This is a genomic window from Micromonospora sp. DT201 (assembly GCF_049841575.1).
GTDB lineage: Bacteria > Actinomycetota > Actinomycetes > Mycobacteriales > Micromonosporaceae > Micromonospora.
In genome coordinates this window covers 1-113879 of record NZ_JBNCKP010000015.1, presented here as the reverse complement: position 1 = coordinate 113879, position 113879 = coordinate 1, and the positions used below count along the sequence as shown (strand labels likewise).

Genomic DNA, 113879 nt, shown 5'->3' with positions numbered 1-113879 from the left:
AAGTCGGCCAGCATGGGGAACTGGTAGCCCTCACGGTCAGCCCAGATCTTGTGGCTGTAGACCGAGTCGACGCTGACCGTCAGCACCTGGACGTCGTCGTTCACGTACTCGTCGAGGTTGTCCCGCACCTGGCACAGCTCGCCCTGGCAGGTGCCGGTGAAGGCGAGCGGGTAGAAGACCAGCAGCACGGTGCGCTTGCCCCGGAAGTCCGAGAGCCGGACCTCCTGGTTGTTCTGGTCCTTCAGCACGAAGTCCGGTGCATCGGCACCAACCTCGATGGGCATGCGAAGTCTCCTCCGGTCGAGTCAGGCAAACGGCACAAGCCTGCCACCCGGCGGTGCAGACCGCCGGGTGAGCGAAGCTGCACGGGTTACTTCTTGGCCTTGGCCCCTCGGCGCAGCACCAGACGGGCGCCGCTCCAGTCCCGGCCGGCGTTGACGGTCGAGGTCTGCTGAAGGCCGGCAGTGGGCGCGGACTCCGCGACCTCACTCGGCTCGACATGCCCGTCACGCCCCGCCTTCGGGGTGAGGAGCCACACGACCCCGTTGTCGGCCAGCGGGCCGAGGGCGTCGACGAGAAGCTCGAAAAGGTCACCGTCGCCGTCGCGGTACCAAACCAGCACCGCATCGACGACCTCGTCGGTGTCCTCGTCGACCAGCTCTCCACAGCGGTCGGTCAGGGCGTCTCGGAGATCCTGGTCGACGTCGTCGTCGTACCCCATCTCCATGACGACCATCCCCGGTTCGATCCCGAACCGGTCCGCCAGGCTGCGTACCCCGTCGGCGGCCTGACCAGCGGTCGCGCTCACTGTCGCGTGCCTCCTCATCTCGTCCCTGCTCGCGGCGTCGGTGCCGACGCCGTCAGGCAAAGTCCACACAGTTGTGCGTCCGCGCGCAAGTGGCGCACCGGGTGGATCGGAATTTACCGTGCCAGCAGCGTACGGGCACCGTCGGTAATGGCTTCCGCGGAGACCAGAACCTGACGTGCTGCCGGACCTAATGGTACAAACGAGTCAACTCCCGCCACTCGCCGTGCGGCACCGACATATCCGGCGTCGACCAGCGCGGCGATCACCCCCTCGCCGACCCCGCCAGAGCGGCGCGTCTCATCCACCACCAGCACCCGGCCGGTCGCCGAGGACTCCCGGATGATGTCGGCCACCGGCAGCGGGGCCAGCCAACGCAGGTCCACCACCCGGGTGCCCACCCCCTCCTCGGCGAGGACCGCCGCAGCCCGCAGCGACATCCGCACCCCGTTACCGAAGGTGATGATTGTCAGGTCGTCGGCTGAGCCGACCCGGTAGACCCGAGCCCGGCCGATCGGCACGTGCCCGGCCACCCACCCGCCGGGCTCCGGATAGCCGGACAGCCACTCCCCGTCGCCCTCGGCGTACAGGTCGCGGGTGTGGTAGAGCGCGATCGGCTCCAGGAACACGCACACACTGCCGTCCACCGCCGCGCTGGCCAGGCAGGTCCGCAGCATGGGCGCGGCATCGTCCGGCCGCGCCGGCACCGCGATCACCAGACCGGGCACATCCCGGAGTACGGCCACCGAGTTGTCGTTGTGGAAATGCCCTCCGAACCCCTCCTGGTACGCCAGCCCAGCCACCCGCACCACCATCGGATTGCGGAACGCCCCCTGCGAGAAGAACTGCATGGTGGCCGCCTCGCCGCGCAGCTGGTCCTCAGCGTTGTGCAGGTACGCCAGGTACTGGATCTCCGGCACGGGCAGCATCCCGGCCAACCCGGCACCGAGGCCCAGCCCGAGAACCGACGTCTCGTCGAGCAGCGTGTCGAAGACCCGGGCCGCCCCGAAACGGTCGCGCAGCCCCTTCGTCACCCCGTACACGCCACCCTTGGCTGCCACGTCCTCCCCGAAGACCGCCATCTGCGGATGGTCGAGCATCCCGTCGGCGAGCGCCGCGTTGATGCTCTGCGCCAGGGTCATCGGGCCGGCCAGCTCCGGTGGCTTGCCGCCGAACGCCTCAGCCCGGGCACCCGCGCCCGGCCCGCTGGCCCGCGCCGCGGCGTCCGCCACCGCCCGCGCCAGCCGCACCGGGCGGCGGGGCGCCAGCGCCGACACCACGTCGGCCGCGGAGACCAGCTTCGGCTCGCCCAGCACCTCCTCGGCCAGCCGGCGTACCTGCCAGCCAGTTTCGTCGTACCGGGCCAGCAGTTCCTCGCCCGTCGCCACGCCGGCGTCGACGAGCAGCCGTGCGGTGGCGGCAACCGGGTCCCGGTCCAGGTCCTCGGCCAGCTCAGCCGGGCTGCGGTACGCCGACTCCGCGTCCGCCCCGGCGTGTCCCATCAGCCGTACCGTGCGCAGGTGCAGCACAGCCGGTCGCCGGGTCCGGCGCACCCAGGCCGCAGCCTCGGCCGCCACCTCGTACGTCTGTACCGGGTCAGCTCCGTCCGCGCTGAAGTAGCGGATGCCCGGCTTGGCCCGCAGGGCCGCCTCGACCCAGCCCTCCGGTGAGCGGACGCTGATGCCCAGCCCGTTGTCCTCGCAGACGAAGAGCACCGGGATGCGCAGCCCGGCGTGGTCGTACCAGCCGGCGGTATTGAAGGCGGCGGTGGCACTGGCGTGGTTGACCGAGGCATCGCCGAAGGAGCACACCACGATCGCGTCCGGTGGCCACGGGGCGTGCGCGGCGCCCGCCCCGCTGCCGACCCGGACCCCGACCCCGGTACGCCGCCCAGCGCTGTCCAGCCGGCGCAGCCGCTCCACGGCCAGTCCCATCCCGACCGCGCGGGGCAGGTGCGAGGCGATGGTGGAGGTGGTCGGCACGATGGCCAGGTCGGCTCGGCCGAACACCTTGTGCCGGCCGCCGGCGATCGGATCCTGACTGGAGGCGGCCATCCCGCGCAGCACGTCCCGGGCCGCGTCCGCGTACGCCGCGAACCCGCCGGCAGTCGGCTCGGACCCGGACCGTCCCGGGTCGGCGGACCGCTCTGCGTCGACGGACCCTTCCGGGTCGGCGGACGGCTCGGGGACGCCGGACCGCTCGGGGTTGACGGACCGCTCCGGGACGACGGACCGCTCCGCGTCGACGGACCGCTCCGCGTCGGCGGGTGCCTCTGGGTCGGCGGCTGCCTGCGCGGCGCGGTGGCAGTAGAAGGCGCCGGATCGGTAGTGCAGCAGCGCCGGATCGGTGGGGCGCAGCGCGGCGGCGACAGCGGCATTGCCCTCGTGCCCGGCCGAGCTGATGGTGTAGAAACCCTCCCCGAAGCTGCGCAGCCAGCGGCCGGCAAGGTCGAGCTGCCGGCTGGTCACCTGCGCGTCGAACAGGTCCAGCACCTGTGCGCCGGTCAGTGGGGCATCGTCGGTGACCGGGTCGGCTGGGTCACGCCGCCGCTCCGCGGCGGGTAGCGCCGCCAGCGTCTCCCGGAACCGGTCGTCGAGATCTTGCGGGGTGGTCACGTGGGACAGCATTACCGACGGGAGCCCTGGTCGCCCAGAGGGACACGGCCCGCGCGGGTCGACTCACTCCGGCACACAGGGCTCCGGACAGCCACCGTCGGACATCTTCCAGACCAGGTCACGAAGGGTGCTCAGCTCCCGGTCGGTCAGCCCGGAGAGGAGTCGGGAGTCAGACATCACTCCGGTCACCCGATTCCGGACGCCGCGGCCCTCCCCGGTCACCACAAGTGTCTTCTGCCGACGGTCCGCCGGGTCGGTGCGCCGCTCGACCAGCCCGGCCTGCTCCAGCTTGTCGACAAGCACCGTCACGTTCGACCGTTCGCAGCCCAACCGCTCGGCAAGATCGCGGGCCGGCAGCGGGTGGTCCGGGTCCAACTCGTGTAACGCACGGGCCGCAGCCGGGGTGAGCCCCAGCTCAGCGAACGCGGAGCCCTGCCGGTGTCGCAGAGCGGCGGTCATGTGCGCCATCCGGCGCACCACATCGGCGGCGAGATCAGCTCGATCCACCGGTCCACCTGTCGCGAGGGTCCGCCTCCTGCGTCACGGCCACAGCGTACGCAGTGCGCCGTTCGTCCAATTCAGCGAACAGGATCGGGCACACCGACCGGACAGGCAGAACCGGTCGCGGCTCGGCCAGACGGAGGCCGCCCGCACACCCAGCCTGGCCGCGCTGACGCGTCAAGATCCGCGCAAGATCAGGGAAAGCGCTGCGTCGGAAGGCGTTGAGGCAGCAGTTTCGGTGAAGTTGCGCGGATCTTGAGACGGGACGGCGGTCAGCCGGGGAGGAAGGAGAAACGGACCTGGCGGGTCGGGTTGTCACCGTTGGTGTCCACCAGGCAGATCGACTGCCAGGTGCCGAGCGCCAGCCGCCCACCGAGCACCGGCACCGTGGCGTACGGCGGGACGAACGCCGGCAACACATGGTCGCGGCCATGGCCGGGCGAGCCGTGTCGGTGCCGCCAACGGTCCGCGGTGGGGAGCAGATCGTCCAGCGCGCTGAGCAGGTCGTCGTCGGAGCCCGCCCCGGTCTCGATGATCGCCAGTCCGGCGGTGGCGTGCGGCACGAAGACGTGCAGCAGGCCATCCCCCTCGCCTGCGACGAACTGCTCGGCCTCCGCGGTGATGTCCCGGACGGTCGGCCGGGCCCCGGTCTGGACGGTGATCACGTCACTGCGCATACGTCGCATTCTGCCGCAGGGCGCGGTCAGGAGCCGCCGCCACCAACGGAGTCGCCAGTCTCAGCCGCCCGAGTCGCCCCCGACGGGTTTGAACATGGGGAAAGGGCGACCGTAGCCCTAAGTTACCGACGAGTACCTGTGTTCAGCATCGCGTCGGGGGCACCTAGGCGTGACGGCGGGTGGCACCAGGGGGCAGGATGGCGCTAGAGACCTATCCCACACACAACCGAGGGAACGCCTGTGGCTACGGAACGCAAGCGCCCGGTGATCAGCGACGGCCTACCGAGCCAGCTTCCGGACATCGACCCTGAAGAGACAAGCGAATGGGTCGAGTCGCTTGATGGTGTCATCGACGATCGCGGTGCCAAACGTGCCCGGTACGTCATGCTGCGCCTGCTGGAGCGGGCCCGCGAGCGCCAGGTCGGGGTTCCGCCCCTGACCACCACCGACTACATCAACACCATCCCGTCGGAGCGCGAGCCGTGGTTCCCGGGTGACGAGCACGTCGAGCGACGGATCCGGGCGTACGTCCGGTGGAACGCCGCCATGCTGGTGCACCGGGCACAGCGCCCGGAGATCGGCGTCGGCGGGCACATCTCCACCTTCGCCAGCTCGGCGTCGCTCTACGAGGTGGGCTTCAACCACTTCTTCCGGGGCAAGAACCACCCGGGCGGCGGCGACCACATCTTCTACCAGGGCCACGCCTCGCCCGGCATGTACGCGCGGGCGTTCCTGGAGGGGCGGCTCAGCGAGCACCAGCTCGACGGGTTCCGCCAGGAGCTGTCGCACCCCGGTGGCGGGCTGCCTTCGTACCCGCACCCGCGGCTGATGCCGGACTTCTGGGAGTTCCCCACCGTCTCGATGGGTCTCGGCGGTCTGAACGCCATCTACCAGGCCCGATTCAACCGGTACCTGCAGCACCGGGGCATCAAGGACACCTCGCAGCAGCACGTCTGGGCGTTCCTGGGCGACGGTGAGATGGACGAGCCGGAGACGCTCGGTGCCATCGGTGTGGCCGCCCGCGAGGAGCTCGACAACCTCACCTTCGTGATCAACTGCAACCTGCAGCGGCTGGACGGCCCGGTCCGGGGCAACGGCAAGGTCATGCAGGAGCTGGAGTCGTTCTTCCGGGGTGCCGGCTGGAACGTCATCAAGGTGGTCTGGGGTCGCGAGTGGGACCCGCTGCTCGCCGCGGACACCGACGGCGCGCTGGTCAACCTCATGAACACCACGACCGACGGCGACTACCAGACCTACAAGGCGGAGTCGGGCGCGTACGTGCGGGAGCACTTCTTCGGCCGCGACGCGCGGACCCGCAAGATGGTCGACCCGCTGAGCGACGACGAGATCTGGAACCTCAAGCGGGGTGGGCACGACTACCGCAAGCTCTACGCGGCCTACAAGGCGGCTACCGAGCACACCGGTCAGCCCACAGTCATCCTGGCGAAGACGATCAAGGGCTGGACGCTCGGCTCGCACTTCGAGGGCCGCAACGCGACCCACCAGATGAAGAAGCTGACGCTGGAGGACTTGAAGACCTTCCGCGACCGGCTCTACCTGGACATCCCGGACTCGGCGCTGGAGGACAACCCCTACCTGCCGCCGTATTACCACCCGGGCGAGAAGTCCGAGGAGATGGCGTACCTCAAGGAGCGGCGCGAGCAGCTCGGCGGGTACCTGCCGTCCCGGCGGACCAGCACCAAGCGGCTGGCCATCCCCGGTCCGGAGCGGTTCGCCGACGTCAAGCGCGGCTCGGGCAAGCAGAAGGTGGCCACCACGATGGCCTTCGTCCGCCTGCTCAAGGACATCATGAAGGACAAGGAGTTCGGCAAGCGCTGGGTGCCGATCATCCCGGACGAGGCTCGCACCTTCGGCCTCGACTCGATCTTCCCCACCGCGAAGATCTACTCGCCGCACGGCCAGCGCTACACCTCGGTCGACCGGGAGCTGTTCCTGTCGTACAAGGAGTCGACCACCGGGCAGATCCTGCACGAGGGGATCAACGAGGCCGGCTCGGTCGCCTCGTTCACCGCGGCTGGCTCGGCGTACGCCACCCACGACGAGCCGATGATCCCGATGTACATCTTCTACTCGATGTTCGGGTTCCAGCGGACCGCCGACGGGCTGTGGGCAGCCGCCGACCAGATGGCCCGAGGCTTCCTGCTCGGCGCCACCGCTGGGCGTACGACGCTCAACGGTGAGGGCCTGCAGCACGAGGACGGCCACTCGATGCTGATCGCCGCCACCAACCCGGCGGTGGTCGCGTACGACCCGGCGTTCTCGTTCGAGATCGCGCACATCATGGAGCACGGCCTGCACCGGATGTACGGGGACGCGCAGGAGAACGTCTTCTACTACCTGACGGTCTACAACGAGCCGATCCTGCAGCCGGCTGAGCCGGCCGGTGTGGACGTGGAGGGCCTGCTCAAGGGCATCTACCGCTACTCCCCGGCACCGCAGGTCGACGGTCCGAAGGCCAACGTGCTCGCGTCGGGCACCGGGATGCAGTGGGCGCTCAAGGCCCAGCAGTTGCTCGCCCAGGACTGGGGGGTGGCCGCCGACGTCTGGTCGGTGACCTCCTGGACCGAGCTGCGCCGCGACGCTGTCGAGGCCGAGGAGTTCAACCTCCTCAACCCTGGCACCGAGGCGAAGGTTCCGTACATCCAGCAGAAGCTGGCTGATGCGGACGGGCCGAAGGTCGCGGTCAGCGACTGGATGCGTGCGGTGCCGGATCTGATCGCCCGTTGGGTGCCTGGCGACTACACGTCGCTCGGCACCGACGGCTTCGGCATGTCGGACACTCGGCACGCGCTGCGCCGGCACTTCCACGTCGACGCGGAGTCGATCGTGGTGGCCACGCTGCGGCAGCTCGCCCGCAGCGGCGCGGTGGCGGCCACCGTGCCGGCCGAGGCGGCCAAGAAGTACGCGATCGACGACGTCAACGCCGCCCCGGTCGGCGAAACCGGCGGCGACAGCTGACAAGTGCACAACCCCAGAAGGGCCCGGCGCCAACGCGCCGGGCCCTTCTGGCTGTAACCCCCACCCCACCGAGGCGGGAGGGGCGGTGGTCCGGGGTCCCTGGCGGGGATCCGGACCACCGCCGGGGCGGGTGACGCCGGGAGGATGGGCGCTCGTCAGCCGACGGCGGCCAGGTCGGTGAGCCGGGCCAGCGAGTCCTCCAGGTCGGCGCCGACCCGACGCAGTCCGAGGCGCAGCAGGGCTGCCTTGACCGGGCCGGCCGGCCAACGGACCACGATGAGCCGCACGATCGTGCCGCCTTCCTCCTCATCGGAGGTGAGCTGGACGTAGATCTCGGTGCGCGCTTCCGCACGAGCACCGGCGCCCTTGGCCCGTTCCCGCCAGCCGATCAGCGTCGGCTCCTGATAGGCGATCACCTCGGCCTCATGCGCCGAGCCGCGCCCCGCCTGGACCAGTTGTCGCCGCCCGAAGCCCTCACCCGAGAGCACTTCGGCCGCGCGGACCCCCGCCAGCCAGGCCGGCAACTGCTCGGCCCGCTGTACGACATCCCAGACCACTTCAATCGGCGCCGCCACGTGCGCACTGCGTTCAACGAGGATCATTTCCGTCTTCCTCCGGTGAGGACATCACACGATATCGGCACTCTATGCGCTAAATCGGACTTACCTGGACGGGTTCGGAAAAAGACACGCCGATCAACCATTGCGGATTGCGTCAGAGCGGCCTATGGCGCATTCATCGAGAGCGCCCTAAAGTCCCGAACACGTTTCACGTTGAGCGGGAGGGCGCATGTCGACCGCACCGATGCCCCAGTTCCCCACCGGCTTCCGCTGGGGGGTCTCCACATCGGCCCAGCAGATCGAGGGTGCCGTCACCGCCGATGGGCGCGGTCCGTCCATCTGGGACACCTTCGCCCACTCCCCCGGCCGCATCAGCGACGGCAGCAGCGGCGACGTGGCCTGCGACCACTACCACCGGCACAGCGAGGACGTGGCGCTGCTGGCTGGGCTGGGCGTCTCCGGATACCGCTTCTCCATCGCCTGGCCCCGGGTGCAGCCCACCGGCGCCGGCCCGGCCAACGCCGCCGGCCTGGACTTCTACGACCGACTGGTGGACGACTTGCTGGCCGCTGGCGTCGACCCGGTGGCGACCCTCTACCACTGGGACCTGCCGCAACCCCTCGAAGACGCTGGCGGCTGGCTGCACCGCGACACCGCCGCCCGCTTCGCCGAATACGCCGATCTGACCGCCGCCCGACTCGGCGACCGGGTCCGGCTCTGGATCACCCTGAATGAACCCTTTATCCACCTGAGCCTCGGCTACGGCATGGGCGAGCACGCTCCCGGCCGGACGCTGCTCTTCGACGCCTTTCCCGTCGCCCACCACCAACTGCTCGGGCACGGTCTCGCGGTCGCCGCACTGAGGGCCCGCACCGCCAGCCCGGTGGCGATCGCCAACAACTACTCGCCCGTCCGGGTGCTCGGCGACCGCGACGCCGACCGGGCCGCCGGGGCCGCGTACGAAGTGCTGCACAACCGGCTCTTCACCGACCCGCTGCTCGGCCGCGGCTACCCGGAGCTGCCCGGCTTCGACCCGGGCGTCGTCCACCCCGGCGACCTCGACACGATCGCCGCACCGATCGACGTGCTCGGGGTCAACTACTACAACCCCACAGGGGTACGGGCCGCCGCTGAAAGCTCGCCTCTGCCGTTCGACCTCGTCGCGCTGGACGGCTACCCGCGTACCGCCTTCGACTGGCCGGTCGCCCCCGACGGGCTGCACGAGCTGCTCCGCTGGCTGCACGACACGTACGGTGACGCGCTGCCGCCCATCGAGATCACCGAGAGCGGCTGCGCGTACGACGACGCACCGGACGCGGACGGGCAGGTGGCCGATCCGGAGCGGATCGCGTACCTCGACGGGCACCTGCGGGCGGTCCGGACCGCCCTCGACGACGGAGTCGACGTGCGCGGGTACTTCGTCTGGTCGCTGCTGGACAACTGGGAGTGGGCCGAGGGCTTCACCAAACGCTTCGGCCTGGTCCACGTCGACTACGCCACCCAGACCCGTACGCCGAAGTCCTCGTACACCTGGCTGCGGGACGTGATCGCGGCCTCCCGGGACGGGTTGCTGCGGTGACCACCCTCGACCCGACGCCGGCGTCGCTGCCGGCCGCGCTCGCCGAGCCAACCGTGCCGGTGCGACGCGGCTGGATCGGGTTGATCTTCGCCGCCAACCTCGGTGTCTGGATGGCGTTCTTCACGCCCATCCAGGTGTTGCTGCCGCAACAGATCGAGCTGATCGCGCCGGGCGACAAGGAGAACATGCTGGCGGTGGTGACCGGCCTCGGTGCGCTGGCCGCGGTGCTCGCCAACCCCCTCGCGGGCGCGTTCTCCGACCGGACCTGCCTGCGGGTGGCCGGCCGGGAATTCGGTCGCCGGCACGTCTGGACCGCGGGCGGGGCCCTGCTCGGCGCGGCGGCCCTGGTGCTGCTGGCCCAGCAGCGGACCATCCTCGGCGTCGCCCTCGGCTGGGTCGCCGCACAGGTCTGCTTCAACGCCATGCTGGCCAGCCTCGCCGCGGCCATCCCGGATCGGGTGCCGGTGGCGCAGCGCGGCGGCGTCTCGGGCTGGGTGGGCATCCCGCAGGCGCTCGGGCTGGTGCTCGGCGCGGTGCTGGTCACCGCCGTGGTCACCGGCAACGCCGCCGGTTACCTGGCCATCGCGGCGGCCATCCTGCTGCTGTCGCTGCCGTTCGCGCTGCTCACCCCCGACGAACCGCTGCCGCGTACGCATCGGCCGGTGTTGCGGACGCGGGCGCTGCTGGCTTCGATGTGGATCAGCCCGCGCCGGCACCCGGATTTCGCCTGGGCCTGGATCACCCGGTTCCTGGTCCAGCTCGGCAACGCGTTGGGCACCCTCTACCTGCTGTATTTCCTCACCGACGGGGTTCGCCACCCCGATCCCGAGGGTGGCCTACTCGTGCTGATCCTGCTCTACACGCTCGGCATGATGCTGACCGCGGTGGTCGCCGGCCGCATGTCGGACCGTTCGGGTCGCCGCAAGATCTACGTGATCACGTCTGGGCTGATCATGGCGGTGGCCGCACTGCTGCTCGCGGTCGCGCCGGTCTGGCCGATGGCGATCGTCGCCGCGTTGCTGCTCGGCGCCGGCTACGGCGTCTACCTCTCGGTGGACGCCGCGTTGATCACCCAGGTGCTGCCCCGAGCCACCGATCGGGCCAAGGACCTCGGCGTCATCAACATCGCCAACTCCGCGCCGCAGGTGCTCGGCCCGGCGCTCTCCGCGCCGCTCGTGGTGTACCTGGGCGGTTACCCCACGCTCTACGCGGTCACCGCCGTGGTCACGCTGATCGGCAGCGCCCTGGTCGTCAAGATCCGCTCGGTCCCGTAAGTCAGGGGCCGTGGCGGAAACCCTTCGACGCTCGCCGTAGGCTGGGGGACGTGACGGTACGTGTGCGCTTCGCCCCTTCCCCGACCGGTATGTTCCACGTCGGCGGTGCCCGCTCGGCGCTGCAGAACTGGATCTACGCCAAGCAGCAGGGCGGGGTGTTCGTGCTGCGCATCGAGGACACCGACGCGGCGCGCAACAAGCCCGAGTGGACCGAGGGCATCCTCTCCGCCCTGGACTGGATCGGCATCTCCCGGGGCAGCTACGAGGGCCCGCACTTCCAGTCGGAGAACGCCGGCGAGCATCGGGCCGCAGCCACCCGCCTCTACGAGTCCGGCCGCGCCTACTACTGCGACTGCACCCGCGAGGACGTGCAGGCCCGCACCGGCTCGCAGTACCAGGGCTACGACGGCTACCACCGCGACCGCAACCTGGGCCCCGGTGTGGGGCACGCGCTGCGCTTCCGTACGCCCGACGAGGGCACGACCGTGGTGGTCGACCTGATCCGCGGTGAGCCCACCTTCGAGAACAAGCTCATCGAGGACTTCGTCATCGCTCGGGGCGACGGCTCGCCGGTCTTCCTGCTGGCCAACGTCGTCGACGACATGACCATGGGGATCACCCATGTGATCCGGGCCGAGGAGCACCTACCCAACACCCCCAAGCAGCAGCTGCTCTGGGACGCGCTCGGGGTCAAGCCCCCGATCTGGGCGCACGTGCCGGTGGTGGTCAACGAGAAGCGGCAGAAGCTCTCCAAGCGCCGGGACAAGGTCGCCCTGGAGGCGTACCGCGATGAGGGCTACCTCGCTGGCGCGATGCGCAACTACCTGATGCTGCTCGGCTGGGCACCCTCCGGGGACCGGGAGATCGTGCCCTGGTCGGTGATCGAGGACGAGTTCCGGCTCGACGAGGTCAACCTCTCCTCCGCGTTCTTCGACGAGAAGAAGCTGCGCGCGTTCAACGGTGAGTACATTCGCGCGCTGTCGGTGGCCGAGTTCATCGACGCCTGCCAGCCGTGGCTGACCGGCACCGAGACCATCGCGCCGCCGCCGTGGCAGCCGGAGGAGTTCGACGCCGACGCGTTCGCCGCGCTCGCCCCGCTGGCCCAGACCCGGCTCGCGGTGCTCAGCGAGATCGTGCCGAACGTCGACTTCCTCTTCCTGGCCTCGCCGCTGATCGACGAGGCCGCCTGGGCCAAGACGATGAAGGACGGCTCGGCCGAGCTGCTGGACGCCGCCATCGTTGCGTTCGAGGCGCTGGAGTCCTGGGATGCCGAATCGCTGAAGTCGACGCTGGAGGCGGTCGGCGCGGAGCGTGGTCTCAAGCTCGGCAAGACGCAGGCACCGGTACGGGTCGCGGTCACCGGCCGCACCGTGGGCCTGCCGCTGTTCGAGTCGCTGGAGGTGCTCGGTCGCGAGCGCACCCTGACCCGGATGCGCGCCGCCCGACTCCGCCTGGTCTGAGGGCCCCCGCACCGGCCTCGCGGCGTCAGCTGACGCCGCCGGCCGCACCCTCCGCACCGCGGTGCCCTGGAGTCGGGCAGGCGTGTGAGTGGGGGCTCAGCCGCGGGTGGCCCGGCGGCGGAACAGGAACCCGCCCACCAGGGCCGCGAGCAGCACCAGGGCGCCGAGTGCCCAGAGCCACCAGCGGTGACCCGACTCGGCGCTCTCCTGCGCCAGCGGCACGACCGACGTCGGGCTGCCGCCCGACGTCGGGGCGATCTCACCGCCGGCCGATGACAGGGCGGACGGGCTCGCGGACGGGTCGGCTGCGGTGCCTTTCGTGAGGGTGAACCGCACCTCACCCTTCACCGGGTGCCCGTCGCTGGACGCGAGCTGGTAGCCGACGATGTAGAGCCCTGCGGCGGCCGGCTTGAACGGCACACGTACGCGTTTGCCGTCGAAAGCCGGTGGGCCGCCAGCAACCACATTGTCCGGTCCCGTTACTGTGATCTTCGTCGTTGCGGGTGCTGGTTTGGCCAGGAACCGCAGCTCGATCTGGGTGGGTGCCGTCGCCACCCGGGCGCCGTCGCGCGGATTGCTGCCGGTCAGCGAGTTGTGCGCGGCGGCCGGAGTCGCCGGCACCAGGAACGACACACCGAACGCCACGCCGAGCACCACTGGCACAACTCGCGCCGCACGTGTAACCCTGCCCCCCATGAACCCCTCCGTAAGGGTACGATCCGCCCGCTGATCAATCGGCTCCTCTTTAGTCGAGCAGACATCGCAGATAGTTCCAATTACTGTTCCACAAGCTGCAACTCATCGACGTTCTGCGGAGTCTGTAGGAGTGGGCCTCGACCATCCGGTCGGCGCCGCACCGGCAGACCGGTCCAGGCGTCACAACGAAGCCATCCATCGAACGGGGCGAGGAGGCGGGATGGTCCGACAGATGAGGCGGTTGGCCGCCGTGCTGGCGGGCACGCTGGCGATGGCGCTGCTGTCGCTCGGCACCGCCGGCCCGGCATCGGCAGCGCCGACTCCCGCACCGGCCGGGGTGGACATCACGGGCGTAGGGCTGGCCACGTCGCTGCGCTTACGCATGGACACGCAGCCCACTCACGTGGGCGCGGTCATCGACCAGGTCAACTTCCTCGCTCGCACCGGCATGCGGACCGGCCCGAAGCCAGCCGACCTCGGTCCGAAGTACACGGTCGTGGTGCTCGCCGGCGAGACGCCGAAGCAGACGTACGACCTCTATCCCAAGGCGGTCGGTGGCCCGCGGGTCTACCGGCCGGCGAAGCAGCCGGACGGCCGTAAGACCAGCGCCGGTTGGTTCCTGGGTCGGCTCAGCATGAACGAGACCCTGCGCACCGCCGGTGTGCCGCTGGAGCGGCAGTTCGACACGGTCAGCGGCGGCGTGGGCGGCGGCGAGCGGGTGCTCCCGGAAGACACGCTCGACCCCGCGAAGGACCTCGACGAGGCCCTTGGCGACTTGCAGCACCTGCTGCTGCTCAACGTCGGGGTCATGCTGACCATCACGGTCGGCCTCGCCGGGATCGCCTTGCTGATCCGCCGTCGCACCCGCTGACCTGCTGTCGCACCCGCTGATCCGTCGCACCCGCTGACCCGCTCCGGTCGGCGGGTGTCAGCCGCGCCGGCCAGACAACCCGCGCGGATCACTCACCCTTGTGGCGGTGCTCAGCACCAGCGGCGCGGTGGGCGCTCCCGGCGGGTGGCCCGCGGACGCGGCCGGACCGGGCCGTGCCGATGTGCCCCGGCCCACCCAGGTAGTTCGCTAAGGCAACCAGCGAGGACGTCGATGTCGGGCTCGGCGAGGGCGCTGGGCTCCGCGGAACGCTGGCGCGGGACAGCGGTCTCGTCGTCGGCCCGGCCAGCGAGCGGCTCCACCGGGTGCGATGGCGCGCCGCCGACCGGCCGACGCTGCTTGCCAGCCGCCTGCGGGTCGTGCCCCGGCCGGCAGGGCTCGCCCTGGGCGCAGCCGTGCTCGGCCTCCCCGTGCGCCATTCCCGGTCTCCTCACGCTCGCCTCACCCGCCGGTGCTCCACCCGACGTGCCCTGTCACCGTACTGGCCGGGACCGACGGGCCGCGCGCAGCGTACCTGGGGTCAGCACCGGCCAGTCCCCGAAGACGACGGTGAGCGCGGGATCCGGTAGCGCAGTTCACAGCTTCTTCCCGCGCTGTTCACCCGGAGAAGCCGCAGCCGGGGCGGACCGACGGTCAGCGGGTGCGGTGTGCCTCCAGGTCCGCGCGGTTGAAGAGCGCCCGCAGCGCCACGCCATGACCGGCGAGCGCCTCCTCCCCACCCTCGACGCGGTCGATGACGCAGAGGGCGTGCTCCACCCGGGCGCCCAACTCGCGTAGTTGGCCGGTGGAGATGACCACCTGGCCGCCGGAGGTGACGACGTCCTCGACCACCAGCACCTGCCGCCCGACCAGCTCGGCCCCCTCGGCCAGCCGGGCCGTCCCGTACGGCTTCGCGGTCTTGCGGACGAAGGCGCACGGCAGCCCGGTGTGCCGACCGAGGGCGGTCACCACCGGGATGCCGCCCATCTCCAGCCCGGCCAGCACCTCGGTGTCCGACGGAACCAGGTGCACCAACTGGGCTGCCACCCGGTCCAGCAGGCGGGGATCCGCCTCGAAGCGATATTTGTCGAAGTATTCGTCGGCGGTCCGGCCGGAGCGGAGCACGAACGTGCCCGTCAGCCGGCAGGTCGCATCGATCTCACGGGCCAGCGCGGCCATGGTGTCCAGATCAGTCATGATGATCATTCTCGCTCTGCCGGGACACGATGCGCGTACCCCTTTCGGCGCATGTCGGTGCCATCGGGCTCCTCCTCCGGTCGGTGTCCGAGCGTCGGCGTCTGTGGTGGGATCGTGGGCATGCGACCGCCACCGTGGCTCGGCTCCGGCACCCTGGGTCGCGACCTCGCGCTCGCCGGCGCGTCACTCGTCGGCGGCCTGGTGCTGTACGCCCTGGGTTGGCAGCCGCAGGTCCGTCCGAACACGGGCGTGCCGTCGGCGCTGTTCCTGCCGCCGCTGCTGGCGATGTGCGTGGCGGTGGGCATGCGCCGGGTCGCCCCCCGCACCAGCCTGGCCGTAGGCACCGGGGCGCTCGTCGTGGACACCGCGCTCGGCAACTCTCTGGGGACGATCCTGGTCTACACCCAGGTGCTCTACGACGCCTGCGTGTACGGCCCGCCACGGCTGTGGCGGTGGTTGCTGCGGGTGACCATCGGCCTGAGCCTGATCGGTGCGGTAGTCGGCGTGCTCGTCTTCGGCAATTGGCGTGGGGTCACCGTCGGGGTGCTGGTGGTGCTCGCCGGGCTGCTGCCGGTCCTGACCGGGATCAGCGTGCGGCAGTACCGCGACCAGGCCGCCGCCGAGCGGGCGCGGGCCGAGCAGACCGCCCGGTTGGTCGAGTTGGACCGCCGGCAGGCGGTCAGCGCCGAACGGGCCCGGATGGCCCGGGAACTGCACGACGTGGTCGCCAACCACCTCAGCGCGGTCGCCATCCACGCCACCGCTGTGCTGTCCGTGCCTGGGCTGGATCGCGACCAGGTCTCCTCGGCGTTGCAGGTGATCCGGGAGAGCAGCGTGCAGGGCCTGGCGGAGATGCGTCAGATGATCGAACTGCTGCGCGAGCCGGGGACCAGCGGTGGGTCGGCCCGCACAGGCGACGGCACGGCTGCGCCGGAGGCGGTCACCGCGCGGCTCGCCGAGGCGGACGGGTTGGTCGAGCGGATCCAGGCCGCCGGCCTCGCGGTACGGGTTCGCACTGATGGGACGCCGGGGCCGCTGCCGGTGGGGGTGGACCTCGCCGCGTACCGGATCGTGCAGGAGTCATTGACCAACGCGCTCAAGCACGGCACGGGTGAGGCGGAGCTGACGATCGCGTACCGGCCGGCGGAGGTGGTGGTGACGGTGGAGAACCCGGTGCGCCGGGACGGGGCCGGGTTGCCGGGCGCCGGAGCCGGGCTGATCGGGATGCGGGAACGGGCCACGCTGCTGGCCGGTCGGTTCACCGCCGGCCCTCAGGACGGCCGCTGGCAGGTCCGAGCCGCGCTGCCCACCGGGGAGGGCGGGTGACCGGGCCAGCGCGGTCACCGGACCACGGGGGCGTGGCGACGGTACGGGTGGTGCTCGCCGACGACCAACCGGCGGTACGGGCCGGACTGGCCCTGATCCTGGGCAGCGTGCCGGGCATCGACGTGGTCGGCGAGGCGGCCGACGGCGACGAGGCGGTGCGGCTGTGTCGGGAGTTGCGCCCGGACGTGGCGGTGCTGGATGTCCGCATGCCCCGCCGCGACGGGATCTCCGCGACCCGGGAGATCGTCACCGACGTGCTCGCCGACGTGCTGGTGCTCACCACCTTCGACCTCGACGAGTACGTCTTCGGCGCGTTGCGCGCCGGGGCGGCCGGGTTCCTGCTCAAGGACACCGACGCCGATGGTCTGGTGACCGCGGTGCGTACGGTGGCGCGCGGTGACGGGTTCATCGCCCCCGCGGTGACCCGCCGGTTGATCACCGCCTTCGCGGCCACCGCACCGGGAGCGTCGGCGGACACCCGGGCCGCGCTGGGCACCCTCACTCCGCGCGAGCGTGACGTGCTGGCCTGCCTCGGCCTGGGCCTGTCCAACCAGCAGATCGCCGACCGGCTGGTGTTGGCGGAGAGCACCACCAAGACGCACGTCAGCCGGATCCTGGCGAAGCTTGATCTGCGCAGCCGGGTGCAGGCCGCGATCCTGGCCCAGGAGATCGGACTGCCCATCCCCCCGCAACCGTGAGCCGGCGGGCGAACTCGCGCCGACGGTGGCGGGCGGTCCGACCCAGCTGAGCCGCTCGGGGCGGCTGCGACCCCGCCCGAGGCCGATGCCGACGTGGATGGCCTGCTCATGACGTGTCAGGCTAGGGCGGTGAGGACGCCCGGCGGTGGAGAGCTGGCGGCCACGCTGCGCCGGATCGAGCGTTCGGCGGGGGCGTTGGCCACCTCCAGCGTGGCCCGGATGGACGAGACACTGCCGTGGTTCCGGGCGTTGCCGGCCGATCAGCGTTCCTGGGTGATGCTGGTGGCCCAGGCGGGCGCCCGGTCGCTGGTGCAGTGGCTGCGCGAGGGCGGCGGCACGGCGGACAGCACCCAGGAAGTCTCGGACGAGGTCTTCGCCGCCGCCCCGCAGGCGCTGGCCCGGTCGATCACCCTCCAGCAGACCGTGGCGTTGATCAAGGTGACCATCGACGTGGTCGAGGAGCAGGTGTCGCACCTGGCCGCCGAGGGCGAGGAGCAGCAACTGCGCGAAGCGGTGCTGCGTTTCTCCCGGGAGATCGCATTCGCCGCCGCCAGGGTGTACGCGCGGGCTGCGGAGTCACGTGGCGCGTGGGACGCCCGGTTGCAGGCCCTGCTGGTCGACGCGCTGTTGCGCGGTGATTCGCCAGACGTGCTGGCAAGTCGGGCCGCCGCGCTCGGTTGGGCGGACGCGCCGCCGGTGGCGGTGGCGGTTGGTCGCTCCCCCGGTGGCGAGGTCTCCGCGGTGCTGCATGTGGTCTACCGGCAGGCCCGCCGAATCGGCGTGGAGGTGATCGGCGGGGTGCACGGCGACCGGCTGGTGATCGTGCTGGGCGGCGCGGCGGACCCGCTGACCGCCACCGCCAAGATGCTGAGCGCGTTCGGCGACGGGCCGGTGGTGGTCGGTCCGGCCGTACCCAGTCTGGACGAGGCGACCGAGTCGGCACGGGCGGCGCTGTCCGGCTTCCGGGCGGCGCCGGCATGGCCCAGTGCCCCCCGTCCGGTGCCGGCCGCCGAGCTGTTGCCGGAGCGGGCCCTCGCCGGCGACGCGGAGGCTCGTCGACGGCTGCGGCACGACGTGTACGCGACCCTGGTGCGCGCTGGTGGGGAACTGTTGGCAACCCTGGACGCCTTCCTGGCCGCCGGTGGCACGCTGGAGAGCGCCGCCCGCGCGCTGTTCGTCCACCCGAACACGGTGCGTTACCGGCTGCGACGGATCGCCGAGGTGACCGGCTTCTCGCCGCTGTCCCCCCGGGACGCGTTCGCGCTTCAGGTCGCGCTGACCGTGGGTCGGTTGGATCCGGTCGCCCCGGCCACCTCGCCTGTCCCGACTCAGACAATGACCCCGGCTGCCCGGAAAACCGCCCAAAATGAGGATGATCCCCGCCGATCTTTGTAGGAAACCTCCAAAGGTCCTAGTGTGGTTTGGTCGGAGGCGGCACAGCGTTACCCGCACTTATCCGGGAGAGTCATAGGCGTGCTCGCCGTACTTAGTCCCGGCCAGGGTTCTCAGAAACCCGGCTTCCTGACTCCCTGGCTCGACCTGACCGGCACTGAGGCGCGGCTGCGCGAGTGGTCGGCGTTGGCCGGGGTTGACCTGATGCACCTGGGCACCGCCGCCGATGCCGACGAAATCAAGGACACCGCCCGCACCCAGCCGTTGCTGGTCGCTGCGGCGTTGCTCGCGGGCGAGCACCTGCCACTGGACGGTGTCGCGCTCACCGCCGGGCACAGCGTCGGCGAGTTGGGTGCAGCCGCCCTGGCCGGTGTGTTGACGGCCGAAGCCGCGATCACCCTCGCCGGCGTACGCGGCCGGGAGATGGCCGCCGCCTGCGCGCTGGAGCCGACCGGAATGGCCGCGGTGCTCGGCGGCGACCCCGACGAGGTGCTCGCCGCGATCGAGGCACACGGGCTCTACCCGGCCAACCGCAACGGCGCCGGGCAGATCGTCGCCGCAGGCTCCCTGGACGGGCTCGACAAGTTCGCCGCCGCGCCGCCGGCAAAGGCCAAGATCGTCCGGCTCCAGGTGGCCGGCGCATTCCACACCCCGTACATGGCCCCGGCCGAGACCGCGCTCGCCGCCGTCGCCGCCGGGATCACCCCCGCCGACCCGGCCCGGACCCTGCTGTCGAACCTCGACGGCACCGCGGTCGACAACGGCCCGGAGATGGTGCGGCGCCTCGTGCGCCAGGTCACCGCGCCGGTGCGCTGGGACCTGTGCATGCGTACGCTGGCCGACCTCGGGGTCACCGGCGTGATCGAGCTGCCACCGGCCGGCACCCTCGCCGGGCTGGTGAAGCGGGAACTCAAGGGCGACGGCGCCCCGGAGATCGTCACCCTGAAGACCCCGGACGACCTGCCGGCCGCACGGGACCTGATCGCCCGCATCGGAGGTCGTTCATGACTGGCAGTCGCATCGTCGCGATGGGGCACTACCAGCCCTCCCGGGTGGTGACCAACGACGACATCGCTCAGCTCGTCGACACCAACGACGAGTGGATCCGCGACCGGGTCGGCATCGTCAGCCGGCGGATCGCCGACAGCGAGACGGTGGCTGACATGGCCGCTGCCGCCGCCGGCAAGGCACTGGCCAACTCGGGCCTGACCGCCGCCGACATCGACCTGGTCGTGGTCGCCACCTGCACCTCGATCGACCGCAGCCCCAACGTGGCCTGCCGGGTCGCCGCGAAGCTGGGCATCACCGCGCCTGGTGCGTTCGACCTCAACACCGCCTGCTCGGGCTTCGCGTACGCGCTGGGCACCGTCGACCACGCCATCCGGGCCGGGGCATCGCGCAACGCGATCGTCATCGGCGCGGAGAAGCTCTCCGACTTCACCGACTGGACCGACCGCTCCACCTGCATCATCTTCGCGGACGGTGCCGGTGCCGCGGTGGTCACCGCCACCGCCGACGACGAGCCGGCTGGGATCGGCCCGGTGGTCTGGGGTTCGGTGCCGGAGAAGAGCGACGCGGTCCGCATCGAGGGCTGGCGCCCGTACGTCCAGCAGGAGGGGCAGGCGGTGTTCCGCTGGGCCACCACCGAGCTGGCGCCACTCGCCCTGCAGGCCTGCGAGCGGGCCGGGGTCGACCCGTCGGAGCTGGCCGCTTTCGTGCCGCACCAGGCCAACGCCCGGATCATCGATGGCATCGCCAAGCGGCTCAACATCCCCAACGCGATCATCGCGAAGGACATCGTCGAGTCCGGCAACACCTCTGCCGCGAGCGTGCCGCTGGCCCTGTCCAAGCTGGTCGAGCGCCGGGAGGTGCCCTCGGGCGCGCCGGTGCTGCTGTTCGGCTTCGGCGGTGGCCTGACCTACGCCGGTCAGGTCGTCCGCTGCCCCTGAAGACCCCCTCGGGCGCGTACGCGTCGAGGAGTGGCGGTCGGCGACGCCGTCCGTTGGACAACCCCGATGAAAGGAACCAACCGCAATGACCCGTGACGAGATCACCACCGGCCTCGCCGAGATCCTCGAAGAGGTTGCCGGGGTGAACCCGGACGACGTGGCCGAGGGGAAGTCCTTCACCGACGACCTCGATGTGGACTCGCTCTCCATGGTGGAGGTCGTGGTGGCCGCCGAGGAGAAGTTCGGCGTCAAGATCCCGGACAACGAGGTGCAGAACCTCAAGACCGTCGGTGACGCTGTCAGCTACATCGCGGCGCAGTCCTGATCATGAGTCGTCCTGACGTCGTCGTCACCGGGCTCGGCGCGACGACCCCGCTTGGCGGGGACGTCGCGTCGACCTGGGACGCCATGCTCGCCGGCCGCTCCGGGGTGAGTGCCCTCACCCAGGAGTGGGCCGAGCAACTGCCGGTCCGGATCGCCGCCCAGTTGGCCGTGGAGCCGTCCGAGGTGCTGGACCGGGTCCGACTGCGCCGACTGGACCGTTCTGAGGCGATCGCGATCATCGCGGCGCAGCAGGCCTGGGCGGACGCCGGCCTCGCCGGCTCCGACCTCGATGGGGAACGGGTGGCCGTCAGCGTCGGCTCCGGCATTGGCGGTGCCACCACCCTGCTCGCCCAGGACGACATCCTCGAAGCGTCCGGGCCGCGGCGGGTCTCCCCGCACACCATCCCGATGCTGATGCCGAACGGTCCGGCCGCCTGGGTCGGTCTGGAGCTGGGCGCCAAGGCCGGGGTGCACGCGGTGGCCAGCGCCTGCGCGACCGGCGCAGAGGCGATCTCGCTCGGGTTGGACATCATCCGCTCCGGCCGGGCCGACGTGGTGGTGGCCGGCGGCACCGAGGCGGTCATCCACCCGCTGCCAATCGCCGGCTTCAGCTCGATGCGGGCCATGTCGACCCGCAACGACGAGCCGGAGCGCGCCTCCCGCCCATGGGACCGGGGCCGGGACGGCTTCGTCCTCGGCGAGGGCGCCGGCATCGTGGTGCTGGAGCGGGCCGACCACGCCGCAGCCCGGGGTGCCCGGGTCTACGCGCGCCTCGCCGGCGCCGGCATCACCTCCGACGCGTACGACATCGTGCAGCCGCACTCGGAGGGCCAGGTTCGGGCGATCACGAAGGCGATCGCAGACGCGGATCTGGCGAAGACCGACATCGTGCACGTCAACACGCACGCCACGTCCACGCCGACCGGCGACCTCATGGAGATCGACTCGCTGCGGAAGGCGCTCGGCGACCACCCGGTGCTGTCCGCGACGAAGTCGATGACCGGTCACCTGCTCGGTGCGGCCGGTGCGCTGGAGTCGATCGCCACCATCCTGGCCATCCGCGACAGCATCGTCCCTCCGACGATCAACCTCGAGGACCCGGAGCCCGGCCTCACCATGGATGTCGCCGCTCACAAAGCCCGCCACATGGAGGTTCCGGCCGCGTTGAACAACGCGTTCGGCTTCGGCGGCCACAACGTGGCTCTCGTCTTCGTGCGGCCCTGAGGCCTGCGAAGACTCGCGGGAGGACCGCCCAGGCGCTGGCCGCCGTGCCGGGCGCACACGGCAGAATCCCGCTTTGGACGTCAGGAAAGGGCTCCTTCTCATCGAGAAGGGGCCCTTTTCGTCGTTCAGGCTCGGTTGCGGGGGTGCTGTTTCGCGGTGCGCTCGTTGCCGTGGCGGTAGTTGCCGGTCCACCGGGCCATCACCAACTGCGGGTCGTCATCCACCTCAGCGAGAAACTCCGCTGCCCGGGCACCACGCAGCGTGCCGGCCACCCGTTCGCGGTGCGTGATCACCACTGTGCCGTCCGCCCGTACCACGTACCGGAATCCCTCGGCTGCTCCCATCCAGGGAGGTTGTCAGACCGGCCGGGGGCGGGGCCACCCGATTTCTCGTCGACCGTGCCGATCAGCGCGGGATCGGCTGCGTGGTCAGCAACGGCTACCATGCGGGCGTGCCCGACGACAGCGCGGACGGCATCGATCCGGAGTCCGGTCGACGGTTCGTCGTCTGCGGCGACAACGCTCTGGCCCGCCGACTGATCACCGAACTGGTCGACCGGTACGGCGTCGCGGTCACCGCCCTGCTGCCATCGTTGACCGACAACCACGCACCGGACATCGCCGAGCTGGCATCGGACGCCGATGTGGTAGGCCCACGGCCCGAGGTGGTGGTGGCCCGCCGGCTGACCGCCGAAGTCCTGGACCGGGCCGGCGTACGGGCTGCCGCGGCGGTCGCGCTTGTCAGTGCCGACGATGTGGCCAACGTGGACGCCGCGTTGATCATCCGGGAGTTCGATCCGGACGTTCGGATCGTCGTTCGCCTGTTCAATCCGGTGCTCGGCGAGGGCGTGGCCACCATGCTTGGCGACTGCGCGGTTCTGTCCGGTTCGGAGATCGCCGCGCCCGCGTTCGTCGCGGCCACGCTGGGCGACGACACGCCGACCCTTATTCGGCTGCCCGATGACGAGCTGCTGCGGACGGCGAGCCGGGACGCGCTCGACCCAGGAACCACTGACGTGGTCTGCGCGCTTGCCGACACCAGGGGCCCTGAGCTGATCACCCTGCCGGAGGACGAGGATTCCGCTGACCTGGTGCTGGTACGGGCGTACGGCCGGCGGCGTCCTGTCCGTGCCCGACCTCGCCGCCGTCTGCTGCGGACCGCCCGGCTGATCCTCAGCAGACGCCTGCGCTGGGCGCTGGGTGCTTCGGCCGCGCTGCTCGCCGTCGGTAGCGTGCTGCTCGGGCAGGCCCGGGACCTGGACCCGGTGCAGGCCGGCTACCTGACGTTGCTCACCGCCCTGGGCAGCGCGGAAGCGGACCCGACCGGGTCACTGATGGAGAAGCTGACCGCCCTGCTCCTGGTGATCACCGGCGTGGCCCTGGTCCCCACGGTGACGGCGCTGGTGGTCGATTCGGTGGTACGGGCCCGGCTGGCGGTCGCGGCCGGTCGGCTCACCGACCCGCTCGACGACCACGTGATCGTGGTCGGGCTGGGCAACGTCGGCACCCGGGTGGTGCAGGAGCTGCACTCGTTCGGTGTGACCGTGGTGGCGGTGGATCGGGCACCGACCGCTCGTGGAGTGGCGGTAGCCCGCGAACTGGGCGTGCCGTTCCTGATCGGGGACGCGACCAGCCCGGAGACGTTGCGGGCGGCGTCCGTCTCGACCTGCCGGGCGCTGGTGGTGCTCTGCGCCGACGACGTGACCAACCTGGAGACCGCACTGCTCGGTCGTTCGCCGCACAGGGCAGCCAATGGTGGGGTGGCCGCCCCGCTGCGGGTGGTGCTGCGGCTGTTCGACGAGGGGTTCGCGTCTCGGGTGCAACGCGCCTTCGGGATCAACCACTCACGAAGCGTCTCGTACCTGGCCGCACCGGCGTTCGCCGCGGCCATGATGGGCCGAGAGGTGATCGACACGATCTCGGTGGGGCGGCGGGTCCTGCTGGTCGCCGAGTTGCCGGTTGGTGCCGGCTCCGACCTTGAAGGCCGCTCCTGCCCGCAGGTCAGCCGGCCGCGCGAAGCCCGGGTGATCGCGATGCGGACCGGGCGTGCTGGGCAGACCATCTGGTCTCTGCCGCAACGGCGGCCCCTGGTACGCACCGATCGCCTGCTGGTCGTCGCCACCCGGGCCGGGCTGGCCGCGCTGCTCGCCCGCACGGTGGCCAGCGCCGACCCGCCGCCGATGTCGCCGGCCACGGTCGGCGGTACGCCGCTGCGGCTGTTGCGCCCACCGGCAACACGTCGACCGCCCACCCGGCCGGGCACGGACGACCTGCCTCGCCACCCGGAGCCGACCGGCGGGGATGCCAGCGACCGGCCGACGGCCGAGGGCGGGTGCTGACCCGTCCGCGGCGACCGGTCAGTTCGTGCAGGTGGTGGCCGGCAGGCCGGGCACGGCCACCGGGGACCGACCGCCCGGGCGAGCCTTGCCGGCCAGCACGGCGGCCAGTGCGGTCATCGACGCCCGGCTGGAGGAGTAGGTGGCGAGCAGCGTCGGGGACTTCGCGTCAGCCAGCACGTACGGGGTGTCCATGGCGACCGTGAGCGCAGCGTCGGCGCGCAGGTCACTGGCCCCGTCGCCGTAGCCCACCAGGTGCACGATCGTGCCACCACTGGCCTTGACCTGCACCCCGGCGGCGGTCAGTGCGGCGGTGAGCGTGGCCCGGGTGCCATCCCGACCACCGGAGGAGGTGACGGTGATCGGCCCGCGTACCGCGCCCCCGCAGGTGCCCCGCAGCACGGTGACGGCGGCGGCAGCCAGCGCGTCGGCCGCCGCGCGGTGAGCCGGGGTGTTGAGCGTGGACATCTGCGGGGTGGGAAGCTCCGCGAGCCGGAACTTCATGGTCAGCACCCGGGTGACCGCCTCGACCAGCCGGGCCCGGGGCAGTGACCCGCCGCGCAGCGCGGCGAGCAGCCCGTCGTACGCCTGACCGACGTTCGGGGTCATCAGGATGAGATCGTTGCCGGCGTTCAGCGCCCGGACCGCCGCCTCGCCGGGAGCCCAGCGCTTCGCGGGCGGCATGTTCATCCCGTCGGTGATCACCACGCCCTTGAAGCCGAGCTGGCCGCGCAGCACGTCGGTGAGCAGCTTGTGCGAGAAGGTCGCCGGGGTTCCCGGGTCGATCGCGCGCGCGTCCAGGTGACCGGACATCACCGCCATCGCTCCGGCGTCCATCCCTGCGGTGAACGGCGGCCAGGCACCGCTCTGCAACTCCGCGGCGGACTGGGTGAGCACCGGCAGATCCTGGTGCGAGTCGTCGGCGCTGTGGCCGTGCCCGGGGAAGTGCTTGAGGGTGGCAGCCACTCCCACCGCCTGCAGACCACGGACGGCACCGCCCACCTGCGCGGCGGCCTGCTTCGGGTCGGCGCCGTACGAACGGGAGCCGATCACGGTGCTGCGGGTGGCCAGCACGTCGGCCACCGGGGCGAAGTCGACGTTGATTCCCATCGCGGCCAACTCGGTGCCGGCGGCGCGCCAGGCGGCCTCGGTGAGCTTCGGGTCGCCGGCGGCGCCCGCCGCGAGGGCGCTGGGCAGCACGGTGACCCCGTCGGTCACCCGGGTGACGACGCCGTACTCCTGGTCGGTGCCGATCAGCAGTGGCGCGGAGCCGGCGGCGAGCCGACCGGCGGCGGCCCGCAGCCCGGTGGTGAGCTCGTGCACCTGCTTCGGATTGTCGACGTTCGTGGTCTCCTGGTTGCCCTTGGTCGGGTCGTCGGCGCTGAAGCCGACCAGGATCAGGCCGCCCAGTCGGTACTTGGCGATCATGTCGGCGGGAGTGTCGACGCCGGCCAGCGCCTGGTTACCGGCCGCTGAGCCGGCTGAGACCTTCGTCGCCGAGTCGCCGTAGGCGTACGGCATCAGCACCTGGCCGACCAGGTCTTCGTCGGACAGCGTGGCCACCAGCGCCGCGGCACGGGCGGCGGGGTCGTCCGCCGGTGGCGTCGCGGGGGCGCTCGGGCCGACGGAGGTGCCGGTCGGAGCGGGCGTCGGGGCCGGGCGGTCCGCGGTACCCGAGCAGCTGGAGACGAGCAGGACGGTCAGGGCGGCGACACCGACACGGGCGCGCCACGGGCGATTCGACACGCCGCCTATCCCACCAGTTCCCCCTTATCGGGGCAACTTGACCTTACCGCCCGGACACCCCCCAACGACGGCATGCGTGCAGGTGGCCCGACTCGCACGCCTCCGGGTCAACCGACCCGGGTGAGCAAGGTCACCGGGGCACCGTCGCCGGCGTACCGGTAGGGCTCAAGGTCAGCGTCCCACGCGGTGCCGAGCGCCTTGTCCAAGGCATGCGCCAGCGCCTCTGGTGCCCGGGAGGCGGCCATCAACGCCCGCAGCCGGTCTTCGCCGAGCTGGATGTCGCCAGCCACGCCGACGGTGGCCCGGAACAGACCACGGGCCGGCACGTACATGAAACGCTCACCGTCGGCGCCGGGACTCGGCTCCTCGGTGACCTCGAAACGGATCATGGGCCACTGCCGTAAGGCAGCAGCCAGCTCGGCGCCCGTCCCCGGACGACCGGTCCACCCGCACTCGGCCCGGCGTGCGCCGGGGTCGACGGGCTGAGCCGTCCACTGCAGGTTGACCGGCGCGGCTAGGACGCGCGCGATCGCCCACTCGACGTGCGAGCACACGGCGAGTGGGGTCGAGTGGACGTATACGACGCCACGCGTTGGCACGGTGACCTCCCGGAGAGCGAGGTGCGTCTTCCCCTACGACCTCGTCCACCCAGGTGGCTGCTGCAACACATGATGACTCGTGTGGCGCGTGGTGCGCCAGGGAATCGGAAAAAACGCCGGCTGGAATAGCCGGACGGGTGGCCGCCGTTGCCTCTCAGGACACCGCGACGACCAGCATGATGTCGTGGTCCTGTACAGTTCCACCGGCGGCTTATGCCGCGTTACACCTTCGCGGGCCGAGCGCAGTGTGGCCCGCACACAGCCCCCGGACGTCCAGTCCTCCCGTACGTCTTGCAAGGAGTACCTCCGTGGCGAGCAACACCTCTAAGACCGCGCGCGCGTCCGTCCGGGCCGGCCAGGCTGGCCAGGGTGGCGCCCTCAGCGTGCTGGGCGAGTTCAAGTACCTCATCCCGCTCAACGGCGGCAAGCACGCCTACGTGCGGAACCTGACCAACGGCAAGACCGCGCACCTGCGCACGGACTCCGACGCCTTCGTCGAGGAGATCCGCGTGCTGGCCGCCGCCGGCCACGCCGCAAAGATCCGCGCCGAGATCAACAACCTGGCTGCCACCCACCCGGGTGACGGCTGGGAGGCCACCGAGAAGCGCCTGGTCGCGGCCGGCGTCTTCGAGGGCTGAGCCTCTTTCCCACCGCATCATCGAAACCGCCCGCCGGGAGTTCCCGGCGGGCGGTTTCGCGTCCCGGCAGGTTCCGCCCACAGCGAGCAGAGCAGGCAGGCTCAGCCCGCATCGAGCAGCGCGACCTCTCCGGTGGCCAGGTCGTAGAGGCCGCCGACCACGGCCACCCGACCGGCGGCGACCGGCCCGGCCAGCAGGTCATCCTCGCGCAGGGTGTGCACGGTGCGCCGGACGTGCCGGCGGATCGCGAGCGGCAGCACCGCCGGGTCGCCGAGCCCCGCCTCGGTCACCGCCGGGGCGATCTCGTCGACCAGGTGCGCCAGCGAGCCCCCGGGGCGCTCCCCGGTGCGCAGCGCGTCCACCGTGGCACCCACCGCGCCGCACCGCTCGTGACCGAGGACCATCACCAGCGGTACGCCGAGTTGGCCGACCACGTACTCGATCGACCCGCACACCGCGCGATCGAGCACGTGCCCACCGGTACGGATCACGCAGATCGCGCCGAAGGTCTGGTCGAAGATCGCCTCCAACGGCACCCGCGAGTCGATGCAGCCGAGCACTACCGCGTACGGCTGCTGGTCGCCGGAGGCGGCAGCCGCGGCCGCCGTGACGTCGTGCCCGTGCACCGGCTGGCCGCTGACGAACCGCCGATTACCGGCGAGCAGGTCAGCCAGCGCGGCGCGGGGCGTCCCGCCAGCCTGCCGCCCCTGCCCCGACGTCTCGCCCATGGGCGCACCCGACGACCCCATGCCGTACAGCTTGGCCCGCCGCCGGCGACCACGGGTGAGGTCGGGAATGTTAGCCACGGGGCGATTGGCGTGGCGTCATGGCGGGTAGCCGGTGTTACCACCGGGTACCCCGGTACTGGTGGTGCCGGGCGGCCCTGGGAGGTGGCGATGCCGGAGCGGTTCGAGGTCGGTCTGCCGGACGGCGTACGGCTCAACGTCGAGGCGGCGGGGCCGACGGACGCCCCGGTCACCGCCATCCTGTTGCATGGCTGGACGCTGGATGGGCGCGCCTGGCACCGGCAGGTCGACGCGCTCACCACGGCACCGCTCGGCGGGGCGGTGCGGGTGGTCACCTACGACGCGCGGGGGCATGGCCGGTCCAGTTGCATGGCGCTGCCCACGGCCACCCTGGCCCAACTCGGCGACGACCTGGCCGCGTTGATCGACGCGGTGGCGCCGACCGGGCCGGTCGTCCTGGTCGGGCACTCGATGGGCGGCATGACGATCATGGAGTACGCCCACCGCCACCGGGCGCACTTCGCCGCCCGTACGGCCGGGCTGGTCTTCGTCTCGACCACCGCCGAGGGGCACACGCACACCGTCTATGGGCTGTCGCCGCGGATCGCCCGGCTGATCCGGCTGGCCGAGACGACAGGTGCGGGCGTGCTGGCCCGCTGCGGCTCGTGGCGGGCGCCCCGGGCACTGCTGAACGCGCTGCAACCGAGCATTCGGTGGATGCTCTTCGGTGACCGCTGCGAGCCGGCCGACATCCGCCTGGTGACGTCGGCGGTGGCCCGTGCCTCGCTGCGGTCTATCGGCGGGTTCCGGGCGTCCATCGGCACTCAGCACCGGCTGGACACCCTCGCCGCGTTGGCTCACCTGCCGGCTGCCGCCCTGGTCGGCGACCGGGACCGGCTGACTCCACCGCCGTGCGCCGAGTCGATCGCCGGGGCCCTGCCGGCCACCGAGTTAACCGTCTGCCCGGGTGCCGGGCACATGCTGATGATGGAGCGGCCGGACGTGGTCAACGCCGCGCTCACCGGCGTCCTGCGCCAGGTGCTCGCCGAATCACCGCCCCGCATCCGCGGCGTGACCCCTGCTGGGACGGGTGCCTGACCGCGTTCCCGCACCTCGGGCGCGGCGGGCCGGGCCCGGGGCCGTACCCTTCTGCGGTTGGCCCGCGCGGTTCCCGCCGCCTGCCGGCGACCTTCGAAGGAGCGTGCGTTGACCGACCAGACCGGCCTGGAGCAGGAGATTGCCGTCGAGCAACGACACCTCGACCGGGTGTACGCACGACTGGCTGAACTGCGGCGCTCGGCGGTCCGCGCCGAGCGCGACGGCTACCGGATGGCCCGCGTGGGCACGTTCGGTGCGCTGGTCGAGCGTGACGCGATGGTCTTCCACGCGGCGCAGCGGCGGCACACCCTGGACGCCGAGTACGAGGGGCTGGTCTTCGGCCGGCTGGACCTGCGCGACCGTCAGGTGCTGCACGTCGGGCGACTCGGCATCCGGGACGAGGACGCCACCACGCTGGTCGTCGACTGGCGGGCGCCGGCCGCCGCCGCCTTCTACCAGGCGACTCCGGCGCAGCCGCTGGACGTGGTGCGTCGCCGCACGATCCAGTCCCGCGCCGAGCGGGTCACCCGGATCGAGGACGACCTGCTGGACCCGACCGCCGCCCCGGAGGGGATGACTGTCGTCGGTGACGGTGCGTTGCTGGCCACCCTGTCCAAGGCCACCGGCCGGGGCATGCGGGACATCGTGGCTACCATCCAGCAGGAGCAGGACGAGGCGATCCGCTCGCCCAGCTCCGGCGTGACGATCGTCGCGGGTGGCCCGGGCACCGGCAAGACCGCGGTCGCCCTGCACCGGGCGGCGTTCCTGCTCTATTCCGACCGCAGCCGGTACGCGGGCGGCGGCATCCTGGTGGTCGGCCCTTCGTCGGTCTTCGTCGAGTACATCGCCTCGGTGCTGCCGTCGCTCGGTGAGGACACCGCGACCCTGCACTCGCTGGGCACTCTCTTCCCGGGGATGACCGCCACCCGACCCGACCCGCCCGAGGTCGCGGCGGTGAAGGGCTCACTGCGGATGCGCCGCGTGCTGGAGCGGGCGGCCCGCGACGCGGTGCCGGGCGGCCCGGGTGAGCTGCGGCTGCTCTACCGGGGCACGCTGCTGCGACTGGAGCGGGCCGAATTGGACCGGATCCGGGACCGCGCGCTGCACCGGGGCGCCCGGCGCAACGAGGTGCGCCGGGCCGGCTTCGACGGGGTGTTCGCCGCGCTCTGGGCACAGGCCCGCGAAGTGGGCATCAGGCTGCCGGAGCAGCGGACCTTCGAGGGCGAGATCGCCGAGCGGGCCGAGTTCCGGGAGTTTCTCAAGGCGTGGTGGCCTCGGTTGCACCCTCGGCACGTGCTCGGCTGGCTGGCCCAGCCGGACCGCCTGCGCCGCTATGCGAGCGGGATCCTCTCCGGCGCGGAGATCCGGCTGCTCAGCGCCGCGTACCGGAGCTTGGACACCGACGGGCTGACCATCGCCGACGTGGCGCTGTTGGACGAGTTGGACGCGCTGCTCGGCAAGCCGGCGAAGCCGGCTCGGGCCCGGCGCGACCCGTTCCAACTGGCTGGCGGCGTACGCGAGCTGAGCACCCTCGGCGAACGGCAGCGGGCTGCCCGGGCTGCGGCCCGGGAGCGTCCGGAGGACTACCGGGATTACGCGCACGTCGTGGTGGACGAGGCACAGGACGTGTCGCCGATGCAGTGGCGGATGGTCGGCCGGCGTGGCCGGCTTGCCTCCTGGACGGTGGTGGGTGACCCCGCGCAGACCGCGTGGACCGGCGATCCGGAAGAACTGAATCAGGCCCGCGACCAGGCGCTGGGCCGGCGCAAGCGACACGATTTCACGCTCACCACCAACTACCGCAACTCGGCGGAGATCTTCGCAGTGGCCGCGGCGGAGATCCGCCGGCTCTACCCTGACCTGCCGCTGCCGACCGCCGTCCGCTCCACCGGGGTTGATCCGGTCGAGCTGGTGGTGCCCGCGACGGGGCTGGAGACCGCGACCGTGGAGGCGGCCGCCGGTCTGCTGGCCGAGGTGGAGGGCACCGTCGGGGTGATCACGCCGGTCCCCCGCCGCGACGAGGTCGCCGGCTGGCTCGACGCGCTCGACGCGCCGCGCCTACAGGTGGTGACCAGCCTGGAGGCCAAGGGCATGGAGTACGACGGGGTGGTGCTGGTCGCCCCGAGCGAGATCCGGGCGGATCCGGGTGCCGGGGTACGCACCCTGTACGTGGCGCTTTCCCGGGCCACTCAGCGACTCACCACCATCGACCCGACCGGCTGATCTGTGACGGCTGGCCTGCCGGGTGAGCCGTCGACCCGAATACTTGCATACATAGCGATGTGAACATACATTTGACCGGGTCCCGACTGGCGGCGGAAGGTGGATCTCGTGGGCGCAGGTCATGACCACCACCACGGGTCGGTCGCCAATGCCGCACACCAGCACAGGGGCCGACTCTGGGCGGCGTTCGGGCTGCTCGCCACCCTGATGGTGGTCGAGGCGGTGGCCGCCCTGCACACCGGCTCACTCGCTCTGCTCTCCGACGCCGGCCACATGTTCACCGACGTGCTCGGCATCGGGATGGCGCTCGCCGCGATCACCGCGACCCGGCGGGCCACCGGCGACCCGCAGCGCACCTTCGGGCTCTACCGACTCGAGGTGCTCGCCGCACTCGCCAACGCCGTCCTGCTCTCCGCCGTCGCGGTCTACGTGGTGATCGAGGCGATCAGCCGCTTCGGTGCCCCACACGAGGTCATCGCCGGCCCGATGCTCGCGGTGGCCGTGCTCGGCCTGCTCGCGAACGTCGGTGCCTTCGCCCTGCTCCGCGCCGGAGCCCGAGAGAGCATCAACCTTCAGGGCGCCTACCTGGAGGTGCTCGGCGACCTGCTCGGCTCACTCGGTGTGATCGGCGCGGCGCTGCTCATCTCCGTCACCGACTGGTGGTGGGCCGACCCACTGGTCGCCGTCGCCATCGGCGTGTTCATCCTGCCGCGCACCTGGCGGCTGGCACGCGCCGCAGTCCGCATCCTGGTGCAGGCCGCCCCGGAGCACCTCCAGGTGACCGCCGTGCACGACCGGCTCGCTGCGGTCCCCGGTGTGGTCGAGGTGCACGACCTGCACGTCTGGACCCTCACCTCGGGCATGGAGGTGGCCTCCGCGCACCTGACCATGGCGCCCGGCGCGGAAGTCGGCGCGGTGCTCTCCGCGGCGCGCACGGCCCTGCACGACGACTTTCGGATCGAGCACGCGACGTTGCAGATCGAGCCCGGCGCCACCTCGGGGTCCTGCGGCTCGATCGAGTGGTAAGGCGAGTTCCGGTGATGACGCACGCACCGTCCGTCACATCGGCTGCACGGGTCCCACCTGCACCGGTAGGCTCGGTCCCGGCCTCCACCAGGCGGCGCCCTCCCGGCGCCGGTGGCGGTCGCCGCCTAATTGCCCACGTAGGCGAACCGGGGAACCACGTTCCTGGGGTGCATCCGCGTCAGCGGTAGGGATCTTCCGTCCCGAACCCGTCAGCTAACCCGGTCGGCGGCTGACGGAAGGACATGCGCAGTGGCACCAGCACGACCACCCGCCGCCCGACTTGCGGCACTGATCGTCGCGATGTTCGCCCTCAGCATCGCGCTTCCGGCCGGCACCGCCTCGGCCGCTCCCCCGACCGGCCTGCGGGCCGCCGCAGCACCCGACTCCGACGAAGAGGGCGGCACTCCGGCGCTGCGAGCCCAACTCGAGGCCGCCAGCAAGGGCTACCTGGACGCCAAGCGCGCCCTGGACACCTCTGTGCAGCGGCAGAAGCAGCTCACCACCCAGCTGAAGACCATCGAGGTCGAGCTCGCCCACCGTAACGGCAAGGTCGGCGAGATCGCCGGCGTGGCCTACCGCACAGGCCGGCTCGGCACGGTGGCGGCGCTGATCAACAGCGGCACCCCCGACGGCTTCATGGATCGGGCCGCCACACTGGGCGCGGTGGCTGCCAACGAGGACAAGGTGCTGCGCGACCTGCTCGCCAGCAAGGACCAGGCCAATCGCACCCAGCTCGCTCTGAACGGCGAGGTCACCGAGCAGCGCAAGCAGGTCGCGGTGATGGCCAAGCGCAAGGAGCAGGCCGAACGGGCCCTGACCGTGGCCAACACGCCCCAGCCGCAGACCACCGCCGACACCGGCTCCAACCGGGGCACCTCGACCGCCAACGCGGAACCCGCGCCGCGCAACTCCGATGGCTCCTGGCCGTCGGAGAGGTGCAGCATCAACGACCCCACGCCCGCCAACGGCTGCGTCACCCCGCGCACCCTGCACGCCCTCAACCAGGCCAAGGCCGCTGGCTTCACCCGGTACGTCTCCTGTCACCGCCCGAGCGGCTCCGGTGAACACCCGAAGGGCCGGGCCTGCGACTTCGCCGCGCAGAAGAACGGCTTCGGCGGGAACGCCACCGGCGGCGACAAGACGTACGGCAACAACCTGGCCGCGTACTTCATCCGCAACGCCGACCGGCTCGCCGTCCTGTACGTGATCTGGTACAGGCAGATCTGGCTGCCCAGCAGCGGGTGGAAGTCGTACAGCGGAGCGGGAAGTGACCCGTCCAGCGCCCACACCAACCACGTACACCTGTCGGTCTACTGATCCATCCGAGGCGAGTAGGTCTCCAGGCCAGACCGGCCGGGGATGATCCACTCCACCTCGCCGATGTCGGGGTATCCGGGCGACGGGATACCCCGACATCGGCAATCTGGTGTCGACCATGGACGTGCGGCGGTACCGCCGCACCGGCCTGGTCGGCACTGGCTACGTCGCCAGGCGTACCCCTGATGTCGCTGGCGGTCGGACGACCCGGCCGGTGTCGGCGGGCAGCATCGCGGTATGCCTCGGATCCCACCCACCGCCCGCAAGGGGCTGCTCACCCTGCATCTGGTCACCTCGCTCGGCTGGCTCGGCGCCGACCTGGTGCTGCTCACCCTGGGCATCGCCGTGCAGCGTGGCGCCGACCCGGCGGTGGTCTACCCGGTCACCTCGCTGGTCGGCACCGTGCTGTTCGCGCCACTGAGCGTCCTGGTCTGGCTGATCGGTGTCGCCAGCGCGCTACTTACCCCGTGGGGCCTGCTGCGCTACCGCTGGGTGCTGGTCAAGCTCGTGCTCACCACGGTCATGGTCGGGCTGGTGCTGTTCCTGCTCACCCCGAATCTGCGGCACGCCGGTGCGATGGGCGCCGCCCTGCCCGCACGCGATCGCGCCGACCTGGTGATCGCACCCGCGGTGTCGACCAGCTTGATGATCATTGCGACGGTGTTGTCCACCTACAAGCCCTGGGGACGGCGTCCCGCCGCGCGACCCAACCTCGTGAGCCGTGATCGCGCTGCAACCACGATGTAGTGGCCTCCTGCCGCCCACAGGCCACTACATCCACGACAACAGTTCGTCAACCCCGCACTGTCCCGTCGATCATGGAGTTGTGGTGGGTGGCAAAGTGCCCGAACCGCACTAAACCAGGCACCACAACTCCATGATCGACGAGGACGGGCGGCCCTTCCTTCGCGATCTTGCGTTTACTGTCGCGACATAAGCAAGCATTCCGCGCATATCGGCGACCGAAACTGCAAGATCGGCGCTGGCGGGGCGTTTCTGGAGTGACGGACCTGGGTGTCGGGAGTCCACCGTGCCCCTTTCGCCCAGCAACCGATCGCTAACGCAACGGTGTTGACATCCACGATCGAGCACGATCTTGGGCGCGGCGGGGTGCGGGGTGCGGTCAGGCAGGGGGCAGGCTGCCGCCGGTGCGGTCCAGGGCCGCGCCGAGCCGGGTGGCCAGGGCGAGGTGGGCGGCCCGGGCCTGGCGGAACGCGTACCGAAACAGGAGGGTCGGCGCGGTCAGGGTGATGTCGACGTCGATCCGGACCAGGCCGTCCGGCTCGGCGCGCAGTCGGGTGTGGTTGCGCACCGTGGTGGCCGGCCACTGGCGGGCCACCACGACGATCTCGTCGTCCTCGCTGATCAGCACGTCGGCGTGGTAGGTAGTCCGGAAGCGTAGCGGGCCGGCCGCCAGCCGGTCGTTGATCGTGTAACTGGCCAGGGCACCAGGTCGGGGCGGCAGTCGGCGGACCCGAACAATCAGTGGGTGCAACTCACCCTGTCGGGTCAGGTCACTGAGCATCGCCGCCGCCTCGGCCGGCGAACACCGGGCCTGGACGGTGTAACTGAAGGTATCGCTGCTGAGCACACCGTCTCCCGCCGCAGTTGGTCGCACGATCGTCCCGTACCGATGTCTGGCTGGCAACGCCCGACGGCTGCCAATGCGACGACGAACCCCGGCCGATGGGATGCCGTGCCCCCACCTGCCCCATTAGGGTCGGTTAGTGACAAATCACCCGACGTGTTGGAGCGCGACATCGTGAACGGTGACGACCGGTGAGCGGGCACGTGATGGTCTTCGCGCCCACCCCGCAGCTCACGGTGACCGTGGACCAGCCGAACGAGCACCCCGAGCTGCACCTGCACCCCGGCGGGCAGGGTGTCTGGCAGGCCCGGATGGTGATGTCGCTCGGTGTCGACGTGGTGCTCTGCGCCGCCCTCGGTGGAGAGATCGGCCAGGTGTTGGAGCCGCTGCTGATCAGCGAGGGCGTGGACCTCAAAGTGGTGGTCCGTGACTCCGGCAGCGGCGGGTACGTGCACGACCGCCGGGACGGCTCCCGGCAGGAGATCGCCGACGTGCCCGGGCAGCCGCTGAGCCGGCACGAACTCGACGAGTTGTACAACCTGGCTCTCGGCGAGGGCCTACGGGCCGCGGTGAGCGTACTCAGTGGGCCGAACGAGCCGTGGCTCGTCCCGGCGGACCTGTACCGACGCTTCGCCGCCGACCTCGGTGCCAACGGTGGCCGGGTGGTGGTCGACCTTTCCGGCGATCACCTCGGCTCGGTGCTGGAGAGCGGCGTGTTCTTCCTCAAGGTGAGCCACGAGGAGCTGATCCGCGACGGCCGTGCCCGCAGCGACGACAGCCTGGAGCTGACCCGGGCCATGTACGAGCTGCACGCCGCCGGCGCCGAGACAGTGGTGGTGAGCCGGGCCGACCAGCCGGCGCTGGCGCTCATCGACGGGGAGCTGTTCGAGGTCGAGATGCCCCGGCTGGAGGCCGCCGACCCGCGCGGCGCGGGCGACTCGATGACCGCCGGGGTGGCAGCCGTCGTGGCCAGAGGCGGGGACATCCGGACGGCCATCCGGACCGGGGCTGCCGCCGGCGCGATGAACGTGACCCGACACGGCCTGGGCACCGGGCGGTTGGACTCGATCACCGGCCTGGTCGACCGGGTCCGGCTGGTGCCGGCGGACAGCCGGCCGCAGGAGCGGACCACCCCGGACGAGCTGGCCGACCGGGTGGTCGAGCGATGACGCTGCGAGTGCTGATCACCAACGACGACGGGATCGCCGCTCCCGGCATCCAGGCGCTGGCCTGGGCCGCGAGGCAGCGGGGCCTGGACGTGGTGGTCGCGGCGCCGCTGGAGGAGGCGAGCGGCACCAGCGCCGCGATGAGCGCCGTGGAGCGGGACGGGCGGGTCGTCGTGAACGACCACCCGCTGCCGGACCTGGCGGGCGTGCCGGCGTACGGAGTCGCTGGTTCCCCCGGCTTCATCACGCTGATCGCCCTGCACGGCGCGTTCGGCCCACCGCCGTCGGTGGTGTTGTCCGGTATCAACCGTGGCGCCAACGCCGGCCGGGCCGTACTGCACTCCGGGACGGTGGGTGCCGCGTTCACCGCCGCCACGAACGGCTGCCGGGCGATGGCGGTCTCACTCGACGTGCTCTCCGCAGGTGAGGCGACGGCCGCGAGCGGTGGTGCCGCGGTGGACGCCGCCGCCCGGGTACGCGACGCCGAGCGGCACTGGAGCACCGCCGCACGAGTCGCCCTGGACCTGCTCCCCCGGTTGACCTCCGCGCCGATGGAGAGCGTGCTCAACGTGAACGCACCGGACCTGCCACACGGGCGGCTGCTCGGGGTGCGACGAGGCACGCTGGCCAGCTTCGGTCAGGTGCAGATGACGGTGGCGGAGTCCGGCCACGGCTACGTGCGGACCTCGCTGGAGGAGCCGGGGCAGGCCGCCCAGCCCGGCACGGACGTGGCGCTGCTGGCCGCCGGGTATGCCTCGGTGACGGCCATCCGGGCGGTCACCGAGGCGACGGACACCGACCTGACCGGACTGGACGACCAGCCCTGACGGGGATGCCTGGTGCGCTCAGGCGCCGGGAAGCACTTCGCGGGTGGCGTTGCCGGCGAAGTAGGGCTCCGGGGCACCGAACAGGCCGAGCAGGCCGGTCACCCAGAGCTGCCGGTGCACGAACCGGCTCGGCTCGGTGACCACCAGCTTGACGTCGCTGACCTCGGCCGTCTGGAAGCCGGCAACCATGGCGCTGATGCCGACAGAGTCGATGAAGGTGACCAACCTCATGTTGAGCTCGATGCGGAGCGGCCGACCCTTGGCCAGCACCTCCGCAATCGCCTCACGCACCTCGTACGCTGTGTCGACGTCGATCTCGCCCCGCGGGGCGATCTCCACGACACCACCAGACAGAACCGACTTCACGATCGACAGGCTCACGCGAGCACCTCCACCCGCCCGTCCCCCGGGCGCCTCATCAGTACGCGGGCCGCGACCGAGAGTATTCCTCTGACGGCCTCGGTCGCCACCCCTCGGGATGAGCAATTCGCGGATCCAGACCCACAAAGCCGCCCATATACGCACTTTTGAGTATCTGATTACTCAAGACTTTTCGTTATCCGACCCTCGACGCTTCGGTCGTGACCGACGCGCCGCCGGACCAGGGTAGCCGTCCGGGCCCGACGCGCCCGACAACCGGCCCATGACCGACGCCTCCCCGTGCCACCGGCGTGTCGCCTGCGGACACCCGGTCGGACCCGTGTTCACGGTTGCCGACGCCACCTAGCATCGGGTCGGTACACCCACCGTTACGGAGAGGATCATCGATGATCAAGCGACTTGCCGGGCTGGCCGGCGTCGGCCTTCTGCTCGCCCTCGTACTGGCCTGCGGTTTCGGCGGTGGAGACGACGATGACGATGACGATGACTTCGCCCGCAGCGTCGCCGTGGTTGTGGTGCGCTGACTTCCCGGCGGTGGACCGCAGCCGGCCGGGTTTGCGCCCGGGCGGCCCTGGGCACTGGCGGGGTAGGCGAACCGTGACGCGCCGAACAGAGGCCGAAGTCCGAAGTGGCCGGCGGCTTCGGCACCCAAGGAGGTAACCACGATGTTTGGAACCAACCTGCTGGACCGCCGCAGCAAGCCGGAGCGGATCGCGGACCATGCCTGGGAGCACCTGCTCTCCGCCGTCAGCTCCGCCGGAGACAGTGTGCGGGACACCGCCCGCTCGGCCCGCCGCAACAGCACTGGCCTCGCCGACGAGGCGGGCGACCTGGTGGGCTCCGCCGCCGACGAGGCTCGGCGCCGCGCCGCGCTCGCCTTCGACGCGCTCGCCGGCCGGCAGCCGGCACTGCCCTGGACCCTGCTGATCGGCGCCGCACTGGTCGGCGCCGCAGTCGGCTGGGCCGTCGGCTCCGCCGCACGGGCCGCGGGCAGCCGGGACGACCACACCGTCGACGACATGGAGTTCGTCGACGTCGACCGCCCCAACTCCCCCGCGGTCTGAACGACCGAACCCAGCAGCATCCCCCGGGCTCCGCTCGACCACGGTCGAGCGGGGCCCGTCCTCTTCGCGCGAACGCCCTCTGGGTCGAGCATGGACTTGTGCTGGTGGACGAAAGTGGCGAGTCTCCATGGTTGACACGCTGGTTGGGACAGGGGCCGGTCCGCCGGGTGCCGGACCCCTCAGGCGGCCCGGCGGACCGGTGCTCGGGTGGTGCTGCCCCGGGGCACGGTGAGCGGGACCACCAGGACGGCGGTGGCTGCGGCCGGCACGGTCACGACCGCGCTGGCGAGACTTCTGGGGATCGGTGGTGTGGCCCCTCTCGGGCGAAGCCCCGGGGGACGGGGTCGACCCGAACGGTGCCGCCGTGGCCCGGGGGACGGGCACGACGACGGGGACGAGCGGAGTTGCCCTGACTCCCACCCACCCGACGCGACGGCTCCCGCAATCGAGGAATGCGATTACCGTAACCGAAATCCGCTCGCTTTGGAAGCGCTCCCACCATCGATGTTCGCGCCCCTGGAGAAGGTGCCCGATGGTGCCGTCACCCCCTTGGGGTGAGGACGCTTCACCCACGGCGACGGCAGGCTCGGACCCCGGCGGACCTCCGACCGCAGCCGCCACCGGAGCCGCCACTCATGCAGCGGAGGAGGGCCAGATGGCGATCGCGGAGATCGGCCGCACCGACCAGGACATCCAGTCCGCCGTACTCGACGAGCTGACCTGGGAACCCCGGGTGCAGCCACACGAGATCGGCGTGACGGTCGCCGAGGGCGTCGTCGCGTTGACCGGCCGGGTGGACAGCTACGCCAAGAAATGGGCCGCCGAACGGGCCGCCCATCGCGTCGCCCGGGTCCGGGCGGTCGCCAACGACCTGGCCGTGCAATTGGACAGCAGTGCTGAACGCGCCGATCCCGACCTGGCCGCCGCGGCCAGCCACACGCTGGAATGGGACGCGTTCGTGCCCATCGAGAAGCTCCAGGTCACCGTCTCGGCCGGCTGGGTGACGCTGCACGGCGAGGTCGAGTGGGAATACCAGCGCCAAGCCGCCGAACGGGCGGTCGGGCGGCTCACCGGCGTACGCGGGGTGAGTAACGGCGTCACCGTCCGGCCGGTCGCCGTACCGGACGGCCAGAACCTGGCCAATCGGATCGTCAACGCCCTCGCCCGGGCCGGAGCGACCGAGGCCGAACGGATCAGCGTCCGGGTGCACGGCGACACCGCAATACTCGCCGGTCTGGTGCACTCGATGCCCGAGCGGGCCGAGGTGGAGCAGGTGGCCTGGTCCGCACCCGGCATCCGGGAAGTGCAGAACCACATCGCGGTCGCCCCGGTGCTGCGCTGACCGAGCGCCGCGCGAGCGCGGAACCACCCGGGGCGGGTGAGCCGACCTCACCCACCCCGGGAGCAGGCTGGGGGCATGAGTGATCCGAACGGGCTGATCCAACCGGGGCGCCCCGCCCCCGGCTTCACCCTGCCGGCCACCCCGGACGGGGGCCCGATTGGGCCCGAGCAGTTCCGTGGCCGGCCGATCGTGCTCGCCTTCTATCCCGCCGACTGGAGCCCGGTCTGCGGTGACCAGATGTCGCTCTACCAGTCGGCCGCACCCGTCTTCGCGCAGTACAAGGCGGTGGTGCTCGGCATCTCGGTGGACAGCATCTGGTCACACCGGGCATTCGCGGAGAGCCGGGGCATCGAGTTCCCGCTGCTGGCCGACTTCGAGCCAAAGGGCGAGGTAGCCCGCCAATATGGCGCGTACAACGCGCAGGGTGAGGCGGACCGCGCACTTGTGGTGCTCGACCCGGCGGGCAAGGTGACTTGGAGTTATCGCTCTCCGCCCGACGTCAACCCGGGCGCGGACGGCATCTTCGACGCGCTGGACCAACTCGCCGCCGATCGGAAGGTGATGGCCGGATGACCACGCCACTGCAGGTCACCGCCCGACTTCGGGACCCGGTGACGACCGAGGACCACATCCGAGGGCCGGCCGACGCGACGGTGACCATCGTCGAGTACGGCGACTTCCAGTGCCAATTCTGCGGTGCCGCGTACCCGAACCTGCACGAGGTGCTGCGGCAGAGGGCCGACAGCGTTCGGCTGGTCTACCGCTACTTCCCGATCGCCAACGTGCACCCGTACGCGGAACGCGCCGCCGAGACGGCCGAGGCCGCCGCGGTCCGGGGCCGGTTCTGGGAGATGCACGACTGGCTCTACGAGCACCAGGACCAGCTCGACCCGGTGCACCTCTCGCTCGGCGTCGAGCAGGTCGGACTGCCGCCGGACGAGTTGAACACCGAGGTGGAGAGCCGAGCGCACGCGGACCGGGTGCGCCGGGACTTCGTGGGTGGCATCCGCAGCGGGGTGAACGGCACCCCCACCCTGTTCGTCAACGGCGTCCGACACGAAGGCGGGTACGACCTGCCGGACCTGCTGGCGGCCGTGGACGCCGCGAGCAACGCCTGACCACCATCCTGCTCAGATCAGCCGCAACTCGCGCGCCCGCCGGACCGCCTCGCGCCGGCGGGTCGCGTCGAGTTTGCGGTAGATGTTGCGGACGTGGGTCTTCACCGTGTTGACCGAGACGGACAGCTCACTGGCGATCTCCACGTTGGACAGGATGCTCTGCAGGTAGCGCAGGATGGTCAGCTCCCGCTCGGTGAGCGGCTCGTCGAGCGTGCCCCTCGGCTCGGCGGCGGGCCGGATGGTGCTCTTCCCGGCCCCCCGCACCAGGTCACTGACCAGCGCGAAGTGTGCGGTGCCCGTGTCCAGGTGCGCGGCCAGCAGATCCCGGACCGCCGGTTCCGCGCGGGTGAAGGCCCTCCGGCAGCCCTGCGGGCCGGCCAGATCCAGCACCTGCTCCAGGATCCGACCTGCCCGACGACCATCCCCGGCCCGCTCGGCCAGCACCGCGTCGAGCAGGCCCGCGTCGAGGCGTACCGGGAGGGGCCAGGCGCCGGCCGCTGGTGTCTGCCACCCCGGCAGGGTTCGCCCGGCGGCGGCGGCGTCGCCAGCCAGCATCTCCACCTTCGCCAGCGCCACCGCCAGCGCCGGGTCGGTCCCGTCGACGGCGGTGTCGCCGAGCAGCTCGCGGGCGGCATCCAGGTCGCTCCGCTCAGCACGCAGTCCGGCCTCGGCGGCCCGCAGCAGGCCGGTCAGCTCGGCGGCGGACGGCCGGTCGACCAGCGCCTCCCGTGCCCGGACAAGCAGTCGTTGGCCGGCCGCTGGATCGCCGGAGTCGCGGTGCAGCTGCGCCCGGCACAGTGCCGCCACCGCCATCGCCACCGGCTCAGCGGAGGCAGCGGCAAGACAACCGTCGCCGGTATCCGGCTCCGAGCTGCCGACCCAGCCGCCGCCGACACCGAGTGCCGGGCCGGCGAGGGCGAGGTTCGCCGAAGCCTCCTCGGGCTGGTCACGCAGCAGCGCCACCAGGGCCAGGGCCAGGTACGCGTAGGCGCAGTCGAGCCGACAGGACCAGCCCCGACAGGGCGGCATGCCCAGCGCGTCCCGGGCTGCCTGCTCAGCTGCCCGCAGCTCACCGCGCACGGCGAGCAGCAGGGCGGCGCGGCTGGCACCGACCAGCTCCGTACGCGGCCGGCCAGCCTCCCGAGCCGCCGCCCGGGCGCGGACGAACCGGGCGGCCGGCAGCGCGCCGTCAGCCAACTCGACAAGCCCCAGCGCGGTGCCGGCGAACGCCCGCAGGTCCGCGTCATCGGCGGCGCCACCGCCACCGGCCGTTGGAGCGGAACTGGCCACCCCCGGTGGCGCGGAGTCCGGCAGTCGCGTCGGCGTGGCCCCCGCCGGGCGGGTCCGCAGCAGCCGGGCAGCGGCGGCCCGGACCTCCGTCGAGTCGTCGGCGAGCCGGGCCACGGTCAACTCCAGCGCGGTGACCAACCGCAGGAACCGGTCCCGGCGCGGCACCGGCAGGCCCGCCGCGTGCCCGGCGGCGGCACGTAGGTAGCTGGTGGCGGCCGGAAGGTCGCCGGTGTACGCGCGCTCAGCGGCGTACGCCAACGCCACCTCAGGGTCGGCGCGGATCACAGGCGTCGGCGGGGGCCCGGGTGCCGGGGCGTGCACCGGGTCGCGGTCGTACCGGGTCAGCTCCGGCCAGTGCGCGACGAACAGGTCGCCGGCCAGGTCCCACCGGCCGGCGGCGAGCGCGTGCCGCAAACCGTCGGCGGGCCGGCCGTCGCCCGCGTACCAGTCGGCCGCCCGTACGTGCAGTTCGCGCAGCTCGTCGCCGGGCAGCCGGGCCAGGTCGGCACGGAGCAGATCGGCGAGCAGGGGGTCGCAGCGGTACCAGGGCGGGCGGGTGTCCTCCCGGTGCAGCAGACCACCGGTCCCGGCCAGGTCGGCCAGCGCCTGCCCGGCGTCGGCACGGCCGGTCAGCGCCTCGGCCAGGTCAGCGCACACGTTTTCGACGAGGGCGGTACGGCGCAGCAGGTCCACCTGGGCCGGGTCGAGCGTCGCGAGGATCTCCTCGTGCAGGTAACCGGCGATCTCCGGTTGGTCGCCACCGAACTGCCCCACCCAGCGCTCCGGGTCGGGTTGCCCGCGTACCGCCAGGGCGGCGATGCGCAGCGCGGCCGGCCAGCCGCCGGTGCGCTCGCGCAGTCTCCGCACGGCCGCCGCCGGCAGGGCCGCGCCGTGCGCGGTGAGCAGGTCGGCGACTTCGTCGTCGGTGAACGCCAGCTCGTCCGGGCCGATCTCGGTCAGCTCGCCGGCGAGACGAAGCCGGTGCAGGGGCAGGTGCAGCCCGGCTCGCGCCCCGATCACCAGACGTAACCGCTGCCCGGCGTGCCGCAGCAGGAACTCCAAGCCGGTCAGCGCCGCCGGGTCGGCGACCCGGTGCAGGTCGTCCACGATCAGCAGCACCGGCCGGTCGGCGGCGGCGAGCGTGGCCGCCAGCGACTCCAGTTGGTCGGGGCGCGGCGGCCGGTCGGGCACCGGGCCGCCTTCCGCCGATCCGGTCGCCGACCGCAGCGCCGCCGCGAGGTACGCCCAGAGCCGGTCGCCGTCGTCGCCGATCTCCACCGACACCCAGGCGGACACCGGACTGGCCTCGGGCACGACCGGCAGTTGGCCGGAGTCGGGCACGACCGCGCCCTGCTCGGCCTCGGGCGAGCCGCCGGCCAGCCGCACCCAGGTGGCGAGAAGCGTGGTCTTGCCCCAACCAGCGGGGGCGGCGACCAGGGTGACGGGGCCCGCACCGGCCTCGTCCAACCAGCGCAGCAGTCGCGGGCGGGCCACCACCGGCTCCGGTGGCACGGCCGGAGTCAGCCGGGACGCCAGCAGCGGTGACTCCACCGGGTGCTCCGGTGCCGTCTCGACCCGTACCCGATTCTGCTGTGCTGCCACTCAGCTCCACCCCCACCACACGTTCCGCCCCCGGTCGGCGAGCGGTTACCCGACGCGGGCCGGTTCACCCCTTCCGGGCGAGCACGCTTCACCCGACCGCGACCGACGATCGGAGGACGTGAACCGGGAGGACGAGTGGGACGGGTGGGACCGATGGGACGGCTGGCTCGGGCGGGACCCGCTCTCGGCAGCGCGGCGCTGACCGGGGCGGTGCGGTTGCTGCGCGTACCCCGGTGGCGCGGCCGGACCGGCGCGGACGGCGAACCTTCCGCGCCGGCCCGGTGGGAGGTCGTGACTGTCGACCGGCCGCCGGAGCAGGTGCTTCCCGGTGGCCGCTGGCCCGAGCCGCTGCGCCGCCTGGGCGGCGCGGTCGAGGTGCGGGTGCGGCCTGCGCCCGGCGACCGGGGTACCGAGTTGGCCGCCCGGCCGCTGGCCGGCGCCACTCCGCCCGCCGGGCTGGCCGCGCACCTGGTCGGCGACGATCCCGCTCTGCTGGTCCGCCGGACGCTGCGCCAGGTCAAGCAGCGTGTGGAGGCCGGCGAGGTGCTGCGCGCGGACCGCTCCGCGCTGGACCGTCGGGAGGTCCACGGGTGAGGGCGCTGTGCTGGGTGGCCGCCGACGAGCTGGCGGTACGCGAGGTCCCCGACCCGGAGCTGCGCAACGAGCGTGACGTCATCGTCCGGGTACGCCGCAGTGCCACCTGCGGCGGGGACCTGCCGCTGCTGGCCGGCCGGGATCCGCTGCTGCGGGCCGGCGACGTGCTCGGGGCCGAGTTCCTGGGCGAGGTGGTCGAGGTCGGCCCCGAGGTCCGCCGGCACCGGACCGGCGACCGCGTGGTCGTCGGCGCGAGCGTCGCCTGCGGTGGCTGCTGGTACTGCCGCCAGGGCCTGCACTCCTGCTGCGACAACGCCCACGCCGACCCGGCGAGCGTCGACCCGGACTGGGGGCGCTCGGACGCGGGCTGCTTCGGCCGGCCCCGAGCGGCGGGCGGCTTCGCGGGCGGTCATGCCGAGTACGTGCGGGTGCCGTACGCCGACGTGGGCGCGTTCGGAGTGCCGGACGCGGTCGACGACGACCGGGCGCTGTTCGCCGCCGACGCGGCACCGACCGGGTGGCTGGCCGCCGAGTTGGGTGCGGTGCGGCCCGGCGACGTGGTGGCGATCTGGGGCGCCGGGGCGGTGGGCCAGTTGACCGCCCGCGCGGCGGTTATACGCGGTGCCGCCCGGGTGCTGGTGGTGGACCGGCATGAGGATCGGTTGCGGATGGCCGAGCGGCACGCCGGCGCGGAGCCGCTGGACTACCGCCGCACCGACGTCGCGGCCGAGTTGCGCGACCGCAGCGGTGGGCGCGGGCCGGACGTGTGCGTGGTCGCGGTCGGCACGCCGCCGCCCGAACGTTTCGGAGGCCGATCCGCCGACCGGCCGGACGCGACTCGTGAGGCCGTGCACGCCTGCCGCAAGGGCGGTGTGGTGGTGGTGCTCGGCGCGACCGACGGGTTCGTCGACGCGTTCCCGCTCGGCGCGTTGACCAATCGGCGGCTCACACTGCGCGGTGCCCGTCGGCCGGACCTGCGGGACGTGCCGATGCTGCTGGACCGGATGGCCCGCGGCGAGCTGTGCACCGAACACCTCGCCACCCATCGACTGCCGTTGGAGCACGGCCCACAGGGGTACGCGCTGTTCCGGGATCGGGCCGACGGCTGTGTACGAGCCGTGTTCACGCCCTGACGCCCTGCTCGTGATCATTCATCGGCGCACGCGGATGGCAGACTCTGGTGATGGCTGGGGAACGAACGTACGACGTAGTGCTGTTCGGAGCGACCGGGTTCACCGGAGGCCTGACCGCCGAATACCTGGCCCGACACGCGCCGGCCGGACTGCGTTGGGCGCTGGCCGGGCGCAACCCGGACCGCCTCGCCGCCGTACGGGGTCGGCTCGCCGTGATCGACCCGACGTTGGCCGACCTGCCGCTGCTCACCGCCGACGTGACCGACGCCGACTCGCTGCGCGTGGTGGCGGAGGCCGCCCGGGTGGTGGCAAGCACTGTCGGCCCGTACGTCCACCACGGTGAGCCGCTCGTCGCGGCCTGCGCAGCGGCCGGCACCGATTATCTGGACATCACCGGCGAGTCGGAGTTCGTCGACCTGATGTACGTGCGCCACCACGCCGAGGCGACCCGCACCGGTGCGCGGCTGGTGCACGCCTGCGGGTTCGACTCCATCCCGCACGACCTGGGCGCGTGGTTCACCGTCAAGCAACTGCCCGCCGACCAGCCGATCACCGTGGACGGTTACGTGCGCGCCGGTGGCCGTTTCTCCGCCGGCACGTACCATTCCGCGCTCACCGCGTTCTCCCGCACCGGGCAGGCCAGCCAGGCCGCCCGGGAGCGCCGAGCTGTCGAATCGCGCCCCACCGACCGCCGGGTCCGTGCGATGGCCGGCCGGCTGGCCCGCTCAGCGGAGCTGGGCATCTGGACCGTGCCGCTGCCGACCATCGACCCGCAGGTGATCCGCCGCTCGGCGGCGGCCCGCCCGGAGTACGGCCCGGACTTCCGTTACCGGCACTTCGCCGCCGTGAAGCGGCTGCCCACCCTGCTGGCCGGCGCAGTCGGGCTCGGCGCGCTGATCGGGCTGGTGAAGCTGCCGCCCAGCCGACGCTGGCTGCTCGGTCGACTCGCCTCCGGGCAGGGGCCCACCGCGCAGCAGCGGGCGGCGTCCTGGTTCCGGGTCCGGTTCGTCGGCACCGGCGGCGGGCAGCGGGTCGTCACCGAGGTCGCCGGCGGTGACCCGGGTTACGACGAGACGGCGAAGATGCTCGGCGAGTCGGCGCTCTGCCTGGCGCTCGACGAGCTGCCGCCGACCGCCGGGCAGGTCACCCCGGTCGTCGCGATGGGTGACGCGCTGCTCGACCGGCTCATCCGGGCCGGGCTCACCTTCCGGGTGCTCAAGCAGGTCTCGGCTTGACCCTCGACCGGGTCGAGGGGGCAGGATGCCCAGCGTGAGCGACCTGCACAGCATCGGCGAGCTGGCCCGGGCCAGCGGCCTGACCGTCAGCGCGTTGCGCTTCTACGACTCGGCGGGGGTGCTGGAGCCGGCCCTGGTCGACCCGGTGACCGGCTACCGCTGGTACACCGAGGAGCAGATCACCCCGGCCCGGTTGGTGGCTGGGCTACGCCGGATCGGCATGCCGGTGCCGGAGATCGCCGCCGCGGTACGCGCCGAGCCGGCGGCGGTGCACCAACTCCTCGACACGCAGCTGCGTCGGCTGGTGGACGGGCTCGCCGACGCCCGCCGCGAGGTTGCCCGGCTTCGGGCCCTGGTGGACCCGGCCCAGCCCGTCACCACCATGCTGCTGCTCTCCCCCGCCGGCCTGGCCGCCGCGCTGGACGCGGTCCGCTTCGCCGTCAGCACCGACCCGGAGCTGCCGATGCTCTCCGGTGTGCTCCTCGACGTGGAGCCCGACGGCGTCCGACTCGTCGCCACCGACCGGCACCGGCTCGCATTGGCCCGGGCCGGGGCGGACGTCGACGGCCCGCCGGTGCGGGTGTTCGTACCCGTGGCCCTCATCGATCAGCTCCGGACACTGCTCGACGCCGCCGACCCCCGACCGGTGCAGCTGACCGTCGCGGGCGCGGACCTGCGGGTAATGGTGGCCGGCCGGACGCTGACCGGCACCGCCCTGCCGTCCGACTTCCCGGACTACCGTCGGCTGCTGCGCGAGGCCGTCGGTGACCGGCCGACAGCTCGCCGCATCCCGGTGGACGTGGCCGCGCTGAGCGCCGCGCTGGCCGACCCGGCGGCGCCCACGGTCGCCCGCGACCACGGTGGGAAACCGCTGGCGGTCACCGTGCTCGGCCTCGACGACCAGGGCGGCCTGTGCCTGCTCCCCACCGCCGACCTGAGCACCGACGAGCTGCGGGTCGGGGTGGACGGTGGCTACCTGCTGGACGCGTTGAACGCGGCCGGCGCGCCGCAGCTGGTGTTGGAGCTGGACGGACCGATCGCCCCGCTGGCCGTACGCCGCCCGGATGACGCGGACACCTACTCGGTGCTCATGCCGATCCGGCTCTGAGCCGGCGGCCAGCACTCCCCGTCCCGGGACGAAAAGCCCGCGACGGTAGCATCGGGTGGTCCACCTGTGACCCCGGACGGAGGCGTACGGAGCAGCATGCTCGACATGGAGTTGATCCGGAAGGATCGCGAGGCGGTGGCGACCGCGCTGGCGAAGCGTCTGGATCCCGCCGAGGTCACCCGTGCCCTGGACGAGATCCAGCGGCTCGACCAGGAACGACGCGCCCTGATCACGGAGATCGACGCCGATCGGCAGCGCCGCAAGGCGGAGGCGCGGGCGTACGCGGAGGCGAAGCGCGCCGGCCGGGAGCCGGACGTCGTCGCGCCCGAGGCCGGCCGCAAGCAGCTCTCCGAGCTGGAGTCCGAGCTGAACGAGGTGCAGTCCCGGCTGCGCACCGCGATGAGCGAGCTGCCCAACCTGCCCGCCGAGGATGTCGTCGCCGGCGGCAAGGAAGCCAACCGGGTCGTCAAGACCTTCGGTGAACCGCCGGTGATCGAGAAGGTCCGCGACCACGTGGAGCTGTCGCGGATGCTCGGTCTCGTCGACCACGAGCGCGGCGTGAAGCTCGGCGGCTCCGGCTTCTGGATGTACACGGGGATGGGTGCCCGGCTGGAGTGGGCGCTGCTCAACTTCCTCATCGACGAGAACGTCAAGGCCGGCTACGAGTTTCTGCTGCCGCCACACCTGCTGCTCGACACGGCCGGCTTCGCCGCCGGGCAGTTCCCGAAGTTCTACGACGACGTCTACCACCTGGACTCGGAGTCCGCCCCGCGCGGGCAGTTCCTGCTGCCCACCTCGGAGACGGCGATCCTCGGCGCGTACCAGGACGAGATCCTGGAGACCCCGAAGCTGCCGCTGAAGCGTTTCGCGTACACGCCGTGCTACCGCCGGGAGGCGGCCGGCTCACATTCGGACGAGCGCGGCACCGTGCGGGGCCACCAGTTCAACAAGGTGGAGATCTTCCAGTTCACGTTGCCCGAGCAGGCGGAAGCGGCGCTGGAGGAGATGGTCACCCACGCCGAGAGCCTGGTGGAGAAGCTGGGGCTGCACTACCAGCGCAGCCTGCTGTCGGCCGGCGACGCCAGCGCCGCCATGCGCAAGACCCTCGACATCGAGGTGTGGATGCCGAGCATGGACAAGTACAAGGAGGTGTCGTCGGTCTCCTGGGGCGGCGACTACCAGGCACGCCGGGCGGCGATCCGCTACCGCGAGCCGGGCGGCAAGCAGACCCGCTTCGTGCACACGCTCAACGGCTCAGCGCTGGCCACGAGCCGGCTCTTCCCGGCGATCCTTGAGCAGAATCAGCAGGCCGACGGCAGTGTCCTGATCCCCAAGGTCCTCCAAGACCGCCTCGGCACGGACCGCCTAACCCCGCGCTAACCCAGCCCTCCCACCCCGCGCTAGCTAGCCCCGCCCTCCCACCCCGCGCTAACCCCGCCCCTCACCCCCGCGATCTTGCAGTTCCTGTCGCCGAAATGGGCCGCTCTGCGGCTTTTGCCGCGACAGTAAGTGCAAGATCGCGGGGAGGGTGGGGCGGGGAGGGTGGGGCGGGTGGGGCGGGGGCGGGGTGGGGTGGGGGCGGCGGATTAGGGCTGCTGTCAGTAGGAGGGTTGCTAGGGCGGCTAGCAGTGCCGTTGGGTTCAGGGTGTCGGCCAGGGCGTGTTGCAGCTGGGAAGCTGCTCGGATGACCGGGTCGTGCAGGGCGTCTCGGCGACCGGCGGCCAGCCGCAACTCGTACCAGCCGTACCAGGCGACGTAACCTCCGGCGAGCAGCAGCACCAGGCCGCTGAGGCGGGGCACCAACGCGCCGGCGACACGCAGCCGGGCCACCAGACCGTCGCGCAACAGCGCCACCCCGAGCGCGGCGACCGCGACCACCAGACCCATCCCGACGGCGTACGCGCCGAACAGCGCCAACCCGCGGCCGGTCGAGCCGGCCTGGAGGCTGGTCACCACGATGGCCAGGAACGGCGCGATGGCGCAGCCGAGCGACGCCAGCGCGTACGCCGCGCCGAACAGCGTCATCGACGGCCAGGAGCGCGTGAGGCGGGGCGCCCGGGCGGACCAGCCGGGAGCGGGCAGTCGCCGGCCGGCGAGCAGCCAACAGCCGGCCACCACCAGCAGCACGCCGAGCGCCACGGTCAGCCACGGCAGCCGGGGCCGCAGCCAGCCGGCCAGCGGCGCGAGCGCCAGGCCGAACGCGCCGAAGACCACCACGTACCCCAGGGTCAGCCCGGCCGCCGCGGTGAGCGCGCGGCCGACCGCGCCGCGGGTGTCCGACGCCCCGGCGACCAACAGCGAGAGGTACGCGGGCAGCAACGCGAAGCCGCACGGGTTGACCGCTGCGAGCATGCCTGCGGTCAGCGCGAGCAGCAGGGGGCCGGTCACGCCTCGGCCAGCGCGGCGACCCGGGCGGTCAGCGCCTCGCCGTCGAGGAAGCCCTGCTGGATCACCTTGCCGTCCCGGTCGATGATCACGAAGATGCTCTGCTCGGTCACCTTGAACCGACGCCAGAGCACGCCAGCGCGGTCGTCGATCTGTGGCATCTCGGCAAGGTCGAACTCGGTGACGAACTCCTTCATGGCCGCTTGCTCGCCAAGCCCGGCGACGCCGACGATCGGCACGGTGTCCCGGTATCGGGGCGCGACCTCGGCCACCGTCCAGGCCTGGCTGGCGCAGGTGGCGCACCACGGCGCCCAGAACCACAGCACCACGGGCCGGCCGGCGAGCTGCGCCGCGTCGAACCCGGCACCGGTGAGGGTGGTCCCGGTGAAGCGCAGAATGTCCGGGACCTTCGCCGGGGCGGCGCTCGGGGTGGCGGTGGCCGGCGCGGCGGCGGTGCTGGCCGGTCCGGTGCTGGACGGTCCGGTGCTGGACGGCGCAGTGCTGGCCGGCGCGGTGCTGGCCGGTGCGGTGCCGGCCGGTGCGGTGCCGGTGACCGCCAGTGGCGGGTTGGTCGTGCCGGTGCAGGAGACCGCGCCGAGCAGAGCGGCGGCCAGCGCCGCAGCGGTGCCGGCCCGTCGGGCCACACCAACCCTGGACTGTCGCCTCCGTGCGTGCCACCTGCGCATCCGCGTCTCCGTTCGACAGTTGTCGGGGAAGGTGCTCTCCCCTACTCGGCCTTGGCGAGTCGGAGGGCCAGCTCCGGGCACACCTTGACCGCCTTCAGCGCACCTTCCCGCAGCCAGGTCGGCACGGGGGTGGGCGGGAAGGCGGGATATCCGTTGGCGTCGAGCCGGATGAAGTCCGGTACGACGTGCGCGCAGAGCCCGTGCCCGTCGCAGCGTGACCAGTCCAGGGTGAGCTTCTGCGGGTTGGCATCGGGTGCGCCGGGCAACCCCATCACGCCCTTGACCCGCCGGCCGCAGCCGTCGCCGGTGCTGTGCATCCGCAGGTCCTCGGTGAAGACCTCGATCGCGGAGAGCGCGAACCGGGCGGTGCCGTCCGGGTGGCTGCACGCGCCCCGGCCCTTCACCTCGCCGGCGGCGGCCCGCACCACGTCGGCCGGTTGACTGCCGGCGACGGCCAGGTCGACGGCGCGGGCCAGGTCCGGCAGGCCCATCTTGCACGGCCCGCACTGGCCGGCGGACTCACCGGCGAGATAGCGCACCACCTGGGCGGCCTCGCCGAGCGGGCAGGTGTCGACACCGAGCGGGACGATGATGCCCGCGCCGAGGGTGCCACCCACCGCGGCCAGGCCCCTGCGGGAGACCTCGGCCTTCTCCGCCGCCTCCGGCGTGATCCATTTGCCGTGGTAGCCGCCCATCAGGATGCCCTGGATGTCCGGGACCTCGCACAGGTCGAGGACATCGCGCAGCGGCATCCCGGCGGTGCACTCCACCACGGCCGGTCGGCCCGCCGCGCCGGTCACGGTGAGCAGTACGGTGCCCGGCTCGTCGTCGGTGCCGAGCGCCGCGTACTCGTACGGGCCGAGTCGCGCCCCGACGGCGAGTTGGGCGTACGTCTCGGCGTTGGACAGCAGGGTGGGCAGGCCGCTGACACCGGAGTCGCTGGAGCGCTTCTTGGTGCCGGGCGGGATGTGCGGCAGCCCGTTGATCCCGTTGACCAGTGCGCCGCCCTCGCCGGAGATGAACCGGTGCGGCACGGTGACGATGGTGGTCGGCACCGGCATTCGGCGCTCTTCGAGGGCCTCCATCAACGAGTCCCGGCCGACCCCGTCGTCGGCCACACCGATCACGATCTCGTCGGCGTCCAGCGCGTACGCGGCCAGCGCCGCGCCGTCCAGGATCAGGTGCGGGGCGCGGGTCAGCAGCACCTTGTCCTTCCAGCTGGCCGGTTCCCCCTCGCTGGCGTTGACCACCACGACGGCGGCGAGGTCCTGCCGTTCGCAGGACTCCAGCACGGCGCGCAGCTTGCGGGCGAACGGGAAACCCGCCCCGCCCTTGCCCTTGAGCTGCATGCCCTCGGCGAGCCGGAGCAGTTGGGCCGGCTCCATCGGGCCGATGGGGCCGTGCACCTCCTCGTGCGCGGCCAGGTCGAGTCGGCCGTACTCGGCGAAGCCGGCGGTGAGCCGGGGCTCGCCCACGCAGGCGACCGGTGGCACGGCTGTCCGCATCACTTCGCCTCACCCCGCAGCCCGGCCCAGTACGCCCCGTCCACCGCGTCGGCGCTGGCCTTGCGGCGCTTGGCCGACCGGCCCTCGCCGGCTGCCCGCCGTGCGCGCCGGGACGCCAGGTCGACCAGGGTCGGGGTGTCGTCGACGGGCGATGGCACCTCTTCCGGCACGTATCGGGCCGGCGGGCGCCAGTAGTCCGGCTCCTCCGGCAGGTCGTCCTCGACGCTGTGCCGGCCGCTGCCACTGCGTGGCGCCGCCGAGATCGGGCCGGCGGAGATCGGCTCGGCGGAGACCGGGCCTGCCGAGATCGGCTGGGCGTCCTGCCACCGGCGCGGGCTGTCCCACGGCTCCTCGGGCTCGACCGGCTGTGGCGGCGCCGAGTACCGGCTGCCGTCGTCCTCGCTGCGGGACCGGCGGTTGGATCGTTCGGCGGCCGGTTCCTCGGCGCGTCGCCGCCGGGTCGGAGCAGCCTCGTCCCGGGTACGCGAACGCCGCCGGGTCACCGGTTCCAATTCCTCCTCGTCGCGCCGCCGAACGACGGTCTCCTCCGCGCTGCGGCGCGTCGACCGGCGGGTCGCGGCCTCGGTCTCGTCGCGGCGGCCGCGCGACGGCCGATCGGTGTCGCGGCGGGCCGCTGGCTCTTCCACCCGCTGGCGTCGACTGGGCCGGGTCGGCTCGGCGAGCGAGCCGGGCTCGGGCACCACCGGGACGGTGAACCGTTCGGGGTCGCGCCGCGCGGCCCACGTGGCGGTGGTGGTGTCGGCCCAGGCGGGCCGCTTGTCCGCGTCGGAGCTGCGGCGTCGGCTCAGCCCGGCCAGCGTCGATCGGCCACGGGCCGCCTCACCGGCCCGGCCGGCCAACGCCGCGTTGCGCACCGCGGCCTGGTGCTGCTCGCGGCTGCGCCGTCCGACGGCGACCGAGAACCGAACCAGCAGGGCCAGCACCACCAGCAGGATGCAGCCGAGGTAGCTGAGCACCACCCAGGACTTCGCGGCCCGACCGGCGTTGAGGCCGTGCAGCACGGCGAACGGCCAGGCCAGGTACGCGGTGGAGTGCAGGGTGCGCCACAGCCACTTCGGACCGACGCCGGCAAAGCGGGCCCGGATGATGCCGGTCCAGATCACGCTGACCATCAGCAGGGCGGCCACCGTGCCGAGCCCGACGTAGAGCCCTCGGCCGCCGACGAACGGCACCAGCGCGTCGGTCGCCGCCGCCCGCCCGGTTGCGATCTTGGTGAGTACGTGGAAACCGAGCCCGGCCAGGCCCAGCACGCCGGTGGCCCGGTGCGCCGACTGCATCAGCACCCGGTGCGAGATGCGCAGCACCAGCCGGTCGGTGGCGAGCAGGCCCAGCATCACGGTGAGGCTCAACGCCACCAGGGAGACCACCCCGGCGAAGAACTCGGTGAAGAAGAAGCCGTACGCGTACGCCTTCTGGCCGGCGCCGGTCAGCATGATCGCCGCCCATAGCGCGGCGAGCACCGACGCGATCAGCAGGGCGGTCGCCGACCGCGACGGGGTGCGTACCCCCCGACTGCTGGCGCTGGTCCGGACGGTGGCCGCCTTCTGGTCCTGCTGTGCCCGGGCCATCTGCTCCTCGATCGTCTCGCGGCGGCGTACCACCGGCCGACCCCTGCTCCCCCATCCAGTACGGACCGGCGGGGCGTGCGGATCACCCGTCGCCGGAAATTTCTGGGCCGAAATCGAACCGAGTGGCGGTGGCGTGCGTTGTGCCTGCCTCCACCCACCGAACTGCGGTGGCGATCCACATCGGCGAGCCCGAGTCTGACCACCGCAGGGAAGGCACCCCTGTTGTCGCTTTTCGTCTGGCAGGGGCGCCTTCCTGACAACACAAGTCGGATACAGTGGATTCGTGCGCTTTGACCGAATGTCCCCGTACCGCCGCCGTGGTGTCTGGGTTGGCACCGCCATCGCCGTAGCCGCACTGCTGGTGGCCGCACTGCTGGTGGGTCAGGCCCTCACGCCGCAATCGACGAGCCCGGACCGGCAGGTCGCAGCGTCCGATCCGACGCCGAGCACCGTCGAGCAGAGCCCGGAGGAGCCGGTCGCCCCGGCCGCGCCCGCCCCAGCCGGGCTGCCGGTGGTCGACTACGACCCCGCGCCCGGCGGGTTCCCCACGGATCCGGCCACCATGGACACCACCCCACTGACCGAGGGCGCGCACCCGACCAAGCGGATCGCCGCGTACGACGCACCCGGCGGTCGACCGCGAGCCTTCCTCGAACCCACGATCAGCGGTGTCGACCTGACCATGCCGATCGCCGAGCGGCGCGCCGGCTGGACGGCCGTCCTGCTGCCCTCCGCCAACCGGCGGCTCGCCTGGCTGCCCCCCGGCGGGTTCGACACCGTGCCGCTGCGCGACCAGATCGTGGTGGAACGCAAGGTCCACCGACTCACCTGGTACCGGGCCGGCAAGGCGGTGCGCTCCTGGGAGGTCAGCCTCGGCCAGTCGGGGCAGAACACTCCGCTTGGGCGGACCTTCGTCCTGGGCCGCACGCCGCCGCCCGAGGAGGTCTACGGCGGAGTGGACATCTATGCCCTTGGCTCGGTGCCCGACGACCCGGAATCGGTGCCGGACAGTCTGCGCGGCGCGCACATCGGGGTGCACACCTGGCACAACGACGACGAGCTGGGTGAGAACACCACAAACGGTTGCATCCGGCTGACCCGCAGCGGTCAGCGGGAGTTGCTCGCCGAGGTCCGGCCCGGCAGCAGCGTGGTGGTTGTCGACAAGCTGCCCACCCCGCCGCCGACCGCCTGAGCGCGGGCACGCCGGGGCACAACGCTCACTCGCCGAGCAGCCAACCGTTCTGCTCGGCGACCCGGATCGCCTCGGCCCGATTGCGCGCACCGGTCTTGCCGATCGCCGCCGATAGGTGGTTACGGATCGTCCCCTCGGACAGGTGCAGCGCCCCGGCCAGGTCGGCGACCGTGCCGCCGCCCCGAGCCGTCCGCAGCACCTCGGTCTCCCGCTGGGTCAGCGGGCTGACCCCGGCGGCCAGGGTTTCGGCGGCCAGCGTCGGGTCGACCACCCGCAGGCCGACATGCACCCGGCGGACCGCGTCGGCGAGTTGCCGGGCCGGGGTGTCCTTCACCACGAAGCCGCTCGCGCCGGCCTCCATCGCCCGGCGCAGGTAGCCGGGCCGGCCGAAGGTGGTCACCATCAACACCCGGCACGTCGGCAGCGCGGCCCGTAACGCGGCGGCAGCGCCGATCCCGTCCAGACCGGGCATCTCCACGTCCAGGAGGGCAACGTCGGGGGCCGTGCGGCGGGCCTCGGGCACCACCTCGTCGCCTCGGCCGACCTCGGCCACCACGGTCAGGTCCTCCTCCAGCGAGAGCAGCGCGGCCAGCGCGCCCCGGACCAGCGCCTGGTCGTCGGCGAGCAGCAGCCGGATCGAGTGTGGCTGCTCGACGCTGGGGCCGCTCACCGGGCCTCCGCCGGCGCGTGCACCCGGAGCAGGAAGCCACTTCCGTCCGGACGTCGGCCGACGGTCACCACGGCATCCAGCTTCCGTGCCCGCTCACGCAGGCCGACGAGCCCGTGCCCGGCGGCGTCGGGAACGGATGGACCGCGACCGTCGTCGCTCACCTCGACCCGGTCCGACCGCACCCGGATCGTGCAGCACCGCGCCCCACTGTGCCGGACCACGTTTGTCACCCCTTCCCGTACCGCCCAGCCGAACAACCGGTCCCACTCGTCCGGCAGCGCCGGCACCTCGTCAGGCAGATCCGCCGCCATGCCCGCTGCGGCCAGCGCGGTGCGGGCGCCGGCCAGCTCCGCGGCGAGGGTGACCTCGCGGTACGCCCCAACCGTCTGCCGTACGTCCGACAGCGCCGCCCGGGCCAGCGCCTCGACCTCGGCGACCTCGACGGCGGCGCGCTCGGTGTCCACCTCGATCAGCCGGCCGGCCAACTCCGCCTTGATCGCCACCACGGTCAGCGAGTGTCCCAGGATGTCGTGCAGGTCGCGGGCTGTACGGACCCGCTCCTCGGCGACCGCCAGCCGGCGGATCTCCTGCTGGGCGGCCTGCAGCTCACTGTTGCGCTGGGCCAGCCGCGACACACCGAACATGGCAAACGAGGCGAGCAGCACCGCGAAGACGATCGTGCTCTCCGCCTCCCACCCCGGCACCAGCCAGGAAGCCAGCGCGGGGGTCACCGCGCAGACCGCCACGTTGGCCGCCGCCTCCCATGGCGGCAGGAGGAACACCCCGGCCGCGGCGACGTAGACCAGGGTGGCCAGCCAGTCCCCGTCGGCACCCGGGAGGCTGGCCAGGCCCACCGCGATCAGCAGCAGGAGCGCCGCTCGTGCTCGGTGTGCCGGGATCGGCCGCAGTGCCTGGCGCAGCCCGCGAGCCCACTGGAACAGCAGCACGTAGCCGAGGCCGAAGACAAGCAGGGCCGTCACGCCGACGATCCGTCGCCAGAGCTGCGGCTGGTGCAGCGAGGTAATGATCGGCACGTTGAGGAAGATCAGCCACACCGCAGCCAGCAGCCAGCCGGTGAACCGCCAGTGGCGGCTCGCCGGCCGAGACTGCCCTGATGAGAGGTCCATCGGGCTCACGCTAGCTGTCGCGGTGGTCAGACCCGCGCGGTGTCCCGGCGGAACAGCCGCGCCGCACCGACACCGAAGATCAGTGCCCAGACGGCGACATTGGCCACCGCCCCCATGCTCAGTCCCTCGCCGACCAGCGTGGAGCGGGCCAGCACACCCACGCCGTACACCGGGGTGAACTTCGCGACCTGCTGAAGCACGTCCGGCAGCACCTCGACCGGGACGAACAGCCCGCCGAACATGGCCAGCACGGCCAGGACCGGGCCGATGATCTGCATGACGTTCTCGGCCGGCGCCAGGTAGCCGATGAAGAGACCGAACGCGGCGAAGACCAGCGAGCCGATCCAGGCGGCGAGCCCGGACACCAGCCAGATGTACGCCGGAATGCGAACGCCCGCTGCGGCACCGACGGCGAACTCGACGACGATCGCGAGCAGACCGAGGCTCATCGCGGTGATCAGCTTGGTGGCCACGTACGCCGTCGGGCGCAGCGGGGTGAGCCGCAACTGTCGGCTCCAGCCCAGCGCCCGCTCGGTGGCCACCGCGCCACCGACACTTGTCGTCGCCACCATGGCCGCGTACACGGCCAGGCTGATCATGACGTACGCCGTCACCGGACGGCCGTTGTCCAATGACTGCCCGCCCTGCGGCAGGCCGAAGATGAGGAAGAAGACGGCCGGCATGATCAGCGTGAAGGCGAGGGTGCGGCGGTTGCGCAGCACCCGGCGCAGCTCGATGCGCAGGACGCCCATCGAGAACCCGCCCAGGGCCGGCAACCGACGGTCCGGCTCAGTGGCACGAGTCGCGGTGGGGGTGGAGGAGGTGGAGGTGGAGGTGGAGGTGGTCATCTCAGGCTCCGGTGTGCGCGGTGGTCAGGGCGAGGAAGGCGTCCTCGAGGTTGCGGGAGGTGATCTCCACGTCCCGGGCGTCGGTCCGGGTGAGCAGGTGCCGGGCGATCGCGTCAGAGTCGCTGGTACGCACCAGCACGCTGTCGCCGCGTACCTCCACGGCGTCCACGCCGGGCAGCGCCGCCAGCGCGGCCTGGTCGGCGCCGGGCAGGGTGGCCCGCACCGTACGGCCGGCGGCCAGGTTCTTGATCTCCGCGGTGGTGCCGTCGGCGACGATGCGCCCCTGCCGGACCAGCACGATCCGGTCGGCGTACGCGTCCGCCTCGTCCAGGTAGTGGGTGGCGAAGATGACGGTCCGACCGCGCCGGGCGTCACGGCGCAGAGCCTGCCAGAAGTCCCGCCGGCCCTCGACGTCCATGCCTGTCGTCGGCTCGTCGAGCACCATCAGGTCCGGGTCGGGCAGCAGGGCCAGCGCGAAGCGCAGTCGCTGCTGCTGGCCGCCGGAGCAGCGCCCGACCACCCGGCCTGCGATGTCGGAGATGCCGGCCCGCTCCAGCACCTCGGCGGTCGGGCGGGTGTGCCGGTAGAAGTGCGAGGTCATCTCGACCGTCTCGCCCACCGTCAGGTCCTTGAGCAACCCACCGGTCTGCAGGACGGCGGCGACCCGGCCCCGGGCCACCGCGTTGTCGGGGGTGCCACCGAGGACGCGGACGGTGCCCGCGTCCGGGCGGGCCAACCCGAGCAGCATGTCGATGGTGGTGGTCTTGCCCGCCCCGTTGGGGCCGAGGAAGGCCACTACCTCGCCGGGCTGCACCCGCAGGCTCAACCCGTTGACCGCGGTGACCGCGCCGAAGGTCTTGGTGAGGCCGTCCAACTCGACAGCCGGATACGAACTGGTCATGTTGATGATGCTCCGGCCTGACGTACCCCGATGTCTGGAGCGGCCGTCACGCCCCGGCCATGACATTTGTCAGGGGCCGTCCTCGTAGCCGGCGGAGGATTTCCGCGCACCGCAACGGGTAACCGCCGGGCCGGACGCCGCGACACCGGGAGGACGCGATGGGTGCCACGCCGCAGGGCCAGGTCGACACAGTCGTGCTGATCCACGGGCTCTGGATGAACCCGCGCAGCTGGGAGGGGTGGGCCGAGCGGTACACCACGCGCGGCATGCACGTCATCGCCCCGGCCTGGCCCGGCATGGACCGGTCCGTGGAGCAGCTACGCGACGATCCGAGCCCGATCGCCGAGCAGAGCATCGCCACGATCGTCGCGCACTACGACCGGATCATCCGGGCGCTGCCGCGACCACCGATCATCATGGGGCACTCGTTCGGCGGTCTGTTCGCGCAGGTACTGGTCGACCGGGGCCTCGGCGCGGCCGCCGTGGGGGTGCACCCCGCGGCGGTGAAGGGTGTCCTCAAGGTGCCGCTGAGCCAGCTGCGCTCCGGCTTCCCGATCCTGCGCAGCCCCGCCAACCGGAGCAAGGCGGTCCCGTTCACCGCGGACGACTTCGCCTACACCTTCGGCAACACGATGAGCCGCGAAGACTCCGACCGAGCCTGGCAGCGCTACGCCGTCCCCGGTGCCGGAAGGGTGTTCTTCGAGGGCGCCTTCGCCAATCTCGACCCGCGCTCACCCGCCCGCGTCGACGTCGGGCGCGACGATCGTGCGCCGCTGCTGCTGATGGCCGGCGAACACGACCACGTGGTGCCGGCGGCGGTGGTCCGCGCCAACGCGGGGCTCTACCAGAAGTCCCGGGCGCTGACCGCGTACGAGGAGTTCCCCGGCCGGTCGCACTTCACCGTCGGGCAGAACGGGTGGGAGAAGATCGCCGACTACGCGCTGGACTGGGCGCTACGCGCGGCGGCCCTGCCCCGGGAAATGAAGATCGCCAGCGAAAGCCCCCGCCGCTGAGCGTCAGACCACGACGAAACGGACAGGTCCGCCCAACACCAAGGCTGCCGCTTCCAGGTCGGCCAACCGTGCGGCGAGCGTCGCCGTCGCCATACGTCTCGGCAGGGCCGCACCGAACTTGAGACCATCGACCGCTTTGTCGTTGATCTCTGGCAGACAAAGTCGCGTAGCGGCGTCGGCCGTGAGCGTTCGCCAACTGGCGGGCGTAACGTTCTCCCGCAGCCGGATGCTGTTGCCGTCGAATCGCTCCACCGGGTCGACGACCTCGCCCAACGTCGCGGTCAACGTCGCGTTCGCCCGGAAGCCCGCCCAGGTCCACCAGCGGAGGTCGCCGTCGTCCTCGCGGACGATGACTGTGCCGCCGGGATGCACGAGGTGAAGCTTGTCGTCGCGCTCCTGCCCGAGCCGGGTCAGCGCACGTCGGGTCAGGGCGACTGGCGGGTCCGCTCCTCGGCATCGAGCACCTGCCGGATCTCGGCCCGCAGGCCGGCGAACGCCTCATCGTCGGTCAGCGCCGCGATGGTCTCCGCATTGCGGTCCCGCACCCACCCGGCAGCATCCGTGCCATCAAGTTCCTCCAACCAGAGGTACGGATCGTCGCCCTCTTCGCTTGATCTCGCCACCTCGCAACTATCCCGACGCTCAGGCCGCATCCACGTTCAGGTGTCAGCATGGCGACTCAGCAGAGCCTGATATTAAGGACGGATCGAAGGAATGTCATCGGCGATGATCGCCAACCGGAGGAGGCACCCGTGAGCCGGACGCTCCCTGATGTCGACCATGAACTGCTCGCCGAGGCCGGCAAGATCCTCGGCACCACGACGAAGAAGGCCACCGTCAACGCCGCCCTCAAGGCCGTCGTCGACCGGGAGAAGCGACGGCAGTTCGCCGACTGGCTCAGGAGCGGAGGGCTGCCCGATCTGACAGGTCCCGTCGAGCCCCCCGAGAAGCCGGCACCGCTCACTCCAGCAGGCTCTTGATGTCGGCGGCGGTGAACTGCGCGGAGGCGAACTCACCGCCGTCCAGGACGCTGCTGAACAGCTCCGCCTTACGCGCCTGCAACGCCATCACCTTCTCCTCGATGGTGTCCTTCGCGACCATCCGATACACCATGACGTTGCGGGTCTGGCCGATGCGGTGCGTCCGGTCGACCGCCTGGTTTTCCGCGGCCGGGTTCCACCACGGGTCGAGCAGCAGGCAGTAGTCGGCTTCGGTGAGGTTGAGGCCGAAGCCGCCGGCCTTGAGGCTGATCAGGAAGACCTGGTTGTCGCCGCTCTTGAATCCATCGATGACGGCAGCCCGGTCCCGGGTGGTCCCGTCCAGATAGCTGCAGGTGATCCCGGCCGCTTCCAACCGCTGCCGGGCCGCGCCGAGGAAGCGGGTGAATTGGCTGAACACCAGACTCCGGTGCCCCTCGGCGACCAGACCGGAGATCCGTTCGGTGAGCACGTCCAGCTTCGTCGCCGGCACGTTCTGGTGCTTCGGGTCGACCAGCGAGACGTCCAGGCTCGCCTGCCGGAGCAGCGTCAACGACCGGAAGATCTCGAACCGGTTCTTCTCCAGGTCACCGAGGAGCCCGAGGACCTTCTGCCGCTCCCGCTGCAGGTACGCCTGATAGACCCGGCGATGGCGGCGGTCCAGCTCGACCTCGATGACCTGCTCCTGCTTGGCCGGCAGGTCAGCCGCGACGTCGGCCTTGCGTCGGCGCAGCATCAGCGGCCGGATCCGGCGACGCAGTTGGGCGAGCCGCTCCGCGTCCCGCTCCTTCTCGATCGGGTGGCGGTAGTAATCGGTGAACCGGTCGGCGCGGGGCAGCAACCCGGGTGCGGTGATCGAGCAGAGTGCCCAGAGCTCCCCGAGGTGGTTCTCCATCGGGGTGCCCGTGATCGCCAGCTTGAACGGGGCCGGCAGCAGCTTCGCGCAGCGGTGCGCCTGGGACTGCGGGTTCTTGACGAACTGCGCCTCATCGAGGATCAGCCCGGCCCACTCGATGGCGCGATAGTCGTCGTACTCCAGCCGGAACAGCGTGTACGAGGTGACCACGACGTTCGCGCCGGCCACCGCCTCGGCCAGCGGGGCACCGCGCCGGGCCACGGTCTGGGTGACCGCCCGGACGTCCAGCTCCGGAGTGAAGCGGGCCGCCTCGCTTGCCCAGTTGGCGACGACACTGGCCGGGGCGACCACCAGGAACGGTGCCTCGGCGCGCGCGTGGCAGATCAGCGCCAACGTCTGCAGGGTCTTGCCGAGCCCCATGTCGTCGGCGAGAACGCCGCCGAGGCCGTGGTCGTGCAGGGTCGCCAACCAACGGAAACCATCCTGCTGGTACGGGCGCAGCTGCGCCCGTACCCCGGATGGGATCTGCTGCTCGGCGGCAGGATTCGCCTCGCTGAGCGCGCGTACCGACCGCTGCCAGTCCGCGGCCTGGCCGGTGACCTCACCCAGGTCGGCCAGCTCGTCCCAGAGCCCGGCCTGGAACCGGCCGACCCGCAGCACCCCGGGCGGCGCATCCGCGAGTGCCCGGGACTCGGCGATCAGGTCTCGCAGCTGCTGGAACTCCGGTCGTTCGAGCGCGAAGTAGCTGCCGCTGGGCAGGATGAGGTACTGCTGCTCCTGCGCCAACGCCGCGAAGAGCGCGACGAAGTCGACCTGCTCGCCACCGACGGTGACCCGCACCGACAGGTCGAACCAGTCATGCTCGCCGGGCTCACCACCGTCGGCGAAGGTGATGGTGGGCGCGGCGTACGTCTCCTGGTAGTCGTCGAGCGCCCCGTCCGACGGAGTGACCAGCTCGACACCGTCCAGCTCGGCCAGTCGCGGCAGGACGTCACTGACGAACCGGATCAGGGCGTCGCCGGCGAGGCTCGCCGAGGATGCCAGCCGGGGACCGGTCGAGGATGGTTCCAGGAGTTCGGGTGCCGGCTTGGCAACCAGGTCGACGACCCGCCGCAGCAGCTCCGCGCGGCGCTCGTCCGCTTCGGTGGCCATCCCGTTGCGCAACGGCTCGGGGTGGCGCCGGCCACCGACGACCCGATGCCACTCCCAGGCCACCTGGAGACGCTGGTCCGGCTCGGGGCTCACCGTCGCGGTCAGGGTGGCCGGCCCAACCGTTGGAAGCTGGACGGCCGGGTCGGCTGCGAACACCTCGACCTGGCGGAGCAACTCCGGGTAGAAACGGTCGAAGAACTGCTCTTCCTCGGCAGCCGGAATCCGGATCGCCGGCCCCGCGAGCGCCCGCACCATCCCCGGCAGCAGCGTCCCGGCCAGCGGCGCCAACCAGAGTGCCGGTACGCCGGAACGGGCGTCCGGCCCGCTCAGCTCCGCCAACCCCGCGAGGCCGTGCGCCGGCTCACCGACGAGGAGTACGCGCGACACGGGGATCGGCGTGCCACCGGCCGACAATGTCGGCGCCAGCACCAGCTCCCCATCTGCCCGACCGACCTGCACCGAGAGCCTGGCCGGACGGCCCAGCACGACCGGCCCGCCGCGCTTGCCGGCCTGCACCAGTGGCAACCCAGCCTCGTCCGCCTCAGCCAGCAGGTCCCAGATCCGCCGGCTGGCGAACTCGTGCAGCGCGATCCCACGCCGATGGCCGTCGTAGTAGTGGTAGGGGTCCGTGCTACTCGCCAGTCGGGCGATCTCGACGAGCAGTCGCCGGTGCCGCTCGGTCCGCGTCGACCGGTCGAAGTAGGCGTAGCTCAGTGTCGACCAGCTGATCCCGGACCGCACCCAGCCGGTGCGGCCCGGCAGCACCGGCCGCAGGTCGACCTGAAAACCCGCCGCGTCATCCGAGCCCTGGGAGACGACGTCGAACTGCAGGCCGAGCCCCGGAGGCTCCGACTCCGGCACAACCGGCGGCGGGGCGACGTCCCGGACCAACGCGGAGACCGCCCGCTCCCAGCTCGACGTCGGGCGGGGTTTCCGGGGCGTGGCCGTGGAGAGCGTCGAAAGCACCAGCGCGGCTGGGTGGGCACAGCCGTCCTGCCCGCACGTACACGAACCATCCAACGCCTCGACCATGCCGTCGGCACCCGAACGCACTGTGACCAGCACCCGGCCGGCTGCACTGCCGTCGAGCCGACCGTGCCCCTGACCGGTCTCCGGATCCCACTGCACGTCCAGCAGTTTCCCGCGCTCAAGCACCTGGCGCGCGCGTAGGAAAGTACGGGAGCCGACAATCTCATAGAGCGCGGCCTCGGCCGGACTCATGACGAGTCGTGCCACTTTTGGTCCCTTCGCTGGATTACCGATCCCGGCGCCCCCGCAACGGTAGCTGCGGCCCGGCAGGCGGAAGCGTCACCGCGCCGGGCGTCTCCCTCTCAACGCGTCGGCGTTACCGCCCGGCCCGACGACTCGATCCAGTCGTCGGCGAGCCACAACGACTGGCTAGCCGGTGAGGTCAGCGGCAACTGCACCCCATCCAGCACCGCCGGGTCAGGTCGACGGGCCGGCACCAGCAGCAGCCGGGCCGCCGGTCGAGATCTGGTCGGATCAGCCAACTCCTGAAGCAGCCCGAGCTGCCCGTAGCGGGCCAACGGCGCAGCCTCGGTGATCAACACCGGCTGGTCGGCGGCCACGATCGCATCGTTGACCGCTGGCACCACCTGGTGCCGGACCAGATCCACGAGGCTGCGGAAGTCGGCGTCCAGCGGTGAGCCGTTGTCTGCCGCCACGATCGCCTCCCAGGGGAAGCCCAGCGCGCGCAGCCGGTCCAGCAGGATCGCGGTGACGTCCACCGGTGACCACCAGCGTCGGGCGCGACCCTTCCGGGTCGCCGACGTAGATCGCTCGGGGCGAGAGCGCCCGGTGGGCCAGCCTGCGGGAGTGCGCGTAGTCGATGATCTCGGCGAGATCCTGCACCAGCTGCAGCCGCTGGGCCAGGGTCAACGTGTCGCCGTGCCTGAGCAGCCACTGGTCGAGGCGTACCCAGTCGGGCTGGTGGTCGAAGACGACCGCAGGGCCTCACGAATGCTCGACCAGGTCGTGCGCGCGGGCCACCCCCGGGTGGTGGATGCCCTGCAAGAGGCGGAACTCCCGCTCCGCCGCCTTGCGGATCGTCGGCACCTCGTGCTCGGCGGCGCGACTGGTCAGGTAGAACCGCACCCGACGCACCAGCGAGGTGTCCAGCGCGTGCCCGGCGAGGAAATCCTGCCAGCCAAGGCCCTCCGCAAACGGCTTCGGGTGCAGCAGCAGTTGGCCGACCTTGCGGTCCGCCACCGACGGCCGGATCTTCGCGCCGCGCACCAGCTCGACGATCTCCCGACCGCGCGCCTCGTCCACCAGATGATCCGGGTTGCGCGGCAGGGCCAGCAGCAGCTTCTTCAGACCTGGCAGACCGGAATCGTGATCCTCCAAGCCGTAGATGTGCTGGCTGCCGGTGCTCGGCGCACCCACTGGGTGCCGTCACCGCGAATCTCGCCCTGCCAGTGCTTCAACTCCAACACGAAGAGACCGCTCGGGGCGAGCACCAGGGCGTCGACCTCGTTGATGGAACCGTCGGCGCCGACGAACTCGACGTTCGTCCAGACGTGGTACGGGTCGGCGTCGGGCAGGTAGCCGGCCAACTCGCGCAGGCCGTCCTGCTCCCAGATGTACGAGCTGGAGTTGATCTGCTCCCGGCGCGGTGAATCCTCCCGCATTCGCCGACCTTTCCCACCCTGGCCGTCCATGTTCCGGCTCAGCCTGCGCACTTTACCGTCTCCGCCGCCAGGTTGACCGGTGCCGGGGCCACCACCCGTAGTGGCTCGTCTGGCGCCGGCTGGCTCAGCCCCAGCCCAGCGAGATGTCGAGGATCTCCAGACCCGGCGGTGCCGCTGGGGCGACCCGCTTGGGGTCGCGGGTGACCAGGTAGCAGCGGTAGAGGACGGCGGTCGCCACGGCGTGCGCCACGTCCAGCGGCACGTCGAATCGCGCCGCGATCCGGGCCACTCGCCGACTGGTCGGCCCGTCGTACACCGCGACTCTGGTGTCCCGCTCCTCGCTGAGGAGCAGGTCGAGCAGGTGAACCGCTGGCGTACCGGCCACCTCCAGCTGAGCCTGGCCCAGGCAGAGTGCCGGAATCCACACCTCCTGCTCGGGGTCCTCCTCGGCAAGGGTCAGGATCGCCCCCGGCTCGACACTGGTGCCGGAGGCATAGGCCAGCAGGGCCGATGTGTCCAGGACGAGACCGTTCACGCGGCGGCCGACCCGTCCTGGTCGAACTGACGCAGCCACTCGGCGTTACGGGCGTGCTGGTCGTCGGTGATCGGCGCCCGTGCGGCAAGGTGGGACCGGGTGCGCTCGACGTCCTCGTCGGTCACCACGTAGCCGAGTTGTGCCCATCGGGCGCGAAGGCTGTCAGCGCGCATCTTCCGGCGCAGGATCCCGGCGATGAAACCCGACGTGTTGCCCTGCGTGCGCTCCACGTACGCGGCCACGTCGTCGGGCAGACTGATGGTGATGCGGCGAGTCATACTCTGACCCTACCCGCTGCATAACTTCGTGGCGATCACCCCGAACGCGTCGCATGTCGTCCCCGCTCGCGTCCGGTCGGCAGCCTGCCGCATGTGCCGGCCGACCGGGGGTAACGGGCAGGGATGAGGGCGAGTTTCCGGCTTGGCCGGGTCGCGGGGGTGCCGGTCGGCGTCAACTGGAGCGTTCTGGTCATCTTCGTGTTGATCGCCTGGGGGTTGGCCGCCAACCAGTTTCCCCGTTCGTACCCCGACCGCTCGCCGGTGGCGTACGCCCTCGCCGGGCTGGCCGCGGCGGTGGTCTTCTTCGTCGGCCTGCTCGCCCACGAGGTGTCGCACGCGGTGCTGGCCAAGCGCAACGGGCTGACGGTCGACGGCATCACGCTCTGGCTTTTCGGCGGCGTGGCCGAGTTGCGGGGTGAGCCGCGCGACCCGGGTGCGGAGCTGCGGATCGCGGGCGTCGGCCCGTTGGTCAGCCTGTTGCTCGGGGCGTTCTTCGGCGGGATCGCGGCGCTGCTCGCACTGGCCGGGCAGGACGGGCTGCTCTTCGGTGCGGTGGCGTGGCTGGCCGGCATCAATGTGCTGCTTGCCATCTTCAACGTGCTGCCGGCCGCGCCCCTGGACGGTGGCCGGTTGCTGCGCGCCGCCGTGTGGAAGGCCACCGGTGACCGGACCCGGGCTTCCGTGATCGCAGCCCGGGCTGGCTGGGTGCTGGGTGTGCTGTTGATCGGTCTCGGGCTGTGGCAGTTCCTGTCCGGGGTCGGTTTCGGTGGGCTCTGGCTGGCCCTGATCGGCTGGTTCCTGATCGGCGCCGCCGGAACGGAGGAGCGGCAGGCCCGCACCGGCAGCGCGCTACGCGGAGTTCGGGTGGGCGACGTGATGACCCCGCAGCCGCAGACCGCCTCGGCGGAGATGACCGTCGCGGACTTCGTCGACCACTACCTCTTCGCGTACCGGCATTCGGCGCTGCCGCTGACCGAGGAGGGCCGGCCGACGGGCCTTGTCACCGTCGACCGGGTGCGTGGCGTGCCACCCGAGCGGCGGGCGTCGACCACGCTGGCCGAGGTGGCCTGCCGGGCCGACCAACTGGTCCTCACCCAGTCGGGTGAACAGCTCAACGATCTGCTCCCCCGGCTCAGTGAGTGCGCCGACGGCCGCGCCCTCGTGGTGACGGACGGCCAACTGGTCGGCATCGTCTCCCCCAGCGACATCAGCCGCGCCGTCCAGCGCAGCACCCTGCGCACCCAGGGCGCTTAGGGCCTGTGTCAAAGCCCTCGGTTGAGCCGAGGCGGAGTCCAGGCGGCGGTCCGGCAAGGCGGAAGTTCGTCCGGATACCGGTGTTGTATCCGGACGAACTTCCAACGCGGCCGGTCGTCGTCTGGGCCCGCCGCAGGCCGGCCAGGGGCTTTGACACAGGCCCTACGGCCTAGCGGGGGAAGTACCGGTCCAGCAGGTCGGTGCGGAACTTGCCGGTCGGGTCCAGGTGGGTCAGCTGGGCGGCGAAGTCGGCGTACCTCGGGTAGCGGGCGGCCAGCTCGGCCGGGTCCGTGACAAAGACCTTGCCCCAGTGCGGGCGGGGTGCGAACGGTGCCAACCGTTCCTCCACCGCGGCCACCACCGGCAGCACGGCTGCGGTGTCGTCGACCCAGGTGAAGTGCACGACGAAGCTGTCGCGCTTGTGGTTCGGGCTGAGCCACAGCTCGTCCGCCGCCACCGTCCGCAACTCGCACACCTGCAGCACCGGGGCGATCAGGTGCGCCACATCGTCCAGCGCGGCGAGCGCGTCGGCTGCCGCCGTACGCGGCACGTGGTACTCGGACTGCAACTCGTCGCCGCTGCTCGGGGTGAAGCCGAGCTTGAAGTGCGGCAGCCGCTCGTGCCACGGGCCCGGCTCACCGAGCTGCGGGGTGCAGTTTTCCGGCGACATCCCGAGCACCGGGTGCCGTGGCTCGTCGGCTGCGGTGGTGCCGAGCCAGTCCGCCGGCGGCGGCGGCTGGTCCGCCAACTGCTTGCGCCACACCTCACGCAGCCGGGGGGCACGCCAGTCGGTGAAGACACTCACGCTGTACGCCGAGCCGAGTGCCTCGTCCAGCGCCTCCCGGTGCAGGTCGAGCGACACGTACTGGCGCAACTCGAAGGTTGGCACCACGTCCAGGGTGACCCGGGTGACCAGGCCCAGCGCACCGAGCCCGACGACCATGCCGGCGAACGTGTCCCCGTCGGCGTCGCGGTCGACCCGCAGCAGCTCACCGTCGGCGGTGACCAACTCCAGGCCGGCGACCGCGGTGGCGAGATTGCCGTGGGTCTGGCCGGAGCCGTGGGTGGCGGTGGCCACCGCGCCGGCAACCGAGATGTGTGGCAGCGAGGCGAGGTTGGCCAGTGCGTACCCCTGGGTGTGCAGTTGCTGGGCGACGTCGCCGTAGCGCATGGCGCCGCTCACGGTGACCTGCCCGCGCTCGTGGTCCACGTCGACGGTCTGGGGCAGCCCGGCGAGGGTGACCAGGTCGCCGTCGGTGTCGCCGAAGCGGTTGAAGGAGTGCCCGCTGCCCACCGCCCGGATCCGGGTGCTGCCGGCGATCAGTCGACGCAGTTCGTCGGTGGAGGTCGGTCGGTGGAACGCCCGAGCGGCGTACCGCACGTTGCCGGCCCAGTTGCGGCGCGGAACGTCCGCCGCAGTGGTCGGGGTGGCGTTCTGTCCCTGCGCGATCATGTAGCGGTCTCCCGATCGGTGGACTGGTGGTCGGCCAACGCGGCGACGAGTGCGTCCAGAACCGTATCCGTCTGGACCGTGTTGTAGCCACGCTGGGCGATCGGCAGACCGGCCGCGCTGGCGCGTTCGATCTCTCCTCGGGCCGCCTGCCGGGTCGGGGCGTCCCCGGACACCAGGGCGTCCTGGCCGCGTCGGATCAAGCGGTCGACCCGGTCCATCTGGTAGCCCCGCAGGCCGACGGGGAGGTCCGGATCTGCGAAGGCGGCGCGGCGCAGAGCCGACAGGTCGACGAAACGGTCGCCGGCGTAGCGGGCAAGCGCGGCGGACACCTGCTCGGGCTGCTCGCGGACCTGATCGAGGACGAGCAACTCGATGGCGGGGCGGCCGTCGAGTGGATGGCGCGCGGTCACCGGCTCAAGCGACACACCCGGCACGGGCACCAGCAGCAGCCTCGGCGGTTTCCGGTAGCCGTCACGTCGGGGCGGCTCGTCGAGGACCAACGCGTCGACCTCGGCCCAGGGAATCATCCGGCGCAGGCCGGGCCGTCGGATGGTGAGCCCATCGGCGTCGATCCCGAACCGGAACGGTCGCAGCGCGCTGACCAGCGCCACAACGCCGAGCGCGACGGCACCCCCCGCGATGATCGTGCGTAGCAGGGCGCCGTCGCTGGGATAGACCAACAGGAGCACCCCACCGAGTACGCACACCAGGGCGAGCGCACGGGCCCCCCGATTCCGGCGCAATTCCACGCTCGGACCCCCGTTCATGACCGTGGCGTCGGTCCCAGCATCTTCCGCCAAACCGGGCACCGAGGACACCGGTCGATCGGGCACGGTTGTTCTCGTCATCGTCGGGGAACCCTACGCTCATGAGCAGCTACCGTGATCCGGCCCTACGGGGCGATGTCTTCCCCTCCGAGGAGGAGCTGGACCCGACCGGCATGGGGGTCGAGCAGGCCAGCGCGCCACCGGCCGGCGGGTTGCCGAGCCACCCGGCACCGACGCCCGGTCCCCACCCCACACCGGCACCCGCGCCAGCCCCGACGCCGGTGCCGGCACCCGGGCCGCCGCCGCGCAGCCGCAGACTCAGATGAACGGCGAGGTGGCGTACGCCGCCCGTAGCGCGGCCAACCCGGTCGCCTTCGGTGTGAGCGTGCCCCACCCGGAGTTGAAGTAGTTGGTGCGCGCGATCCGGGGCCCACGTTCGGCGTTGAGCTGGGCGATGGCCGCCGGCACGGTCGCGATCCAGGCGGCCTGGTTGGGGATCTCCGCCACCCGTACCCCCCACTCGGCGACGAGCACCGGCCGGGACAGCGCCACCGGCCCGAGGTCGGCCACCGCCCAGTCCTTGGTACGGCGGAACCGGGCCAGCGCGGTGTGGCTGGCGTTGGTGGCGTAGACGTTCCACTGCAGGAAATCCAGCCGGGTCATCAGCGGTTCCAGGTGGATGCGCTGGAAGCAGGCCCGATCGAAGCCGCCGACCCCGACCGAGAAGGTCGTACCGCCGGGCAGCGTCCGCGCCTTGAACCAGGTGAGGATGTAGTTGACCGCCTGCACCGCGCGGGCATCTGACTGCGCCCAGGTGTACGCCACACCGTTGTCGGTGGTGCCGAACTCGTGGTCGGTGTCGAATTCGGAGGCGAGCTGGATGTTCACGCCGAAGCCGAGCGTCCGGTACTGCGCCAGGGCTCGGTGGAACAACCCGTCGCACTGGCCGTTGAGCACCTGGTCGTACCCGTACGCCTTCGGCCAGGTGGTGCCGGGGCGCTGCTGGATGGTCATCGACGGTGCCGGCACGGTGTAGGTGGTGCCATCCACGGTGAAGGTCTGCGGTCCGTCCGGGGCGCCGTAGTGCTTCAGCTCCAGGACCATGTTGATCTGCATCCCCGCCCGGCCCAGGGCGATCAGCCAGGGCCGGTTGTAGCCGGGAAAGATGTAGCCGTCGGCGAAGCTGCGGTACTGGGTGAGCGAGCGGAAGTTGCCGCCGGCCATGTCGGCGGTCGGGTCGGCATTGCCGGAGAGGTAGTAGCCGCCGAGAACGGGTCGGCTTGCCACGATGTAGTCGGCGGTGGCCGTCGCGGTGTTACCGGCGGCGTCGCGGACCTGGACGGTGACGCGGGGCATCACGCCACCGCTCGGTACACGGCGACCGCGCCGTTGTCGGAGACGCGGGACCAGGTACGGCCGGAGTCGTCGGTGACGGTGACGGTGAGCGGGTCGATGACCACGCTGGCGGTGACCGGTGCGCTACTGTTTCCCCGCGCGTCGGTGACCACGATGGTGACGGTCAGCGGTTTGTTGTCGGTGTCGGAGTAGTTGACGGTCAGCAGCATCTGGTCGCCCGGCGAGTAGGTCGGCGCACTCAGAGCTGCGATCGCGGTGGGAGCGGCCATGGCAGGCCCTCTCTGGTTGGTCGCGGTCCGGGCGCCCCCGGTGTCGGTACCTGCCCCAACAGTGCTCCGCCAGAGGCTCTACCGTCTTGTCCGGTTGGCGACAGACACCCCCTCTGACCTGCGAAAACGTGAAACGGTCCGGCACCGCCCCGAGGTGCTGAGCCTCGAGGCGGTGCAGGTGACCGAGATCAGGCCTCGTACTTCTTGAAGTGCAGTGAGAAGGCCCGCAGTGTCCCGGACAGGCCGCCGATCGTGTCCATCATCGAAAGAGTCCACGTACCGTCCACCGACGCCGCGTAGAGCGGAGCGAGCGGAGCGACGGGCCGCCAACTGCCGCTGAACGGCGACTGGGCGGGCTGGACCGAGGTGATCGACTGGTTGGCCCGGTCGTCGAAGACCACCTGGCACATGTTCGTGCCGCCGAAGCCGACCCCGCTGAAGAGTTGTGCGCTGGCACCGTTCGGCGCCGTGAGCACGGCCGTCACGTCCTCGATGTACGGGTGGCTGAGACCCACGGTCGTCGACTCGGGGTTGGTGGTGCATTCGGTGCCGTCGATCGAGAACGTCATGTTGGCCACGGACCCGACCCCGGAGACGTCGATGCTGGCGGTGATGCCGGTCTGGTCGCTGTCCGGGATCGCGATCGGCGGACCGTCGTACGCGAAGGTCTGGGCTTCCGTCGACACCTGGCCCGTCGCCACCAGTTGGCGTCCCGCCGTCGGCGACAGCACGCCGACGAACGTGGTCTTGGCGGTGAGGGTCACCGGTCGGCCCACCGGATAGTCCTTGGCCAGCGTGAGCGTGAAGCCCATGAACTTGCTGGCACCCGGTGCGAGAGCGCCGTACCGCTGTGCGGCCGTGATCTTGGCCCGTGGATCGTCGGTGGTCAGGGTGACGCTGACGCCGGTGGCCTTGCCGTCGCCGACATTGACCGCCGGAAGCGACACCGATGCCTTCTCACCCGGCTCCAGATACTGGTCACCGTCACCGGATATCGGCGTCGTGACCGGCTTGCCAGCCTGCACCAGCGGCTGCGGCGTCGCACCGGTGTCCTTGAGCAGCAGATCCGCCCGGACCATGCCGTGCCCCGATCGGGTGTCCACGCCGGCCGGCGCGAGGTCGAGCGCGGTACGGGTCATCGCCGTACGCAGCTCGGCGTTTGTCATCCCCGGGTTGCCGGAGAGCGCCAGAGCCGCGATGGCGGCGGCGTGCGGCGCCGCTGCCGAGGTGCCGTAGAACGGCTGGAAGCCCCACACGGAGGTGGCGACCCCGTCCGCAGCCGTGATGTCGGGCTTCTGGCGGAGCTCACCACCGGACGAGGTCAGGTTGCCGGGGGTGATCGGCTTCCCGTTGGCCTTGAAGAAGACCCGGCGGGGTCCGTCGGAGGTGAAGCGCTCCAGCGCGGAGGCGCCGGTGAACGTCTGCGGGAAGGGGCCGACCGGGCTGGCCGAATCGCCCGGCTCCAACTCGCCCATCGCCGCGGCTGCTGGCGCCGCCGCGACCGAAAATGCCTCCTGCACGGCACTGTGCCCACGGGTGACACCCGGCGTGGTATACGCCTTCAGCCCGTCCGCGTCGGAGAACCGCCCGCGCAATGCGCTGAGCTGGAAGTACCGGTTCTTACCGGATGACTTGACCACTGCCACTCGCTGCCCGGCGGCGTATCCGGTCTCGAGGAACTCGTACGGGTCGTCGTCGCCGTCCTGGGTGTCCTGCGAGGCGGTCAGAACGTTGCCGTCGGCATCGACCAGGTACATGTCGTAGTCGTTGCCAGAGGCACCGAGCGGGTCGTTCCACCAGAGCGTGACGGCCTTACCGGTGCTGTTGGCGGACAGCGGGTTGAAGACCTGGACGCCCGGCCCGGGGTCGAAGTCGTGCAATCTGCCGGAGGTGTCCACACGCTGCCCGGAGTTGACGAAATCAGCCTCGTAGTTGCCGGTGGTTCCGTCGATGGTGTTGCCGTCGTTGCCCGCCGAACTGAAGTAGAACGCACCGTCCGCGATCACCTGGCTGACCGCCTGGGCGACCACCCCATCCTGGAAAGCGGCCTCGTGGAAATACAGGATGTCGTCCACGATGATGTCGCAGTGTGCCGAGAAGCGCAGCGACCGGATGTTGTCGGCGAAGCTCTCTTCGGTCTCGTAGGCGGTGGCGAAGCCAAGCTTCGCGGAGGGTGCCAGATCGTGGATGATCTCCAGCATCGCGGTGCCCTCGTCGCCCTGGCCCGCCTGGCCAGGCAACACGTCGACGTCGCCGGGCAGCTCACCGCTGGCAACCGAGTTGCCGAGTGACAGCACTCCGTCGGAGATCGCGCAGACCTTCACGCCGACACCGGTGACCTTGTACTTGCTCCGGGCGGTGTCCGCCGCGTGCGCCCGGTCCCCTTCGGAGACCACCGGGCCCTGACTGACGGCACCGACCGACACCGGGGCGGCGCGCAACGCGGTGGCGATCCGTTCCGCGGTCTGGTCCTTCGCCTCCGACCCGATCTCAACCCGACGTCCGGGCGCATCGGTGCGGGAGGTCTGGAAACCGGATGGCACCTTGACCCGCCGAACCTCAGGCCAGGAGGCGATGGCGTCCAACTCGGACACCGGGGCGTCGATGAGGACCGTGCCCGTGCTTTGCGAGGGGTACCGCACGATCGCGCCCACGCCGCGTAGCCGTCGCAGCAGACCGTCATCGACCCTGGCGGCCTGAACGACGACCGGTGTGGTGCCGTTCGTCGCCACCGTGATCCCGGTTGACAGCTTCGGTGTTGCGTCGATCGCCGTCCTGTTCCTGCGTTTGCGCAGTTCGAGCGCGAGCGGGCTGTCCAACTTCCGTTCGACCGCCGACAGAGACCTCTTGAGTTGCTGCAGCTCGTCGATCTGCGCGAAGGCACGCGCCTCCGGGTCGGTCGGCGCCTTCGCATGAGCTGCGGTCGCCGAGGTTCCGGCGACGAGGACGCTCGCGGCGAGCAGGGTAAGCACTCTCCGCGTGCGTTGCCATTGGCTGGGTGTCACTGGTTTCCTTCCACAGTGCTCGGATAACCCGCGGTACGACCCCTCCGTTGTGGACGGCAACCGGTGAGACGGGCAATCCATCCGCGGACCCGGGGCGCCATCGGAAGACATCGTGATCTTGGCGGGCCAGCCAGGATCGTAGATGATCTGCCGTGTCGAACTGGTTTCTCGATCTTGACCGCCTCATGACGACCCCGACCGGCCCCCCGATTCCATCGCCACGATGGCCCCGGCCACGGGACGAAATCCCCCAGACCGAGCAAACCGACCGCCTCCCGGCCTCGCGTAACGGACGGCGGCGGTGATCCACTCCAGTTCGCCGACATGGCGGTATCCGGTGCCGGGGATACCCCCACGTCGGCGATATGGAGTGGATGGCAGTAAGAGCAAGATCGTGCAGGAGATAGCCTGATGATCATGGCGGACTGGACTACTCGACCGGCTTTGACGACTGATGTCGACGCGGTGGTTGAGCTGCGGGCCGTGGTGTTGCGGGCAGATCTGGAACGGCTCGGGCGGTACGACGAGCAGCGGGTCCGGCAGCGCCTGCGGGACGGCTTCGCGCCGGCGTACACCTGGGTTGTCGAGGTGGACGGCGCGTTCGCCGGCTGCGTGGCGCTGCGTCCGGCGGACGACGCCCATTGGCTGGAGCACTTCTACCTGGCGCCGCACCTGCAGGGCAGCGGCATCGGCACGGCGGTGCTGCGTGAGTTGCTCAAGCAGTGCGACCGCGACGGCACCCGGGTCCGGCTGAACGTGCTGCAGGGCAGTCCGGCACGGCGGTTGTACGAACGGCACGGATTCACGCTCGAAAGCGAGGATCCGGTGGACGTATTCATGGTGCGCGAGTCGACTTCGGTCTAGACCCACCACCGCCACGAGAGAACAACGCGTGGTGTCAATGTAGCGTTGACACGTGACGGTGGAGCTGGCTCAGTTGGCCGATGTGCGCGCTACCCGTGCCCGGCTGGACGAGCAGGAGTTGGAGCTCATCGACCGGGCGCGTCACGACGGCGCGACGTGGGCGCAGATCGCCGAGGCACTGGGCCTCGGCAGCCGGCAGGCCGCGGAGCAGCGCCGGCAGCGCCTGGTGGCGGCGCGACGGTCTCGGCGGCAGCACCTGGACCTCGGTTATTCAGCGCGGATCGCAGCGCTGCGGACCGCCGTGGCCGACCTCGGGCGGTGGATCGCCGCGGACCGACGATGGGACACGCGCTTCGCTCGGGCGGTGCTCGTGCGAAGCACGGTGGACGCCGCGCTGGATGCCGTTCCGGGCTCGCTGTACGCGTTGGCCCTGCATCTCGTCGCTGATCTCGCCGAGGCGGGCGAACGACTGCCGGTGCCCGTACGCGCCGCCGCAGCGAAGGTCGACGCAGCACTGTCAATGGAACATTGACGCGAATCGACAGCATTGCCTTGCAAGGGCTCAAGAATCAGGATGTGAGTCGTCTCGGCTCAACCTGGAGGGCTCATGCGTCGCAACGCGGGCTTGTTCGTGGCTATCTCGCTGCTGTCCGGCTTCGGGAGCAGCGCCATGTCCCTGGTAGCCGGCATCTGGATCCTGGACCTCACCGGCTCCACCGGGCTCGCAGCCCTCGCCGGTCTCTGCGTGTACGCCCCGGTGCTCGCCGGCCCGTGGCTGGGCGCTCTGCTCGACCGGGTGCCCCGCCGGCCGCTGGTCATCGCGGTCAACCTCATGTTGGCCGTCGCACTGCTGGCACTCTTCGCGGTGCGGGGGCCAGGGCAGACGTGGCTCATCTTCGTCGTCTCGTCCGTCTACGGCGCGAGCTACGTGCTCATCGACGCGGGCGAGACCGCGCTGCTGCCGTCCGCACTGTCACCGACCGAACTTGGCGACGTCAACGGGTGGCGCTCAAGCGCGCAGGAGGGCATGAAGCTCGTCGCTCCCCTGGCCGGGGCGGGCCTCTACGCGTGGCGCGGCGGGCACGCTGTCGTCGTACTCAGCGCGGCCATGCCGGTGCTGGTCGCCATCCTCTACGCGGGAGTGCGTCTGAGCCGGACGCCACCCGCCCAGCCAGCGCAGCGGCACCGTGGCCTGCGTACCGGGCTGTCGGTCCTGTTCGGACAGCGAGCGACGGGTCTACCGGTCGTGCTCGCCGCCGTGTCGATCGCCATGTCCGGCTTCACGACCGCGGCGATCTACGCGATCGTCATCACGGAGCTGCGCCTGCCGACGACATTCCTTGGCGTGCTGACCAGCGCCCAGGGCGCCGGTTCCATCATCGGTGGCCTGATCGTCGGGAGGCTCATCGCCGGCCGGGGTCCGGTTACTGTCGGCGTCGCCGGGACGGTGCTGTTCGCCGTCGGTTGCCTGGCCCGTTGCCTGCCGTGGTGGCCGGTCACGGTCGTCGGCGCGGTGGTCGCCGGCGTCGGCCTGCCCTGGACCCTGGTCGCGGCGGTGACCGCCGTGCAGACGCACACGCCGTCGGCGCTGCTGGGCCGGGTCTCCGCAACGGCCAACACCGCGATGTTCGGGCCTCTCGTCGTGGCGATCCCACTCGGCTCGGCGGCCGTCCACCTCGGCGGCCGCCCGCCGCTCATCGCCGCGGTCGTGATCTGCCTGACGGCCGTGGCCGCTGCCACCTACTCGTCATCAAGTGGTCAGCTAACGGCCCTTTCGGGCGTACGGCGCACGTCGTAGCGTGCGCCTCTATGACGTGGACGCCGCTGCACGTCCTCGTGCGGGGCCCAGGGCGTGTGTCAAAGCCTCGGTCGAGCCGAGGCGGAGTCCAGGCGGCAGGCCGGCCAGGGGCTTTGACACACGCCCTAACTGTGCTGCGCCGTCGACGGCTCCTGGTCGCCGCCACGCTGTGCAGGTAACCCCCGGATCAGGGCTGTTCTCCGATTACCTCACGGTCGACTATGAGATGCTCGGCGTGCCTCGTCACCAGCGGGTACCGATGGGCTTCCGCCTGTTGGTGCACTCGGCGGACGGCTATGTTCCACGCTGACCATCGACGGTACGCGGGGTACGAGAGTCCGGCGTAGGGTCGGGCCGATGGAGGATCAGAACCTGACTCGTGCTGATTACCAATCCGCGTTGCAGGTCGGCGAAAAGCTACGCGAACGGGGCTGGCGAACGGTTTTCACCCTCCCCCAGGCGGTCGACGGTTGGTCGGCGATGATCGAATCGATCCGTGACGGCTACGACTGGGATTTGGACGAGTACAGCAATGACCTGTCCTGCCGGGAATGGCTTGAGCAAGCGCTGCCCCTGCTCACCGAGCCCGTGCGTGCTAACTGGCAAGCCATCGTGGACCCTCTGGATGAGGAGTTCCGTGCGGTAACCGTCCAGGAGGACGACCCGTCTCGGTGGCCGCACAGCAGATTCGACAGGTGGTGGCTGAAGCGCCGACCCAAGCTGCTGATAGGCGAACTAGCCGACGACCTGATTCGCTCCGGCTACCTCAAGCCGCCCGGCTGATCATGAGCAGGTGGCGCACAAGTGGTTGACTATCGAGCCATGGTGTTCACTCCGGATGAGGTCGAGCTGTTCGAACGCTCCAGGGCTCGACTGGAGGCGATCGCCTACCGCCTGCTGGGCTCGGCGAGCGACGCCGAAGACGCGGTTCAGGACACGTTCCTGCGCTGGCAGGCGGCCGATCGGGAGCGCGTCGAGACGCCCGAGGCGTGGTTGACGAAGGTGCTCACCAACCTGTGCCTCAACCAGCTCACCTCGGCGCGGGCCAGGCGGGAGACCTATGTGGGCGCCTGGCTGCCCGAGCCGGTCCTCGCCGGGGACCGGATGCTCGGCCCGGTCGACACCGCCGTGCAGCGCGAATCGGTGTCGATGGCGGTGCTCACCCTCATGGAGCGGCTGTCGACCAACGAGCGTGCGGTGTACGTACTGCGCGAGGCCTTCGGCTACTCGCACGGCGAGATCGCCGACATCCTCGACATCACCGAGTCGAACTGCCAGCAGATCTTCCGACGCGCCAAGCAGCACGTCGCTTCGGGCCGGGCCCGCGCGGAGGTGGACGGGGCCACCGCGCGGAAGATGGCAGCGGAGTTTCTCGCCGCGGCCACCAGCGGCGAGATCCAGCCGCTGATCGAGTTGCTGACCGACGACGTGACGAGCACCGGCGACGGCGGCGGCAAGATCCCGGCCCGCACCGCAGCAATCGTTGGCGCGTCGGCGGTGGCGAGGTTCCTGCGTGGCCTGTTCAAGCCCACCGACGTCAAGCGGAACCTCGTGGGAGGCAGCCTCGCCTTCTACGCCGACGTCGTCAACGGCGATCCCGCCGTGGTGCTCGTGACCAGCGGCCAGGTCTTCGGCGTCATCTCCCTGGAGGTGACGCCGGAGGGTGTCGCGGCAATCCACAGCCAGGTCAACCCCGACAAACTCGTCCGCGCCACGCGCCAGTGGGCCGCGTCCGAGCATGGGGAGCCTCTACTCGTCGTCTGGTGACCCCGGTCATAACCGAGCCCTGTCAGGAATCGCGTCGCTGTCCGGTTCAGGTAGCGACAACCACCCAGACAGGAGCCACACCATGAAGCACCGCATCGTCGTCCTCGGGGCCGGATACGCCGGAGCCATCGCCGCCGGGCGCCTCGCCAAGCGGCTGCACCCCGGCGACACGCAGATCACCGTCGTCAACGCCGACGCCGATTTCGTCGAGCGGGTCCGTATGCACCAACTCGCCACCGGCCAGCACCTCAAGCGCCGGACGCTGACCGATGTCTACGCGGGCACCGGCGTCGAGGTCCGACTGGCCCGGGTCACCGCCGTCGACGCCGAGCGCAAGACCGTCGCGCTCGTCGCCGAGCACGGCACAGACGAGATCGCGTACGACACGCTCGTCTACGCCCTCGGCAGCGCCGCCGCGGACCACGGTATCCCCGGCGTCAGGGAGCACGCGTACGACATTGCCGGCAAGCCCGCCGCGCAGCGGTTGCGCGACCGCCTCGGCCACCTCGCCGCCGGCGGGTCCGTGCTCGTCGTCGGCGGGGGTCTCACCGGCCTCGAAGCCGTCACCGAGATCGCGGAGGCCCGGCCGGACCTCGACGTGGCGATCGCCGCCCGTGGCGGCCTCGGTGACTGGCTCAACGAGAAGGCGCAGCAGCACCTGCGCGGAGTCTGCGACCGGCTCGGCATCACCGTCCACGAGCACACCGACATCGCGCGAGTCGAGGCGACCGGTGTGGTCACCGCCGACGGTCGGGTGATCCCGGCCCAGGTGACCGTGTGGACGACCGGCTTCGCCGTCCACCCCATCGCCGCCGCCACGACCCTGACCGTCGCGGCGACCGGGCAGATCGTCGTCGACGCCACGATGCGGTCGGTCTCACACCCCGACGTGTACGCGGTCGGCGACGCCGGGCTCGCTGAAGGGCCGGGTGGCAAGCCACTGCGGATGTCCTGCGCCACCGGGGGCCCGATGGCCTGGCAGGCCGCCGACGCCATCGCCGCGCGCCTGACCGGTCGGAAGATCCCCAAGGCACCGCTGCGCTACTTCAACCAGTGCATCAGCCTCGGTCGCCGCGACGGCATCATCCAGTTCGTGACCGCCGACGACCGGGCCAAGTCGTCGCTCATCACCGGGAGGCTGGCCGCCCGCTACAAGGAGATCATCTGCACGGGCGCGGCCTGGGGAATCTCCCACCCGACGATGATGTTCCCGGTCCGCCGCCACCACATCACCGCGACCAGAACGGAGATCCTCACCGCCACGTCGTGAGCCGCGCCTGATCAATACGATCGAGCGGCGGGATAGCCTACCTGCGGTGTTTTGAACCGCGTGACCGGAGGAGTCGATGCTGGGATGACGGCTGAGCGACCGATGCCGACGCAGGACGACGTGCTCGGATACTTCGACACGCTGTCGAACTGGGGACGGTGGGGCGACGACGACCAGCTCGGGACTCTGAACCACATCACCGACGACGTCCGGTTGGCGGCGGCGCGGGCTGTGCGCCACGGCAGGAGCGTGTCCTGCGCGTGGGAGGTCGCCGTGCCGCAGGACATGGAGCGGTCGACGACGACGTGCCCGTGCGCCGCCGACATGCCGGGTGCCGAGAACATGCCGGTGGCCGCCTTCCACGCCGACCGGCGCTGGGGCTTCTCGTCTGAGCGGCTCGGCATCACGTTCCACGGCAACACCCTCACCCACGTCGACTCGCCGTGCCACCTCTTCTGGGACGGCATGATGTACAACGGGCGGTCGCACTCGTTGGTCGACGCCGAGACCGGTTCGGCGTGGGCTGCCGTCACGGCCGCGGCGAACGGGATCGTCACGCGTGGTGTCCTGCTGGACGTTGCGAGGGCCCGCGACGTGTCGTGGTTGGACCCGGGGCAGGGTGTGTTTCCCGACGATCTCGAGGAGGCCGAGCGTCGCCAGGGCGTACAGGTGCGACCCGGCGATGCGGTACTCCTGCGGACCGGCTACGGCCGCTTCCGGCACGAGACCGGTGGGGCCAGCGGTTTCACGCAGGCCGGCTGGCACGCGTCCTGCCTACCGTGGCTCCACGAACGCGGTGTCGCGCTGATCGGCGCTGACACCCCACAGGACGTTCAGCCGTCGGGGTACGACGACGTGTTGATGCCGGTTCACGCCGTGAGTCTCGTCGCGATGGGTCTGTGGCTGCTCGACAACTGCGACCTGGAGGCGTGCGCGGCGACGGCTGCCGAACTCGGCCAGTGGGATTTCCAGCTCGCAGTCGCGCCGGTCCGCTTCGCCGGCACGTCCGGCAGCCCGGTCAACCCGATCGCCACGTTCTGACCGCAGAGTCATAACGCTGCACGCAGCGCCGGGTCGCCTGGCTGCGCGCGGCCTGCCTGGGGGAAATCCCCCAGCCGAAGACGGCTGTCAGCAGGGTCCTTTCCGGGCGGCAACGTGCCTAGCGTGATCTTCCGTAGATACCAACGACGGAAGGAGTTCGGATGATCGAGGCCCGGGATCTCACCAGGAGATACGGACAGACGGTCGCGGTCGACGCGCTCAGCTTCGACGTGCGGCCGGGCAGCGTCACCGGCTTTCTGGGCCCCAACGGGTCGGGCAAGTCCACCACGATGCGGCTCATTCTGGGGCTGGACCGGCCCGACGCCGGCCAGGTGCGCATCGGCGGTCGCCGCTACCGCGAGCTGCGCTGGCCGCTGCGGGAGGTCGGGGCGCTGCTGGAGGCCAGGGCGTTCCACCCGGGCCGTAGCGCCCGCAGTCACCTGGCCGCGCTGGCCGCCAGCAACGCGATTCCCCGGGCCAGGGTCGACGAGGTCCTCGACATGGTCGGTCTGACCAGCGCGGCGGGGCGGCGGGCCGGGAAGTTCTCTCTCGGAATGGGGCAGCGCCTGGGGGTCGCCGCGGCGCTGCTGGGTGATCCGGCTGTGCTGCTGCTGGACGAACCGGTCAACGGGCTGGACCCCGAGGGGGTCCGCTGGATCCGCGACCTGCTGAAGTCGCTGGCCGCGCAGGGCCGCACGGTCTTCGTGTCCAGCCACCTGATCAGCGAGATGGCGCTGACCGCCGAACGGCTGGTGGTGATCGGCCGGGGGCGGCTGCTCGCGGACACGACGGTCGCCGAGATGTCGGCCGGATCGGCATCGCTGGAGGACGCGTTCTTCCAGCTCACCAGCGGAGTGGTCGAGTACCAGGGGAGCCAGGCGAAGGGGGCAACGTCATGACCAGGACCGCAGAGACCCGTATGCCGAACGGCCGTTACGGGCTGGCGCAGGCCGCCCGGATGGAATGGATCAAGCTGCGCAGCCTGCGCTCGACCTGGTGGACCCTGGTCGTCACGGTCGCCGGGACCGTCGGGATCGGGGTCGCCGTGGGCCTGAACACCCAGAGCGCCTCCGGGGATGTGACCAACAATGCGCTCGCCGGCGTCGTCCCCGGCCTGCTGCTGACAGGTGTGCTCGGCGTGCTGACCAGCACCAGCGAATACACCTCGGGAACTATCCAGGCCACGCTGGCCGCCGTCCCACGGCGCCCGGTGGTCCTGGCGGCGAAGGCAGCGGTGTTCGGAGCCGTGACCCTGATCGTCGGGGAGGTTGCGTCGTTCATCGCGTTCTTCGCCGTGGGAGCCACGCTGCGCGACGGCGTCGCAGCACCCACGCTGGGTCAGCCCGGCGTGCTACGGGCTGTCGCGGTGACCGGGGCCGGATTCTGCCTGATCGGGCTGCTGGGCCTGGGCCTGGGCGCGATCATCCGGCACAGCGCGGCCGCAATCGGGGTGCTGGTGGCGGGCGTGTACGTGGTCGCCCAGTTCATCGGCATCATGGCGCATGGCGTGGCGTCGTACATGCCGATCCTGATCGTGGAGAACTCACTGAGCACGACCAAGCCGGTTACCTGCGGCGGGGACGGTGCATCCTGCCCGGACTTCCTGTCCGCGTGGGCCGGACTCGGCGTGTTGTCCCTGTACGCCGTGATCGCACTGGCGATCGGCGGATGGCTGCTGGCCCGGCGGGATGCGTGAATAGAAGGCAGGGCAGGCAGAGGGGAAGATGACGGGCATGCGCCTTCCGGTGATCGTGGCACCGTTCACCCGGCGCCTGGGTCGCGAGCTGTTGTTCTGCCTGGCCGGGCTGCCGTCCATCTTGGTCAACCCGGTGGCACTCTTCATTGTCGCGGTGGACCTGACCTGGTTGTTGGCCAGTGGCGCGCGGGGCAACCCGTCCCCGGCCGAGGTGGCCATCGCCTGTGTCTGCGTGGGCCTGCTGCTCGTACTGCTGGTGTCGACGACGACGGCCCGCAGGCTCGGCTCGATGCAGCGCATGCTCGCGACCCGACTGCTCGGGGTACGAGTCGGGGCGCCGCCGCCGATGCGGCGGCGCCCCGGCGGTTGGGCCTGGTTCGGCCCGGGCCCTCGCGACGGCGTCGGTTGGCGGGTCATGGCCTACCAGTTGGCCAAGCTGCCGGTCGGCCTGATCGAGCTGTACGCCGTGTTCTTCTGGATCGGCGGGCTGGTCAACCTGAGTTACCCGCTCTTGTGGGGAGCGTTCCGTAACCACCCGCCGGGGGCCCGGCTGAGCCCGGTGCCGGTGTTCACGCCATTCGGGTTGTTCGGTGAGGGCACGTTCCGCGTCTCGACCCTCGCCGGCACATTCGCTGCCGCCGCGGCGGGAGCGGCGATGCTGCTGGCCGCCCCGTGGGTTACCCGGGCCGTCACGTCCGCCGACGCCTGGCTGGTCCGAAGCCTGCTCGGGCCTGGGCGGCTGGCGCAGCGGGTCCACGACCTGGAGCTGAGCAGGGCGTTGGCCGTGGACGACTCCGCCGCCCTGCTGCGGCGGCTTGAGCGGGACCTGCACGACGGCGCACAGATCCGGCTGGCCACGCTGGCCATGAACCTGGGCATGGCCCGGGAGAAGCTCGGCGACAGCGGCGAGGTCAGGGACGCCGCGGCGGTCCGCGAGCTGGTGGACGCCGCGCTCCGGGGCGCCAAGGACGCGCTCGGCGAGCTGCGCAGCCTGGCCCGTGGGATCCACCCGCCGGCGCTCGACAACGGGCTGGCGGACGCCCTCGCCTCGCTGGCTGCCGACAGTGCGATCCTGGTCGAGCTGGAAGTCGGCATCCCGGTCCGACCCACCCCGGCGATCGAGACCATCGCGTATTTCTGCGCCGCCGAGCTGCTGGCCAACGCGGCCAAGCACAGCTTCGCAAACAAGATCGCCATCCGGGTGTCCGGAGCGCGGGACGTGCTGCTGCTCAGCGTCGTCGACGATGGCACGGGCGGTGCCGACCCGGCCCGAGGCACCGGCCTGTCCGGGCTGGCACAGCGGGTGGCGGTGGTGGACGGCGGGCTCACGATTGCGAGTCCACCCGGCGGCCCAACGAAGATCACCGTCGAACTACCGTTGCGGGCATGAGTGCGCGGGTGGTGATCGCCGAGGACGCGGTCCTGTTCCGGGCGGGGCTTGCCCGGCTGATCGAGGACCATGGCCACCGGGTGTGCGCTGCCGTGGGCGATGGCGACGCACTGCTGGCCGCGGTGGCCGAGCATCAGCCCGACGTCGTGGTGGCCGACATCCGGATGCCGCCGACGCACACCGACGAGGGGCTGCGCGCCGCGCTCGAGATCCGCCACCAGCACCCCCGCACCGGGGTGTTGGTGCTGTCGCAGTACATCGAGACCAAGTACACAGCCCGGCTGCTGGAGGGAAACGCGGCGGGCGCTGGGTACCTGCTGAAGGAGCGTGTGGCCGACGTCGCCGAGTTCGTCGACGCGCTGGAGCGTGTCGCCGCGGGCGGCACGGCGCTCGACCCCGAGGTCGTCGGCCAACTGCTGCGCGTCAGCCGCCGTGCCGACGGCGTCGCGGCGCTCACCGCACGCGAGCGACACGTACTCGCGCTGATGGCGGAGGGGCGTTCAAACGCTGGCATCGCCGGTGCGCTCGTGGTGACCGGCGGAACCGTGGAGAAGCACGTCGCGAGCATCTTCGACAAGCTGGGCCTGCCCCCTGGCGAGGCCCACAACCGCCGCGTCCTCGCAGTCCTGCGCTACCTCAGCTCATAGGTCCGCACCGACCCCTCCCCGCTCGGGTCGTGGGGGTTAGCCCCAATGCCAGGTCTCGGGTTTTCCGGTTGGTGCGGACATCGATGCGTTTCCTACGGTAAATGCACATTCGCATTCCCGAAAGGAGCCTTGATGTGAGCGCACGTTTCGCAGTCCGGAGGGCGGTGACGTGGCGGAGAGTCGTGGCCGCCGCGACGGCTGGCGCGGTGCTGGCCGCGGCGGTCGGCGGTGGGGCCGCGTCGGCCGCGCCGTCGACGCCGGAGCACCGGTCCACGGCCACGGTGCTACAGCACGGCCTCGACGATCTGCACGACCTCGGCGTATCCGGGGCGCAGGGCCTGGTCCGCGACGGGGGCCGGGTGACCATGGCCCGCAGCGGCGTGGCCGACTTGGACACCGACGCACCGATGCCGGTCGACGGATACTTCCGAATCGGCAGCACCACGAAGACGTTCGTCTCGGTTGTGCTGCTCCAACTCGTCGGCGAGGGCCGGGTCGGGTTGGACGACCCGATCGACCGTTGGCTGCCCGGTGTCGTCGACGGCAACGGCAACGACGGCCGACAAATCACCGTACGCCAGATCCTGCAGCACACCAGCGGCCTCTACGACTCCACCGGCGACCTCGCCGCGCTGCAGTCGGCCGACGAGTTCCTGGCGCACCGCTTCGACCACTACACCGAGGCGCAGCTGGTGACGATGGCGATGCAGCACCCGCCGCTGTTTCCCGCCGGCACGAGCTGGAGCTACTCGAACACCAATTACCTGGTGGCCGGGATGCTCATCGAACGGGTCACCGGACACCGGTGGTCCACCGAGGTGCGCTCCCGGATCCTGATGCCGCTGCACCTGACCCACACGTTCTATCCCGGTGACCGGCCGACCCTGCCTCAGCCGCACGCCCAGGGGTACCGGCAGTTCGCGCCGGGCGGGCCGATGGTCGACACGACCATCTTCAATCCGACCGTGACGGCCTCGGCCGGCGGCCTGGTCAGCACCACTGCCGACCTGGCCCGTTTCTGGCAGGCGCTCTCGCGCGGTGAGCTGTTGCGGCCCGGACAGATGGCGGAGCTGCGCCAGACCGTGCTGGCCGATGGGTTCCAGGGGATTCGACCAGGCATTCGCTACGGGCTGGGCATCATGTGGATACCCAACCGGTGCGGCGGCTCCTGGGCGCATGTCGGCTCGATGCCCGGGATGAGCACCCTGACGGCGGTCAGCCCGGACGGGCAACGCTCGACGGTCTTGTACCTGGCCACCGAGCTGGCCGACCCGGAACCGGCAATGGCCGTCATACAGCGGCAGATGACCCTGCTCGATGACCTGATCTGCAGCTGACAGCCACCCGGGAGGCTAACCGGTCGGCGGCGAGGGTCTTCGCAGCGCCGCCGACCGGGGGTGGGTGTGTCGGAACTCTTGACTTGCAGCACCTACTCTTGTTTGAGTACTCATGTGAATGCGACAAGGTTGTTCGTCCTCGGCGCACTGGCCAAGGACGGGCCAATGCACGGTCACCGGATGAGAAACGCACTCCAGCTCGACCAGGTCGAGCTGTGGACCGAGATCAAACCCGGCTCCCTGTACGGCGCGCTGCACCGCATGGCCGATGAGGGTGCCATCGAGGTGGTCGGCACCGAGCGCGAGGGCAACCTCCCGGCGCGGACCGTCTACGCCATCACCGATGCCGGACGGGCAGAACTGACAACGAGGCTGCGCGCCGCACTCAACGACGCCAGGCTGCGCCCGGACCCGATCGACGTGGCGCTCCAGCACGCCGACTTATTGGACCGCGCCGAGCTAACCACCCTGGTCACCCGGCGTCGGGCTGCACTCTCCGGGCGGCTCGCCGAAATGACCGCGCTGCGCGGGCGGGCCGCCGAGCACCTGATCGGGCTGGAACCGGTCATCTTCCACCACACACTCGTGCGGTTGGAGACCGAGGTGGCCTGGCACGACGAGCTCCTGGCAGCGCTGGCCCTCCACGACACCACGGCAAACGACACCACGGCACCGGATGCCTGACGGGAGAACAACGATGCGGTCCACCCCCCTGCGCGTCCTCATCGTCGGCGGCGGCATCGGCGGCCTGTGCCTGGCCCAAGGGTTACGACGACAGAACGTCGATGTGACCGTGTACGAACGGGACCGCGCCCCGGACGCCAGACTTCAGGGTTACCGCATCAACATCGAAGCCGCGGGCAGTGCCGCGCTCGCCGAATGCCTGCCAACGAACCTGTGGCGAGAACTGACAGACACCGCTGGTGACCCGGGTCCCGGGATGGGCGTGTACGACGAGCGCCTTCGCCTGATGGTGCGTATCGGCCCGGAAACCCACGACGCGGTGGCCGCCGGCGAGCACGCGGTCAGTCGCGTAGCACTGCGCCAGCTACTCCTTACCGACCTTGACGACATGATCCGATTCGACAAGGAGTTCATCGGCTACGAGCAACATCGCGGTGGCACCGTCACCGCGCGCTTCGCTGACGGCAGCTCTGCCACCGCCGACCTACTCGTCGGCGCCGACGGAGCCCGCTCCCGGGTCCGCCGCCAGCTCCTGCCCAACGCCGGCGAGCAACCGATCACCGCTATCGGCGTCGGCGGCAAACTGCCGCTCACCCCACGCACCGAGGCATGGCTACCCACACCCATCACGACCCGCAAGAACATGTTCCTGCCGCGCCAGGACTTCCTGTTCACGTCCGCCTTTCGCTCCCGGAGGCCCTCCGATACCGACGCCGACTACGTCATGTGGGCCTACGTCGCCGACCGCAACGCGCTGCCTGCCGCGACCGCAGCCCTGACCGGGAAACCCCTACGCGACCTCGTCGCCGCGCGGATGACCGACTGGCACCCCGACCTCCGCAGGATGGTCATGGAGTCGGCCCCGGAGAGCACGCAGCAGTTCGCCTTCGCCGCATCTGCCCCGGTCACACCATGGCCGACCGGCAACGTGACACTGCTCGGCGACGCGATCCACCACATGCCACCGGTAGGCGGGCTTGGCGGCAACGCGGCGCTGCACGACGCGCGACTGCTCTGCCACGCACTGACCGAGATTTCCGAGGACCGCACACAGCTACGGCCCGCCCTGGCCAGCTACGAGAAGCAGATGCTCCAGCACGGGTTCGCCGCAGTCGCCGAGTCCATGCGCAACCTGAAGGTGGCCACCCAACGCCGGGAGGCCCGCACAGCGGTACGCGGATTCTTCCGCCTCTGCGGTGCGATGCCTCCACTTCGCCGGGCCGTATTCGGCGAGTGACCCCTGGTCAGGGGGCACCTCGCCTACGTCGTCGAGCGCGCCGCCGACCCAACTTCAAGGCAACGCTGGTGACCACCTGGATGATGAACGGCTCGATCACGGCACGAACGATGAAAGCGTGCCGTCCCATGATCTCCGATGAACTCGTGCCTGCGGCAGACTTGGGCTTGTGCGAACTCAGCCACTCAATCGCAAGGTCCGCTTTGAGATCCGCCCGTGGGGCGGCGGTCCTGACCCCGCACGCGAGTTGTTGCCGTACGTCGACAATGTGAGCCTGGTGGACCTAGTGTCTGGCTACGAGCATGCCGCCGGCCACGACGTGCCTGGCCAGTACGCCGGGATCGTTCTTGATCACTTCAACTTCGGTGACCTGACCGGCTACCTCACCGGCCGACCGGACTCGGCCTACTGGGCCCGGAAAGGCGCGATCGCCCTACTCGGATGCGACTGCGGCGAGGTCGGCTGCTGGCCTCTGCAAGCCCAGGTGGTTACTACTGACGACGTGGTGAGGTGGCGCGGCTTCGTTCAGCCCCACCGTCCCAAGCGCGATTACGGGGACTTCGGTCCCTTCGTGTTCCGCCGCAACCAGTACGAGCGCGCAGTCCTCGAGGCCGCAGCAGCCATGCCGAGTTCCTGAAAGATGCACCAACTTCCGTCGTCGCGTCTTCGATCGGCCTGCGGAGTCTGACACCGGCCAGACTCGGCTGCTACGCCGGCTGGGCCCCTCACTCGCGCCCGCCGATCGCGTTGATCGGCGTCGGTCGCATGGCGAGCCGGGTGGCCATCGTGATCGCACCCCAGGAGAGCGCGACGGTGAACGCCACGATCGCGATCACGCCGATGAGAGAAATGCTGGGCGTGGGCGACTGCGTCAACCCGAGGCTGAAGCCGATCAGCGGGGGAATCGCCGCCAGCGCACCAAACAGCAGTGCTGCGAAAACCACGATCCTGGTCTCGCCGTTCATCATCTTGCGGACCTGGTCCCGGTGGGCGCCGATGAGTTGCAGCATCGCGAACTCGCGGACCCGCGCCGCCGTCGCCATCACCAGAGTGTTCACCACGGCGATGGCGATGTAGCCGAGCAGCACGGTCTGAAAGAGCAGATTGAGCACCCAGTCACCTGCGCCGCCGACCCCTGGCACGGCCAGGAACGCCTCCCGGTCGCCCACCTGGACCGTCGGATAGCGCTGGAGAGTGCCGCGCAGCGCGTCGTCGAGCGCCTTCTGATCGGTCCCGTTCGCGGACCTGATCAGGACCGCGGTGTTGACCTGAGCGGTGCTGTGGGCGACGACGAGGTCGTTGGGCAGCGCGACGTCGCCGAAGCCCAGGCCGTTCTCGTAGATCGCCACGACCAGCGGCTTGATCGTCGTGCCATCGCCGAGGTGGAGCTCGATCGCCGCGCCAACCTTCGCATGGACGGTGTCCGCGACGACCCGGCTCAGCGCCACTGTCTTGCCTCGTAGTTCCGCGGTGTCGCCCTCAAGCACCGCGAGGTCCATCGTTTCGGCGAGTCCGTCGGGTGCGACGCCCTGAGCGGCGAAGGCCCTGGTCGCGGTGCTGTCCTCGGACGGGAACGTCAGCAGCACCTGCATCCGCGCCACCGGCGTCACCACGGCGACCCCGGGCACCCCGCGTACGGCGTCCACCACCTCGGGGGAGATACCGGCTCCAGACGACGAGGTCAGCACGTGGTCGGCCCGTAGCCCGTCCTCGAGCTGGTGCTGCGCCCCTGCGATCGTCGTGGAGGCACTGAACACCTGCACCGCGGCGAGGGTCACGCCCATCGCCAGCGGGGTGGTCGCCGCGCTGAGCCGCCGCCAGTTGGCCCGCGTGTTTGCCTGAGCGAGAAAGCCGCCGGCCGTGGACTGCCGGTTCACGAGCCGGCCGAACAGCGCGAGGGCGCCGTTGAGCAGCGGAGGCCCGAGGCAGCCGAGCGCCACAACGAACAGGAGAACCGCACTCGCCGCGGTGTCGGCGGCCGAGTCTCCCGGCGATGCCACATCGCCAAGCGTCAGCAGCAGCCCGAGCGGGATGAGCAGGACTCCGACGATCAATCGGACCCGGCCGAGACTCCTGGGCTCGATCGCGGCGTCCCCGAGTGCCTCGATCGGGCTGACCTTGACCACCCGACGCGCGACCAGCCATCCGGAGAGCCGGGCGCCGATCATGCACAACACCAACGCGGCGAGGATCGGCCATGCCCTCACCTTCATCTGGAAATCCGGGGGCATGGCGCCCGCGAGGACGAACACGCCACGCATCACGAACGCGAGGATCACACCGGGGATCGCACCCACCAGCGAGCCCGTGAACGACACCAGAGCCATCTCGGCATTGATCATCCAGTGGATCTGTCGGGGCGTCGCGCCGATGGCCCGCAACAGGGCCAGCTCGCGCCGGCGCTGCCGCACCGACAACGCGAGGGTGCTGGCCACCACGAACACCACGATCAGCACCATCGTGCCGCCGAACGACGCCGCGGTCTCCACCACCAGGCTGCGGGCGTCGCCCACGTCCAAGAACTCCACGTCGCCGCGTCCGGCACCGGTGTGGGCCACCACGTCCGGCACGGCGTCCCTGATCCGCCCAGCCAGCTGCTCCGGGGCGACGCCGGGCGCGGCGAGTACACCGATGGCGTCCACCCGGTCCGGCCGGCCGGACAGCCTGATCGCCTCGTCGTCGCTGAAGAAAACGGCGGACTGCCGGTCCAACCCGTCCGGCGCGGTGACGATGCCGACCACGCGGTAGGACGACAGGATCGAGCCGACCACAATCTGCACCGTGGCGCCGACCGCCACCTCGTCACGCTCGGCCAGATCGGCGTCCAGCACGACCTCGCCGGGCCCGGGGGCACGGCCCTCGCTCGCCTGGAACGGCGCAAGCGCCGCCGCGGACCAGCCGTGCCCGAGCACCGGGAAGTCGTGCGGGCCGCGCACCACGTCGCCGTCCGGGTTCAGCATGCTGACCTGCACGTTGACGTCACCGATGGCGGCCTGGACGCCGGGTACCGCGGCGACGGCGGCGACCTTGTCGGCGGGCAGCGTGACACGCTCGCTGTGGCGGACTTCGGAACTCTCGTCCAACCAGAAGGACTGCGGCGCACCGAGGACCACCGCTGCGCCCGAGTACCGCTCGGGGGTGACGCCGTTGCCGAGCCCGGCCTGGAGAAGGATCCCGCATGCGGTGATCACGGCCGAGCCCGCGACGATCGCGACGAAGGAGCCCCCGAAACCGCCCCTGTTTCCCTTGATCGTGCTCCACGCCATCTTCAGGTCCCGCGGCAACGGCACCACGATGCGAACCAGACGCCGGATCAGGCCAATCACCACTCACCCAGGTGCGTCATGCGCGCCGCGACCTGATCCGGGGTGGGCCGGGGCAGGTCACCCGCGAGCCGGCCATCGGCCAGGAAAACCACGGAATCGGCGTACGAGGCGGTGACCGGGTCGTGGGTCACCATCAGGACCGTCTGTCCCATGTCGTCCACGATCCCCCTCAGCAGTTCGAGCACCTGCTTGCTGGACCGGGTGTCCAGCGCACCGGTCGGTTCGTCGGCGACCACCACGTCCGGGTGATTGATCAGCGCGCGGGCAATCGCGACCCGCTGCTGCTGACCGCCGGAGAGCTCACTCGGCCGCCGCCTGAAATGCTCGCCAAGGCCGACCGCGGTGAACACCTCGCGTAGGAACTCAGGGTCGGTCTTCTTGTCCGCGAGTCGCAGCGGCAGCGTGACGTTCTCCTCCACGTTCAGCGAGCCCAGCAGGTTGTAGGCCTGGAAGATGAAGCCGATCCGCTGGCGCCGTACCTCGGTGAGCTGGACCTCGTTGAGGCGCGACAGCTCGACGTCGCCCAGCCAGACCGAGCCCGAGGTGGGCCGGTCCAGACCGGCCGCGCAGTTGAGAAATGTGCTCTTACCAGAGCCGGAAGGCCCCATCACCGCGGTGAAGGTGCCTCGGCGCAGCTCGATGCTCACAGCATCCAGTGCCTGCACCGCGGTCTTCGCCGAACCGTAAACCTTGGACACCGAAGCCAGACGGATCGAATAGTCAGCGGACGTGGCGCGCCGCACAGCATGGGGCATGCCGTCTGACGCTACGGATTACGTCGGTGCCAGCCGCTACCCCGTACCACCGGATTTGGGGTACAGCTGGCTGTAGTGCTGCGGCCATCGGGCAGACTTGACGCCGTGTCGGGAACGCGAAAGGACGCTGTTTCCGGGAGTTGGCAGAGGGGCATCCTGTGACGTCGGGCCGACGGTGGGTGCAGGTGTGGCGCAGCGGGGCCTATCTGTTGGTGTCACTAGCCTCCGGGATCGCCACTGTGCTCGCGTTGCCGCTGCTGTGCGTTCCGCGGCTTGCCCGGACGTGGGCAAACTGGCACCGTGACCATGCCGGCCGGTTGCTCGGGACGCCGATGGCATCGGGTTCAGCCCTGCGCGCGGGAGGACGTCGAGCCTGGGCCGGTCCGTCCACGGGCCGCTACGCACTCTGGCTGCCGGTCAACGCCGTGACCGGGGTAGCGTTCGGCCTGGCCGCGCTGCTGTGCGTGGGCAACGTCGTGCCCGCCGCGGTCGCCACGACACTGTGGTGGGCGTTCGAACCGCAGGATCGGCCACGGCCGTTCATCGATGTTCCGGTGACCGGCTGGGCGACCGCTCTCACGCTCGGCCCGCTGCAGATTCTCCTGCTCACCGCCTTGGCATACCTGTGCTTCCCGCCGATGGCTCTCGCACACGCCCGGATCTGTCAGGTAGTGCTGTCGCACTCGACAGCCGAACAGCTCGCCGACCGGGTCGCCGTGTTGACCCGCACCCGGGCGGACGTGCTCGACGCCCACGGCGCGGAGTTGCGCCGGATTGAACGCGACCTGCACGACGGCGCCCAGGCCCGGCTGGTGGCCATCGCGATGCGGTTGGCCCTGGCCCGGCAGGTGCTGTCCGATGATCCGCGCGACGAGCAGTACCTGGAGGAACTTCTTCGGGACGCACACGAAGGAACCGAAGAGGCGATGACCGAACTCCGCGGTGTGATCCGAACCGTCTATCCGCCGATTCTCGTCGACCGGGGCCTCGCCGGTGCTCTGACCGCAGTGACCGCTCGCTGTGGCGTGCCGACCAGACTGAGCATCGGGGACATCGAACGGGTACCGGCGGCTGTGGAGGCAATCGTCTACTTCGCTGTCGCCGAGGCGCTGACCAACGTCGTCAGGCACAGCCGAGCGACCACGGCCGGCGTGCGGGTGAGCCGCAAGGCCGAACGGTTGTCGGTGGTGATCACTGACGACGGCACCGGCGGCGCCGATGATCGGTTGGGCACCGGCCTCGCCGGCATCCGTGGCCGGGTACGCGCTCTCGACGGCACCATCGACGTCGTCAGCCCGGCCGGCGGGCCGACGACCATCACCATGGAGCTGCCGTGCGGGTCGTGATCGCCGAAGACAACGTGCTTCTGTCCACCGGGCTGGAATTGCTGCTCAACCGTGTGGGCTTCGAAATCGTCGCCATCGTCGACGATGCGGCGGGCTTCCTCACGGCCGTCCGGGACCACCGGCCCGACGTCACCATCGTCGACGTTCGGCTGCCGCCGTCATTTCGCGACGAGGGCATCCGCGCCGCCCTGCAGGCCCGTCGAGAGCACCCCGGCCTGCCGGTCCTGGTGCTATCGCAGTACGTCGAGCAGCAGTACGCCGCCGAACTGCTCTCCACCACCGCCGGCGGCGTCGGTTACCTCCTCAAGGACCGCGTCAGCCGAGTTGATGAATTCGTCGACGCGCTGCGCCGCGTCGCGGCTGGCGGCACCGCAATGGACCCCGAGGTCATCGCGCAACTCGTCCTACACGCGGGCGACCCGATCGCCGCCCTTACTCCACGCGAGCGCGAGGTGCTCGCATTGATGGCACAGGGGCACGACAACGACACGATCGCCGACCAGCTCGTCATCACGGACAACGCCGTACACAAACACATCGGCAACATCTTCGCCAAGCTTGGCCTCGCCGTGAGCGACAGCGGCCACCGGCGCGTCCTGGCCGTCCTCAGGTACCTCAACACCAGGGGCGGGGTCAGCGGACGCTGATTCGGCCCGCGACCGGCGCCGATGGTCCGGTCGACCTGAGTGACCTTGGCCGGCAGTATGGCGTTGCGCAACACGCTCGACCATAGGGAGGTGCTGTGATGCGGGGAGACGACCGCGCACTGCCGGACCGGGCGGCACAAGCACTCACGATGGCAGGTTGGTCGCCGCGCCGCCGGGTGGACGTCGACGAGTGGGAGTCGGCGCTCGCCCCTGAGGGCTTTGCCATGCACGCTCTCGCTCGTGCCTTCCTAACCGAGTTTGGCGGGCTGGCCGTGCCGGTGAACGGTCCCGGTCGGGGCTCTGCCCGGATCGGCGTACGGCTCGACTCAGTGTTGTGCCTCGGGCAGAAAAGGTGGTTCGACAGCCTCGCCGGATCCACGGCCGGTCTGCTTGCGACTGACCGGCCGAAGGCGGCGTCCGCTGCCGGACGGCGGTAGGTCATCAGCTTCACAACACGACCAGCAGCACTAGACGGGGCTGCGGGCGCAGCCGAGGACGCTCGCCATCCGTTTTGGCTGTCTGCCATGGCGATGTGCTGTTGAGCGGTATACCTCAGAGGTATGAATATGACTCTGAGGTATACCGCTCATTACCGCATCCGCCCTGACGGAGGTGACCGACAGTCACCGCCGGCTGCAGGCTGCGCTCACAGCCCGGGCCAGGGTTAGGAGTGACTCGTCTAGAGGTTCAAGGTGCGCCGGATGTACGACGCCGCGCCCTGGGCAAGGTGGGTCCAAGGCGAGGCCGACGAATACCGTTCCGGCTATGAATGAGCCTGCGGAGGTGAGGATGCCCGTGGGCGTCGGCTCGTGGTTTGGGGTCGCGACGGCCACCGTCCGGACCTCGACGCGGTGAATCCGGGTCGTCGACACCGCTTTGCGACGTGGACGTCCTCAAGGTGTGATCGTTCGTTTGGGTGGGCCGGTACCCGTACCCGTAGATGACAGGCCCCCACCGACGACGCGGACCCCCTGCTCAGCAGGGGGTCCGCAAACCGGATCTGGGACGAGGTCCAGCTTGGTCTAACTCAGGAGCTTCCAGGGTCCGTAGGGGTCACCGGGAGCCTGGTTACGCGTCCACCACTTGCCCTCGTAGGAATGACCGTCGTACGAAACCTGGTCGCCGGCGTTGAAGATGCGCGACGCGGTCCAGATCGTCCGGCCGTCCTCGGTGAGGGCCAGTTCCTGCCACGGACCGTTCGGGTCACCTGGCTTCTGGTTCTGGGTCCACCAGGAGGCCAGGTACACCTTGCCGTCGAGGCTGACCTTGTCGCCCGTGTTGTAGATCTTCGTTGCGGTCCACGCGGGCGGCAGGTTCACCGTCAGCGTCACGGTGCCCTGGGCCGCGCTGAGCGTGTCGCTGCCCGAGTAGAGCGCAGTGAGCTCGTGGCTGCCGGCCGCCAGACCGGCAGGGAGCGTGAACGTCGCACGGTTGGCGGAGAGCGTCGCCGTGCCGCGGGCGGTGTCGCCCTCCCGCAGTTCGACCGTGCCGAGGGCAGGCTTGCCGCCGGCACTCACGGTCACGGTCACCGTCGCGGCGGTGCCCCAGTTCACCGGGGCGGCCGTCGCGGTCACCACGGGCCTGGCCACCCCCGGCGATGGCGCGGTGGAGGTGACGAAGTCGCGGCAAAGGCTGTCGGCGTCCTTGCCGTCGGGGGCGCGGGTATTGCTTCGTCCAGGCCCGGCCGCGGCGCCGGCGACCACCACGATGCAGCCCCCGCCGCCCTGGTCGGCCTCCATCGTCGCTAGCTCCGGGCTGGTGATGGTCCCGTTCCCGCTCGAACTGCTCTGCTGGGAGCCGTAGACCATCGCGTCGACGACCACCGCGCCGGTGGCGTCCCGCAGCGCGATCGAGCCGGCGCTGACGGACAGCGCGCCTCCGAACCACTGGTCAGGGCTCGGCGACCCCTGGTATCCCGCCGTAGTAACCTGCGGGTCCACGATGGCTGTGCCGAGCGGGTGGCCGGTGTTCACGGCGGTGTCGAGCGTGATGCCGCTGCCGAGCGCCTGAACCGACACTCCGCTCGAGTGCGCGCGGCTCGTGGCCGGCGAGAAGCTGATGCCGGTGCCCCGATCGGACACGTCGACGGCCGAGCGGTGGTTGAACTGAAGCGGGGTGGTCAGCGTGACGCCGGTCCCGTTCACGCCGGTGGTGCCGATCTCGGCGACCGTGACGACCTCCTTGTATTCTCCGGCGTCGATCGTCAGCTTGTCACCGACCGTCATGTTGGCATTGGCCGCGACCTTGATGTTGGACGCGCCCGCGGCCGCCACCGCCGACAGGGTCGTTTGCGTGGCCGCCTTGCCGACCTCGGTCACGGTGGCCAACTCGTAGTTGGTGGCGGAGTCGATGGCGATCTTCTGTCCCACCTCGAAGCCTGCCGCGCTCGTGACCGGCACATTGGTCGAGCCCGCGGGAATCGTCAGCCACGGCCCGGTAGTGACCGGCACGAACAGCGTCGTCGGGGCGGTGGCCGCGGTACCGAGTGCCTGGACAACGCGGGTCTCCCGGCCCGAGCCGGTGTCTATGTCGATCTGCTGGCCGACGGCGAAACCGGTGGTGCTCCGGACGTTGATCGTGGTCGCGCCCGGGTTCGCCGGGGCCGCCAGCCCCGAACCGGACAGACCCAGCAGGTAGGTGCCGCCGGCCGCGAGCGTCGTCGAGGCCGGGATCGTCGCGAGCAGGGTCGCGGCCGACTGGCCCGGCGTGTTGGTCAGCGTCCAGTTCGAGATGTCGATACCGACACCCGTGGGGTTGTAGAGCTCGATGAACTGGTCGGTGGCATTGCTACTGGTCCGGAACCGGACCTCGTTGATCTTTACGGGGAGTACGTTGCGGACGGCCTGGGCGATCGACGTCGACTGGCCCCCGCCAAGTGTCGGACTGGTCCATACGGCCTTGCCGCTCAGGTAGCCCGCACCGATCGTTGTCGGGGCGGTGACCGTAAAGGTCGCCTGCACGCTTGCGCCGGGCTCAACTGCGGAGAACGTCGCCGACGTGTTGCTGGTGCCTGACACGAGGGCCTTCCACCCGTTGGGCGTGGCGAGGTTCAGCTCGACGTCAGTCGCTCGTGAACCGGTGGTGTTCGTGAACGTCTCGGTGACACTCTGAGTCGAGCCCGGTGTGAAGGTCGTGGCCCGCGAGAGGCTCAGCCGCTGTACCTCATACTTCGCCGCGACGATGTTGGCCTGAACCGCCTGCACGCTGGCGTCGGTCGGGTATCCGGCCGTCATCACGCCTTCGTAGAAGGTGCCGGCCGAGCCGTTACCGTTGTCGCCGCCATTGCCCAACTGAACAGCACCCCTGCGGTGCATCGGGAAGTACGTGCTGTTGGTAAGCGAACCGGGGCGAGGTCCACTGTAAAAAGTCGAGAGGGCGCCGTCCTGCGCGTTACCACCCCTCAGATCCCATTGATTTCCGCCACCACCGTTTACGGAACCGGTCACGAACCGCCACGAGTCGATGGTCGGATCCGCCTCGTTCACACCGGCGTTGTAGCCGGAGAAGAGCCCGGCCTCCATGTCGGACATGATCCAGGGGCCGGGGCCGCGGCCCTTGCCCCACGCGGTAGCGGTGCCGAAGTAGACGGTGTCCATGGTGCCCGTTCCCACGGCACGACTGTTGGTCGAGGTGTTGCCGTAGTTGAAGCAGCACCCGCTGTCGAAGTGTGTGCCGTCGAAGACCATGTAGATCCCCTGCGGTTCATCGTCCTTCGCGAGGTAGGAGGCGTCGTTGTTGCGATACCCCATGCCGGGCATGATGTAGACGCCGTACGCTTTGTGGCCGCTGACAGTCACCGGCGCCATGTCGGCGATCGAGAGCGTGTTATAGCCCCCTACCTCCTGGCCCCGGAACGTTCCCGGTGGCGCCTGGTAGAGGTGGTTACCCTTGCCGGACTGGTCGTAGACGACCGTGATCAGGCAGAGCGTGCTGGCGCAGAATGCGTCCTGCGCGGCGGCGTCGGCGTATCCGCCCGCGTCCGGAACCGGCCCAGCGGAGGGTGCGACGATGCCGACATCTTTGACCGCCCGGTCCGACGTGCGCAGGACCTGGTAGAGCGGGCCGTTATACGAGGCGGAGAGCGCTCGTGTGGTGCTGTGGGCGGTCACGCACGGGGTGGAACCGGCGGCATAGATGTCACATGGGCCTTGCGGTCTGGCTGGAGCCGCCGGCTCGTTCGCCTGCGCTGGCAGCGCCAACGCAAGTGAGGTGCCGACGAGCGATAGCGCGATCGCTGCACGCGTGGCGAGTCTTCGGTGGCGGGCGCGGGCGGTGGGGGGTCTGAACATGTTGGATCAGCTCCTACTGCGTCCTGCTCGACCGAGCCGAGCTTTGACGTGGCCGTGTGAGGCGGCCGGGTTGCTGGTGCGATCACCGGAAGGTCACGCACGATGTGGCGGCCCTGTTCGGTCGCCTTTGTGGCACACGGGTGTCACTTGCCGATGTGAGCGACAACATCGAGGCCGTGATGGGTCCCGCATAGCCGCAATGGTTGGGAGTTGTTAACGCTAACAACGTCTCGAGACATTGATTGAAACATCGCCGACACATTGGTGTCAACGGTTGCGGTCGGACCACGGCGAAGGGTGTTCGACGACCGTCCAATGTAGAAAACAAGGGTCCGGCCGATGCGGCGCTTCGGCTCAGATCGTGGCGAAAATGCCAGTGGCCTGCGATGGGCGCGCTCCCACCGCCAAGCGTCACGTCCGATGACCGCCAGCATCGTTCGCCTGGTACGCGCAGAACCTCGCGCCAATGTCGTCGGCCTGGTGGCTGGGCCAGTTCGCCATGCTCGGTCTCGGCGACAGCGGCCAGACGACGGCAAACCTGCTGCGCGAACGGGAGTGCGTCCTCAACCTGCCGTCCTCAGCGATGGTCGACGCCGTCGACCGGATCGCGCTGACCACCGGCAGAGCAGACGTGTCGGAGGGCAAGGTCCGGCAAGGCTACCGGTACGAGCCAGACAAGTTCGGCGTCGCCGGCCTGACTCAGCAGGCGTCAGAACTGGTCCGAGCACCCCGGGTCGCGGAATGCCCGGTCCAGCTCGAATGTCGGGTCGTCGCGGCTCATCCATTCGCCGGGGCCTCTGTCCAGGCCACCGCCTTCCAGGTCGAGGTACTCCGCGCGCACGTCGAGGAAGAGTTGCTCATCCCGGGGACCAGCTACGTGGACCCGCTGCGCTGGGACCCGCTGATCATGAAGTTCTGCGAATCTTTCGGCGGCGGGTCCAACGTGCACCCCTCGCGACTGGCCGAGGGCTGGGACATGCCCCACCAACTCCAGCCGACGACGCGCTGAGCACGGCAACCGCCAGGAGGTAGCGCGTCGGTCCGGACCTCGACGCGGTCCGCTCGGGCAGCCGAGAGGGTCTGACCAGGGAAACGGCTGGGGGCCGGAGGTACCACCATGCGGCAATCGCCGGTGATCCGCTTCCACTCAGGCTGGCCGGCCCAAGGGCGTCAGGCCGATGCTTCTCGGGCGGCCACCGTCAGGACACCGCGAGCAGTCGGAACTCGCAGCGGACGCCGCCGGCCTTGACGAGCCGACCATCACCGGTCACGAGTGGGCAGGCCAACAACTCCGCCGCCGCGACATAAGCCGCGTCGTACGCCGTGACATTGCCCCGCAACTGCCACATCCGGTCGAGCAGCATAGCGACGCCAACCTCATCGATGACCAACGAAGGCAGAGTCTCGATCGCCTCCTGCGCCCGAGCAAGGCCCAGCTTTCCACCGAGGACCTTGCCTCTGATCACCGACATGACCTCGACCAGAAGATGGCTCGGCGCGGCCCAGTGCGGATCTCCGGTCAGCTCCACCCGCGCCGCGTCGCCGACCGGCCCGTCGTCAACCAGGGCATCGGCCAGAACCGACGCATCCACGACGATCATGCGGCGCTTCCCCACGGTCCGCGCTGCTCCCGCTGATCATTCAACTCGGCCGCGCTCTCCCCCGGCAGGGAGCGAGCACCGTCCGATCGGCCGGCGAAGCGGTCAAGGGCCGCCGTGTTGCGCAACCGTCGAGCCTGCGTCTCCACCAACTCCAACAGGTAAGCCTGGAGGGACTGCCCGCGCGCCTTGGCCTGGGCCGCCAGGGCGTCTCGCACTTCTTCCGGCACGTCCCGAATCTGGAGAGCAACCATGCATTCATTATGCATGCAGCATCACTCGCTCGCCATGGAAGACTCGAAACCTCGATAAAACGGTTCGCATGACGACTGCGGCAAAGCCAAAACCCACAGGTCAGAAAAGTGCGTGGACCATACGTGGCAGAATCCGAACCGCATTCCGGCAGCGCACGGGTCTGTTGTGATGGAAACTGCGGTGCGGACACGTAAAACGTAGTCGGGATTCGCGCAGCTTGATGTGTCTTATTGGACATCAACCTGCGCGTCCGTCGGGCCACTTGGCCTACCGGCGGCCTCCACGCCACTTCCGCCAACCGAGGTCACTGATTCCTCGACTTCGGTTGACGCTGAAGATCAGCGCCGCTTACGGCTGAAGGTCACAGGCCGACAGCTAGCGATCTTGGTGCTGTCGACGGATAGCAGACGATGCCACGAACGAACGCCCCAGGGCCTGCAGGACGGAAGGCGATGGGCGTTAGAGCTCACAGAGAAGCGGATCGGGAGAAGGCTCTACCATGGGGGTCGCCCGACTGCCAAGATCCAGGTGGGACACGATGACCACGAATGCCCCGGGCATACTGTTCAACATCCTGGGTGCCGTCGAGATCCGCCACCCCGACGGCACCGCCGTGGCCGTCAGCGGCGCAAAACGTCAGGCCATCCTTGCGCTGCTGCTGCTGGAGGCCGGACGCACCGTTAGCACAGATCGGTTGATCGAGGGCATGTACGCGGATGGCCCGCTGGCCGACGCGGCCAACGCCCTGCACGGACAGATGTCACGTCTGCGTCGCCTGGTGCGCGGCACCGGGGCCACGATCGAGTCCGGCCCGGCCGGATACCGCCTCGCCGTCGACCCAGACGCGGTCGACGCGCACCTGTTCAGCCGTCTCGCCGCTGATGGGCACCAGATCCTGGCGGCCGATCCCACTACCGCCGAAACGCTGCTGTCACAGGCCGTGCAGCTGTGGCGCGGACGGGACCTGCCCGACCTCCCCGATGTCCCCTTGCTCAGCGCGCACGTCTCCCGCCTCGTCCAGCTGCGCCTGGTCGCGATCGAAGACCACGCCGAGGCAGCACTCGCCACCGGCGAAACCGTCACCGCCGTGGCCGAACTGTCCGAGCTGGTGAACGCGCATCCGCTCCGCGAACGGGCGTGCGCCCTGCTGATGCGCGCCCTCTACGCCTCCGGGCAGCAGGCGCAGGCGCTCGAACTCTACGAACGCACCCGCCGCTCACTAGCCTACGACCTCGGCACCGACCCCTCGCACGAGCTCACCGCCGCACACATGGCCATCCTCCGCGATCGCCCATCGCCGGGACCACGGCGTGTGCCCGCTCAGCTGACCAGCTTCGTCGGCCGCGACGAGGAACTCGCCCGGCTGACCGGGCTACTCGCTTCCGAACGGCTCGTGACCCTCACCGGCCCCGGCGGCACGGGCAAAACCCGGCTGGCGATCGAGGCCGCCAGCGCGATGAACGGCGAGCACGCCTTCACCGAACTCGCACCTCTGACCGACGCCCGCCTTCTCGCCCAGACCATCACCATGGCGCTCGGCCTGAACGACCCCGGCCTGCTGTCCACCGCCGCGGGGCCGCGCGCTGCCGAGGCACACCTGATCAACGCGCTCGCCGACCGACGGATCCTGATCATCCTGGACAACTGCGAGCACATCATCGACGACACGGCCCGGCTCACCCAACGGTTGCTAGCCGCGTGCCCCGGATTACGAATCCTGGCCACCAGCCGCGAGTCACTGGGACTTACCGGAGAGACGCTGTTCCCACTCGGGCAGCTCGCCGTCGCCAGGGCGGACGCGCCCATGCCTGAGCGGCTGGACTCTCCCGCGGTACGCCTGTTCGCAGACCGCGCGCGCAGGGTGCGGCCGGACTTCCGCATCGACGCCGACGGCATCGACGACGTCGCACGCATCTGCACCGAACTCGACGGGCTCCCGCTGGCTATCGAACTTGCCGCGGCGCGGCTACGTTCGCTCGCCCCCGCGGAGATCGCCGCAGGGCTGTCTGACCGCTTCCGTCTGCTGTCCCGCGGCAGCCGTGGCGCCGAGCTTCGGCATCAGACGCTGCGGGCGGCGGTCGAGTGGAGCTGGGAGCTGCTCAACCCGGCCGAGCGGACCCTCGCCCGGCGGTTGTCCGTGTTCGTCGGCGGCGCCACCGTCGCCTCGGCCACCGCGGTGTGCGGTCTGCCCGAGCCGGACATGCACGATCTGCTCGCCGGACTCACCGAGAAGTCTTTTGTCGACCATTCCAGTGGCCGATACCGGATGCTGCAGACAATCCGTGCCTTCTGCGCCGAACGCCTGAACGAATCCGGTGAGGAACCCGTGGTGCGCCGCACGCATGCCGCGCACTTCTGGAGGCTCACCGAGTCTGCCGACCCGCATCTACGCGGCTTCGGACAGCTGGAGTGGCTGGACCGGCTGGCCGCCGAGAACGACGACCTGCGGGCCGCGCTGCGCTGGACCGTGTACACCGATCCGCAGCTGGCACTGCGGATGGCCGCGGCGATGTCCTGGTACTGGCACCTGCGCGGGCTGCGCCGCGAAGGTGCGGCACTATCCATGGAGCTACTGTCCCAGCTGGACGGAGCGCCGCCCGGTGACCTGGCGGAGGAGTTCGGCCTGTGCGCGGCCAACGCGATCGCCGTCGTCGACCCGGACGCCGGCGCGTCGAGCCTTCTGGCATACGCGACGGGTCTGACCGCGAGTGATCCGCCTCGCTGGCCGGCTACGGCGGTGCTCTGCCCCACACCGGACCGCCCGGCCGCAGCGGACGCGTGGTCGCAGGCCACCGCGCACCTCCACCGCGGCGACCGGCACCTTGTTCGCGGGGAGGCTCGCGAGGCCGAGGCGGCGTTGCTGCTGGCGCTCGAGGGCTTCCGGGCCATCGGTGACCGCTGGGGTACCACCAACGCCCTCGACTCGCTGGCCGAGCTGGCCGCCTGGCGCGGCGACTGGGCCCGCACCATCTCCCTGCAGAGCCAGGCCGTCGACCTCGCCGACCAGCTCTCCTCCGCCGAGGCACTCACTGACCTGCTCTGCCGCCGCGCTAAGGTCCGCATGCTCGCCGGGGACCTATCCGCCGCTCGCGCCGACCTCCAACACGCGAGCGAGACCGCCGCCCGCACCGGGCGCCCCGAGGTGCTCGCCGAGCTCCACCAGGGCTTCGGGGACGTCGCCCGCCACCAAGGTGACCTGACCGAAGCCGCCCGCAGGTACGAACTCGCGATTGCCGCTGTCGGCGGCGGCGACGCGGCACGCCCTGTGCGCCTCAAGGCTCTGCGCGGCCTCGGCTGGATCGCCGCGTCCACCGATCGCCCCGAAGAGGCCGCCCGGCTGCACCGCACCTTGCTCGATGAAGCGGTCGACCACGGCAACTACCTCCTCGCCGCCGACGCCGTCACCGGTCTGGCCGGTGTCGCCCTGCTGAAAGCCGACGGCACCCGTGCGGCGCTGCTGCTCGGTGCCGCCCACGCCGTGCACGGAGCACGCCTTGCCGACAACGCCGATACCAGACGCGTTGTCGAGGCCACGCAGAAGCTGATCGGATCGGCGCAGTACACGGCAGCACGCGCCGACGGGCAGGCGTTGAGCCCGGACGAGGCGCTGGCAGTGGCGAGGGGATAGGCGGCTAGGACAAAGGCCACGTGACGGTAGCGGCAGCGCACCCTTGAGTGGTCGGTGACACCGGCTCATGACTCTTCCAGGAGCGCGGCGATGTCGGCGAAGATCCGGTCGCCGGCGGCCGCACACGCGGGCGAGACGACGTCCATCGTGAGGAACCCGTGGACCAGACCAGCCTCGCACCGGTGCTCGGTCGGCACTCCAACCTGCCGGAGCCGGTCGGCGTATGCGTCGCCCTCGTCGCGGAGTGGATCATGTTCAGCGGTGACCACGACGGCGCGCGGCAGGCCCTTTACATCGGCGAACAAGGGGCTCACGTGGGGATCGGCGCGCAGCTGCGGATCGGGGACCCAGAGTTCGACGCCCCATGCGACATCTTCGGTGGACAGGCCCCACCCGGTGGCCTTGGTGCAGGTGCTCGGCCGGCCAAGGGTCAGATCGGTGTTCGGGTACGCCAGGACCTGCGCGTCAGGTAGCCGGCTATCGTCGTCCCTGAGTCGCAGGCAGGCGAGAGCAGCGAGGTTGCCGCCCGAGCTGTCGCCCATGACGAGTACGGGGCCATCGGACGCGGTCACCGGACGAAGGACGGTCAGGACGTCTTGCACCGCTGCCGGCCACGGATTCTCTGGCGCACGGCGATAGTCGACCGCAATCACGGTCGCACCGGTGGCCTTGGCGAGGCGACGGCACACCCGGTCGTGTGATTCCAAATCGCCGATGACCCACATGCCGCCGTGCACGTACACAACGGTGCCCTGGGACGCGGCCTGCGGCCGGTAGATCCGGACGGCGACGTCGCCTATCCGCTCGTCGCAGACGTCAGCAAGTTCTGGACCACGGGGTTGAGCGGCCACTCGCTGCCGCTGCCCCGTGCGCAACGCGTCGGCACCTATCAGGTGTGCCGGTGGTGGCGGGTTGTCACGAAGTGTCTCGATGAACATGGTCAGCTCGGCGTCTGCGACTGCATTCAAGCCAGTCATCCTTCGCCTTCCTCAGAGTGATTCGACTTCGGAATGGGAAACGGGCCGTCGCTGTCACGAAGCAAAAGTCGGTACGACGCATGCCCAGCTGGTGATGCGCTGGCGCGGCCGCCTCCGGCTGATCGCGCCTGCGCATCGTTTTGGGCAGCTCTTCACCGCCGGTTGTGGCCGACGGCGGCGACCTCGCGTACGGCCGCAGCAATGGCCGGGGCGTCCTTCTTGAGGATGGCGCCGTGGTTGCTGGAGACCTTGGCGCTGACCTTGATGTTCGGGTTGCGGGCGGTCACGACACCGAGGCTGGCTCGGATACGTTCCTGCTCATCGCCCTTGCTTCCGAACGATCTGCCTGACGCAAGTACGTACCGCGTCGGGACGCTGATGTCGTCCAGCACCGGAGCCAGCTCGCGCTCGCGGGAAAGCTTGCCGACCTCGATGTTGATCTCGGCCTGCTGTTCAGCGGTCATCCGCGGGGTCAGGCCCGTCGGGCGCAGCAGCGCCGTGAGCCAGCGGATCCGCTTGAACAGCTTGCGGATCCGCTGCTCCATCGCGGCGTCGAGCCAGTCGTATGGTTGCGCGCCTTCGACCAGGACCGCGCCCAAGGCACGGTCCGGATTCCGGCTGGCCCAGTGCGCGGCCACGAACGCCCCGTAGGACCAGCCCACGACCACGGCTCGGTCCACACCCCTGGCCGCGAGGACGATGTCGACATCGCGAAGGGCGGCGGCGAAGGAGTAGTCGGCCGACGTCTTCGACTTGCCGCGAGCCCGCTCGTCGTAGGTGAGGTGCCGAAAGCCAGGGCCGAGTTCGGCAACGGTCTTCCGCCAGTAACCCTGAGTCGCGAACTGTCCATTGAGGTAAACCACGGGAATTCCGCCACCGCCGGTGTCGGTGACCGCAAGTGCAGTGTCCTCGACCGGCAGCATACCGGTCCACTCCGAATCGTCCGCGAGATTCCTGCTCGTCATGATGTGATCCTCCTTATCGCTTTGTTGCGTCTTGTACGGCATCTCCCGGCACTGCGTCCCAGCCCGCTCGATGCGGCCCACGGCGGGCCTAGCGTGGACAGGTCGTTTGCGCGCGGCCGGGACCGAGCAGCCAGCGCAGTGCCCCCAGCGAAGCGATAGCTCGCCGAGGCAGCGCTGAACGGAAACCAAACCGGGCCGGCGTCCGCCTGCTGGGATCACGTTCGCTTTGGCAGCGCCCCGTCAGGCGGCGTCGAGGGCTTTGGTGATCTTCTGGATCATGCCGGCGACGACGGGGCTGGGCTGGCTCTGGTGGCTGGCGGATTGAAGTGCGGTGATGACGGTTCGGCGAAAGTTGTCGGCCTCTTCCGGGGCTTGCTCCTTGAGCAGGATGATGGCCGACGTTAGGGCCGGAAGCACGCGGTCGGCGACCTCGGCTACGGACTTGCCGGTGACCCCCGCACCCTTGGGATAGCCGGCGAGCACGTGTCCAACCAGGCCGGTGGCCGAGCCCAACGCGATGGTTCCATTGGTGGCGATCTTGTGCGATGAGCCACCGCCCGCACCAGCGATTGACAGCAGCGTGATGGCACCATAGGCGGCGACCTGCAGAGTTCTCTTGTCCTGTTCGGTAAGCGCGATGTCTTTTGTCATGCATCCACCATCGTCCCGTGGCCTGATACCGACCTGTCATGGCGCTTACGCGATGATCCAACTGGTTCGCGGCGCGTGACAGGCATGTCAGGTGCCGATCGGGATGCATGCCGGTCGCGGGTTCGCGGAGACGATGCCGCCGTCGCCGAGAGGCCGGGCGGCGTCTGTTGCCTTGAGCGGGCTCGCCGGAGCGGATGTCTCATTCCATGCCTGGATCACGGGCCATCGATCTAGTCGCCACGATCAGCCGTTGACCGATGGCCGCGCAGGGCTGAGCCACTAGCGGGATCGATCTAGTCGCCAGCCCTTTGAGCTGGAAGAATGAGAGTTGCGAGGCACAGCGGGCGAACTGACAGATGTCGTCGATGAACCGGTCCAGCGGCGGTCCAGGGCCCCGGCTGACGTACCCCATTGACCCAGGGTGGCTGACGCAGGTTCGCGCACCGCCGCATTCGCCATCGAAGATCGCGCCCGTCCCAGACGGGCGAAAGCCCAGCTCACGAATGAGCTGGGCCTCGTTAATCGGATATGACCGATTTGCGGGTGGGGCGGGCGGGACTCGAACCCGCGACGGGTACCCCTCCCGTCGGCAAGCGTCACGTCCGATGACCGCCAGCATCGTTCGCCTGGTACGCGCAGAGTCGGGGGTGGTCCGTACGTCGCGCGGGCCGGCTCTGATGAAAGGCGGAACGATGCACGTGGTACCCGGCCTCAAGGTGCTCTACTTCGGGACTCCGGTGGTGCTGATCAGCTCACGCAACCCAAACGGCACGGCGAACCTCGCGCCAATGTCGTCGGCATGGTGGCTGGGCCAGTTCGCCATGCTCGGTCTCGGCGACAGCGGCCAGACGACGGCAAACCTGCTGCGCGAACGGGAATGCGTCCTCAACCTGCCGTCCTCGGCGATGGTCGACGCCGTCGACCGGATCGCGCTGACCACCGGCAGAGCAGACGTGTCGGAGGGCAAGGTCCGGCAAGGCTACCGGTACGAGCCAGACAAGTTCGGCGTCGCCGGCCTGACTCAGCAGGCGTCAGAACTGGTCCGAGCACCCCGGGTCGCGGAATGCCCGGTCCAGCTCGAATGTCGGGTCGTCGCGGCTCATCCATTCGCCGGGGCCTCTGTCCAGGCCACCGCCTTCCAGGTCGAGGTACTCCGCGCGCACGTCGAGGAAGAGTTGGTCGTCCCGGGGACCAGCTACGTGGACCCGCTGCGCTGGGACCCGCTGATCATGAAGTTCTGCGAATTCTTCGGCGGCGGGTCCAACGTGCACCCGTCGCGACTGGCCGAGGGCTGGGACATGCCCCACCAACTCCAGCCGACGACGCGCTGGGCACGGCAACCGCCAAGGGGTAGCGCGTCGGTCCGGCCTCGATGCGGTGGGTCCGGGTCGTCGCCAGCATGACTGACGCTGTGGTCATCTCAGGCGCCATGTGGTTGCTGCTCTGGGTTATCCCGTGGTGGCGAGGTCTTCGCACGGTGCGCGTTCTGCTGGCCGTCGCAGCTGCGACCGTCGTTCTCGTACTCCTGCCAGTGCGGATGTTCAACTGGTTCTCGCACACCTGAAATCGCGCATCGCCGCATGGGCTGATCAGCAGAAACGGCTCTCGACATCTCTCACCGCTCCCCGCCGCCCGTCGACCTCCTGCGGACCAGATGCGGACCGCCTGCCCCGCTGCACGTTCATGCCGGGCCGATCCTCGTGGCCGTTGCTGGCGGATCGCGCTCAATCGGCCCGGACCGCGGCTTCTGGCCTTGCCCTGTCCTGAGTCGCGTGCTGCCGTCGCCGCAGCAACACGGCTGACACCAGGTAGCCCACACCGACGACCGCCCACAGTGTGGCAAATACCCAACGCAACGGCGTGGGGTCTCCGACGGCCACGACCATCCACCCGACGGCCAGGAAAAGCCAGACGCCTCCCCTGATGAAACCCTGCTTCGGCGTCTTTGCTGTCTGCCACCACGGGTTCTTGGCTGGCTTCATATAGGAGATCTTCGCATTAATCACGGGACCACGCCGCCCGGACCAACCTCGGGATTGGGGCAAGACCGTAGATGGCTGGTTGGTTGGTCATGGCCCTGGCCAGCTCGTCTGCTGCTGCCGGGTGACGCCGGTGTGAGCGGACCGTCTTGGCTGTACGGATGGCTGTACCGCCTGTTCACGTCCCCGGCCAGTGACGTGCTGCGCAACAACAACTTCCGTCGCCGGGTCTTCGACCGCGCTGCGACGTCGATCGGTCTCGCCGGCCTGACCCCGCACGAGCTGCGGCACACGGCGGCCAGTCTGGCGGTGGCCGAGGGCGCCAACGTCAAGGCGGTGCAGCGGATGCTCGGGCACGCCTCGGCGGCCATGACGCTGGACGTGTACGCCGACCTGATCGAGGACGTCCTGGACCAGGTGGCGGACCGCCTCGACCGGGCGGCGGGTCGTGCTGCTGCGGACTCAGTGCGGACTGAGCGCGTCGGGCCAGACCTCGATGCGGTTCACCAGGTTCGTCGGCAGCATGGCTGAGCTGGGAGTTTCCGTGCTGGGGCCCTCGATCCTGGCCGGCCGCGGCTGGCCGCTGAAGGCCCACCGTCCCAGCCGTTCAGTGCCTCGCAGGTATCTCCGAGTGGGCCTGTACGGGTCGGCGCCGATCGGCCGGCCCGGCGGATCGGGCCAAGGATTTTTCCCAGAGCCCGTGTAGGCCTTCCGCACATAATCGGGTCACTGTGAGTTAGCGCGCGTCGCAACAACGACCAGCAGCGTCCAATGCTGTTAGACATCCACCCCCGGGCGACGGTGACACGTCAGCGGCGGCGGGCTCAAAAACAGGACCTGCCGATCCACAAACGTGGGGCAGGTCCGCCTTCCGACCGTAGCATCCGCTGGCCGCGCTCAGGTGCCGCCCGGCAGCGCCCGAGCGACAGCAGCCGTGCCTCTCGCGCAGATTCATTGTCGGCGCTGACCTGCTCTCGGGCGGGAGGCCGGGGTGCGCTTGCTGGCCCTTGATCCTGGACGGCCGCGGCTGGCCCCTCAAGGCCCACCGGCGCAGCCGCGTCAGTGCGTCGTACCGAGCGTGGGGTGGGCCTGTGCGGGGCTGCGCCGATCGGCCGGCCGGGCGGATCGGGCCAGCACCGCCCACCCGGCCGTTCCCGCGCCGGGTAGGGCGTCCTTGTGGTCTTGGAAAGGACGTTCTCTGTTATGACGACCACTCTGTTGTCCCGCAGAACTAGATACCGGAGACCTCTTCAGTTGTCGATCACCGCCATGCCGTGACCTCGACTCGACCATGGTTAACATTCCCAGCCGAAAACTAGCTGTTTAAAGATCCGCTGTGGATCCGGCTGAGTGCCGCCGTAGTTCCCAGTTCGGTCCGTAACTCAGGGTTTTCAAGGTAAAAGCGCAGTGCGTAAAATACGGCGGTGGCATCCGCAGCCAGCCATCTTGCGCGGACGGTCATAAACGGCAAGAACTGCATCTCCTGTGTGCCGAAACGCCCGGTGTAGCGGCGAACATGGGCACCGTCAGCCGGATAAGCCTTAGCGACGATGAGCGGCGACCCGATCCACTCTGCGGATACTTCATAGACCGAAAACCACGGAAGGACGTGCGTGAAGTTCAGACTTCGATGGTAGAGCCCAGTCCGGCAGAGCGACACCCGACCGGGGGCAAGCCGGAGCAGAACCACAAGGAACCACACAAGGCCGAGTGTCAAAAGCATCAGGCCGATGCCGACCGCCAGCCCAGGGACCCCGGTAGTCGCTACCGCAATCGCGACGAAGGCACCGATTAGCGCTGACATCAACAGCGTGGCTACCAACCAGAAATATGGCCACGTCGAGTAGGTGAAAGAGACGCTTTGGTGGTCGCCGCAGACCGGGCACGTGCCTAGTGTGCCACCTGATGCCCGGCGGCGGGGGATCCAAAGCGAACACGAGCCGAGGCCAGCGACAGCGGCGATATATACCGCTCCGACCACCAGCAGCACGCCGGCAGTCACTTCCCCGGACAACACCGCCCAGAGCGCAAACGCTACACAAGTAACAGCTATGAAAAAAAGAAAGCCCACGGACAGGATCTGGCTGTTGCTAGGCCGCTTGTTAGCCCAACCAGCGGGCTGCGACAGCTGTCGGCTTCCTGCCGCGTCCCTGCCTGTAGACATCCCATCGTCCCCTGATTTCATCAAAAGATCGAATTCCAGACTTTCTTGGCAGTGTCACCTACCGCCTCGCCAGCATCACCGACGGCGTCACCAACTTCCTTGAAGCCGTCGTCAATCCCGTCCCTAACGCCTTGCGGGAGTTGGTCGTAACCCCAATCTAGGGCCCCGCTTGCGACCAGCCCGACACCGACACCCACGACGGCCCCCACCACCGTTCCGACGGGGCCGCCGACCATGGTTCCGACTGCGGCACCGGCACCAGCAGCGGCCAACGCCCCGCCAACACCTGAGATGATCGCTTTACCGGCAGGCTTGCCTTGGTGGATGTCGTAGCCGATTCCGGCGCCAGTGATCGCTACACCGACGATTGGGATCTTGCTTCCCACGCGCCGACCGACCGAGTCCGCCTTGCCGGCGAACCTGTCCGCTTCCAAATGCTTCCCGTACGCCTGCGCATTTAGCGCCTTAGCTTCGGCCGATCCGCCGGGAGCCTTCAGGTAACGCTCAACCGCCCGCTTGGATTCTTCCCGCAGAGCTTCGGCCTGCTTCTTCAGAATGCTGGTGTGCGCAGCCGCCAACCCGCCGACGACCGCGCCGTTAACTACCTCACTGGCTACCAGCAGGCTTTTGCCGGTTAGGTCGTCCCAAATGTTCTTGCCGATTGCTTTCGCCGCATCGATGACGCCGCGCGCTCGATTCGCTTCGACTGCCGCCAAATTGTACGCTTGAACCTTACGGTAGTGTGCGTCGAGGGCGACAACTCCGCTATTGTAGGTCCGCACTTCTTCCGCACTGGGATTTCGGTCGGAAGGAAGCGCTTGAACTACAGGTGCCGGTCCCGGCTCAAGGATGGTCTGACCGGTCAGCTGCAGGCCTTCGTCTCTAGCAATCTGTCGGGCTCGCTCCATCCCCTGTTGAGAGGTCCGCAAATCGTCGGCGTAAGCGTTGAAAGAATTCGCCGCTGCCTCTATATCGATCCTGAGGCCGTCCGCCCTGCGGCTGGTGCCTTCCATCCGGCTCTGAAATGCTGGGCCAGCAGTACCCTGCCACCCTCGAACAGCTTCATCGCGAGCGCAGCGAAGATCGGTGACGCAGTGATCCATGCTCGTCGCCAATCGGTTCTTGAGCCACTGTGCACTGGCGCGGATGGACTCGGGGTTGCCGTCAATCCTTGTATCGATCGGCATTAGAACAGTCCCTGGAAGCTCTCGCTAGCTTCCAGGTCCTGACGTTCGTAGGCATTGCGAGATTGCGTTACCCGCGCGCTCGCCTCTCGTAGCCCGACGACCAGATTTCCGGCACTCTCAGACACGTGTGCCACGACTTGGCCCATAATCCCGGTGACCTCCCCGGCGTCCGGCAACGGAGGGGGACTCTTACCCGCGCCGTCGAGGGTGTCCCCGGCTCGCCATAAACGGTCCGCAATCTCACTGAGCGCCGTCAGGGTGACATTAGTCTCGAACGACATCATTCCTCCCCCGATCGCCGCCGGAATTCGTCCGGGATCTCCAGGTCCAAGAAGACGATTTCGTACTGCGTGTCGAGCCGTATTGCCTCAAGGTCTGTTGCAGGCATTACGGTCCACGGTTGCTGATCGCCGCAGCACTTAACCAATCGATCTAGTGCCGAATACACCAGCAGCGCCATTCGTCCGTCGCGGGTCCGGCGGAGGTCCACGCTCAGCCGGTCATCGCCCGGCTTCAGCAGCGAGCATGGCATGTAGACGACAGGCGGAAATTTTGTCGCCTGGGTAGGCTCGCTCGACTCGGCCGGCGGGTCCCCAGGGGCGTGCTGCTCCGACGGCAAGGGGTTCGTCGCCATGCCGGAGAGTGTAAGGCGTCGATGCTCTCCGAAACTGCCCCGGTTCGATGACCAATCCGGCACCTCGAGACCAGTCCGCGGCCCGGCAGGCCGCTTCCATCGGGGAAGGGCAGCAGCACGAGGACGCAGTCGCTCGGCAGCTCGTGCCACAAGTCGTCTAGGACAGAAGTGGTCACCACGCACTGCCCCGGCGCGAGGGCAGCCAGCATTCCCCGCTTGTCCGCTGCGGATAGCGTGGCGTCAATGATGGGGACCGGCGCCGATGCCAGCCCAGCGAGCTGGTCGGCGGTATAGACGGCGTCGGCGGGCGTGGGTGCGACGACGAGACAGGGTCGGGACAGCGACGCGACTCCGGCGAGGGTGCGGCGCAGGACGTCGCGTCGATCGTCGTCGGACGGCACGTTCTCGATCCGGTCGAGGACCGCCCATGCTCGGGCGGACAGGTCCTCACCGGCATCCGTGGCACGCGCCAGCAACCAGGCGTGCAACGAGGGCAGGCTGTCGCTCCACGGCATGAGGAACTTAACGCCGAGGTCCCGGAGCAGCGCCCCAGCCTCCGATCGGAGTTCCAGTTCCTCGCGGCTCACCTCGAAGGTCACCTCAGGCAGCGACGAGTGGCCGCGATCGCGCAAGACCTGGGTGTCGACGGCCAGCAGCACCGGCCACTGTGCCCAATGCTGCCCCTCGCCCCGGGAGACTAGGGCCACCACCTTTCGAGCCTGGTCGCCGAGCTGAACCGGCAGCGAGGAGGGCGGGTCGTCCCATATCAGCAGGTCGGGACGCACGCTCGCCAGGGCCCTCCGGCTCGGTCCGCGCTGCAGCCGGCTGAAGGTCGTCACGATCGCGCCGTCACGCGGGCGGTCTAGGCTATCCAGCAGTTCCAGCGCGTCGCTGGCACCGGCTAGTACGGCAGCCGCCGTTCGTGATCATGGTTGGAGTTCGAGGGTGAGGCGGCGAGCGTAGTGGGCTCGTTTGGCT

Annotated in this window: 106 protein-coding genes, 4 pseudogenes and 1 riboswitch (1 of these 111 running past the window's edge); of the genes and pseudogenes, 59 read left to right on the top strand and 51 right to left on the bottom strand. The window is 70.4% G+C overall.

All coding sequences use genetic code 11. The features are described from left to right. The 6 genes and pseudogenes from ACLQ28_RS22975 to ACLQ28_RS22950 form a co-directional block, all read right to left on the bottom strand. Positions 1 to 284 carry the 5' portion of a peroxiredoxin gene (locus ACLQ28_RS22975; protein ID WP_425688331.1) on the bottom strand. It extends 181 nt beyond the left edge of the window, so 284 of the gene's 465 nt are visible here — the first part of the coding sequence; its start codon is at positions 282 to 284; its stop codon lies beyond the left edge, outside the window. An 86-nt stretch (positions 285 to 370) separates the two neighbouring features. Further along, complete coding sequence (locus ACLQ28_RS22970) at positions 371 to 808, bottom strand: DUF3052 domain-containing protein (RefSeq protein ID WP_110565654.1); 438 nt, start codon at positions 806 to 808, stop codon at positions 371 to 373. Positions 809 to 921: 113 nt separating this feature from the next. Next, a pseudogene (locus tag ACLQ28_RS22965) lies at positions 922 to 2892 on the bottom strand (thiamine pyrophosphate-dependent enzyme); the annotation flags it as partial. A 194-nt stretch (positions 2893 to 3086) separates the two neighbouring features. Further along, positions 3087 to 3432: pseudogene (locus ACLQ28_RS22960) on the bottom strand (transketolase); the annotation flags it as partial. Positions 3433 to 3483: 51 nt separating this feature from the next. Further along, on the bottom strand, positions 3484 to 3888 hold the full coding sequence (locus tag ACLQ28_RS22955) for a MarR family winged helix-turn-helix transcriptional regulator (RefSeq protein WP_425688408.1): 405 nt from the start codon (positions 3886 to 3888) through the stop codon (positions 3484 to 3486). 305 nt (positions 3889 to 4193) lie between these two features. Beyond that, entirely contained in the window at positions 4194 to 4598 is a 405-nt protein-coding gene (locus ACLQ28_RS22950) for a YjbQ family protein (protein WP_425688330.1), read from the bottom strand. Between the two features lie 240 nt (positions 4599 to 4838). On the opposite strand from ACLQ28_RS22950, the gene aceE reads away from it, so the two are divergent. After that, positions 4839 to 7577 (top strand): pyruvate dehydrogenase (acetyl-transferring), homodimeric type, encoded by a 2739-nt coding sequence (gene aceE, locus ACLQ28_RS22945; protein ID WP_425688329.1) that lies wholly within the window; start codon positions 4839 to 4841, stop codon positions 7575 to 7577. A 155-nt stretch (positions 7578 to 7732) separates the two neighbouring features. Here aceE and ACLQ28_RS22940 read toward each other — a convergent pair whose 3' ends face one another. Continuing rightward, positions 7733 to 8179, bottom strand: coding sequence for an SRPBCC family protein (locus tag ACLQ28_RS22940; protein WP_110565650.1), 447 nt, complete (start codon positions 8177 to 8179; stop codon positions 7733 to 7735). 187 nt (positions 8180 to 8366) lie between these two features. On the opposite strand from ACLQ28_RS22940, the gene ACLQ28_RS22935 reads away from it, so the two are divergent. Genes ACLQ28_RS22935 through gltX form a run of 3 tightly spaced genes read left to right on the top strand, consistent with a single transcriptional unit; the run spans position 8367 to position 12450 of the window. Further along, positions 8367 to 9716: a GH1 family beta-glucosidase gene (locus tag ACLQ28_RS22935; protein WP_425688328.1), complete on the top strand. Its 1350-nt coding sequence runs from the start codon at positions 8367 to 8369 to the stop codon at positions 9714 to 9716. Then, positions 9713 to 10990: an MFS transporter gene (locus ACLQ28_RS22930; RefSeq protein WP_425688327.1), complete on the top strand. Its 1278-nt coding sequence runs from the start codon at positions 9713 to 9715 to the stop codon at positions 10988 to 10990. The genes ACLQ28_RS22935 and ACLQ28_RS22930 overlap by 4 nt, the downstream gene beginning before the upstream one ends. 50 nt (positions 10991 to 11040) lie before the next feature. Next, a complete protein-coding gene (gene gltX / locus ACLQ28_RS22925; RefSeq protein ID WP_425688326.1) occupies positions 11041 to 12450 on the top strand; it encodes a glutamate--tRNA ligase in 1410 nt (469 codons plus the stop codon). Positions 12451 to 12546: 96 nt separating this feature from the next. On the opposite strand, the gene ACLQ28_RS22920 is transcribed toward gltX, so the two are convergent. Continuing rightward, on the bottom strand, positions 12547 to 13146 hold the full coding sequence (locus ACLQ28_RS22920) for a copper resistance CopC family protein (protein ID WP_425688325.1): 600 nt from the start codon (positions 13144 to 13146) through the stop codon (positions 12547 to 12549). Between the two features lie 220 nt (positions 13147 to 13366). Between ACLQ28_RS22920 and ACLQ28_RS22915 the strand changes: the two genes are divergently transcribed. After that, positions 13367 to 14017, top strand: a complete 651-nt coding sequence (locus ACLQ28_RS22915; RefSeq protein ID WP_425688324.1) for a hypothetical protein — start codon at positions 13367 to 13369, stop codon at positions 14015 to 14017. A gap of 110 nt (positions 14018 to 14127) precedes the next feature. Here the strand turns inward: ACLQ28_RS22915 and ACLQ28_RS22910 are convergent, their stop codons facing one another. Together ACLQ28_RS22910 and ACLQ28_RS22905 are read right to left on the bottom strand one after the other, a co-directional pair. Then, positions 14128 to 14454: a hypothetical protein gene (locus ACLQ28_RS22910; RefSeq protein ID WP_425688323.1), complete on the bottom strand. Its 327-nt coding sequence runs from the start codon at positions 14452 to 14454 to the stop codon at positions 14128 to 14130. Positions 14455 to 14668: 214 nt separating this feature from the next. Then, positions 14669 to 15211, bottom strand: a complete 543-nt coding sequence (locus ACLQ28_RS22905) for an orotate phosphoribosyltransferase (protein ID WP_425688322.1) — start codon at positions 15209 to 15211, stop codon at positions 14669 to 14671. A 120-nt stretch (positions 15212 to 15331) separates the two neighbouring features. Here ACLQ28_RS22905 and ACLQ28_RS22900 point away from each other — a divergent pair, with 120 nt between their 5' ends. The 7 genes and pseudogenes from ACLQ28_RS22900 to fabF all read left to right on the top strand — a co-directional run bounded on the left by ACLQ28_RS22900 (position 15332) and on the right by fabF (position 22124). Beyond that, the gene (locus ACLQ28_RS22900; protein WP_425688321.1) at positions 15332 to 16537 is read left to right on the top strand and encodes a sensor histidine kinase; all 1206 of its coding nucleotides are present in this window, start codon (positions 15332 to 15334) and stop codon (positions 16535 to 16537) included. Further along, positions 16534 to 17235 carry a response regulator gene (locus ACLQ28_RS22895; protein ID WP_425688320.1) on the top strand — a complete coding sequence of 234 codons (702 nt, stop codon included), beginning with the start codon at positions 16534 to 16536 and terminating at the stop codon, positions 17233 to 17235. Before ACLQ28_RS22900 ends, ACLQ28_RS22895 begins: the two co-directional genes overlap by 4 nt. 108 nt (positions 17236 to 17343) lie before the next feature. Next, entirely contained in the window at positions 17344 to 18630 is a 1287-nt protein-coding gene (locus ACLQ28_RS22890; protein ID WP_425688319.1) for a PucR family transcriptional regulator, read from the top strand. Positions 18631 to 18708: 78 nt separating this feature from the next. Then, positions 18709 to 19626: pseudogene (locus ACLQ28_RS22885) on the top strand (ACP S-malonyltransferase); the annotation flags it as partial. 5 nt (positions 19627 to 19631) lie between these two features. Beyond that, positions 19632 to 20576: a beta-ketoacyl-ACP synthase III gene (locus ACLQ28_RS22880; protein ID WP_425688318.1), complete on the top strand. Its 945-nt coding sequence runs from the start codon at positions 19632 to 19634 to the stop codon at positions 20574 to 20576. Between the two features lie 85 nt (positions 20577 to 20661). Next, the gene (locus tag ACLQ28_RS22875) at positions 20662 to 20901 is read left to right on the top strand and encodes an acyl carrier protein (protein ID WP_030330276.1); all 240 of its coding nucleotides are present in this window, start codon (positions 20662 to 20664) and stop codon (positions 20899 to 20901) included. A gap of 2 nt (positions 20902 to 20903) precedes the next feature. Continuing rightward, positions 20904 to 22124, top strand: coding sequence for a beta-ketoacyl-ACP synthase II (fabF, locus tag ACLQ28_RS22870; protein ID WP_425688317.1), 1221 nt, complete (start codon positions 20904 to 20906; stop codon positions 22122 to 22124). A gap of 125 nt (positions 22125 to 22249) precedes the next feature. On the opposite strand, the gene ACLQ28_RS22865 is transcribed toward fabF, so the two are convergent. Then, on the bottom strand, positions 22250 to 22468 hold the full coding sequence (locus tag ACLQ28_RS22865) for a hypothetical protein (RefSeq protein WP_425688316.1): 219 nt from the start codon (positions 22466 to 22468) through the stop codon (positions 22250 to 22252). A 107-nt stretch (positions 22469 to 22575) separates the two neighbouring features. On the opposite strand from ACLQ28_RS22865, the gene ACLQ28_RS22860 reads away from it, so the two are divergent. Further along, positions 22576 to 24462, top strand: a complete 1887-nt coding sequence (locus ACLQ28_RS22860; RefSeq protein ID WP_425688315.1) for a potassium channel family protein — start codon at positions 22576 to 22578, stop codon at positions 24460 to 24462. A gap of 18 nt (positions 24463 to 24480) precedes the next feature. On the opposite strand, the gene ACLQ28_RS22855 is transcribed toward ACLQ28_RS22860, so the two are convergent. Both ACLQ28_RS22855 and ACLQ28_RS22850 read right to left on the bottom strand, forming a co-directional pair. Next, positions 24481 to 26214, bottom strand: coding sequence for a glycoside hydrolase family 3 protein (locus ACLQ28_RS22855; protein ID WP_425688407.1), 1734 nt, complete (start codon positions 26212 to 26214; stop codon positions 24481 to 24483). A 98-nt stretch (positions 26215 to 26312) separates the two neighbouring features. Next, positions 26313 to 26804: a DUF3145 domain-containing protein gene (locus tag ACLQ28_RS22850; protein WP_091409261.1), complete on the bottom strand. Its 492-nt coding sequence runs from the start codon at positions 26802 to 26804 to the stop codon at positions 26313 to 26315. Between the two features lie 308 nt (positions 26805 to 27112). On the opposite strand from ACLQ28_RS22850, the gene ACLQ28_RS22845 reads away from it, so the two are divergent. Next, positions 27113 to 27442, top strand: coding sequence for a hypothetical protein (locus tag ACLQ28_RS22845; protein ID WP_030330285.1), 330 nt, complete (start codon positions 27113 to 27115; stop codon positions 27440 to 27442). 101 nt (positions 27443 to 27543) lie between these two features. On the opposite strand, the gene ACLQ28_RS22840 is transcribed toward ACLQ28_RS22845, so the two are convergent. Further along, a complete protein-coding gene (locus tag ACLQ28_RS22840) occupies positions 27544 to 28170 on the bottom strand; it encodes a carbonic anhydrase (protein WP_425688406.1) in 627 nt (208 codons plus the stop codon). A gap of 168 nt (positions 28171 to 28338) precedes the next feature. Here ACLQ28_RS22840 and ACLQ28_RS22835 point away from each other — a divergent pair, with 168 nt between their 5' ends. The 5 genes from ACLQ28_RS22835 to ACLQ28_RS22815 all read left to right on the top strand — a co-directional run bounded on the left by ACLQ28_RS22835 (position 28339) and on the right by ACLQ28_RS22815 (position 34599). Continuing rightward, positions 28339 to 29286 (top strand): alpha/beta fold hydrolase, encoded by a 948-nt coding sequence (locus ACLQ28_RS22835; protein WP_425688314.1) that lies wholly within the window; start codon positions 28339 to 28341, stop codon positions 29284 to 29286. A gap of 108 nt (positions 29287 to 29394) precedes the next feature. Next, positions 29395 to 31509, top strand: a complete 2115-nt coding sequence (locus ACLQ28_RS22830; RefSeq protein WP_425688313.1) for a HelD family protein — start codon at positions 29395 to 29397, stop codon at positions 31507 to 31509. Between the two features lie 108 nt (positions 31510 to 31617). Next, a complete protein-coding gene (locus tag ACLQ28_RS22825) occupies positions 31618 to 32535 on the top strand; it encodes a cation diffusion facilitator family transporter (protein ID WP_425688312.1) in 918 nt (305 codons plus the stop codon). Positions 32536 to 32647: 112 nt separating this feature from the next. Next, positions 32648 to 32779, top strand: a riboswitch (cyclic di-AMP (ydaO/yuaA leader). Positions 32780 to 32784: 5 nt separating this feature from the next. Then, positions 32785 to 33852 carry a coiled-coil domain-containing protein gene (locus ACLQ28_RS22820; protein ID WP_425688311.1) on the top strand — a complete coding sequence of 356 codons (1068 nt, stop codon included), beginning with the start codon at positions 32785 to 32787 and terminating at the stop codon, positions 33850 to 33852. A gap of 237 nt (positions 33853 to 34089) precedes the next feature. Further along, positions 34090 to 34599: a hypothetical protein gene (locus tag ACLQ28_RS22815; RefSeq protein WP_425688310.1), complete on the top strand. Its 510-nt coding sequence runs from the start codon at positions 34090 to 34092 to the stop codon at positions 34597 to 34599. 376 nt (positions 34600 to 34975) lie between these two features. Here ACLQ28_RS22815 and ACLQ28_RS22810 read toward each other — a convergent pair whose 3' ends face one another. Further along, positions 34976 to 35443, bottom strand: coding sequence for an SRPBCC family protein (locus ACLQ28_RS22810; RefSeq protein ID WP_425688309.1), 468 nt, complete (start codon positions 35441 to 35443; stop codon positions 34976 to 34978). 203 nt (positions 35444 to 35646) lie between these two features. On the opposite strand from ACLQ28_RS22810, the gene ACLQ28_RS22805 reads away from it, so the two are divergent. Together ACLQ28_RS22805 and surE are read left to right on the top strand one after the other, a co-directional pair. After that, entirely contained in the window at positions 35647 to 36609 is a 963-nt protein-coding gene (locus ACLQ28_RS22805) for a 1-phosphofructokinase family hexose kinase (protein WP_425688405.1), read from the top strand. After that, complete coding sequence (gene surE, locus ACLQ28_RS22800; protein ID WP_425688308.1) at positions 36606 to 37433, top strand: 5'/3'-nucleotidase SurE; 828 nt, start codon at positions 36606 to 36608, stop codon at positions 37431 to 37433. The genes ACLQ28_RS22805 and surE overlap by 4 nt, the downstream gene beginning before the upstream one ends. Before the next feature lie 18 nt (positions 37434 to 37451). Here surE and ACLQ28_RS22795 read toward each other — a convergent pair whose 3' ends face one another. Further along, positions 37452 to 37814: an STAS domain-containing protein gene (locus ACLQ28_RS22795; protein ID WP_425688307.1), complete on the bottom strand. Its 363-nt coding sequence runs from the start codon at positions 37812 to 37814 to the stop codon at positions 37452 to 37454. A 386-nt stretch (positions 37815 to 38200) separates the two neighbouring features. Here ACLQ28_RS22795 and ACLQ28_RS22790 point away from each other — a divergent pair, with 386 nt between their 5' ends. The 5 genes from ACLQ28_RS22790 (at position 38201) to ACLQ28_RS22770 (ending at position 41338) form a co-directional block, all read left to right on the top strand. Beyond that, positions 38201 to 38338 (top strand): hypothetical protein, encoded by a 138-nt coding sequence (locus ACLQ28_RS22790; RefSeq protein ID WP_425688306.1) that lies wholly within the window; start codon positions 38201 to 38203, stop codon positions 38336 to 38338. Positions 38339 to 38479: 141 nt separating this feature from the next. Then, positions 38480 to 38878 carry a hypothetical protein gene (locus ACLQ28_RS22785; RefSeq protein WP_425688305.1) on the top strand — a complete coding sequence of 133 codons (399 nt, stop codon included), beginning with the start codon at positions 38480 to 38482 and terminating at the stop codon, positions 38876 to 38878. A gap of 655 nt (positions 38879 to 39533) precedes the next feature. Then, positions 39534 to 40220 (top strand): BON domain-containing protein, encoded by a 687-nt coding sequence (locus tag ACLQ28_RS22780; protein ID WP_425688304.1) that lies wholly within the window; start codon positions 39534 to 39536, stop codon positions 40218 to 40220. A 75-nt stretch (positions 40221 to 40295) separates the two neighbouring features. Next, positions 40296 to 40793: a redoxin domain-containing protein gene (locus ACLQ28_RS22775; protein ID WP_425688303.1), complete on the top strand. Its 498-nt coding sequence runs from the start codon at positions 40296 to 40298 to the stop codon at positions 40791 to 40793. Next, complete coding sequence (locus tag ACLQ28_RS22770) at positions 40790 to 41338, top strand: DsbA family protein (protein ID WP_425688302.1); 549 nt, start codon at positions 40790 to 40792, stop codon at positions 41336 to 41338. Before ACLQ28_RS22775 ends, ACLQ28_RS22770 begins: the two co-directional genes overlap by 4 nt. A gap of 12 nt (positions 41339 to 41350) precedes the next feature. On the opposite strand, the gene ACLQ28_RS22765 is transcribed toward ACLQ28_RS22770, so the two are convergent. Then, positions 41351 to 44230 carry a LuxR C-terminal-related transcriptional regulator gene (locus ACLQ28_RS22765; RefSeq protein ID WP_425688301.1) on the bottom strand — a complete coding sequence of 960 codons (2880 nt, stop codon included), beginning with the start codon at positions 44228 to 44230 and terminating at the stop codon, positions 41351 to 41353. 153 nt (positions 44231 to 44383) lie between these two features. On the opposite strand from ACLQ28_RS22765, the gene ACLQ28_RS22760 reads away from it, so the two are divergent. The 5 genes from ACLQ28_RS22760 (at position 44384) to serS (ending at position 49680) form a co-directional block, all read left to right on the top strand. Next, complete coding sequence (locus ACLQ28_RS22760; protein WP_425688300.1) at positions 44384 to 44824, top strand: hypothetical protein; 441 nt, start codon at positions 44384 to 44386, stop codon at positions 44822 to 44824. Beyond that, positions 44821 to 45957, top strand: a complete 1137-nt coding sequence (locus tag ACLQ28_RS22755) for an alcohol dehydrogenase catalytic domain-containing protein (protein WP_425688299.1) — start codon at positions 44821 to 44823, stop codon at positions 45955 to 45957. Before ACLQ28_RS22760 ends, ACLQ28_RS22755 begins: the two co-directional genes overlap by 4 nt. Before the next feature lie 50 nt (positions 45958 to 46007). Further along, on the top strand, positions 46008 to 47192 hold the full coding sequence (locus tag ACLQ28_RS22750) for a saccharopine dehydrogenase family protein (protein ID WP_425688298.1): 1185 nt from the start codon (positions 46008 to 46010) through the stop codon (positions 47190 to 47192). A gap of 25 nt (positions 47193 to 47217) precedes the next feature. Next, positions 47218 to 48300 carry a MerR family transcriptional regulator gene (locus tag ACLQ28_RS22745; protein ID WP_425688297.1) on the top strand — a complete coding sequence of 361 codons (1083 nt, stop codon included), beginning with the start codon at positions 47218 to 47220 and terminating at the stop codon, positions 48298 to 48300. 96 nt (positions 48301 to 48396) lie between these two features. Further along, positions 48397 to 49680, top strand: coding sequence for a serine--tRNA ligase (gene serS, locus ACLQ28_RS22740; protein ID WP_425688404.1), 1284 nt, complete (start codon positions 48397 to 48399; stop codon positions 49678 to 49680). 48 nt (positions 49681 to 49728) lie between these two features. Here serS and ACLQ28_RS22735 read toward each other — a convergent pair whose 3' ends face one another. Genes ACLQ28_RS22735 through ACLQ28_RS22720 form a run of 4 tightly spaced genes read right to left on the bottom strand, consistent with a single transcriptional unit; the run spans position 49729 to position 54498 of the window. Further along, positions 49729 to 50688: a cytochrome c biogenesis CcdA family protein gene (locus ACLQ28_RS22735; RefSeq protein ID WP_425688296.1), complete on the bottom strand. Its 960-nt coding sequence runs from the start codon at positions 50686 to 50688 to the stop codon at positions 49729 to 49731. Then, on the bottom strand, positions 50685 to 51371 hold the full coding sequence (locus ACLQ28_RS22730; RefSeq protein ID WP_425688295.1) for a thioredoxin-like domain-containing protein: 687 nt from the start codon (positions 51369 to 51371) through the stop codon (positions 50685 to 50687). Before ACLQ28_RS22730 ends, ACLQ28_RS22735 begins: the two co-directional genes overlap by 4 nt. A 41-nt stretch (positions 51372 to 51412) precedes the next feature. After that, positions 51413 to 52876, bottom strand: coding sequence for an NADH-ubiquinone oxidoreductase-F iron-sulfur binding region domain-containing protein (locus ACLQ28_RS22725; RefSeq protein WP_425688294.1), 1464 nt, complete (start codon positions 52874 to 52876; stop codon positions 51413 to 51415). Next, the gene (locus tag ACLQ28_RS22720) at positions 52876 to 54498 is read right to left on the bottom strand and encodes a hypothetical protein (protein ID WP_425688293.1); all 1623 of its coding nucleotides are present in this window, start codon (positions 54496 to 54498) and stop codon (positions 52876 to 52878) included. The genes ACLQ28_RS22725 and ACLQ28_RS22720 overlap by 1 nt, the downstream gene beginning before the upstream one ends. 250 nt (positions 54499 to 54748) lie before the next feature. Between ACLQ28_RS22720 and ACLQ28_RS22715 the strand changes: the two genes are divergently transcribed. Further along, complete coding sequence (locus ACLQ28_RS22715; RefSeq protein ID WP_425688292.1) at positions 54749 to 55657, top strand: L,D-transpeptidase; 909 nt, start codon at positions 54749 to 54751, stop codon at positions 55655 to 55657. A gap of 25 nt (positions 55658 to 55682) precedes the next feature. Here ACLQ28_RS22715 and ACLQ28_RS22710 read toward each other — a convergent pair whose 3' ends face one another. The 4 genes from ACLQ28_RS22710 to ACLQ28_RS22695 are packed head-to-tail and all read right to left on the bottom strand — an operon-like array spanning position 55683 to position 59203. Continuing rightward, entirely contained in the window at positions 55683 to 56327 is a 645-nt protein-coding gene (locus ACLQ28_RS22710; protein WP_425688291.1) for a response regulator, read from the bottom strand. Beyond that, a complete protein-coding gene (locus ACLQ28_RS22705) occupies positions 56324 to 57454 on the bottom strand; it encodes a sensor histidine kinase (protein WP_425688290.1) in 1131 nt (376 codons plus the stop codon). The genes ACLQ28_RS22710 and ACLQ28_RS22705 overlap by 4 nt, the downstream gene beginning before the upstream one ends. Positions 57455 to 57480: 26 nt before the next feature. After that, the gene (locus ACLQ28_RS22700; RefSeq protein ID WP_425688289.1) at positions 57481 to 58302 is read right to left on the bottom strand and encodes an ABC transporter permease; all 822 of its coding nucleotides are present in this window, start codon (positions 58300 to 58302) and stop codon (positions 57481 to 57483) included. Between the two features lies 1 nt (position 58303). Next, the gene (locus ACLQ28_RS22695) at positions 58304 to 59203 is read right to left on the bottom strand and encodes an ABC transporter ATP-binding protein (RefSeq protein ID WP_425688288.1); all 900 of its coding nucleotides are present in this window, start codon (positions 59201 to 59203) and stop codon (positions 58304 to 58306) included. Between the two features lie 158 nt (positions 59204 to 59361). Between ACLQ28_RS22695 and ACLQ28_RS22690 the strand changes: the two genes are divergently transcribed. Further along, positions 59362 to 60216, top strand: a complete 855-nt coding sequence (locus ACLQ28_RS22690) for an alpha/beta hydrolase (RefSeq protein ID WP_425688287.1) — start codon at positions 59362 to 59364, stop codon at positions 60214 to 60216. A gap of 3 nt (positions 60217 to 60219) precedes the next feature. Here the strand turns inward: ACLQ28_RS22690 and ACLQ28_RS22685 are convergent, their stop codons facing one another. Both ACLQ28_RS22685 and ACLQ28_RS22680 read right to left on the bottom strand, forming a co-directional pair. After that, positions 60220 to 60588, bottom strand: a complete 369-nt coding sequence (locus ACLQ28_RS22685) for a hypothetical protein (protein ID WP_425688286.1) — start codon at positions 60586 to 60588, stop codon at positions 60220 to 60222. Between the two features lie 53 nt (positions 60589 to 60641). Then, on the bottom strand, positions 60642 to 60839 hold the full coding sequence (locus ACLQ28_RS22680) for a hypothetical protein (protein WP_425688285.1): 198 nt from the start codon (positions 60837 to 60839) through the stop codon (positions 60642 to 60644). A gap of 129 nt (positions 60840 to 60968) precedes the next feature. Here ACLQ28_RS22680 and ACLQ28_RS22675 point away from each other — a divergent pair, with 129 nt between their 5' ends. Next, positions 60969 to 61196 carry a type II toxin-antitoxin system VapB family antitoxin gene (locus ACLQ28_RS22675; protein ID WP_425688284.1) on the top strand — a complete coding sequence of 76 codons (228 nt, stop codon included), beginning with the start codon at positions 60969 to 60971 and terminating at the stop codon, positions 61194 to 61196. Here the strand turns inward: ACLQ28_RS22675 and ACLQ28_RS22670 are convergent. The 6 genes from ACLQ28_RS22670 to ACLQ28_RS22645 form a co-directional block, all read right to left on the bottom strand. After that, entirely contained in the window at positions 61177 to 64437 is a 3261-nt protein-coding gene (locus ACLQ28_RS22670) for an SNF2-related protein (RefSeq protein WP_425688283.1), read from the bottom strand. The genes ACLQ28_RS22675 and ACLQ28_RS22670 overlap by 20 nt on opposite strands. Before the next feature lie 95 nt (positions 64438 to 64532). Continuing rightward, entirely contained in the window at positions 64533 to 64949 is a 417-nt protein-coding gene (locus ACLQ28_RS22665; RefSeq protein WP_425688282.1) for a hypothetical protein, read from the bottom strand. 226 nt (positions 64950 to 65175) lie between these two features. Continuing rightward, complete coding sequence (locus ACLQ28_RS22660; protein ID WP_425688281.1) at positions 65176 to 65568, bottom strand: hypothetical protein; 393 nt, start codon at positions 65566 to 65568, stop codon at positions 65176 to 65178. After that, the gene (locus tag ACLQ28_RS22655) at positions 65535 to 65852 is read right to left on the bottom strand and encodes an NERD domain-containing protein (RefSeq protein ID WP_425688280.1); all 318 of its coding nucleotides are present in this window, start codon (positions 65850 to 65852) and stop codon (positions 65535 to 65537) included. Before ACLQ28_RS22655 ends, ACLQ28_RS22660 begins: the two co-directional genes overlap by 34 nt. A 124-nt stretch (positions 65853 to 65976) precedes the next feature. Continuing rightward, the gene (locus ACLQ28_RS22650) at positions 65977 to 66387 is read right to left on the bottom strand and encodes a type II toxin-antitoxin system VapC family toxin (RefSeq protein WP_425688279.1); all 411 of its coding nucleotides are present in this window, start codon (positions 66385 to 66387) and stop codon (positions 65977 to 65979) included. Further along, positions 66384 to 66665 carry a hypothetical protein gene (locus ACLQ28_RS22645; protein ID WP_425688278.1) on the bottom strand — a complete coding sequence of 94 codons (282 nt, stop codon included), beginning with the start codon at positions 66663 to 66665 and terminating at the stop codon, positions 66384 to 66386. The genes ACLQ28_RS22650 and ACLQ28_RS22645 overlap by 4 nt, the downstream gene beginning before the upstream one ends. A gap of 123 nt (positions 66666 to 66788) precedes the next feature. On the opposite strand from ACLQ28_RS22645, the gene ACLQ28_RS22640 reads away from it, so the two are divergent. Beyond that, a complete protein-coding gene (locus tag ACLQ28_RS22640) occupies positions 66789 to 67919 on the top strand; it encodes a site-2 protease family protein (RefSeq protein WP_425688277.1) in 1131 nt (376 codons plus the stop codon). A gap of 169 nt (positions 67920 to 68088) precedes the next feature. Here the strand turns inward: ACLQ28_RS22640 and ACLQ28_RS22635 are convergent, their stop codons facing one another. Beyond that, a complete protein-coding gene (locus ACLQ28_RS22635) occupies positions 68089 to 69372 on the bottom strand; it encodes an FAD-binding protein (protein WP_425688276.1) in 1284 nt (427 codons plus the stop codon). After that, the gene (locus ACLQ28_RS22630; protein ID WP_425688275.1) at positions 69369 to 70121 is read right to left on the bottom strand and encodes a hypothetical protein; all 753 of its coding nucleotides are present in this window, start codon (positions 70119 to 70121) and stop codon (positions 69369 to 69371) included. The genes ACLQ28_RS22635 and ACLQ28_RS22630 overlap by 4 nt, the downstream gene beginning before the upstream one ends. A 119-nt stretch (positions 70122 to 70240) precedes the next feature. Here ACLQ28_RS22630 and ACLQ28_RS22625 point away from each other — a divergent pair, with 119 nt between their 5' ends. Beyond that, on the top strand, positions 70241 to 70465 hold the full coding sequence (locus tag ACLQ28_RS22625) for a hypothetical protein (protein WP_425688274.1): 225 nt from the start codon (positions 70241 to 70243) through the stop codon (positions 70463 to 70465). On the opposite strand, the gene ACLQ28_RS22620 is transcribed toward ACLQ28_RS22625, so the two are convergent. The 3 genes from ACLQ28_RS22620 to ACLQ28_RS22610 all read right to left on the bottom strand — a co-directional run bounded on the left by ACLQ28_RS22620 (position 70458) and on the right by ACLQ28_RS22610 (position 74736). Further along, a complete protein-coding gene (locus ACLQ28_RS22620; RefSeq protein WP_425688273.1) occupies positions 70458 to 71495 on the bottom strand; it encodes a hypothetical protein in 1038 nt (345 codons plus the stop codon). The two genes, ACLQ28_RS22625 and ACLQ28_RS22620, sit on opposite strands and share 8 nt — an antisense overlap. After that, on the bottom strand, positions 71495 to 71764 hold the full coding sequence (locus ACLQ28_RS22615; protein ID WP_425688272.1) for a hypothetical protein: 270 nt from the start codon (positions 71762 to 71764) through the stop codon (positions 71495 to 71497). Before ACLQ28_RS22615 ends, ACLQ28_RS22620 begins: the two co-directional genes overlap by 1 nt. A gap of 188 nt (positions 71765 to 71952) precedes the next feature. Further along, positions 71953 to 74736 (bottom strand): S8 family serine peptidase, encoded by a 2784-nt coding sequence (locus tag ACLQ28_RS22610; protein ID WP_425688271.1) that lies wholly within the window; start codon positions 74734 to 74736, stop codon positions 71953 to 71955. A gap of 450 nt (positions 74737 to 75186) precedes the next feature. Between ACLQ28_RS22610 and ACLQ28_RS22605 the strand changes: the two genes are divergently transcribed. The 15 genes from ACLQ28_RS22605 (at position 75187) to ACLQ28_RS22535 (ending at position 89137) form a co-directional block, all read left to right on the top strand. Then, on the top strand, positions 75187 to 75633 hold the full coding sequence (locus ACLQ28_RS22605; RefSeq protein ID WP_425688270.1) for a GNAT family N-acetyltransferase: 447 nt from the start codon (positions 75187 to 75189) through the stop codon (positions 75631 to 75633). Positions 75634 to 75685: 52 nt separating this feature from the next. Beyond that, positions 75686 to 76165, top strand: coding sequence for a hypothetical protein (locus ACLQ28_RS22600; protein WP_425688269.1), 480 nt, complete (start codon positions 75686 to 75688; stop codon positions 76163 to 76165). Between the two features lie 75 nt (positions 76166 to 76240). After that, entirely contained in the window at positions 76241 to 77431 is a 1191-nt protein-coding gene (locus ACLQ28_RS22595; RefSeq protein ID WP_425688268.1) for an MFS transporter, read from the top strand. 357 nt (positions 77432 to 77788) lie between these two features. After that, a complete protein-coding gene (locus tag ACLQ28_RS22590; protein ID WP_425688267.1) occupies positions 77789 to 78214 on the top strand; it encodes a hypothetical protein in 426 nt (141 codons plus the stop codon). 39 nt (positions 78215 to 78253) lie between these two features. Then, on the top strand, positions 78254 to 79198 hold the full coding sequence (sigJ, locus tag ACLQ28_RS22585; protein ID WP_425688403.1) for an RNA polymerase sigma factor SigJ: 945 nt from the start codon (positions 78254 to 78256) through the stop codon (positions 79196 to 79198). A gap of 82 nt (positions 79199 to 79280) precedes the next feature. Beyond that, on the top strand, positions 79281 to 80468 hold the full coding sequence (locus ACLQ28_RS22580; protein ID WP_425688266.1) for an NAD(P)/FAD-dependent oxidoreductase: 1188 nt from the start codon (positions 79281 to 79283) through the stop codon (positions 80466 to 80468). Positions 80469 to 80552: 84 nt separating this feature from the next. Then, positions 80553 to 81509, top strand: coding sequence for a cyclase family protein (locus ACLQ28_RS22575; RefSeq protein WP_425688265.1), 957 nt, complete (start codon positions 80553 to 80555; stop codon positions 81507 to 81509). A 161-nt stretch (positions 81510 to 81670) separates the two neighbouring features. Next, positions 81671 to 82408 carry an ABC transporter ATP-binding protein gene (locus tag ACLQ28_RS22570; protein WP_425688264.1) on the top strand — a complete coding sequence of 246 codons (738 nt, stop codon included), beginning with the start codon at positions 81671 to 81673 and terminating at the stop codon, positions 82406 to 82408. Continuing rightward, positions 82405 to 83205 (top strand): ABC transporter permease subunit, encoded by an 801-nt coding sequence (locus tag ACLQ28_RS22565; RefSeq protein WP_425688263.1) that lies wholly within the window; start codon positions 82405 to 82407, stop codon positions 83203 to 83205. Before ACLQ28_RS22570 ends, ACLQ28_RS22565 begins: the two co-directional genes overlap by 4 nt. A 37-nt stretch (positions 83206 to 83242) precedes the next feature. Continuing rightward, positions 83243 to 84595 carry a sensor domain-containing protein gene (locus ACLQ28_RS22560; RefSeq protein ID WP_425688262.1) on the top strand — a complete coding sequence of 451 codons (1353 nt, stop codon included), beginning with the start codon at positions 83243 to 83245 and terminating at the stop codon, positions 84593 to 84595. Further along, positions 84592 to 85242, top strand: coding sequence for a response regulator transcription factor (locus tag ACLQ28_RS22555; protein ID WP_425688261.1), 651 nt, complete (start codon positions 84592 to 84594; stop codon positions 85240 to 85242). The genes ACLQ28_RS22560 and ACLQ28_RS22555 overlap by 4 nt, the downstream gene beginning before the upstream one ends. Positions 85243 to 85376: 134 nt before the next feature. Next, positions 85377 to 86579 (top strand): serine hydrolase domain-containing protein, encoded by a 1203-nt coding sequence (locus ACLQ28_RS22550; protein WP_425688260.1) that lies wholly within the window; start codon positions 85377 to 85379, stop codon positions 86577 to 86579. A gap of 60 nt (positions 86580 to 86639) precedes the next feature. Beyond that, the gene (locus ACLQ28_RS22545; RefSeq protein ID WP_425688259.1) at positions 86640 to 87263 is read left to right on the top strand and encodes a PadR family transcriptional regulator; all 624 of its coding nucleotides are present in this window, start codon (positions 86640 to 86642) and stop codon (positions 87261 to 87263) included. Positions 87264 to 87276: 13 nt separating this feature from the next. Continuing rightward, entirely contained in the window at positions 87277 to 88500 is a 1224-nt protein-coding gene (locus ACLQ28_RS22540; protein ID WP_425688258.1) for an FAD-dependent oxidoreductase, read from the top strand. 169 nt (positions 88501 to 88669) lie between these two features. Beyond that, the gene (locus ACLQ28_RS22535) at positions 88670 to 89137 is read left to right on the top strand and encodes a hypothetical protein (protein ID WP_425688257.1); all 468 of its coding nucleotides are present in this window, start codon (positions 88670 to 88672) and stop codon (positions 89135 to 89137) included. 88 nt (positions 89138 to 89225) lie between these two features. Here the strand turns inward: ACLQ28_RS22535 and ACLQ28_RS22530 are convergent, their stop codons facing one another. Continuing rightward, positions 89226 to 91826, bottom strand: coding sequence for an FtsX-like permease family protein (locus ACLQ28_RS22530; RefSeq protein ID WP_425688256.1), 2601 nt, complete (start codon positions 91824 to 91826; stop codon positions 89226 to 89228). Continuing rightward, positions 91823 to 92581 (bottom strand): ABC transporter ATP-binding protein, encoded by a 759-nt coding sequence (locus ACLQ28_RS22525; protein WP_425688255.1) that lies wholly within the window; start codon positions 92579 to 92581, stop codon positions 91823 to 91825. The genes ACLQ28_RS22530 and ACLQ28_RS22525 overlap by 4 nt, the downstream gene beginning before the upstream one ends. Positions 92582 to 93006: 425 nt before the next feature. On the opposite strand from ACLQ28_RS22525, the gene ACLQ28_RS22520 reads away from it, so the two are divergent. From ACLQ28_RS22520 to ACLQ28_RS22510, 3 genes are all read left to right on the top strand, one after another. Beyond that, positions 93007 to 93927, top strand: a complete 921-nt coding sequence (locus ACLQ28_RS22520) for a sensor histidine kinase (protein WP_425688254.1) — start codon at positions 93007 to 93009, stop codon at positions 93925 to 93927. Further along, positions 93915 to 94574 carry a response regulator gene (locus tag ACLQ28_RS22515; protein WP_425688253.1) on the top strand — a complete coding sequence of 220 codons (660 nt, stop codon included), beginning with the start codon at positions 93915 to 93917 and terminating at the stop codon, positions 94572 to 94574. The genes ACLQ28_RS22520 and ACLQ28_RS22515 overlap by 13 nt, the downstream gene beginning before the upstream one ends. 98 nt (positions 94575 to 94672) lie before the next feature. Then, on the top strand, positions 94673 to 95011 hold the full coding sequence (locus tag ACLQ28_RS22510) for an SUKH-3 domain-containing protein (RefSeq protein WP_425688252.1): 339 nt from the start codon (positions 94673 to 94675) through the stop codon (positions 95009 to 95011). Between the two features lie 585 nt (positions 95012 to 95596). Here ACLQ28_RS22510 and ACLQ28_RS22505 read toward each other — a convergent pair. Beyond that, positions 95597 to 98863, bottom strand: coding sequence for an arabinofuranosidase catalytic domain-containing protein (locus ACLQ28_RS22505; RefSeq protein ID WP_425688251.1), 3267 nt, complete (start codon positions 98861 to 98863; stop codon positions 95597 to 95599). A 454-nt stretch (positions 98864 to 99317) separates the two neighbouring features. Between ACLQ28_RS22505 and ACLQ28_RS22500 the strand changes: the two are divergent. After that, positions 99318 to 99872 (top strand): annotated as a pseudogene (locus tag ACLQ28_RS22500) (flavin reductase family protein); the annotation flags it as partial. A gap of 190 nt (positions 99873 to 100062) precedes the next feature. Here ACLQ28_RS22500 and ACLQ28_RS22495 read toward each other — a convergent pair. Together ACLQ28_RS22495 and ACLQ28_RS22490 are read right to left on the bottom strand one after the other, a co-directional pair. Then, complete coding sequence (locus tag ACLQ28_RS22495; RefSeq protein WP_425688250.1) at positions 100063 to 100479, bottom strand: type II toxin-antitoxin system VapC family toxin; 417 nt, start codon at positions 100477 to 100479, stop codon at positions 100063 to 100065. Further along, complete coding sequence (locus ACLQ28_RS22490; protein ID WP_027656217.1) at positions 100461 to 100715, bottom strand: FitA-like ribbon-helix-helix domain-containing protein; 255 nt, start codon at positions 100713 to 100715, stop codon at positions 100461 to 100463. Before ACLQ28_RS22490 ends, ACLQ28_RS22495 begins: the two co-directional genes overlap by 19 nt. Before the next feature lie 539 nt (positions 100716 to 101254). Between ACLQ28_RS22490 and ACLQ28_RS22485 the strand changes: the two genes are divergently transcribed. Then, the gene (locus ACLQ28_RS22485; protein ID WP_425688249.1) at positions 101255 to 104344 is read left to right on the top strand and encodes an ATP-binding protein; all 3090 of its coding nucleotides are present in this window, start codon (positions 101255 to 101257) and stop codon (positions 104342 to 104344) included. 65 nt (positions 104345 to 104409) lie between these two features. Here the strand turns inward: ACLQ28_RS22485 and ACLQ28_RS22480 are convergent, their stop codons facing one another. From ACLQ28_RS22480 to ACLQ28_RS22470, 3 genes are all read right to left on the bottom strand, one after another. Next, positions 104410 to 105312 carry an alpha/beta hydrolase gene (locus tag ACLQ28_RS22480; RefSeq protein WP_425688248.1) on the bottom strand — a complete coding sequence of 301 codons (903 nt, stop codon included), beginning with the start codon at positions 105310 to 105312 and terminating at the stop codon, positions 104410 to 104412. A 161-nt stretch (positions 105313 to 105473) separates the two neighbouring features. Further along, positions 105474 to 106367 carry an alpha/beta fold hydrolase gene (locus ACLQ28_RS22475; RefSeq protein ID WP_425688247.1) on the bottom strand — a complete coding sequence of 298 codons (894 nt, stop codon included), beginning with the start codon at positions 106365 to 106367 and terminating at the stop codon, positions 105474 to 105476. Between the two features lie 159 nt (positions 106368 to 106526). Further along, entirely contained in the window at positions 106527 to 106937 is a 411-nt protein-coding gene (locus tag ACLQ28_RS22470; protein ID WP_425688246.1) for a hypothetical protein, read from the bottom strand. A gap of 692 nt (positions 106938 to 107629) precedes the next feature. On the opposite strand from ACLQ28_RS22470, the gene ACLQ28_RS22465 reads away from it, so the two are divergent. Both ACLQ28_RS22465 and ACLQ28_RS22460 read left to right on the top strand, forming a co-directional pair. After that, positions 107630 to 108340 carry a flavin reductase family protein gene (locus ACLQ28_RS22465; RefSeq protein WP_425688245.1) on the top strand — a complete coding sequence of 237 codons (711 nt, stop codon included), beginning with the start codon at positions 107630 to 107632 and terminating at the stop codon, positions 108338 to 108340. Next, positions 108337 to 108501 carry a hypothetical protein gene (locus ACLQ28_RS22460; RefSeq protein ID WP_425688244.1) on the top strand — a complete coding sequence of 55 codons (165 nt, stop codon included), beginning with the start codon at positions 108337 to 108339 and terminating at the stop codon, positions 108499 to 108501. The genes ACLQ28_RS22465 and ACLQ28_RS22460 overlap by 4 nt, the downstream gene beginning before the upstream one ends. A gap of 160 nt (positions 108502 to 108661) precedes the next feature. Here the strand turns inward: ACLQ28_RS22460 and ACLQ28_RS22455 are convergent, their stop codons facing one another. Next, a complete protein-coding gene (locus ACLQ28_RS22455) occupies positions 108662 to 108943 on the bottom strand; it encodes a hypothetical protein (protein ID WP_425688243.1) in 282 nt (93 codons plus the stop codon). A gap of 108 nt (positions 108944 to 109051) precedes the next feature. Between ACLQ28_RS22455 and ACLQ28_RS22450 the strand changes: the two genes are divergently transcribed. Then, a complete protein-coding gene (locus ACLQ28_RS22450; RefSeq protein WP_425688242.1) occupies positions 109052 to 109447 on the top strand; it encodes a tyrosine-type recombinase/integrase in 396 nt (131 codons plus the stop codon). A gap of 784 nt (positions 109448 to 110231) precedes the next feature. Here the strand turns inward: ACLQ28_RS22450 and ACLQ28_RS22445 are convergent. The 4 genes from ACLQ28_RS22445 to ACLQ28_RS22430 form a co-directional block, all read right to left on the bottom strand. Next, complete coding sequence (locus ACLQ28_RS22445; protein WP_425688241.1) at positions 110232 to 110906, bottom strand: hypothetical protein; 675 nt, start codon at positions 110904 to 110906, stop codon at positions 110232 to 110234. A 194-nt stretch (positions 110907 to 111100) separates the two neighbouring features. Beyond that, positions 111101 to 112267 carry a hypothetical protein gene (locus ACLQ28_RS22440; RefSeq protein ID WP_425688240.1) on the bottom strand — a complete coding sequence of 389 codons (1167 nt, stop codon included), beginning with the start codon at positions 112265 to 112267 and terminating at the stop codon, positions 111101 to 111103. 280 nt (positions 112268 to 112547) lie between these two features. After that, the gene (locus ACLQ28_RS22435; protein WP_425688402.1) at positions 112548 to 112799 is read right to left on the bottom strand and encodes an SAV_915 family protein; all 252 of its coding nucleotides are present in this window, start codon (positions 112797 to 112799) and stop codon (positions 112548 to 112550) included. Continuing rightward, entirely contained in the window at positions 112781 to 113740 is a 960-nt protein-coding gene (locus ACLQ28_RS22430; protein WP_425688414.1) for a hypothetical protein, read from the bottom strand. Before ACLQ28_RS22430 ends, ACLQ28_RS22435 begins: the two co-directional genes overlap by 19 nt. Between the last annotated feature and the right edge of the window lie 139 nt (positions 113741 to 113879).

Bases quoted from the DNA above. Each gene is read 5' to 3' on its own strand.
- ACLQ28_RS22955 (WP_425688408.1), bottom strand. From the start codon at position 3,888: ATGGCGCACATGACCGCCGCTCTGCGACACCGGCAGGGCTCCGCGTTC.
- ACLQ28_RS22950 (WP_425688330.1), bottom strand. From the start codon at position 4,598: ATGCGCAGTGACGTGATCACCGTCCAGACCGGGGCCCGGCCGACCGTC.
- ACLQ28_RS22940 (WP_110565650.1), bottom strand. From the start codon at position 8,179: ATGATCCTCGTTGAACGCAGTGCGCACGTGGCGGCGCCGATTGAAGTG.
- ACLQ28_RS22935 (WP_425688328.1), top strand. From the start codon at position 8,367: ATGTCGACCGCACCGATGCCCCAGTTCCCCACCGGCTTCCGCTGGGGG.
- ACLQ28_RS22920 (WP_425688325.1), bottom strand. From the start codon at position 13,146: ATGGGGGGCAGGGTTACACGTGCGGCGCGAGTTGTGCCAGTGGTGCTC.
- ACLQ28_RS22915 (WP_425688324.1), top strand. From the start codon at position 13,367: ATGGTCCGACAGATGAGGCGGTTGGCCGCCGTGCTGGCGGGCACGCTG.
- ACLQ28_RS22910 (WP_425688323.1), bottom strand. From the start codon at position 14,454: ATGGCGCACGGGGAGGCCGAGCACGGCTGCGCCCAGGGCGAGCCCTGC.
- ACLQ28_RS22905 (WP_425688322.1), bottom strand. From the start codon at position 15,211: ATGACTGATCTGGACACCATGGCCGCGCTGGCCCGTGAGATCGATGCG.
- ACLQ28_RS22900 (WP_425688321.1), top strand. From the start codon at position 15,332: ATGCGACCGCCACCGTGGCTCGGCTCCGGCACCCTGGGTCGCGACCTC.
- ACLQ28_RS22890 (WP_425688319.1), top strand. From the start codon at position 17,344: ATGACGTGTCAGGCTAGGGCGGTGAGGACGCCCGGCGGTGGAGAGCTG.
- ACLQ28_RS22880 (WP_425688318.1), top strand. From the start codon at position 19,632: ATGACTGGCAGTCGCATCGTCGCGATGGGGCACTACCAGCCCTCCCGG.
- ACLQ28_RS22875 (WP_030330276.1), top strand. From the start codon at position 20,662: ATGACCCGTGACGAGATCACCACCGGCCTCGCCGAGATCCTCGAAGAG.
- fabF (WP_425688317.1), top strand. From the start codon at position 20,904: ATGAGTCGTCCTGACGTCGTCGTCACCGGGCTCGGCGCGACGACCCCG.
- ACLQ28_RS22865 (WP_425688316.1), bottom strand. From the start codon at position 22,468: ATGGGAGCAGCCGAGGGATTCCGGTACGTGGTACGGGCGGACGGCACA.
- ACLQ28_RS22840 (WP_425688406.1), bottom strand. From the start codon at position 28,170: ATGGGCGAGACGTCGGGGCAGGGGCGGCAGGCTGGCGGGACGCCCCGC.
- ACLQ28_RS22835 (WP_425688314.1), top strand. From the start codon at position 28,339: ATGCCGGAGCGGTTCGAGGTCGGTCTGCCGGACGGCGTACGGCTCAAC.
- ACLQ28_RS22815 (WP_425688310.1), top strand. From the start codon at position 34,090: ATGCCTCGGATCCCACCCACCGCCCGCAAGGGGCTGCTCACCCTGCAT.
- ACLQ28_RS22805 (WP_425688405.1), top strand. From the start codon at position 35,647: ATGGTCTTCGCGCCCACCCCGCAGCTCACGGTGACCGTGGACCAGCCG.
- surE (WP_425688308.1), top strand. From the start codon at position 36,606: ATGACGCTGCGAGTGCTGATCACCAACGACGACGGGATCGCCGCTCCC.
- ACLQ28_RS22790 (WP_425688306.1), top strand. From the start codon at position 38,201: ATGATCAAGCGACTTGCCGGGCTGGCCGGCGTCGGCCTTCTGCTCGCC.
- ACLQ28_RS22785 (WP_425688305.1), top strand. From the start codon at position 38,480: ATGTTTGGAACCAACCTGCTGGACCGCCGCAGCAAGCCGGAGCGGATC.
- ACLQ28_RS22780 (WP_425688304.1), top strand. From the start codon at position 39,534: ATGGCGATCGCGGAGATCGGCCGCACCGACCAGGACATCCAGTCCGCC.
- ACLQ28_RS22775 (WP_425688303.1), top strand. From the start codon at position 40,296: ATGAGTGATCCGAACGGGCTGATCCAACCGGGGCGCCCCGCCCCCGGC.
- ACLQ28_RS22770 (WP_425688302.1), top strand. From the start codon at position 40,790: ATGACCACGCCACTGCAGGTCACCGCCCGACTTCGGGACCCGGTGACG.
- ACLQ28_RS22760 (WP_425688300.1), top strand. From the start codon at position 44,384: ATGGGACGGCTGGCTCGGGCGGGACCCGCTCTCGGCAGCGCGGCGCTG.
- ACLQ28_RS22750 (WP_425688298.1), top strand. From the start codon at position 46,008: ATGGCTGGGGAACGAACGTACGACGTAGTGCTGTTCGGAGCGACCGGG.
- ACLQ28_RS22745 (WP_425688297.1), top strand. From the start codon at position 47,218: ATGCCCAGCGTGAGCGACCTGCACAGCATCGGCGAGCTGGCCCGGGCC.
- serS (WP_425688404.1), top strand. From the start codon at position 48,397: ATGCTCGACATGGAGTTGATCCGGAAGGATCGCGAGGCGGTGGCGACC.
- ACLQ28_RS22730 (WP_425688295.1), bottom strand. From the start codon at position 51,371: ATGCGCAGGTGGCACGCACGGAGGCGACAGTCCAGGGTTGGTGTGGCC.
- ACLQ28_RS22725 (WP_425688294.1), bottom strand. From the start codon at position 52,876: ATGCGGACAGCCGTGCCACCGGTCGCCTGCGTGGGCGAGCCCCGGCTC.
- ACLQ28_RS22705 (WP_425688290.1), bottom strand. From the start codon at position 57,454: ATGGACCTCTCATCAGGGCAGTCTCGGCCGGCGAGCCGCCACTGGCGG.
- ACLQ28_RS22700 (WP_425688289.1), bottom strand. From the start codon at position 58,302: ATGACCACCTCCACCTCCACCTCCACCTCCTCCACCCCCACCGCGACT.
- ACLQ28_RS22695 (WP_425688288.1), bottom strand. From the start codon at position 59,203: ATGACCAGTTCGTATCCGGCTGTCGAGTTGGACGGCCTCACCAAGACC.
- ACLQ28_RS22690 (WP_425688287.1), top strand. From the start codon at position 59,362: ATGGGTGCCACGCCGCAGGGCCAGGTCGACACAGTCGTGCTGATCCAC.
- ACLQ28_RS22655 (WP_425688280.1), bottom strand. From the start codon at position 65,852: ATGCGGGAGGATTCACCGCGCCGGGAGCAGATCAACTCCAGCTCGTAC.
- ACLQ28_RS22645 (WP_425688278.1), bottom strand. From the start codon at position 66,665: ATGACTCGCCGCATCACCATCAGTCTGCCCGACGACGTGGCCGCGTAC.
- ACLQ28_RS22640 (WP_425688277.1), top strand. From the start codon at position 66,789: ATGAGGGCGAGTTTCCGGCTTGGCCGGGTCGCGGGGGTGCCGGTCGGC.
- ACLQ28_RS22635 (WP_425688276.1), bottom strand. From the start codon at position 69,372: ATGATCGCGCAGGGACAGAACGCCACCCCGACCACTGCGGCGGACGTT.
- ACLQ28_RS22625 (WP_425688274.1), top strand. From the start codon at position 70,241: ATGAGCAGCTACCGTGATCCGGCCCTACGGGGCGATGTCTTCCCCTCC.
- ACLQ28_RS22620 (WP_425688273.1), bottom strand. From the start codon at position 71,495: ATGCCCCGCGTCACCGTCCAGGTCCGCGACGCCGCCGGTAACACCGCG.
- ACLQ28_RS22615 (WP_425688272.1), bottom strand. From the start codon at position 71,764: ATGGCCGCTCCCACCGCGATCGCAGCTCTGAGTGCGCCGACCTACTCG.
- ACLQ28_RS22605 (WP_425688270.1), top strand. From the start codon at position 75,187: ATGGCGGACTGGACTACTCGACCGGCTTTGACGACTGATGTCGACGCG.
- ACLQ28_RS22595 (WP_425688268.1), top strand. From the start codon at position 76,241: ATGCGTCGCAACGCGGGCTTGTTCGTGGCTATCTCGCTGCTGTCCGGC.
- ACLQ28_RS22590 (WP_425688267.1), top strand. From the start codon at position 77,789: ATGGAGGATCAGAACCTGACTCGTGCTGATTACCAATCCGCGTTGCAG.
- sigJ (WP_425688403.1), top strand. From the start codon at position 78,254: ATGGTGTTCACTCCGGATGAGGTCGAGCTGTTCGAACGCTCCAGGGCT.
- ACLQ28_RS22580 (WP_425688266.1), top strand. From the start codon at position 79,281: ATGAAGCACCGCATCGTCGTCCTCGGGGCCGGATACGCCGGAGCCATC.
- ACLQ28_RS22575 (WP_425688265.1), top strand. From the start codon at position 80,553: ATGACGGCTGAGCGACCGATGCCGACGCAGGACGACGTGCTCGGATAC.
- ACLQ28_RS22570 (WP_425688264.1), top strand. From the start codon at position 81,671: ATGATCGAGGCCCGGGATCTCACCAGGAGATACGGACAGACGGTCGCG.
- ACLQ28_RS22565 (WP_425688263.1), top strand. From the start codon at position 82,405: ATGACCAGGACCGCAGAGACCCGTATGCCGAACGGCCGTTACGGGCTG.
- ACLQ28_RS22560 (WP_425688262.1), top strand. From the start codon at position 83,243: ATGCGCCTTCCGGTGATCGTGGCACCGTTCACCCGGCGCCTGGGTCGC.
- ACLQ28_RS22555 (WP_425688261.1), top strand. From the start codon at position 84,592: ATGAGTGCGCGGGTGGTGATCGCCGAGGACGCGGTCCTGTTCCGGGCG.
- ACLQ28_RS22540 (WP_425688258.1), top strand. From the start codon at position 87,277: ATGCGGTCCACCCCCCTGCGCGTCCTCATCGTCGGCGGCGGCATCGGC.
- ACLQ28_RS22525 (WP_425688255.1), bottom strand. From the start codon at position 92,581: ATGCCCCATGCTGTGCGGCGCGCCACGTCCGCTGACTATTCGATCCGT.
- ACLQ28_RS22510 (WP_425688252.1), top strand. From the start codon at position 94,673: ATGCGGGGAGACGACCGCGCACTGCCGGACCGGGCGGCACAAGCACTC.
- ACLQ28_RS22505 (WP_425688251.1), bottom strand. From the start codon at position 98,863: ATGTTCAGACCCCCCACCGCCCGCGCCCGCCACCGAAGACTCGCCACG.
- ACLQ28_RS22490 (WP_027656217.1), bottom strand. From the start codon at position 100,715: ATGGTTGCTCTCCAGATTCGGGACGTGCCGGAAGAAGTGCGAGACGCC.
- ACLQ28_RS22485 (WP_425688249.1), top strand. From the start codon at position 101,255: ATGACCACGAATGCCCCGGGCATACTGTTCAACATCCTGGGTGCCGTC.
- ACLQ28_RS22470 (WP_425688246.1), bottom strand. From the start codon at position 106,937: ATGACAAAAGACATCGCGCTTACCGAACAGGACAAGAGAACTCTGCAG.
- ACLQ28_RS22465 (WP_425688245.1), top strand. From the start codon at position 107,630: ATGCACGTGGTACCCGGCCTCAAGGTGCTCTACTTCGGGACTCCGGTG.
- ACLQ28_RS22460 (WP_425688244.1), top strand. From the start codon at position 108,337: ATGACTGACGCTGTGGTCATCTCAGGCGCCATGTGGTTGCTGCTCTGG.
- ACLQ28_RS22440 (WP_425688240.1), bottom strand. From the start codon at position 112,267: ATGCCGATCGATACAAGGATTGACGGCAACCCCGAGTCCATCCGCGCC.
- ACLQ28_RS22435 (WP_425688402.1), bottom strand. From the start codon at position 112,799: ATGCCATGCTCGCTGCTGAAGCCGGGCGATGACCGGCTGAGCGTGGAC.